Origin of the sequence: Micromonospora ureilytica (assembly GCF_015751765.1) — a bacterium.
Classification (GTDB): domain Bacteria; phylum Actinomycetota; class Actinomycetes; order Mycobacteriales; family Micromonosporaceae; genus Micromonospora; species Micromonospora ureilytica.
On record NZ_JADOTX010000001.1, the window covers coordinates 4642915 to 4757671 of the forward strand.

The window sequence follows — 114757 nt, forward strand, 5'->3', positions numbered from 1 at the left end:
GGTACGCCTGGGGAATGCCGTACGCGCCGGACGAGGAGTTGCGGGCCTTGTGGTTCCAGCCGCTCTCCTTGGTCCAGAGCTTCTCCAGGCAGGGGAACTCGGCGATACCGAAGCCCTTGGCGATCATCAGGGCGCAGCCGGTCTTGCGGTTGCCGCTGTACTCGGCGCAGGACGCCGGGATCGGCCCGTCGTACGGCTTGGCGGGCGCGTTGGCGGCGGCGCGCTCGCGCTTGCGGGACGCCGCGGCGGCCTCCGCCCGGCGGGCCCGCTCGGCGGCTTCCTTAGCGGCCTGCTTCGCCCGCAGCTTGGCCTGGTACTCGGCGGCCCGTTGCTTGGAGAACTGCACCTGGTGGGCGGCCTGCCGCTCGCGTTGGTACGCGAGGTCGGCCCGGTCGACCTCGAGACTGACCTGCTCGGTCAGACCCTGTTGCTGGGTTTCGCGGTCTTCGCCCAGGTAGAAGCCACCGGCAACGCCCACGGAGAGCAGCGCCACAGCAGCCGTACGGGCACCCAACCGGCTCCACAGCCGACTCACGAAGTGGTCCCTTCGTCGGGAGCAAGGACGTGGCGCGGGGTAGGCCACAGGTGGGCCGTCAGCCGTGCCACGAGCGCCCCGACCGGTTGCCGGTCGCGCCGACGCACCGACCTTCGCCGATGTCGCCCGTCTCGGGACGCTCGTGGGACACGATTGCGCACAGTGAGGCTGATGGGAAACCAACCAGGCCCTTTGTGATCTGTGCCACACAAAAAATGCGGACAAAAGCCCCTATAAGCCCCGGGTCAGATGGGGATGTCCTCCAGAAGGTCCGTGACCATCGCGGCGATCGGCGAGCGCTCCGAACGGCTGAGGGTGACATGCGCGAAGAGCGGATGGCCCTTGAGCGCCTCGATGACAGCCGTCACCCCGTCATGCCGACCGACCCGCAGATTGTCCCGCTGCGCCACGTCGTGGGTGAGCACCACCCGGGAGCCCTGCCCGATCCGGGACAGCACGGTCAACAGCACACCGCGCTCCAGCGACTGGGCCTCGTCCACGATCACGTAGGCGTCGTGCAGGCTGCGCCCCCGGATGTGGGTCAGCGGCAACACCTCCAGGATGCCCCGCGAGGTGACCTCCTCCAGCACGTTCTCGTGCACCACAGCGCCGAGCGTGTCGAAGACCGCCTGGGCCCACGGCGACATCTTCTCCGACTCCGAGCCCGGCAGGTAGCCCAACTCCTGGCCACCGACCGCGTACAGCGGGCGGAACACGATCACCTTCTTGTGCCGGCGGCGCTCCATCACCGCTTCCAGCCCGGCGCAGAGCGCCAGCGCCGACTTGCCGGTGCCGGCCCGGCCGCCCAGCGAGACGATCCCGATCGCCTCGTCCAGCAGCAGATCGAGAGCGATCCGCTGTTCGGCCGAACGGCCGTGCAGCCCGAACGCCTCCCGGTCGCCCCGGACCAGACGCACCGACTTGTCCGGCAGCACCCGACCGAGCGCGGAACCACGCCCCGAGTGCAGCACCAGACCGGTGTGGCAGGGCAGCCCGGCCGCCTCGTCGAGGTCGAGCGTCTCGCCGGCGTACAACTGGCCGATCTGCTCCTCGCTCAGCTCCATCTCCGACATGCCGGTCCAGGTCGGGTCGCTGGCCTGGCCGTGGCGGTACTCGTCGGCGCGCAGACCCACCGAGGCCGCCTTGACCCGCAACGGCATGTCCTTGCTGACCAGGGTCACCTCCCGACCCTCGGCGGCGAGGTTGAGCGCGACGGAGAGGATCCGGGCGTCGTTGCTCTCGGTGCGGAACCCGGGCGGCAGCACGCCGTCGTCGGTGTGGTTGAGCTCCACCCGCAGGGTGCCGCCGACGTCGTTGGCGGGCACCGGGCGGTCGAGTCGGCCATGCCGGATCCGCAGGTCGTCGAGCATTCGCAGCGACTGCCGGGCGAACCAGCCCAGCTCCGGATGGTGCCGCTTGCCTTCCAGCTCGGTGATGACCACCAGAGGCAGCACCACCTCATGCTCCGCGAACCGGTGGAATGCCGCCGGATCGGAGAGCAGCACCGACGTGTCCAGGACAAAGGCCTGGCCGGCTGGTCGTGGCTCCTTGGGGTCGGCCGGCGCGGCGGCCGCCGAACGGCGGCTCCTGGTGGCGCGGCGGGTCGTGGCAGTCGCGGCCGGGGTCTGGTCGGCACCGGCGGTGGTACGGCGAGTCGTCACAGGCCTGCTCCGACGGATGGGCACCCGCCACCCGTGTTCCGCCTCCTCCGGTGCCCGGGGACACGGGGTCGGATGCGGAACCCCATGCGCGAGGTCGCAGATCCGGGCGGACCGGCTGGCTCGGGAGAACCCCGTGCCATGCCTAGACGCTAGCCCCGCCGAACCTTCCCGGCTAGTGGCCGAACGTGGATCTCCCAAGACGCGCTCATGAACAGCGCCGCGTCGACGCTCGTACCAGCTGCGGGGCCGGCGTCAAACGCGGCGGAACCGGCCGGGATGCATGCCCCCTGCGCGCATCCCGGCCGGTGGGGCCACCGTCACCGGTCTGACGTGACCCCGACGGTGCGTGTCCGCCGCGGACGACGCACCGCGTTCGTGGCGGCGGTCGGCGGGCGTGACCCGCCGACCGACCTCAACCGGTACGTCGAACGAGCGTGCCGGTCGGGTGCCGCCCGGTGATCGGGGCGGCCGGCGCGCTGAACGACGAGCCGGTGTAGGTGGTGCCGGGGCGGGCGACGGCACCGGCGGTGCGGACCACCCCCGCGGGCGAGACCGACAGGGCCGAGGCGATCGCCGCCTGTGCGTCCCGGCGACGCCGGTTCCAGGCGCCCCGGTCACCGTCGAAGTAGCCCTGCCGGTAACCGAAGCGGTAGCCGATGCGGTAGCTGAGCTGCCCGTGCAGCCGGCCGGCCGCGTAGCTGGTGGCACCGAGCACCAGGACGAGGAACACAGCGAGAAACGGGCTCATCGGGCAGCTCCGGCCCAGCCGGGACGCCAGGTCATCGCTCCTCCGGCTCGATCGTGGTGGGGTCGGCGACGAGCAGCCGGTCCAGGTCGTCGGTGCTGACCTCCTCGACCAGCTCGACGCTGATCCGGCAGCCGTCCAGCACGACTTCGGCCACCGAGGAACGGCGGATCTCGCCGCCGGCGTCGTAGACCCGGACGCTCAGCTCCGGGCAGCCGAGATGGGTACGCCAGGCGTTCCACTCGGAGCGATCGCCGACGCTCAGCGACAGGTAGCGGCAGCCTCGGGCCAGGTAGAGGCGCCAGGGGGCGGTCAGCCCTGCGGCGACCCCCTCGGCGATCAGCCCGAAGGCCTGGGCGCGGGTGGCGAGCTCGGTCACCACGACCCCCTGGCACCGGGGGCGTGACGCATGTGAGCACCAATCGTCTCATGCACGTGACACACCGTAGATTGTCCCATGGGCGTGACAGTATCAGCTTTTCGTCCGCTTACGTTTACCACTACGTTCATCTATTCTGCCCGCGTGACACCCCTCAACAGTGGCACTGACTCGTTTACCGGAAATCCGAAGCCCTCGTCACGTCCGCGTGACAGTGGCGAGCCGGGGCGCGCACCCGCGCTCGGCTGGCCGTACCGTCACGGAGTGACCGAGACGGCCAATGCGCGGAAGATCGCCTTCGCCACCTTCGTCCGGCGGGCCCTGGACGAGGCACGGGCGACCCGAGCCTGGAGCGGCACCGAGGTGTCCCGGCGCACCGGCGTCTCCCGGCAGACCATCAACCGCTGGGTCCGGGGCGACTGGGCCAGCGACCCGGAGGCCGAGCGGGTGGTCGCCTTCTGCGAGGGCCTGGGGCTGAACCCGGCTGCCGCCTTCGCCGCGCTCGGTTGGGACCGCACCGCGGCCGGCCCCCGCACCGGCCAGCCCGCCCCTCCGATGGACCCCGACGTGGAGGCGCTGCTGCGCCGTTTGGTCGATCCCCAGGTGTCGGACGCGGAGAAGTTCCACATCCGCGAAACGATCAGATATCTCGCATACCGCCCAACGTTGCCGGTCGATGTCCGAAAAAGGGGCAATCAGGCAGGCTAGTTCCTCAGATAGCGAAAGAACGCCTGGTCAGGTTCATTCGTTTGCCTCCGGGGCTGGAACGGGCACGCTAGCGTCCCTATTCGTACTGCTTGGGCTCGTCATCGGCGGGGGGACGGGACAAGGCCGAACCCAGCCCTGCGGGACAGAAGGAGGGGTCTGTCCATGACCCTGAAGTGGTTGGCAGTCGTGGTCGCAACGGTGTCGGTGACACTGTGGGCGACCGGCAACACAGTGACCCTCGCGGTCGACGGCGGGCAGCTTCCGCTGCTCGTCAACCTCTTTGCGCTCACCACCGCCGGCACCGCGGTCGTCCTGGCCGTCGTCGCCGAGCTGCACGAGCGTCTGAACAACCGAATCAGCGCGCTCACCGAGTTCCTGGTGGCACGACTCAACGAGATCGAGAACCACACCGGCGACCGCAACACCGGGTTCGTGGAGGGCTACCTGTTGAGCCACGGCCAGGAGGCGGCGGTGGTGCCGTTCGGCCGCCGCGGACGAGGAGCCGCCGAACGCTGATCGCCTACCGCCAAACGGGTCCGCTCGGCCAGGAATGAGCCTGGATCGCCGGGGTACGCTGACGCGCGTGCCGCCGTTGAATCTGGGCAATCAGCAGCCGAAAACCCCGTTGAACGCCGACCAGGCCTGGCAGATAACAGCCAGCCGGGCGGCCGGGACCGTGCTCTTCTTCGACTTCGACGGCACGCTCGCGCCCGTCGACGACGATCCGACAGCGGTACGCCCGGCTCCCAAGGCGTTGGCCGCGATCGAGGCGCTCGCCCCGGTCGTGCAGCGGGTCGCGATCGTCTCCGCCCGACCCGTCGAGTTCCTTCGGGATCAGCTCGGCGGGCTCGCTGGCGTGGACCTCTACGGCCTCTACGGGCTGGAGCACAGCCACTCCGGCGGGGAGACCGTCACCGAACCGGCCGCGCTGCCCTGGGTGCCGACCATGGAGGAGCTGGCCGACCTGGCTCGGGTGGAGCTGCCGCCCGGCACGCTCGTGGAGTACAAGCGGCTCTCGGTAGCGCTGCACTGGCGTACCGCGCCGCAACTCGGCCCGACCGTGCAGCAGTGGGGGCAGGCGCAGGCCGACCGTCTGGGCTTGCGTTCGCAGGCCGGGCGGATGGTGCTGGAGCTCAAGCCGCCGGTCGACCGGGACAAGGGCATGGTGATCGGCGAGGCGATCAAGGGCGCCACCGGTGCCTGGTACTTCGGCGACGACGTCTCCGACATCAAGGCCTTCGCCGCGCTGCGCGCTCGTGCCGCCGCCGATCCGGACTTCCTCGGCGTCTGCGTGGCCGTGGCCAACCCGGAGACCGGACACGAGGTGGCCAACGCCGCCGACCTGACGATCGAGTCGCCGGCCGCCCTGGGCGACTTCCTCACCCGGGCGCTCACGCACCTGCCCTGAACTGACCTGACTCCGGCGGCGACCGACGACGTCGCCGCCGGGTCAGACGCCGTAGCGGCGTTGTCTGGTGGCGTACGAGCGCAGGGCCCGCAGGAAGTCGATGTGCCGGAAATCCGGCCAGTTGAGCTCGCAGAAGTAGAACTCCGAGTGCGCGGACTGCCAGAGCATGAAACCGGACAACCGCTGCTCACCACTGGTGCGGATGACCAGGTCCGGATCGGGCTGGCCCCGGGTGTAGAGGTGCTCGGCGATGTGCTCGACGTCCAGCACCTCGGCCAACTCCTCGAGCGTGCCGCCGGTGGCGGCGTGCTCCAGCAGCAGCGAACGAACCGCGTCGGTGATCTCCCGGCGACCGCCGTAGCCCACCGCGATGTTGACCTCCGCGCCTCCGGTGCGCTCGCGGGTGCGCTCCTCGGCCCCCTTGAGCGCCGCCGCGGTCTGCGCCGGCAACAGGTCGAGCGCCCCGACGATGCGCAGCCGCCAGGGGTTGCCCTCCTCGGAGAGCTCCACCACCAGGTCCTCAATGATCTTGAGGAGTGGGTCCAGCTCAGCGGCCGGACGGCGCAGGTTGTCGGTGGCCAGCAGGTAGAGGGTCACGTGCCCGACACCGGCCTGGTCACACCAGCCGAGGACATGCTTGATCTTCGCCGCGCCGACCCGGTGACCGTCGTTCGGGTCGACGAAGCCCATCTCCCTCGCCCATCGGCGGTTGCCGTCGCACATCACCCCGACGTGCCGGGGCACCGGCTTACCCGCGAGCTTCGCCGTGAGCCGGCGCTCGTACACGGAGTAGATAAGGTCCCGCAGCGTCATCACCTAGCAGCGTAGCGACCCTTCAGGCAGTTCACTGCCTCGGAGCCCCATCCCCGCCGCCCAGACCGATGCCGATCATTGCGAGCGTACGAGCGGTGAGGCGTCCGTCACCCAGTCCCAGCTCGACCACGTCGTAGAACACCCGGTCGTCCCGACGGGCCGCCCGGACCGCCGCGTCCACCACCCGGCGACGCCTGGCCAACCAGGCCGCGACCGAACTGTGCCGCAGGTGGGTGCCGAGGCGGCGACGCAACCCGTGGGCGTAGCGGCCGGCCGCGCCCTCGGGCGACCGGGCCGCCGCCGACCCGGCGAGCGCACCGGAGAGCAGCGCGTAGAAGATCCCCTCCCCGGTGAACGGATTGATCAGTGACAGCGCGTCGCCGGCCAGCAACAGGCGCCCTCGCCCCGGCGCCGGCCGGTGGGTGGAGAGCGGCAGATGATGGGCGCGCAACGCGGTCACGGTCGCCAGGTCGGTGCCGGGCAGCAGCGCGGCCAACCGGTCCAGCAGGTACGCGCGGCTCAGCGGCTCACCGCGCAGGACCTCCCCGTACCCGACGTTCGCCCGCCCGTCGCCGATCGGAAACGACCAGGCGTACGCCGGCCAGCGCGCCTTCGAGGTGACGATGAGCTGCTCGGACGGGCCGGGCAGAGCCGGGGCGTACCCCCGGATGGCCAGCGCGAGGTGCCGGTCGGGGTTCTGCGGATGACCGAGCGCCCGACGTACCACCGAGCCGGCGCCGTCCGCGCCGATCACCACCCGGCCGGACACCTGCCCGTCGAGCACCACCCGGTCGGCCCGCGGCTCGACCTGGCGCACTGTGTGCCGGCGCAGCTGCGCGCCGGCGGCCACGGCGGCCGTCACCAGCCGCGCGTCGAAGACCTCCCGGGGCACCGTGTACGCGGGTCGAGGCAGCGCCCGAGCCACCGCGCCGCCACCCGGAGCGATCATGCGTAACGCCGGCAGTGGCGCGTAGCCTGCCACCGCCTCGGTCACCCCCAGCTCGGTGAGCACGTCCACCGAGTGCGCGGCGATCCCGTCACCACATGCCTTGTCCCGGGGAAAGTCGGCCCGGTCCAGCAGCAGCACGCTGGCACCCGCCCGGCGCGCCGTCAGCGCGGCAGCCGCCCCGGCCGGCCCCGCTCCCACCACCACCACGTCGAACTCGTCACCCACCGCGCGCCTCCCTCCGGTCCGACGCGGCGCGGCCGCTCCCGCCGGGCGAACCGGTCGGGCCTGCGGCCGGCCGCCCCGACGATCTCCGCGACTGCCCCGACGCCGACCGCTGTGACCGACGCCACCCGCCATCCTGCCCCCTGCCAGCCCGCGAAGACCGCTCCCGCACTGGGCCGGCTGGTCTCACCCACCTCCTTTGCTCTGCACCCGCGGACGCGACGGTTACCGTCCGCGACTGTCGCCTATCGGGGTGCAGAGCAAAGGGAGGGTGCAGAGCAACGGGAGGGGATGGGCAGGGGCTGGGTAGCGTCGGCCGCCGGGTCGGCACCCAGCGGCGTCGGTGCGGGGCCCCGGCGCGGTCAGGGTTGGGGTTCAGGTTGGGGGGCGCGGGCGGCGCGGCGTAGGCCGTAGAGGGTCAGGCCGGCCGCTGCCAGGAGGGGGGCGCCGTCGCGGATCAGCCCGTCCACGCCCAGCAGCCACCAGCACAACGGCAGATCCACGGCGAGTACGGCCACCGTGACGACGACCAGCAGGCCACGCGCCCAGTCCTTGCCCCGCATCAGGAACGCTGTGCAGAACAGCACCGCGTAGCTGGCCGTGATGCCCGCGGCGAACCAGAACAACACGGCCGGAACGGCGGTCAGTCGACCATCCAGGATGGAACCCCCGGCCACCAGGGCCGGCACCAGCATCAGCGGGCTGTAGGTGAAGGCCGCCACCCGGCTGGTCAACAACCAGGCACTGGCCTGTGGTCGGCGCGGAGGGGTCTCCCGCCAGGAGATGCCGTCCCGGTCGATGACGAGGCGTGGACGGTGCCGGACCAGGTGCCCGGCCACCGCCGACGAGCGGTAGAGCAGCCAGACCACCGACACACAGAGAGCCGTGAGGATCGCGAAGCCGAGCAGGCCGGGCAGCGGCGGCACCCCCTGCCTGGGCACGATGAGCCGGCCGACCGCGAAGATCGTGGTGACCGCGAGGATAAGCCCGAACGGGCGGGCCGCCGTACGACCCCGTCGCACGTGCCCGATCAGCAGCAGGAAGCCGAACGAGCGCAGCATTGCCCAGCCGGTCCGTACGGCCAGCCCGAAGCCCTGCTCCGGGGCGTACCACCAGTTGAGCAGCTCGACCACGACGGTGGCCGCCGCCGTGGTCGCCAGCAGGATGGTGAGCAGCCGGACGGCGGACGGCCGCCGGACCTGGGTCTCGGCGGCCGTCGTCATGAAATCCGATGTTGCCCGCAGGGGGCCGTCTTCACACCTAGCGCTGCGGCTGCGCGGCGTCGAGGCGGGCGCGCAACGCGTCCAACTCGGCCCAGAGCACGCCGGGCAGCTTGTCACCGAACTTCTCGAACCACTCGGTGATCATCGGCAGCTCGTTGCGCCACTCGTCCGGGTCGACCTTCAGAGCGATCCGGACGTCCTCCGGAGTCATGTCCAGGCCCTCGACGTCCAGGGCGTCCGGGGCGGGCACCATGCCGACCGGCGTCTCGACCGCGTCGGCCGTACCCTCGATCCGCTCGACGACCCACTTGAGCACTCGGGAGTTCTCCCCGAAGCCCGGCCAGAGGAACGAACCGTCCGGGTCCTTGCGGAACCAGTTGACGTAGTAGATCTTCGGCAGCTTCGCCTCGTCGCCGTCGGTGCCCTTGCCCATCTCGATCCAGTGCCGGAAGTAGTCACCGGCGTGGTAGCCGATGAACGGCAGCATCGCCATCGGATCCCGCCGAACCACGCCGACGGCGCCGGACGCGGCGGCGGTCGTCTCCGAGGAGAGCGTGGCGCCCATGTAGACGCCGTGCACCCAGTCGCGGGCCTCGGTCACCAGCGGGACGGTGTCCTTGCGGCGTCCGCCGAAGAGGATCGCGTCGATCGGCACGCCGTTCGGGTCGAAGTACTCGTCGGCGAGGATCGGGCACTGGGTGATCGGGGTGCAGAACCGGCTGTTCGCGTGCGAGGACAGGCCGTCGCTCTCCGGCGTCCAGTCGTTGCCCTTCCAGTCGATCAGGTGCGCGGGCGGCTCGCCCATGCCCTCCCACCAGACGTCGCCGTCATCGGTGAGGCCGACGTTCGTGAACACGGAGTTGCCCCGGTCCAGGGTGCGCATGGCGTTGGCGTTGGTCTTCCAGTCGGTGCCGGGCGCGACGCCGAACAGGCCGTACTCGGGGTTGACGGCGTAGAGGCGGCCGTCCGGGCCGAACCGCATCCAGGCGATGTCGTCGCCGATGGTCTCGACCTTCCAGCCGGGGATCGTCGGCTCCACCATGGCGAGGTTGGTCTTGCCGCAGGCAGACGGGAACGCGCCGGCGATGTGGTAGGTCTTGCCCTCCGGTGAAGTGATCTTGAGGATCAGCATGTGCTCGGCGAGCCAACCCTCGTCCCGGCCCATCACGCTGGCGATCCGCAGCGAGTAGCACTTCTTGCCCAGCAGCGAGTTGCCGCCGTAACCCGAGCCGTACGACCAGATCTCCCGGCTCTCCGGGAAGTGCGAGATGTACTTGGTGTCGTTGCACGGCCAGGCGACATCCTGCTGGCCGGGGGCGAGCGGGGCGCCGATCGAGTGCAGCGCGTGCACGAAGTCCGCGTCGTCGCCCATGGCCTCGAGGACCCGGGTGCCCATCCGCGTCATGATGCGCATCGAGGCGACCACGTACGGGCTGTCGGTGATCTCGACACCGAACATCGGGGACTCGGCCTCGACCGGGCCCATGACGAACGGGATGACGTACATGGTGCGACCGCGCATCGAGCCCCGGTACAAATCCGTCATCGTCCGCTTCATCTCGGCCGGCGCCATCCAGTTGTTGGTGGGGCCGGCGTCCGCCTCGTCGACGGAACAGATGTAGGTGCGCTCCTCGACCCGGGCGACGTCCGTCGGGTCGGTGCGCGCGTAGAACGAGTTGGGCTTCTTCTCCGGGTTGAGCCGGATCAGTGTGCCGGCCTCGACCAGCTCATCGGTGAGGCGGCGCCACTCCTCGTCGGAGCCGTCCACCCAGACGACACGGTCGGGGGTGGTCAGTTCCGCGACCTCACGGACCCAGGCGAGCAGTTTCGGATGGGACGTCGGGGCCTGATCGATACCCCGCACAACAGCCGGAGCAACCATGACACATCTCCTTGTGGTCGACGCTGACCGATCTATGGGATGCACGAGACTCGGCGGCGCGATGCGTCGCCTTCGTGGAAACCTGGGATTGGCCTCAGCGTAAACCGGGCAGCCTTCCGAGTCAGTGGGACAGGTTGTGAAGAACTGCACAAGCTACGGCCTCGCTGCGGCATCACGAGCTGATACCCGCTTTCTCGCGCAGTTTCACGCAAATCTTGTTGTGCACCCCGGCGGACGCTTGTTGCGGTCGGGCCGTGGACCTGCCCCGCCGACCGGTGCGGGGATTCCCGTTCCGCAGCGGCTCAGTCCTCCCAATTCGCTACGCTCTGTGCAGCGGTTACGCACGTGGCGCTTGGCCCCTCCGGGAGACCACGCCCGCTTGCCGTTGCTACCCCTGTGACTGGCCGGCAGCCGGTAGGCTCCCTCCGTGGCCGCCACGATGACCGGGGAACAACCGGGTCCCCGGCAGACCCGACGGGGTCTCGTCGGCATGCTGCTCGACCGCTTCGGTCACCTCCTCCACGAGATGAGCAAGTTCGCCACGGTGGGTGGTTTCGCCTTCCTCGTCGACTTCGCGCTCTTCAACTACCTGACGAGCAAGCACGGCGTCGAAGAGTTGACCGCGAAGACGATCTCCACCGTGATCGCGGCCTCCGTCGCCTTCGTGGGCAACCGGTTCTGGACGTGGCGACACCGCCAGCGCAACAACGCGGCCCGCGAGTACGCGCTCTTCTTCTTCTTCAACGCGGTCGGTCTCGGCATCACTGTCGCCTGCCTCGCGCTCAGCCGCTACGGGCTCGGAGCCATCTGGCCGGCCGTGTTCCAGACGCGACTGGCGGACAACCTGGCCAGCTACATCGTCGGCACCGGGTTCGCCACGCTGTTCCGATTCTGGTCGTACCGGCGGTTCGTCTTCGTCGAAGCGGGAACCCCGACCGTTCCGCAGGTGAATCCCGACCGTGACCACGAGGCGTGACCTGCCGCCCAACTCGTTCGGCCGGTGATCGCCGGCCGCACCGACTGCCCTAAGGTGTTTCGCATGCGTCTTGTCCGCCTGCTGCCTGAGCGCTGGCAGAAGTTCATCCACGAGGCGCTCAAGTTCGGCATCGTCGGCGGCATCAACACCGTCATCAATTACGCGGTGTTCAATGCCCTCGCACTGACCGTTTTCGTCAATGGTCAGTTGAAGGCGACCGTGATCGCGACCATCGTCGCCACCATCACGTCGTACCTCATGAATCGGCACTGGACGTACCGGGATCGGCCGAAATCGGCGCTTCGCCGGGAATACCTCCTTTTCTTCCTTTTCAACGGCGCTGGCCTGCTGATCGAGCTGGGTGCCGTGGCGGCAGCGAAGTACGGTCTCGGCGTACACGGCCTGCTGGCACTGAATCTGGCCAAGACCGTCGGCGTCATGCTGGCCACGCTGTTCCGGTTCTGGTCATACCGCACCTTCGTCTTCCAACCTGTCGCACCGGCCGAGGACGAGGCCGCGAAGCCCGACTCCACCTGGCACAGCATTCCCCGCGACGAGTGGGACACCATGGCGGAGATGGACCCGGTCGCCGAGTTGGCGGAATCCGTGTCCGAGCTGGAGGAGGCGGAGACCGCGCCACGCGCCGACTACCCGCCCGGTACGCCCACCCAGGGTCGGCCCACGCGACTGAGTGTCAGCCCCGCCGCCGACCTGGACGCGGAACTCGCCGCGGAGCTGCACGTCAGCACCCGCCGCGCGCCCCGCCGGTGACGGCACCCGACGCCCGCTCCGGCACGGGGCGACCGGCCGAGCTGTTCTTCGAGGATCTCGTCCCGGGGCTCACCGTCGACCTCGGCGTGGTCACCGTGGACGCCGACGAGATGGTCGCCTTCGCCCGCCGCTTCGACCCGCAGTGGTACCACGTCGACCCCGACCTGGCCGCGGCGAGCCGGCACGGCGGTCTGATCGCCAGCGGCTTCTACACGGTCAGCCTGTTCATGCGCGCCTACGTCGACCACCTGCTGTCCCGGGCCGCCGCGGACGCGTCCCCCGGCCTGGAGGAGCTGCGCTGGCTCGCCCCCGTCCGGGCCGGCGACCGGCTCGCGGTCCGGGTCGACGTGATGGGCGCCCGACCGTCGACCGCCCGCCCCGGGCTCGGCACCGTCAGCCTCACCGGCACCATGCTGCGCCTCGGCCCGGACGACCGGCCCGAGCAGGAGGTGCTGCGGACCCGCTTCCGTGGCTGGTTCGCCGTACGACCGGTCGAGGTCGACGCCGCCGAAGCCGAAGCCGCCCCGACCGAAGCCGCCCCGACCGACGGAGCTGACGGGCCCGACGGAGCTGACCGGCTCGACGGAGCTGACGGGCCCGACGGCGGCCCGATCGCAGCGGACCCGTCCGCCGCGGAGTCGCCCGACGGGGAGCCGACGGAGATCAGCGACTCACCCGAGGTTCACCGAAACGACTGACCCGCCCCCGACAGCGTGTCTTGGGCGGGTCGCAGCCGGTTCGGATCAGGTCGTGGTGTCGCGCAGCGGCTTGCCGTCCTGCATGTCGGCGAGCATGTCGCGCATCTCGCCGTCGCCCAGCGAGTGCTTGTCGTGCTGTGCCTCGACCAGCTCGTACAGGGTGGTCTGCACCTTTCCGACGTCCGGCACATCGGCGAGCACCGACTGGCCGCGCTCACCGGCCGACTCGATGGTGAGCGTCCCGCAGCCGAGCAGGCGCTCGACGAAACGCTGGTTCATCGAGTGGTCGTTGACCCGGGCGAGCGGGAGGTCCCGCCGATCCCGGGAGAAGACACCCTGCTGGAGCAGGACCCGCTCGTTCGTGAACAGGTAGTGGGTGGTGCGCCAGACCAGGAACGGCCACAGGCCGAGCCAGAGCACCCCGATCAGAGCGATCGCCCCGATCACGGCCAGCGCGATCGAACCGCCGCCGCTCTGGGGCAACAGGAGCACGCCGACCACCACCGCGGCGATGGCCAGCACCAGCACCACGATCGGCCGAATCAACGCCTTCCAGTGCGGGTGCAGGTGCAGCACGACATGCTCGTCCTCGGTGAGCACGTCTTCAGGAAACGCCACGGGAACCTCCAACGCGATTTTCTAGTCGCGCAGACCGTAAACCCCCCAAGCCCCACCACAACATCCGCCACGCGGCCCCACCCGTTCTCCGCGATCTTGCACGTCGTCAGCGGAGGTGCAGGACGTCGCCGGCGGCCAGGGTTCGGGCGCCGGTGGAGGTGGTGACCATCAGTTGGCCGTCCGGGTCCACCCCGGTGGCGGTGCCGGTCAAGGAGTCGCCGTTGGGGAGCAGGACGCGTACCTCGCGGCCGATCGTCGCGCAGGCCGCCAGGTAGGCGTCGCGCAGGCCGCTGGCCACCGCGTCGCCGCCCGCCGAGCGCCAACGGTCGTACCAGTCGGCGACCGCCCGCAACAGCGCCCGCAACAGCGGATCCCGATCGGTGGCCACCGCGCCGGCCAGCTGGAGTGAGGTGGCCGGCAGCCCGGTCGGATTCACCGGCAACTCGTCGGCGCGCAGCGTCACGTTGAGCCCGATGCCCAGCACGATGGCCGGCGGTTGGTCCGGCGCGCGTCCGGGCACCGCCTCGGCCAGCACGCCCGCGCACTTCGCGTCGTCGACCAGCAGGTCGTTCGGCCACTTGAGGGTGGCCTCCAGCTCGGCCAGCCGGGCCACCGTCTCGACGAGCGCCACGCCGGCCAGCAACGGCAGCCACCCGTACCCCGTGGGTGTCGCCGGCAGCCAGCCGCGGTCCGGCACGGCCTCGCCGGGCCGCAGCAGCACGCTCGTCGCGATGCCGGCCCGGGCCGGCGACTGCCAGACCCGGCCGCGCCGGCCGCGCCCCGCGGTCTGCCGCTCGGCGACCACGACCAGGCCCTCGGGCTCGTCGGCCCGCGCGGCCTCGGCCACGTCGGCGTTCGTGGAGCCGGTCTCGGCACGCAACTCCAGCCGGGCCCACGGCCCGTTCGGCGCGACCAACGCGCGGCGCAGCCGGGCCGCCGACAGCGGCGGCCGGTCCAGATCGGTGTACGGGGAGCCCGACATTCCGCCAGCCTACGGCGGTGCTCCGGTGGACACTGAGGCGTACTGCACAGCGGCACCCACCTGAACCATCGTTATATTCCCTGGGTGACTACCGAGACCGGGACCAACATGCACAGCACCGCGGGCAAGCTGGCGGACCTGGAGCGCCGGGTCGACGAGGCGGTGCACGCCGGGTCGGCCCGCGCCGTGGAGAAGCAGCACTCGCGCGGCAAGAAGACCGCCCGCGAGCGGATCGAGATGCTGCTCGACGAGGGCTCCTTCGTCGAACTCGACGAGCTGGCCCGGCACCGGTCCACGGCCTTCGGGCTGGAGAAGAACCGCCCGTACGGCGACGGTGTGGTCACCGGCTACGGCACGGTGGACGGCCGGCAGGTGTGCGTCTTCGCGCAGGACTTCACGGTCTTCGGTGGCTCCCTCGGCGAGGTCTTCGGCGAGAAGATCGTCAAGGTGATGGACCTGGCCATGAAGATCGGCTGCCCGGTGGTCGGCATCAACGACTCCGGCGGCGCGCGCATCCAGGAGGGCGTCGTCTCGCTCGGCCTCTACGGCGAGATCTTCTTCCGCAACGTCCGGGCCTCCGGCGTCATCCCGCAGATCTCGCTGGTGATGGGGCCCTGCGCCGGCGGCGCGGTCTACTCCCCGGCGGTCACCGACTTCACAGTGATGGTCGACCAGACCTCGCACATGTTCATCACCGGCCCGGACGTGATCAAGACGGTGACCGGCGAGGACGTCGGCATGGAGGAGCTGGGCGGCGCGCGTACGCACAACTCCCGCAGCGGAAACGCGCACTACCTCGCCAGCGACGAGGAGGACGCTGTCGACTACGTCAAGGCGCTGCTGTCGTACCTGCCGTCGAACAACCTCGACGAGCCGGTCGTGGTCGAAGCCCCCGCCGACCTGGCGATCAGCGACGAGGACCGGGAGTTGGACACCCTGATCCCGGACTCGGCCAACCAGCCGTACGACATCCACACGGTGATCGAGCACGTCCTCGACGACGGGGAGTTCCTGGAGGTCCAGCCGCTCTACGCGCAGAACATCGTGGTCGGCTACGGTCGGGTCGAGGGACGGCCGGTCGGTGTGGTCGCCAACCAGCCGATGCACTTCGCCGGCACCCTGGACATCGCCGCCTCGGAGAAGGCAGCCCGGTTCGTTCGTACCTGCGACGCGTTCAACATCCCGGTGCTGACCTTCGTGGACGTGCCCGGCTTCCTGCCCGGCACCGGTCAGGAGTGGGACGGCATCATCCGCCGGGGCGCCAAGCTCATCTACGCGTACGCCGAGGCGACCGTCCCCAAGGTCACCGTGATCACCCGCAAGGCGTACGGCGGGGCGTACGACGTGATGGGTTCCAAGCACCTCGGCGCGGACCTGAACTTCGCCTGGCCGACCGCGCAGATCGCGGTGATGGGCGCGCAGGGAGCGGTGAACATCCTCTACCGCTCCGAACTGGCCGGCGCCGAGGACCCGGCGGCGGTCCGGGCCGAAAAGATCGCCGAGTACGAGGACACCCTGGCCAACCCGTACGTGGCGGCCGAGCGCGGGTACATCGACTCGGTCATCCCGCCGCACGAGACGCGCACCCAGATCGTCCGGGCGCTGCGCGTCCTGCGCACCAAGCGGGAGACCCTGCCGCCCAAGAAGCACGGCAACATCCCGCTCTGATCCCGGTCCCTTGATCGCCCCGGCCGCGTCAGCAGGGTGGGTTGGCTGCGGCGCACATCCGCGCCGCCGCCGCCGAGGCGAGCCGGACGAGTTCGGCCTCGGTGCCGTCGTAGCCGAGGCTGAGCACCGAGACGGTGTCGCCGACCCGGACGACCGCCAGCAGGATCGGCGACGGAGGGTCGCCGAGCGGCTGCCCGGTCTCCAGGTCCAGGGTGACGGTGAGCGAGTCCCGCAGGATGGCGGCGTCGTCCCCGGCGAAGCCCCGCTGCGTCACCGACCACCGGTGCAGCGCTTCCCCGGTGCGGGCCCCTTTTGCCGTCAGGACCGGCCCAACGTTCAGCCACTCGGCACACGGGGCGACCAGGTCGTCCAAACTGGCGAAGAGCTGTCTGGCCGCCTCGGGTACCAACCGGAAGAGATCCTGCGTGACCAGACCAGCCGACCGGGTGTGGATCGGCGCAGCGTGTTTGGGCACGAACGTCTGTGAACGGGACAGGATCGACATCTGCCAGCCCTCCGAGCGTCCCTGCCTCGTCCGGCAGTAGCCGAGCATGTGGTTCAGCAGCACCGGCTCGCCCAGCCCCGACTGACTGAGCTGCACATCGACCTGCTGCGACAGGTCGGCTGGCTGCAACAGGGCGTCGGTGGTGATCTCGTGGCGGGTCGGCGAGGCCGAGGCGGCTGGCGGAGCCGGTGGCGGCGACGTTCTCGGCGCGGCGACCGCCACCGCGGAGGCCCCGGCCAGGGCCAGCACGACGGTGGCCACCACGATCTTGCGCTGGCTGCGGCGGCGGGCCCGGGAGCGGATCTCCTCCGGGCCGAGCCAGCGCACGTCCTGCAGGTCGCGTTGGATCTGTTCGACGAGCGTCGGGTCGTCACGCATCGGTTGCCTCCTCCAGGTCAGAGACGGCGAGCAGGCCGGCGAGCGCGGTGCGCCCCCGGGAGAGACGGGCCTTGACGGTGCCCACCGGGGCCGCGGTCTCCCGTGCCACGTCGGCGACCGGCATGCCGACCAGGTAGTACAGAGCGATCGCGACGCGTTGCTCCTCGGGCAGCCGGCGCAAGGCGGCGACCACCGCGACGGTGTCGGTGCCGGGCCCGGGAACGGTCTCGGTGGCACCGTGCCGCAGGTACGCGCGGGCACGACTACGCAGGCTGCGCCACCGGCTGACGGCGATCCGGCTGGCTACCACCCGCACCCAGGCCTCCGGGTCGTCGTACGCGCTGACCGTCGACCAGCGCTGCCACACCCGGACGTACGCCTCCTGCACGGCGTCCTGCGCCTCGCTCCGATCGCCGGTGAGGGCGTAGACGAACCCGAGGAGCCGTTGCCGACTCCCCCGGTAGAACTCGTCGAACCCGTCGACGTCCGGCACCCGTTACCTCCCCGTGTCGGTCGCTGGGAACACGCACCGGGCGGGGTCGTCGGTTGCCCCGGTCAGGCGATCATCTTCTCCAACTCGGGAAGCGGGAACGCACCGGCCGCGATCCGCTCCCGGACCGCCCGGCGTACGGCCCGCTGCACGGCCACGTTGACCGGCGTCGGTACGCCGTGCAACCGGCCGAGCAACGCGATCTCGCCGTTGAGGTGGTCGACCTCGGTGGAGCCGGTGCCCCGGGCCAGGCTCTGCCAGGTGGAGCCGCCGGAGCGGGCCTCGCCGTCGACCGGGCGCTGCCCGACCAGGTCGCCGCGTTCGGCCTTCTCCTCCTCCGGCGAGGTGTGCGCGATGCCGGCGGCGGCGAGCGCGGCGACGCCCTCGGCGCGTACCCGCTCGACCAGCGCGTCCGGGATGTCCCGGCCGAGCAGCGCCTGTAGGCCGTTACCGAGGTTGCTGAGCAGCTTGCCGTACTTCCAGCGCAGCACGTCGCTGCGGACCGGGGCGACGAAGCCGGCTGCGGTCAGGTCGGCGGCGATCGCCCGGTCGGTGTCGTCGGCGCCCCCGGGGTACCGCCCGATGTGGAGCATCCCCGGATGCGGGTATCCGTTGGCGACCACCACGCCCGGGTCCAGGTGCGTGGCCGGCAGCCAGACACAGACCGGGTGCACGTCGGCGAAGAGGCGCAGTGCGGCAGGCTCGTTGGCCACCCCGTTCTGCGCGGTCACCAGCGGCAGACGTTCGCCCGCGGTGCCGCCGCCGACCACCGGCGCGTCCACCCAGGCGGCCAGTGCGCCGGGAGTGTCCTGCGACTTCACGGTGAGGATCAGCACGGTGTCCGCTGGCAGCGGCTGGTCACCGGGCCGGTCCACCGCCGCGAGCCGGGCGGTCACCTCGCCGTCGGGCTGGCGCACTGTCAGACCCCGCGCGCGGATCGCGTCCAGGTGGGCGCCGCGGGCCACCAGTGTCACGTCCCGGTCGGCCTGGGCCAGCCGTACGCCGATGGTCCCGCCGACCGCACCCGCGCCGATGATCACGTATCGCATGACCCCATTCTGCCCGCCGGTGCGCCGCCCACCCGTGCGCCTTCCGTCAGCTGGTCAGGCCGGCGTCGGTGAGGATCGGGCCGGCGAGCAGGAGCGCGCCGGCGATCAGCGCCGCCAGGTTGACCAGTGCGAAGACGCCAACCCAGAAGAGCGGCGGAAACGGGGTGAGCCCGGCGAGTTGGTCGGCGTCGGAGGCGGGCATCCGGCCCCGCGAGCGCAGCCGTTGCAGCTCGACCACCGGCCGCACCCCACCGAGCAGCAGAAACCACACCCCGGTGTACGCGAACGCGGCCTGGACCTGCGGCGTCGCGTACCACGAGACGGCGAACACCAGCGCCCCGGTGACCAGCACCGACACCACGCCGAAGGCGTTGCGGATCATGACGAGCATGGCCAGCAGCAGCGCCACGGCCACCCAGAGCAGCAGGGTGATCCGGTTGCCGCCGAGCAGCCAGGCGCCGCCCAGCCCGACCAGCGGCGGTGCGACGTACCCGGCGAGCAGAGTGAGGATCATGCCCGGCCCGGTGGGGCGGCCGGCGGAAAGCGTCAGCCCGGACGTGTCCGAGTGCAACCGGATGCCGTGCAGCTTGCGGCCGGTGAGCAGGGCGACCAGGGCGTGCCCACCCTCGTGCGCGATGGTGATGGCGTTACGGGCGATCCGCCACGGCAGCCGGGTGGAGACCACCACCAGCGCGACGGCTCCGGTGATCAGCACCAGCAGCGCGGGCGGGTCCGGCTGCGCGCCGAACAGCGTGTCCCACAGGTCGCCCAGCCCGTCGATCGACATCATGGGGCGCGAGCCTACCGGCGACGTTCCGTGTCGCTCCCGAGGCACCGGCTCGTATCCTGGGAGACTGATCGGGTGGCGAGTCGAGCGGGAGGTGAACGCGGGTGAGCGCAGCGCCCCTGGAGCCGCACATCGGCCTGTGGACCGAGGCCGACTACTTCGCCTTGGGCGAAACGCCCGACCGGATCGAACTGCTCGACGGGAGCCTGCTGGTGAGCCCTGCCCCGAGCCGACGGCACCAGCGGGTGTCGCGCCGACTGGCGAACAGCATCGAAGCAGCGGCAGACTTCCACGGCCTGTCGGTCTACGACGCGATCAACGTCCGGCTCGGCATCGATCGAGTCGTCATTCCGGACCTCGTTGTGACCGATGTCGATGACGACGGCACCTTCCTCGACCCCGACCGGGTGGTCCTCGTCGGCGAGATCGTCTCGCCCGGCAACGCCGCCGCCGACCGGCTGGTCAAGATGCAGCTCTACGCCATCGCGCGAATCCCCTGGTATCTGCTGGTCGAGCAGGACGGCGACGGTCACTCGCTGCGGCTCTACCGGCTGGACGGCGAGCACTACGTCGAGGACCAGGTTGCCAAGGCGGGCGAGACCCTGACCATCGTCGAGCCGTTCCGCTGGCAGCTCGACCCGGCCACCCTGAGCTGACTCGTTCCGCTCCGATCGCCGGGCGACCGACACCTGTTGATGAAACTTTCTTCAGTCGCCCTTGTGATCTAGGGCACTTACCTCCAAAGATGGACGTCGATAGAGCGACGTCCTTGGAGGCACTCATGGCCCGTACCCGATCATCGCTGCGCCGCGCGTTCGCGGCCGGCCTCACCGTCCTCGCCACCGCGGCGGCGGCCCTGGTCGCGACCGCCGGACCGGCGGCCGCCGCCACCACACCCGGTGTCGACGTCTCCCGCTACCAGGGCACCATCAACTGGACGAGCGTCCGCAACGCGGGCATCCAGTTCGCCTTCATCAAGGCGACCGAGGGCACCAGCTACAAGGACCCGAACTTCAACGCCAACTACGTCAACTCGTACAACGCCGGGGTGATCCGCGGGGCGTACCACTTCGCCCGCCCGAACATCTCCGCCGGCTCCACCCAGGCCAACTACCTGGCCTCCAACGGCGGCGCCTGGTCCGCGGACAGCCGCACCCTGCCGGCCGCGCTGGACATCGAGGGCAACCCGTACGCCGGCGGCTACTGCTACGGGCTCAGCACGACCGGGATGCGCAACTGGGTGCAGGACTTCCTGAACACCTACCGCTCCCGCACAGGCCGGTACGCGGTCATCTACACCACCACGAGCTGGTGGAACCAGTGCACCGGCAGCTGGACCGGCCCGTGGGCGAACCACCCGCTCTGGCTGGCCCGCTGGTCGAGCACGCCCGGCGCCCTGCCGGCCGGCGCGTCGGTGTGGAGCTTCTGGCAGTACACCAGCACCGGCGTCGTCTCCGGGATCAGCGGCAACGTGGACCGCAACTACTGGAACGGTGACCGGAGCCGCCTGATCGCGTTGGCCAACAACACCTGACCGGGCCGTTGGCGGCAGCGGGATCGACGGTCACCACACGGTCGACAATCGGTCCGGCTGCCGCCACACCACCGGTCAGGCCCTCCGTCGGCTCAACGCCGGCACCACGGCCTCCTCGCGGGCCAGCGCGCCCCGGCGGGTCAACCGCCAGGCAGCAACGCCAAAGCCGGCAACGATCACGACGCCGAGCAGTGCGACGAGCACCGAAACCCCCGCGCTGACCAGCAACAGGATCGCGTCGCCGAGCGCCACGAGCATCCACAGTGCCAGCCGGGGCCGAGTGTCCCTCCGTCGGTAACCCATGTCGTGCCTCCTTCCGTCGTCGAAGGTCACTTACCCACGACGTCGGAAGGTCATGCGAATGAGTTTCAGTCCTTGCGGTCGGGCTGGAAACCCTTGGCGATCCGGTCGAAGTTCGGCAGGTTGGCCTGCCAGTCCTTCTCCGCGATCTCCCACCGCAGGGCGTACCCCCGGTTCTTGGCCGTCACGAACCCACGGTTACGAACGTGGATCCGCTGCCCGTCGCGGGTCTCCAGCCACTCCCAGTCCGCACAGGTCTTCCAAAAGTCGCAGCGCACGATGTCTAGGTACTGATAATTTTTGACTTCGCTCTTGCGGCCGCCCTCGATGCTCTTCCAGTCGGCGTATGCGTCGTTCTTCGGCGTCGGGGTCCACTGGACGAGCAGCTCCCCAGGCCCGTTAACCTCGTCGAAGACGACAGTGTTCCGACCAGCGTCGCGGCGCACCCAACCGTCGGGGATCGGCAGGGCGAAGCCGGCCGGGTCCCGGTGCAGCTTCCAGCCCGCCGGCAACGCGTTCGGGTCGACCGAGGGCGTGGCCGACGGCGTCGCGCTGGGGGCACCGGTGGTGGGCGCCGGCGCAGCGGAGCTCGGCGCGGGCGCCGAGGTCGCGGCGGCACCGGTCGGGTTGGCCTGCGGAGTCTTGTCGTCGTCAGTGGTCAGCATCGGCACGACCACCACGAGGCCGATCAGCAGCAGGGCGACCACAGCCCCGATCAGCAGGTTACGTCGGGTGTTGTTCGGCTTCGTGCCGTCCGAGGGCGGCACCGCCGCGCGGCCGGCCGGACTCACCGGCGGCATGAGCGACGTCGGCGTGGTCGGCTTGCGCTGCTCCGGAGCCACCGGCGGACCATCGACAACAGTCGGCTCGTCGTCGACGTTCGTCGTACCGTCGCCGCTGTTGTCGGGCGCGGCCGTGACCTTCGCGGTCGGCTCGGCCTCGGCCGGCTCGACCTCGGACGGGCGGTCGATCGTGGCGGTCGGCTCCGCCGGCGTCGCTGCGGTCGGCTCGGCCGGCACCAGCGCGGTCGGGTCGGCGGCCGCGTCGGGAGAGACGACGGCCGTCGGCGTGGCATCGGCGGTGGGGGTCGCGGCGGTAGCGGAGGTGGCGGCCGAGGTGCTCGCGGCGGCGGCCGGCGACACCGGCCGGTCGACACCCTCGGACGGTCGCGGGGCCGGCACCACCGGCAGGCGCGGCTCGCGCGGACCGTTCGGCCCAGGCCGGCGTACGCCATCAAGCAGTGAGATCCCGCGCGACCGCTTGCCCCCGGCGCGGCGCAGCAACCGCTCCGCCACCTCGGCGGTGATCCGCTCGTTCGGGTCCTTGCGCAGCAGCCCGTTGAGGACGGCCTTGAGCGGCCCGGCGTTCTTCGGCGGCGGAATGGGCTCGGTGGCCAACGCGGCCAGGGTGCCGATCGCCGACGGCCGCGCGTAGGGCGACTTGCCCTCGACCGCCGCGTAGAGCGTCGCGCCCAACGACCACAGGTCGGCCTCCGGCCCGGCGGTGCCGTCCCGGGCCCGCTCCGGCGAGATGTACGCGGGTGAGCCGAGCACCATGCCGGTGCGGGTCACGTTCGGGTCGCCGGGGATGGTGGCGAGCCCGAAGTCGGTCAGCACCACCCGGCCGTCGTCACCGAGCAACACGTTGCCGGGCTTGACGTCGCGGTGCATGACGCCCGCCTTGTGTGCGGCGCTCAGCGCACCCAGCACGCCCAGGCCGATCTCCACCGTCCGGGCCACCGACACGGGGCCGTCCTCGGCGAGAGTGTCCTGCAACGACCTCGACGCCACGTACTCCATGACGATCCACGGATCGCCGTCGGTGCGCAGCACGTCGAAGATGCGGACGACGTTGGCGTTATTGAGCCGGGCGATGGCCCGCGCCTCCCGCAACGAGCGCTCGCGCATCTCGCGGCGCTCCTCATCGGTGAGACCCGGCGGCGGCACCAACTCCTTGATGGCGACGTCGCGGTGCAGCACCTCGTCGCGCGCCTTCCACACCCGGCCCATGCCACCCTGGCCGAGCGGCGACAGAAGCCGGTATCGGTCAGCGACAAGTTGGGGAAGCGCGTTCGACATCGGTGAGACGGTACCCGGACCGGCCGACGCTCACACCGCCGGCACGCCACTGTGCGCTTCGGGTAACTTCGCGCCGCGTACCCTGGCGTCATGTCTGCCGAAGAGCCGCTGTTCCGGGTCGTCCGCGGCGTGCCCACCGCCGAGGAGTTGGCCGCTCTGGTGGGGGCGATCATCGTCCGGTCCCGTCCTGCCGCCACCCCCGCTCCGGCGACCGCTTCCGCCTGGGCGCGCAGCGCACGACCGGGCAATTCCCGTGGCTGGCGCGCAGCCGGCCTGCCCCGCTGACCCGAGACCCCGCCGTACGGGGGCTGCCAGGGGGGCGTTGAGCCGTTAATCTCACTCAGGGAAACGGTGCCGTTACGGGTAGGGAGGGTCCATGATCCCCGAAGAGGACCGGCCAGCACCCTGGCTACGCGGTTACGGCGGCATCGAAGCTGACATCAGCCAGCTCAGAGAGTTCGCCGACCGGCTCGCCGCCGAGGTCGAGAGCAACTACGCGCCACACCTGTCGTACATCGCCGAAGACATGTCCGCGAAGCTGCCCAACCCGTGCGACGCCTTCATCGAGCTGGTCACCTTCCTGCACGCCCACCACGAGACGCAGCAGGCCACCGCCGACATGGTCTACGCCGTCCGAGGCGCCACCGGCCACCTCGCCGCCGCCGCCGACCAGGTCGCCACCCACTACGCCGACAGCGACGCCTTCACCGCCGCCCGAGTGGTGGACGTGCAACGAGCCCTCGCCAACCCGGCCAGCGTCCTCCCCGGCGGCCCGACGCCGACCCTGACCGACCCGACCAGCCCCGACGCCCCAGGGCCGGTGGTGCTGCCGTGATCGAACGGGGCACCGGCCGCACCTCCGGCCTCACCGACTGGCAACTCATGGACGTCAACAGCATGTGGGCCTGCCTCCAGGACCACGACACCGCCAACCACTGGAAGCAGGTAGCCGGCTGGCGCAAGGTCTGCGACCTGGCGCAAACCCACCTCGGCCGCCTCCAGCAGTACCGACGTGGACTCGCCGAGGCATGGCCCCCCGAAACAAGCGCCGCCTCCCGCACGTACCTCGCCGAACTCGACGAACTCATCGACAAGGTCCAACGCACCCACGACGCCGCCGCCGCGAACTACACCGCACTCTCCGCCGCAACCCAGGCCATCGGCACCACCCGCGCCGCACTCGGCAAGATCTACGAGGAGTACGCGACCAAGTTCCAGCAAAAACAGGCGTACGAGTCGATGGTCGCCGACCCGAAAGCGGTGATGGGCAACCGGGCCACGGCGCCGCCTGTTGCTGATGGGGAACTGGAACGGCTGAACGTGCAGGCCCGATCCATGATGTTCAACCTGAGCAGCGAACTCCAACAAGCCCAAGCAACCCTCCAAAAACCACCGCCACCGCCTCGTCGACCCGGACATCAGCCGAATGATCCGGACGTTTACGAGACGACCGCGCCAAGTCCGCTCATTCCCCCGGTCGTCGCAGTGCCGATCGCGCCGGCAGCCCCGCCATCGCGAACCCCGACAGCAGTTCCTGCAGGCCCTACGCCTACTCTGACTCCTCCGAGCCTAGGGCCCGTATTGGGTGGAGCGGGCACTGCCTTAACACCGAGCACGCCAAACCAAATTCCAGCCGGGTTGGCAAACCCTTCACCGGCCTCCCCCGGCGCTTCCATAAGCCCGCCGACCGGCATCTCCATGCGACCTATTGGCGGGCTTGCCCCCCAGGCCCCGCCAGGGTCAATCGGCAGGCCACAGGCCGGGACCGAAAGCCCTACCCATCGCTCGACGCCACCAGTTTCCAATAGAGCCATGCCACCGGGAGGCATCATCGGAGGTCCACCAACAATCGGTTTGGGGCAGCCTGGGTCAGGCACGAATTCACCTCGCCGCGTCAACCCGATTGGCGGCGTGATCGGGGGCGGGGGCGCCGGCACAGCACCTAGCGGAGGGGCTGGTTCTCGACCTAGCGCGGGTCGCGGCCTTTCAGCGGCACAGAACGTCCCACCGATCGGCGGTGGTCCCGGCCTGACGAGTCCTGCTTACATGCAGCCAAACCCTGCTCGGCCGATCGCCCGGACACAGGCCGATAGCAGCTCACCCCACTGGGACCCCGATAACCCGTGGGAGACGGAAAAGGGGGTGACTCCCGTAGTCCGACCCCCGGACGACGAAGGACCCATTGATCCGGGCCCGGCCATCGGCTTCGCGCGGTAATGCAATTTATTATCCGAGCCATGGCAGTCACGATGGTCCTGCCAATCACCGCCCTCGGGTCGATCACGGAGAACCGGCCGTTTTTAAAGCACGGCGTGTTAAGGATCGACCAAGCCGAGCGTATCCGAGACGACCAGTGGCACCTTCGCTTCCTAAACGTCTCTCAAGCACAGACGATTAGCCAGGGCGAGGGTGTCATTGTCGCAGTTCCGGACACTGGCGTTGATCCTCATCCCGACCTCCGGAAGAATCTACTCAAGGGCACAGATACCGTAACGGGTGAGGGAGATGGCCAGCAGGACTCGAACAGTCATGGCACAAGCATGGCAGGGTTGATTGCGGCACACGGCAGGGGCACAAATTTGGGCGCCCTCGGAATTGCACCTAAATCCAAGGTTCTCCCGATAAAGGCGGCTGGTGCGGACAATTTCGGCGAAGCCGACGATCTCGCCGCAGCCGTCGAATACGCGACTGCGAACAGCGCTCAAGTCATTAGCATCTCAAGCGGGGGCGCATCGACACCACGCCTCGTCCGTGCAATCAAATCCGCTCTCGCAGCAAACATCACAGTTGTGGCATCGGTAGGCAACGCGCCCCACAGTCCAACTGCATATCCGGCTGGCGAAGAGGGTGTTATAGCGGTTGGCGGTGTCGATCGCACTGGACTACATGCTGCCATCTCGGTCACTGGGCCGAAGATCGATGTGGTCGCTCCTGCGGTCGATATCTATAGCACCAGCTACGGCGGAAAATACTCGAAGGGCACTGGGACATCGAGCGCGACGGCGATCGTGGCGGGTGCGGCTGCGTTGATCAGGTCCAAGTACCCATACCTGCCGGCCCGAGAGGTGGCGCACCGGCTTACGGCCACCGCCGTCGACAAGGGTCCACCTGGGCGCGACGACGAGTACGGCTACGGGGTGATCGATCTTGTGGCGGCGCTGACGGCAGACGTACCGCCGCTGGGGTTTGAGTCGGTGAGCGCTCCGGCCGGTGCTGGCCCGACTACGACGGCTGGCGCCCAGCCGGGTGACGAGAGCGACGGCGCGACCGCCCGCGGCCTGGCCACCCTTGGGGTGATCGTGGCTGTCGGGGTCGGATGGGCCGTGATAGCGCGGCGGCGCCGCCGTGGTGATGACCCGCCGCCCAGAATCAGTCGCTGATCGATCAACGAAACGGTGATCTACCCGGGTTTCATGATGTCGCGCTATCCGACGGGGAGTGGGTCGCGGTGGCCCGACCATCAAGGCCCTGGCGCGGGGTCGTTCGGCGAATAGTCACAGATCTTGGACAGTTTCCGTCAGCAGTGAACGGAAACTGTCCAAGATCTGCGCGGCCTGTCGTGCCACCGGCGTGTCTGATGGTCCGCCGCCCAGAATCAGTCGCTGATCGATCAACGAAGCGGTGTTCGACTCGGGTTTCTTGATTTCGGGGTGTCCTGGGCAGAGGGATACCCCGACATCGCCGACACCGAGTCGATCCTCGTGCTGGGCTGCCGCGGTGGGGCGGTGATCCACTCGGCTTTCAGGAGACCGCGGTCTTCGGGGCAAGGGGACACCGCATTTTCCTGAAAGCCGAGTGGATCAAGGACGCCCGGCCACCGAGCAGCCGGCGCGCCGGGCAGCCCGCGCTGGGGCGGGTTGTGGGTCTTGGTGGGGGCTGGACGGTAACGTCGGGCTCGTGTCTGAGACCTTGCCGCTCCGCCTCGTGCTCGCTTCGGCGAGCCCTGCCCGTCGTAAGTTGCTCCAGGCTGCCGGCGTCGAACCGGAGGTGCTGGTCAGCGGGGTGGACGAGTCTTTGGTGGTGGCCGAGCGGGCCGAGGAGTTGTGTCTGGAGTTGGCTCGTCTGAAGGCGCAGGCGGTGGTGACCCGGCTGAGTCCGGCCGCCGATCAGCGGACGTTGGTGATCGGCTGCGACTCGGTGCTGGCCTTCGACGGGGAGATCCTCGGCAAGCCGGCGGATGCGGCCGACGCGACCCGGCGGTGGCTGCGGATGCGGGGGCGCAGCGGTGTTCTGCACAGCGGGCACTGCCTGGTTGATGTTGCCGCGGGGCGGCGGGCGGAGGCGGTCGCGTCGACCACGGTCCACTTCGCTGACATCAGTGATGACGAGATCGCCGCGTACGTGGCCACGGGTGAGCCGTTGGCGGTGGCCGGCGCGTTCACGATCGACGGGCTGGGTGGGCCGTTCGTGGAGCGGATCGAGGGTGACGCGGGGACGGTGATCGGGCTGTCGATGCCGCTACTGCGCCGGCTTCTCGCCGAGCTGGGTCTGCGGATCACCGACCTGTGGACGACTGTGGCGCCGGGCGGCCAAACGGTCGAGCCGATCGGTAACGTCCGGTCATGACCACCAAGTCGATCCCGCTCACCAACGAGCTGCACGCCTATCTGGTCGCACACGGCTCCCCGCCGGACGAGATCATCCGTGACCTGGCCGAAGAGACCCGGTCGGTGCTGCCGGAGCACGCGACCATGCAGGTGGCTCCCGAGCAGGCCGCGTTCCTGACGTTCCTCACCCGGCTGCTCGACGTGCGGCAGGCCGTCGAGGTCGGCACGTTCACCGGGCTCTCCTCGCTGGCGATCGCGCGCGGGTTGCCCGAGGGCGGGCGACTGACCTGTTTCGACATCTCCGAGGAGTTCACCGGCATCGCCCGGCGTTACTGGGCGCGGGCCGGCGTGCAAGATCTGATCGACCTGCGCATCGGCCCGGCCGCGGACGGGCTGCGGGAGTTGCCGCACGAGCGGCACCTGGACTTCGCATTCATCGACGCGGACAAGACCGGCTACCCGATCTACTGGGCGGAGCTGGTGCCCCGGATGCGTCCGGGTGGGGTGATCGCCGTCGACAACGTGCTGCGTGGCGGGCGGGTCATCGCCCCGCAGGACGCCGGTGACCGGGCCATCGCCGCGTTCAACGATGAGGTCCTCGCCGACGTACGGGTGGACCCGGTGATGCTGCCGATCGCGGACGGCCTCACCCTCGCCCGGGTCCGCTGACCGCCGACGAACGGCAACCGCCGAACACGCCTATTGGGGTGTCCCCACCAGGGGACACCCCAATATCAACAACCAGCGTCAGCGGACGCTGCGGGCGAACTGGCGCGCGGCCCAGTAGACGCCCAGCGCGGCGAGGACCGCGGTGATGCTGAGGCCCTGCCAGACCTTGTCGCTGCCCAGGTCACCGGCGAACAGTGCCCGGGTGCCGTCGACCGCCCAGGAGAACGGGTTCCAGTTGGCGATGCCCTGCAACCAGCCGGGTGCGAAGGTCAGCGGCAGCAGGATGCCGGAGAGCAGCAGAACCGGCTGCGCCACGGTGTTCATCAGGGGGGCCAGCGCGTCCTCGCTCTTGACCTTCAGGGCGACGCCGTAGGAGACGGCCGAGGTCATGAGGGCGATCAGGGCGAGCATCAGGTACGCCAGCAGCAGGTCCCCGATGAACACCCGCAGGTCGAAGATGAGCGCCAGCAGCGTGATGATGACCGCCTGCGCCAGGAGCGAGACCACGTCCCGCAGCGAGCGCCCGAGCAGCAGGGCGAGCCGGCTGATCGGGGTGACCCGGGAGCGTTCGATGACGCCGGCTCGTAGCTCGGCGATCAGGCCGAAGCCCTGGAACAGGCCACCGAAGATGGCCAGCAGCACCAGCAGACCCGGTACGAAGATCTTGTAGGCGGCCGCCTGGGTAGGTGCGTTCAGTGCGGGCTTGAGCAGCGGGGCGAAGAGCAGCAGGTACATGACCGGCTGGAACACGCCGACGAAGACCCAGACCGGGTTGCGCAGCAGGAGTTGGATCTGGCGCTGGAAGATCAGCCACGTGTCACGGGCGAATTTCATGAGAGTCGTCTCCGGTGGTCAGGACTCGCGCAGCGAGCGGCCGGTCTTGGTGAGGAAGACGTCGTCCAGGCTGGGTCGGTGCAGCTCGATCGAGCGCAGTTCCAGCCCGGCGTGGTCGAGTCGGCGCAGCACCTGCGGAATGGCGGTGGCGCCCTCGTCGACGTAGAGGCGCAGCCCGCCCTCGTCGACGGTCTCCAGCTTGTTGACGTACGGCTCGCCGTCGAGTGTCTGGGCGGCCTGCGGGGTGGCGGCCAGGTCGAGGCCGACCAGCACCACGTCGCCGGAGATCTCCCGCTTGAGCTCGGTCGGCGTGCCCTCGGCCACCACCTCGCCGTTGTCCATGATCGCGATCCGGTCGCAGAGCGCGTCGGCCTCGTCCAGGTAGTGCGTGGTGATGAAGACGGTCATCCCGTCGCCGCGTAGCCGCCGGATCTCGTCCCACATGTGGGCGCGGCTCTGCGGGTCGAGGCCGGTGGTCGGCTCGTCCAGGAAGACGATCTTCGGCTCGTGGATGATGCCGAGGGCGATCTCCACCCGGCGGCGCTGGCCGCCCGAGTAGGTCTTGCACTTGCGGTCGGCGTACTCGGTGAGCTGGAAGGCATCGAGGGCGCGGGCCGCGCGCCGCTGCGCGTCGGCCTTGCTGATGCCGTACATCCGGGCGTGCAGCACCAGTTCCTCGCGGGCGGTGGACTCGTCCCAGGTGCTGCCGCCCTGCGGGACGTACCCGATGCGGCGGCGCACCTCGGCCGGGTCCTTGCGCAGGTCGGCACCCGCGATGGTGGCCTCGCCGCCGTCCGGCTCGATCAGCGTGGCGAGCATCCGCAGCGTGGTGGTCTTGCCGGCGCCGTTCGGGCCGAGGAAGCCAAAGATCTCGCCCTTGGCGACCTCGAGGTCGACGCCCCGCACGGCGTCCACCGTCTTCGTCTCTCGACCCGCGCGGGAGCGGAACGACTTCCGCAGCCCCCTGGTCTCGATCATTTCTGCTCCTGGTCGTTCGGGCCGGTCGAGCCGGCCGTCGAGTGGGACGACGCCGGACGGCGCACTCCCCCGCTGTGCCGTCAGCAGGCTAACGCGATATAGCTTTTTTAGTCAACGTTGATTATTACGCGTCGGGTGCAGGCCGCTCCTCGCCGTCCCGCCACCCCGGCCAACCATCCGCGTTCTCCAGCTCAGCAGGCAGGTACGACACTCCGGATTCGACACGTTCCGCGATCCGCTCGCACCACCCGATCTCCGCCTCCGCGCGGGCGGACCAGAGCTCGATCATCCAACTGACGTGCACCGGCTTGGCGCTGCGAATCCAGTCCGAATCCAACGAGGCACGCATCGAGGCGACGTTGGCGCGGAGCAGGTTGGCCCGGTTCCGCAGGGCCGCGGCCGCCTCGGCGCGCGGCATCGCCGGCAGGAAGGAGAACGCCGCCGTGAAGGGGTCGGTCGGCTCGCTGATGTTCCACCAGAGGTTGCGCAGCAGCGTCTCGAACTCGTCCTCCCCCTTGACGGTCACCTCGTACGTCGTGCGCGCCGGACGGGCGCCGACCTGCTCGGTCGCGACGGCCCGGAGCAGCCCTTCCTCGGTGAGCTTGCGCAGGGCGTGATAGATCGATCCGGGTTGCACGTTCGCCCACTTGTCGGCGCTCCAGCTCAGCAGCTCGCGGCGCACGTCGTAGCCGTGCACGGGCTGCATCCACCGCACCAGACCGAGAATCATCATCCGAGTCGAAGACACCCGATAAGCGTAATAGCCAAGTTTGACTAAACCGTGCCGGGTGCAGTGCGGCATCCCACACTGAGCGATCGTTAGGGGCGTCCTGGGCGGCCGATACACTCCCCGTCAGTAACCTGCCCGGGAGGAGCCACGAAGGTGCGCAAGGTACTCATCGCCAACCGCGGCGAGATCGCCGTCCGGGTGATCCGCGCGTGCCGCGACGCTGGCCTGGGCAGCGTCGCCGTGTACGCGGACTCCGACCGCGACGCCCTGCACGCCACCCTCGCGGACGAGGCGTACGCGCTCGGCGGGGACAGCGCGACCGAGACCTACCTGCGCATCGACAAGCTGCTCGACGTCGCCGCTCGGGCCGGCGCCGACGCCGTACACCCGGGTTATGGCTTTCTCAGCGAGAACGCCGACTTCGCCCAGGCCGTCACGGACGCCGGGCTGACCTGGATCGGCCCCACCCCGCAGGCGATCCGCGACCTGGGCGACAAGGTCACCGCCCGGCACATCGCCCAGCGGGCCGGCGCGCCGCTGGTCCCCGGCACCCCCGACCCGGTGGCCAGCCCCGACGAGGTGATGGCGTTCGCCGTCGACCACGGCCTGCCGGTGGCCATCAAGGCCGCCTTCGGTGGCGGCGGGCGCGGCCTCAAGGTCGCCCGCACGATGGAGGAGATCCCCCAGCTGTTCGAGTCGGCCACCCGCGAGGCGGTCGCGGCGTTCGGTCGGGGCGAGTGCTTCGTCGAGCGGTACCTGGACCAGCCCCGGCACGTCGAGGCGCAGGTCCTCGCCGACCAGCACGGCAACGTGATCGTGGTGGGCACCCGGGACTGCTCGTTGCAGCGACGCCACCAGAAGCTCGTCGAGGAGGCGCCCGCGCCGTTCCTCACCGACGCCCAGCGCGCGCAGATCCACGCGAGCGCGAAGGCGATCTGCCGCGAAGCCGGCTACCACGGCGCCGGCACTGTGGAATACCTGGTCGGCGTCGACGGCACCATCTCCTTCCTGGAGGTCAACACCCGACTCCAGGTCGAGCACCCGGTCACCGAGGAGACCGCAGGCATCGACCTGGTCCGCGAGCAGTTCCGGATCGCCGACGGCGAGAAGCTGCGGATCACCGAGGACCCGACGCCGCGCGGGCACGCGATCGAGTTCCGGATCAACGGCGAGGACCCGGGCCGCAACTTCCTGCCCGCCCCGGGCACGGTCACCGCGCTGCGCCTACCCACCGGGCCGGGTGTGCGGGTCGACACCGGCATCTCGGCCGGTGACGTGATCGGCGGCAACTTCGACTCACTGCTCGCCAAGGTGATCATCACGGGTGAGACGCGGACCGAGGCGCTGGAGCGCGCCCGCCGCGCCCTCGACGAGATGGTCCTCGACGGGATGGCGACCGCGCTGCCGTTCCACCGGCTCGTCGTGCGGGACGAGGCGTTCACCGCCGAGCCGTTCACAGTGCACACCCGGTGGATCGAAACCGAGTTCCACAACACCGTGCCGCCCTTCACCGCCGCCGCCGGCGCCGCCGAGGCACCGGCCGGGCGCGACACCGTCGTGGTCGAGGTGGGCGGCAAGCGCCTCGAGGTCAGCCTCCCCGCCGGCTTCGGCGGGAGTACGACCACCGCGGCACCCGCCTCTCGCAAGCCGACCCGGCGCGGCGGCGGCGCCAAGGCCGGCGCACCGGTCGGCGGCGACGCGCTCACCTCGCCGATGCAGGGCACCATCGTCAAGGTCGCCGTGGCGGACGGCGACACCGTGGCCGAGGGTGACCTGGTCGTGGTGTTGGAGGCGATGAAGATGGAGCAGCCGCTGCACGCGCACAAGGCGGGCACTGTCAGCGGTCTCAGCGCCGAGGTCGGTGCCGTGATCACCGCTGGCGCCCCCATCTGCACCATCGCCTGAGCCGCCCGGCGGGCAGTCAGCGCAGGGTTTCGGTGGCAACCGCGCGGACGGCGGCGGTCAGGGCGTTCAGCACGTCGGACTCCAGCCGCCAGTGCTGCCAGTACAGCGGGACGTCCAGGTGGCGACCCGGCGCGAGGTCGACACAGCGACCGGCGGCCAGGTCATCCCCGGCGATCTGTTCCGGCACCAGGCCCCAGCCCAACCCGAGCCGGATCGCCGCACTGAACGCCGGCACCGACGGCACGTAGTGCACCGGCGGGTCGAGCGGCCGGCCCGTCACCGCCCGGATGAACCGGTGTTGCACCCGGTCCTTCCGGTCGAAGACGAGCAGCGGCGCGCCCGCCAGCGCGGACGCGGTGAATCCCTCACCCAAGTGGGACGCCGCGAACTCCGGCGTGGCGAGCGCGCGATAGCGCATTACTCCGAGCCGCAGCACCCGGCAGCCCTGCACGGCCTCCCGCTGGGCGGTGACCGCCGCTGTCACCGAACCGTCGCGGAGCAACTCGGCTGTGTGATCCTGATCGTCCTGCCTCAGGTCGAACGAGAGCCCGGCCCGCTGCGGCAACCGGGCCAGCGCGGCGGGGAACCAGGTGGCCAGCGAGTCCGCGTTGACCACCACGGCGACCCGGATCAGGCCACCGCCGGCCAGCGGGCCGCGAGCATCGGCCAGCGCCTCCCGTTCGAGCAGCGCCAGCTGGCCGGCCAGGCGCAGCAGCGGGCGGCCCGCGTCGGTTGCCACGCACGGTCGGGCGCGGCGGACCAGCACCTGGCCGACTGTCTCCTCCAACGCCTTGATCCGTTGGCTCACCGCCGACGGTGTGACGTGCAGCAGCTGGGCTGCCGCGTCGAAGCTGCCCTCCGCCACCACCGCCGCGAGCGTCCGCAGCTGCGTCGAGTCAAGACCATGCATCAGCAGAGCTTAGGTTACGTCAGAATCTTTAGTTGGACTGATGGCTGCCGGCAGCCCTAGCGTCGAGTCCGTGCTCACCTCCGCCGTCGCCGGCTTCTCGATCGCCATCGCCCTCATCGTCGCCATCGGCGCCCAGAACGCCTTCGTCCTGCGACAGGGCCTCCGACGCGAGCACGTCGTACCCGTGGTGCTGGCCTGCGCCGCGTCGGACGCGCTGCTGATCATGGCGGGGGTGGCTGGGTTCGGTTCGCTGGTGACCGACCGACCGGGCCTCCTCGTGGCGATCCGCTGGGGCGGTGCGGCCTTCCTGCTCTGCTACGCGGGGCTCGCCGCCCGCCGCGCCCTGCGTCCCGGCGCCCTGCTGCCCACCGATCGGCCGCCGACAACGTTGGGAGCGACCCTGCTCGCCTGCGCCGCCCTCACCTACCTGAATCCCCACGTCTACCTGGACACCGTGCTGCTCCTCGGCGGCGTGGCCCAACAACACTCACATCGGTGGGTCTTCGGCGCTGGCGCCACCCTGGCCAGTGCGGTCTGGTTCACCGCGCTCGGCGTCGGCGCGCAGCGCCTCGCACCGCTGCTGGCCCGTGCCATCGCCTGGCGGGTGCTGGACGCGATCATCGCCGTCGTGATGGCCGGCCTCGCCGTGGCACTCCTGGCGGCATGACCGGCTCGTACGGCGAGCACCGAGGATGCCACCGGGACCAGGACCAACGACGGTGCGAGTGTTTTCCACTACCACCGGCGGTGGAACCGACCGTGAGCGGGAATGATTGCCGGGTGCGGTTCCTTCACGGCGCGGCTCCCGCGCACGACCTGACCTATACCGACGTCTTCATGGCGCCGGCCCGCTCCGACCTTGGTTCCCGGCTCGACGTCGACCTCTCCACCGGCGACGGCACCGGCACCACCATTCCGCTGGTGGTGTCGAACATGACAGCGGTCGCCGGACGGCGGATGGCGGAGACGGTCGCCCGCCGGGGTGCCATCGCGGTGATCCCGCAGGACATTCCGATCGAGGTGGTGGCGAATGTCGTCGCCTGGGTCAAACAGCGCCACCTGGTTTACGACACGCCAATCACGCTGGGCCCGACCGAGACCGTGGGCGACGCCATCCACCTCCTGCCCAAGCGCTCGCACGGTGCGGTGATCGTGGTCGACGACGCCGGCCGGCCGATGGGCGTGGTCACCGAGGCGGACACCACGGGCGTGGACCGGTTCGCCCAGCTGCGTCACGTGATGTCCACCGAGCTGCACACCGTCCCGGCGGACGCGGATCCGCGCACCGGGTTCGACAGGCTCTCGGCGGGCCGTCGCCGACTCGCCCCGGTGGTCGACACCGAGGGCCGGCTGGTCGGGGTGCTGACCCGACAGGGCGCGTTGCGGGCCACCCTCTACACGCCGGCCGTGGACGACCGGGGCCGGCTGCGGATCGCGGCGGCCGTCGGCATCAACGGTGACGTGACCGGCAAGGCCTCGGCGTTGCTGGAGGCGGGCGTGGACACGTTGGTCGTGGACACCGCGCACGGCCACCAAGCGCGGATGATCTCCGCACTCCAGGCGGTCCGCAAGCTGGACCCGGGGGTGCCGGTGGCGGCCGGCAACGTGGTCACCGCCGAGGGCGTACGCGATTTGGTGGAGGCGGGGGCGGACATCATCAAGGTCGGCGTCGGACCCGGCGCGATGTGCACCACGCGGATGATGACCGGCGTGGGTCGGCCGCAGTTCTCCGCCGTACTCGACTGCGCGGCCGCCGCCCGCCAACTGGGCCGGCACGTGTGGGCCGACGGCGGGGTGCGGCACCCCCGGGACGTAGCGCTCGCGCTCGCCGCCGGCGCGTCGAACGTGATGATCGGCTCCTGGTTCGCCGGCACCTACGAGTCCCCCGGTGACCTGTACACCGACGCGGACGGCCGGCGGTACAAGGAGAGCTTCGGGATGGCCTCGGCTCGGGCGGTCAGCGCCCGAACCGCCGACGACAGCCCGTACGACCGGGCTCGCAAGGCGGTGTTCGAGGAGGGCATCTCCTCGGCCCGGATGCACCTGGACCCGGCCCGCCCCGGTGTCGAGGACCTGATCGACGAGATCATCGCCGGGGTACGAAGCGCCTTCACCTATGCCGGTGCACGAAACCTGACCCAGTTCCACGAGCGGGCGATCGTCGGCGTGCAGAGCGCCGCCGGCTTCACCGAAGGAATGCCCCTCCCCACCAGCTGGTAACCCCGACCCCACCCCCACCCCACCCCTGACCTCAGTTGATCATGAAGTTATTGCCTCCCACATCGGCGTGTCATGGCAACAACTTCATGATCAACACGGGTCAGGGGCGGGGGTGGGGGTGGGGTTGGGGTGATAGGCGGCGTAGGACGGTGCGGGCTGCTTCGCGGGGGTTGTCGCCGACTCGGTCGGGTAGGGCGCCGGCCAGCCAGAGGGTGGCGAAGCCGTGCGCGATCGACCAGGCCGCGAGCGCGTCCCGGTCGGTGTCGGCGGGTGCGCCGCCGGTGGGTAGTGCCGCCACCCCGGACCGGAGCGCGGCGCCGGCCCGGCCCCGGGCAGCGATCAGCTCGGCGTCGTCGGCCCGGTGGAGTTCCGGCCGGAACATCACCTCGAAGTACGCGCGGCGTGTGACGGCGAAGTCGACGTAGGCGACACCGGCCTCCAACAGGTCGTCAGCCGCCTCGGTCAACGCCTGGGCCAGCAGGTCGAAGCCCTGCGCGGCGAGTGCGGTCAGCAGGCCCGCCTTGTCGCCGAAGTGGTGTGCGGGCGCGGCGTGCGAGACACCGGCCCGACGGGCCAGGTCGCGCAGGCTCAGCGCGGCGGGTCCAACCTCCTCGATGGCCTCCAGCGCCGCGGCGAGCAGGGCGCGGCGCAGGTCGCCGTGGTGGTAGGCGCGCGTGTCGGTCATGCGGGAATCCTAACTTGCCATTGACAAGATCCTCCCTTGGCGTGCAATCTTGTCACTGGCAAGTTTCACAGAGGAGGATTCCGATGGCACCCCTGATCGCCTTGATCGTCGGCACCGCGCTGGCCCGACTGGCCGGCCTGGCCGGCATCTCCGCACTGGACGACTGGATTGGCGCGCTGCGCGTCGGGCTGGCCGTGATGTTCGCGCTGACCGCCGTCGCGCACTTCGCCGGCCAGCGCCGTGCCGACCTGATCGCGATGGTTCCACCCCGCCTGCCCCGGCCGGACCTGCTGGTCACCGTCACCGGCGCACTGGAACTGATCGGCGCGGTCGGCCTGCTGGTGCCGGCGACCGCCCGGGTGGCGGCAGCCGGGCTCGGCCTGCTCATGCTCGTCATGTTCCCGGCCAACGTCTCAGCCGCCCGCCGGAGGCTGACCCTCGCCGGACGTCCGGTGACCCCACTGGCGCAGCGGACGCTCCTCCAGATCGTGTTCGTGGCCACTGCTGCGGCAATTTCGTTTGGCCCCTGACTATCAGGGAGCTAATGTGCACGTCGTGGAACTCGTGACCCTCCAGGACGTGCCACTCGGCCGGCTGTTGTTGGTGGCCGGGCACCTCGTCGAACAGCGGTGGAACCGCTATCTCGCCGAGGAGCACGGCCTCACCCATGCCGGCATGGTGACCCTGATGACGCTCGCCCGACACGGCGAACTGCCGCACCGGGCGGTCGCAGAGAAGGGGTTCGTCCGCCCGGCGACCCTGACCGGCATCGTCGACACGCTCGAGCGCGACGGTCTGGTCGAGCGGCAGCGCGACGACAGCGACCGGCGCAGCATCCGACTCGCCATCACCCCCGCCGGTCGGGAGCGGGTGGCGGCACTCAACGCCATGATCCACTCCGGGCGCCCCATCACCTCGGTCGACGCCGACCCGGTGAAGGCCCAGGTGATCCGGGAGTTCCTGCTTGAGGTCATCGGCAGCGGAGACGACCCGCGGATGACCGGACGCCCTACCGAAACGAAGGACCCGGCGTGCTGATCCGACTCCTGCGCGGCCAACTGCGCACCTATCAGAGACCGTTGCTGGCGGTCGTGCTGCTCCAGTTCGTGGGCACCATGGCCTCGCTCTACCTGCCCAGCCTCAACGCGGACATCATCGACCAGGGCGTGGCCAGGGGCGACACCGACTACATCGTGCGCACCGGCGGCTGGATGCTGCTGGTCAGCCTGATCCAGATCGTCTGTTCGATCGCCGCCGTCTACCTGGGCGCCCGGGTCGCGATGGGCTTCGGCCGCGACGTGCGCGCCGAGCTGTTCGGCCACGTGAACCGCTTCTCCGCCCGCGAGGTGGCCCGGTTCGGGGCGCCGTCGCTGATCACCCGCAACACCAACGACGTGCAGCAGGTGCAGATGCTCGTGCTGATGAGCTGCACGATGCTGGTCGCCGCACCGATCATGAGCGTCGGTGGCGTGTTCATGGCGCTGCGCGAGGACGTCGGGCTCTCCTGGCTGATGCTGGTCAGCGTGCCGGTGCTGGCCATCGCCCTCGGCGCGATCATCCGTCGGATGGTGCCGGGCTTCCGGCTGATGCAGACTCGGATCGACACGGTCAACCGGGTGCTGCGGGAGCAGATCACGGGCATCCGGGTCGTCCGCGCGTTCGTCCGCGAGCCGTACGAGACGGACCGTTTCGGCGTCGCCAACGCCGACCTGACCGCCACCGCGCTGCGTACCGGGCGGTTGCTGGCGTTGATCTTCCCGGTGGTCATGCTGGTGCTGAACGTCTCAAGCGTGGCGGTGCTCTGGTTCGGCGCGCAGCGGGTGGACGCCGGCGCGATCCAGATCGGCGCGCTCACCGCGTTCCTGCAGTACCTGATGCAGATCCTGATGGCGGTCATGATGGCCACCTTCATGCTGATGATGGTGCCGCGGGCGGCGGTCTGCGCCGAGCGGATCGTCGAGGTGCTGGACACCGACTCCTCGGTGGTCCCCGCCGCCGAGCCGGTCACCGAGCTGCCCACCCGGGCTGAGCTGGAGCTGCGCCGGGTGCGCTTCCAGTACCCGGGCGCGGTGGACCCGGTGCTGCGCGACATCTCCTTCCGGGCGACCCCGGGCACCACCACGGCGATCATCGGCAGCACCGGCGCCGGTAAGACGACGCTGCTGTCGTTGATTCCCCGCCTGGTCGACGTCACCGACGGCGCGGTGCTGGTCGACGGGGTGGACGTGCGGGAGTTGGCGCCGGACGAGCTGTGGCGGCGCATCGGCCTGGTGCCGCAACGGCCGTACCTGTTCACCGGGACTGTCGCCAGCAACCTGCGCTACGGCAACCCGGACGCCACCGACGAGGAGCTGTGGACGGCGTTGGAGATCGCCCAGGCCCGGGACTTCGTGGCCCAGATGCCCGGTGGGCTGGACGCCCCGATCGCCCAGGGCGGCACCACCGTCTCCGGTGGGCAACGGCAGCGCCTGGCCATCGCCCGAGCCCTGGTCCGGCAGCCGGAGATCTACCTCTTCGACGACTCGTTCTCCGCGCTCGACCTGGGCACCGACGCGCGTCTGCGAGCGGCACTGCGGCCGGTCACCGCGCAGTCGGCGGTCGTGATCGTGGCCCAGCGGGTCTCCACGATCATCGACGCCGACCAGATCATCGTTCTTGAGGACGGAGGGGTCGTCGGAGTGGGACGACATGCCGAGTTGTTGGACACCTGCCCGACGTACGCCGAGATCGTGGCCTCGCAGCAGACGACAGAGGTGCCGGCATGAGCGAGCGTGACGAGCCGCGCACTGCGGCCGTACCCAGTCAGAAGCCGGCCGGCGACGGACGGACGCCGGGAGGCGACGCGAAACAGCCCGGTGGCGAAGCGACGCCGAAGCGACTGCCGCCCGGCCGGCAGGGCGGTGGCCCGGGATGGATGAGCGCCGGGATGCCCGCCGAGAAGTCGATGAACTTCGGGCCGTCGGTCCGACGGTTGCTCGGCCGGCTGCGCTCGCACCGCCTGCACCTGGCCGCGATCATCACGTTGGCCCTGGTGAGCGTCGGGTTCAGCGTGGCCGGGCCGAAGATCCTCGGCCACGCCACCGACCTGATCTTCAGCGGGGTGATCGGCCGGCAACTGCCCGCCGGCACCACCGCCGAGCAGGCCGTCGCGGCGGCCCGGGCCAGCGGCAACGACAGCTTCGCCGACATGCTGGCCCGGATGGACGTGGTGCCCGGGGTGGGCATCGACTTCAGCGCCCTGAGTCGGGTGCTGCTGCTGGCGCTCGGGCTCTACCTGGCCGCGAGCCTGCTGTCCTGGTGGCAGGGCTGGCTGCTCAACGGGGTGGTCCAGCGCACCGTGCTGCGGCTGCGCGCCGAGGTGGAGGAGAAGCTCAACCGGCTGCCGCTGCCCTACTTCGACAGGCAGCCGCGCGGTGAGTTGCTCAGCCGGGTCACCAACGACATCGACAACATCTCCACAAGCCTCCAGCAGACCCTCAGCCAGCTGCTCACCTCGCTGCTGACAGTCGTCGGCGTGCTGGCCGTGATGTTCTGGATCTCGCCGGTGCTGGCGCTGGTGGCCCTGGTCGCGGTGCCGCTGTCGGTGCTGGTCACCCAGCGCATCGCCAAGCGCTCGCAGAAGCAGTTCATCGCACAGTGGACGCACACCGGCGAGTTGAACGGCCAGATCGAGGAGGCGTACACCGGTCATGAGCTGGTGAAGGTCTTCGGCCGGCAGCGTGAGGTCGAGGCCGCGTTCCACGCGAAGAACGAGGAGCTGTTCCGAGCCAGCTTCGGGGCGCAGTTCATCTCCGGGATCATCATGCCGTCGATGATGTTCATCGGAAACCTGAGTTACGTGGCGATCGCCGTGGTCGGCGGGTTGCGGGTCGCGTCCGGCACGATGAGCCTCGGCGACGTGCAGGCGTTCATCCAGTACTCCCGACAGTTCACCCAGCCGCTCACCCAACTCGCTTCGATGGCCAACCTGCTCCAGTCCGGGGTGGCCTCGGCCGAGCGGGTCTTCGCGGTGCTCGACGCGGACGAGCAGACCCCCGACCCGGTCGCGCCGGCCCGGGTCACCGACCCGCACGGTCGGGTCGAGTTCGACCACGTCTCGTTCCGCTACGAGCCGGACAAGCCGCTGATCGACGACCTGTCGCTGGTCGCCGAGCCGGGGCACACGGTGGCGATCGTCGGCCCGACCGGTGCCGGCAAGACCACCCTGGTCAACCTGGTGATGCGGTTCTACGAGCTGGACGCCGGCCGGATCACGCTCGACGGGGTGGACATCACCGCGATGCGCCGCGACGACCTGCGCGGGCGGATCGGCATGGTGCTCCAGGACACCTGGCTGTTCGGCGGCACCATCCGGGACAACATCGCCTACGGGCGGCCGGACGCGACCGAGGAGGAGATCCTCACCGCGGCCCGGGCCACCTTCGTGGACCGGTTCGTGCGCAGCCTGCCGGACGGCTACGACACGGTCATCGACGAGGAGGGCAGCAACGTCAGCGCCGGCGAGAAGCAGCTCATCACCATCGCGCGGGCGTTCCTCGCCGAGCCGTCGCTGCTGATCCTCGACGAGGCCACCAGTTCGGTGGACACCCGCACCGAGGTGCTGCTGCAACGGGCGATGGCCGCGCTGCGCTCGGACCGGACCAGCTTCGTCATCGCGCACCGGCTCTCCACGATCCGCGACGCCGACCTGATCCTCATGATGGAGAACGGTCGGATCGTCGAGCAGGGCACCCACGAGCAGTTGCTCGTCGCCCAGGGCGCGTACCACCGGCTCTACCGCTCGCAGTTCACCGGCGCTGTGGTCGACGAGGAACCGGCCGCCCAACCGGCGTCGGTCTGAGGTCGGGCGGCCGTGCGCGCGAGACGATCGGTGGGCGTGTCAGTCCGGCGGCAGCAGGTCGGTCGCGCGGGCGGCGACCTGCCCGCCGATCAGGGCGAGCGCGGCGTCGGCGGGCATCGGAGCCAGGGCACGGCCGCCGCGCAGGCGCAGCGCGAGGCGACCGTCGGCCGCCTCCCGAGCACCCAACACCCCGAGGTACGGGACGCGGCGGCGGGCCGCGTCCCGGACCCGGGCGCCCAGCGAGCCGGAGACATCGACCTCGACCCGCAGGCCGGCGTCAACCGCCCGTCGGGCCAGGTCGGCGGCCGCGTCGACCTGACCGTCGTCGACCGGCAGCAGCACCAACTGGACTGGCGCGTACCAGGCCGGGAACGCCCCCTCGTGCACCTCGATGAGGTACGCGAACAGCCGCTCCATGCTGCCGACCAGGCTGCGGTGCAGCATGACCGGGCGACGTCGGCTGCCGTCCGAGTCGGTGTACGACAGGTCGAACCGTTCCGGCTTGTCGAAGTCCACCTGGATGGTGGAGATGGTCGACTCCCGGCCGGCGGCGTCGAGAATCTGAATGTCGATCTTCGGGCCATAGAAGGCCGCCTCCCCCGGCGCCTCGACGTACTCCACCCCGGTCAGCGCCTCCCGGAGCAGTTCCTCGGCGCGGGCCCACTGCGCGTCGTCGCCGACGTACTTCTCGCCCGGCCCGCGCAGCGACAGCCGGAACCCGGCCGGCCGGACGCCGAGCGCGGCGTGCGCTTCGCGGATCAGCCCCAGGATCTCGACGACCTCGGCGCCGACCGGCTCGGGGGCGCAGAAGGTGTGCGCGTCGTTGAGCGAGATGGCGCGGACCCGGGACAGCCCGCCGAGCACGCCGGAGCGCTCCGAGCGGTACATCCCGCCCAGCTCCGCGATTCGCAACGGCAGCTCCCGGTAGGAACGGCCCCGCGCCCGGAAGACCAACGCGTGATGCGGGCAGAGCGCCGGTCGGAGCACGAACTCGTCGTCGGCGCTCAGCCGCATCGGCGGGAACATGTCGTCGGCGAAGTAGCCGAGATGACCGGAGAGTTCGAAGAGTTCCCGCTTACCCAGCGGCGGCGAGTAGACGTGCTGGTGGCCGGAGCGGCGCTCCAACTCCCGGACGTACTCCTCGACGGCGTGCCGGGCGGCGGCGCCGGCCGGCAGCCAGATCGGCAGGCCGGCGCCGGCCAGCGGATCGGAGACGAAGAGGTCCAGCTCGCGGCCGAGCCTACGGTGGTCGATCATGTCGGGCTCCTGGATCGGGTACGACCCGGAGGCGACCTGAGCTCCGAACGGCGCGCTGCCCTCGGGGGCGGATCGCCCCGGGGCCTGGTCGACGGTGGTTACGTCAGAGCGGCGCGCCGGGGACACCCGGCGTCGTGGTCATCACTACCGCGCTGCACATACGGCGACCGTACCCGCCCGACGATCGGGGACGCACCCGGATTTACGGCGGAGGGGTGGGCCGCCGGCGCGGGACCCGCCGGCGGCCCTGGCGGCCGAATCGTCAGGAACGGGGGACCCGACGGGCGTGGCCGCGCCGCCAACGGTACGCCGAGAAACGCCGTTCCGCCGCCCTCCTCGGACGGGTGCAACAGCCTCCGAACCCGTCACCCGGCAGTGATCGGCCTCGTTAAAGCTGGGTGGCCCAGTCGTGTCGACGGTCACGACGGGCCGGGGCCGTCCACCGTGACGCCGGACACGGCGTCAGGCTCAAGACACCCAATCGGCCGCATCCGGCGAGGTGGCAGGCGTGCCCGAACTTCTGACTGACGTCGCGTCGCCGACGTGGGCGTACCTGGTGCTGCTCACTCTGCTGATCGCGGACGCCTTCGTGCCGGTGATCCCCACCCAGATCGTCATGATCACCAGCGGTGCGCTCACCGTCTACGGCGGGCTCAGCCTGCCGGTCACCATCGCCGTCGGCGCGCTCGGTGTGTTCGCCGGCGACCTGGCCTGCTACCTGCTCGGGCGGAGCGCGCCGGACCGGCGGCCACCCCGGCACGCCGAGCTGAGCCGGGCCCGCCGGGTGGCCAGCCGGGTCACCCAGGGGCTACGACAACCCGGGCCGCTGGTCATCCTGCTCTGCCGGTTCGTGCCGGGCGGCCGGATGGCGGCCTGCTTCTCGGCCGGGCGCAGCCGCTACCCGTACCGACTGTTCGTGCTCTACGAGGCCGTCGCCGCGCTCGGTTGGGCCACCTACGGCGCCCTGGTCGGGCACCTGGGCGGCACCGCGCTGACCGAGTCGGCCTGGCGGCTTGCCATCATCGCCACCGCTGCGGCGGCCGGCTTCGCCGCGGCCGGATGGGCCATGACAGTGGTCAGCGCCCGCCACGCCCGCGCCGCCGCCGCAGCAGTCGCCGCAGTCGACGTCCCCATCGACTGACCCCACCCCTACTAGCCTCGCGATCTTGCACTTACTGTCCCCGCAATTGGGGCATGCCGCGCATAAGCACGACCGAAAGTGCAAGATCGCGGGGGCGGAGGGTGGGGGCGGGGCGGGGCGGCCTCTAGGGGGCGTCCCGGGGTGGGATTTCGGTGGGCGTCCCGGATTCGGCTGGGGTGTCCGTGGCTCCAGGGTTAGGTATGCCTGGAACCCGAAACGCCGGCCTGCTGGCCCTGGGCGGGATCGCCCTGGCGGCGCTGCTCACAGTGATCGGCCACCTCGAAGTCAACGACGACCTCAACCCGTGGGCGTTGACCATCAGCGACTTCGCGGTCTCCGACCGGGGCGGTGTCATCGACGTCGCCATGGTGGTGCTCGCGCTCGCCACAGTGGCGCTGCTGTACGGACTGCGCCGCACCGGCCCACTCCGGCCCCGCTCCGGCAGGACGGCCGAGCTGCTGCTCGGCGCGTGGGTCGGTGGGCTGCTGCTGGCCGCCGTGGTGCCGACGAACGAGCCGGGCACCGCCATGACCACCGCCGCCTACCTGCACCGGTACGCGTCGGTAGTGGCCTTCCTGGCGTTGCCGGTCGGCGGCTGGCTGCTCGCCCGCCAACCCGACCTGGCGCCCGCCGCCCGGACGCTACGCACCCTGGTCCTGCTCAGCCTGGCCCTGGCAGCAGCGATGATCTGGTCCGCCTACCCCGGCGACCGGATGCTCATCGGCCTGGCCGAACGCCTCCTGATCCTCACCGAGGTAGCCGTCCTGGCCACCGTGGCGCTGATCTACGCCCGGCGGGTTACTCCAGCGCGTGCAGCATGAGCTGGCGGGCCGCCTCGGTGATGGAACCGGAGAGACTCGGGTAGATGGTGATGGTCTGCGCCAGCTCGTTGACGGTGAGGTTGTTCTCCACCGCCATGGTGATGGGCAGGATCAGCTCGCTGGCCTTCGGAGCGACCACCACACCGCCGATCACCTGACCGCTGGCGGGCCGGCAGAACAGCTTCACGAAACCGTCGGAGAGGTCGTCCATCTTGGCGCGGGCGTTGCCGGACAGCGGCAACATGACCTGCCGGGCGGGGGTCTTGCCCGCGTCCACCTCGTCCTGCGAGACACCCACGGTGGCCAGCTCCGGATCGGTGAAGACGTTCGCCGCGACGGTACGCAGCCGCAGCGGGCGGACCGCCTCGCCGAGCGCGTGCCACATGGCGATCCGGCCCTGCATGGCGGCGACGCTGGCCAGCAGCAGCACACCCGTGCAGTCACCGGCGGCGTAGATGCCGGGCACGTTGGTCCGGGAGGCCCGGTCGACAGTCAGGTAGCCGCCTCGACCCAGCTCCACCCCGTACTCGGTCAGGCCCAGGTTGGCAGTGTTCGGGATCGAACCGACGGTGATCAGCGCGTGTGAGCCGGTCACCTTACGGCCGTCGGACAGCTCCACCTCGACGCCGTCGGCGGTGCGCCGGACCGCGTCGGCCCGGGAGTTGTTCAGGATCTCCATGCCCCGGTTGCGGAACACCCGCTCGATGGCGGACGCGGCGTCGGCGTCCTCGTGCGGCATCACCCGGTCCCGGCTGGAGACCAGTGTCACCTCGACCCCCATCGCCAGGTACGCGCTGGCGAACTCCGCGCCGGTCACGCCGGACCCGACCACGATCAGGTGCTCGGGCAGTTCCGGCAGGTCGTACACCTGTCGCCAGGTCAGGATGCGTTCACCGTCCGGTACGGCGGTGGGCAGCTGGCGGGGCGTCGAGCCGGTGGCCACCAGCACGGTGGACGCGTCGATCGAGTACTCCTCGCCACCGTCATTGGGGGTGACGACGACCCGGTGGGTGTGCCCGAGCGAGTCCTCGCCGAGCCGGGCGGTGCCGGCCACGAAGGTGACTCCCGCCTTCAGCAGCTTGGCGTGGATGTCCGCGGACTGTGCCAGGGCCAGCCGCTTGACCCGCTGGTGCACCGCCCGCGCGTCGACGGTGACCGCCTCCAGGCCGTCCGAGTGGACCCCGAACTCCTCGGTGTCGCGGTAGCCGGTGACCACCTGCGAGCTGGCGATGAAGGTCTTCGACGGTACGCAGTCGGAGAGAACGCAGGCGCCACCGGCACCGTCGGCCTCCACCACTGTGACATCGGCGTCCAGCTGGGCGGCGACCAGTGCCGCCTCGTACCCGGCCGGCCCCCCACCGATGATCACGATCCGGCTCACAGCGTTCGCCCTTCGTCCATGGTCACAGTGACTTTCTTCTCCCGAGCGCATTCGACACGCACTGTCGTATTCTCCCCCACCCGTCTGCCGGGCTATCGTCATCGCCGTGCGTCATCACGCCGCCTACGGCTCAAATCTCGACCCTGCCCGGATGCGTGCCTACTGTCCGCATTCGCCGATGGTGGGCACCGGCTGGCTGGAGGGCTGGCGGCTGACCTTCGCCGGGGCGGACGTGATCGGCTGGGAGGGTGCGGTGAGCACCCTTGTCGAGTCCCCCGGTGACCGGGTCTTCGTGGCGATCTACGACATCCACCCGTACGACGCGGGCCAGCTCGACGAGATCGAGGGGGTGACCGCCGGCACGTACCGCAAGCTGCACGTGCGGGTCTCCACCCTCGACGGCGACGTGACCGCGTGGATCTACGTCTTCAACGGGTACGAGGGCGGCCTGCCGACCTCGTGGTACCTGTCGGAGATCGCGAACGCCGCTGAGAAGGCGGGCGCCCCGGACGACTACGTCACCGAGCTGCGGGCCCGCCCCACCGGCACCGCGTCGGCGTAGCAGCGCGTATCGCACGCTCCCAGTCTGCTACCGCCGTCGACTGGAACCCCGGTCGGGCCCGGCCGGGGTCGTCAATCACACACCGGCGGCCGAGACGGAAAGCTCGTACATGTCGGCCCACAGGGTTTCCCGCAGGCCCACCGACTCGTACAGCGACAGCGGGGCGGTCGGGTTGGTGAGGTCCACGCCGAGGCCGGCGGACCGCCGACCCTTCTCGGCGTAGCGGGCGAAGGCGCGGCGCAGCAGCGCCGCACCCACACCCCGGCGACGGTACGCGGACAGCACCGACAAACTCTTCACCCAGCCCTGCTGCTGGTCGACCGCCTGGTCCGAGGACCGCAACGCGCCGACCGGCACCCCGTCCACCTCGGCGACGAACCACTCGTCCCAGGCGTTCAGGTCACCGATCCGGGCACGCCATCGCTCGTACGACAACGGCTCGTGATCGGCGGTGTCGGCGAAGGCGGTATCGGTGATCCGGTGGAACTCCCGCAGGTCGGCCTCGTCGTCGGGGCGGACCGGCCGCACCGTCACTGCCGATGGACCGGCCGGCTCGTCGGGCAGGTCGTCCAGCGGCCCGCTCATCCGGACGTACCTCTTGACCAGGGTGAACCCGACCTCGCGCAGGGTTCTTTCCCAGTCGCGTTCCGGCGCGAAGACCGCGCAACGGACGGTGAGCGATGGCAGCCCCCGCTCGGCGGCGCGCTCGGCGACCCGGTCTAGTTGTCGAGTCAGCAGCGACGCCCGAACGGTCGAGGCGCGTACCGGGTCGACGTAGATCTCCACGAACTCCCGGCCGACGCCGGTGGGGTTGTCCACCGTAGCCCAGCCGACCACGTCGCCCTCCGGGTCGACCGCCAGCCAGGAGTCCCGGGCCGGGTCGAAGTGGGGGGCGGTCAGTGACGCGGCGACATCCTCGGCGTCGAAGTCGGGATGGCCGATGGTGAAGGTGTCGGCGGCGTGCACCACCGCGAGGATCGCCGGCACGTCGTCGAGGGTGGGTCGGCGCGTCGTCCAACCAGCGGGAAGGGTCACGGCAGGACATCCTGGCAGCCGATCGGCTCCGCCGCCGCCCATTTTTCCGGCCGGCGGGAAGCTCAGCCGAGGTCGACCCGGGTGCGGTGCAGCAACTCCACCAACTCCGCGCCGTCGGCGGGACCGAGGGCCGTGAACGCCGGCGCGGCCAGCCGGTTGGTCACCGCCTCCGCCCAGAGTCGGCGGCGCACCAGGGGTCCGATCGGCGGGTACGGCGGCGGCCAACCGCAGGCCACCGCACCGGCCTCGCCCTCCGGCCCGGCCAGCACGGCCTCCAGTGGGGTCATCCCGGCGGCGCGTACCGCCAGCAGGTAGGCGCCGGTGAAGTGTTCCCGGAGCAGCCGCAGCCCGGCGGCGCTGCGGGCACCGGGCGAGAGATCCGGAAGCGGCATGGCCCGCCACGCGGCGAAGAGCGGCATCCCGCTGGCCTCCGCCGCGACCACGGCCCGCTCGACGAGCGCCGACAGGCGTTCGGTGCCGGGCAGGGGGCCGAGCTGCTGCGCCCCCCACCGGCAGCATTCGGCGAGGCTCGCGGCGGCCACCTCGAACGGCGGGACGACCCGGGCTGCGGCGTCCCAACCGTCGGCGACCGCGTCCGGGGCGATGAACCCGAGGGCGGCGGCGGCCGTCTCGGCCCGCACATCGCCGAGCGCGCCGGCCCGGCCACTGATGTAGAAGGCCCAACCGGAGATGCCCAGCAGTCGGGCCCGACGCAACGTGGTCGCGTCCCGGCTGAAGGCGTCGCCCAGGTCGAGCACGACGGGCTTGCTGGCGGCCGCGACCTGCTCGGGAGTCACCGGAGGGTTCCCCTCTGGCAACCGGACCCGCCGACCACGACCACGGCGCGACCCGAGGCCACCCGCCGTGTACGACCCACGCACTCGTCGTCGTCCATCGATGGTCAGTCTGCCGCGCCACCGTCCGCGTCCGCAGTCCCCTCTTCGGCCGCCAGCGCCTCGACCGCCGCCTCGACCTCACCGGCGCGCCGCCGAGCCACGGTGACCGCCCGTTCGGCGGCCCGCCGGGCCAGTTTGGCCCGGCTGAGATCCTGCTCGGCGACCGCGCGCCGCCGCTCCAGCTCGGCCAGCTCAGCTTCAAGGCCATCGAGTACGGCCGCACCGTCGCGCTCCTGCCCGGTCGCCTCGGTCAGCTCGGCCTCGGCCCGCTCCTGGTCGGCCTGGGCCTTCGCCAACTCCCGGTCCAGGGCGCGGCGCTGCCGGGCCCGCTCGGCTCGGGCCGCCCGCTGCGCGGCCCGTTCGGCCTGCTCGGCGCGCTCGGCCGCCCGGTCCGTGCGGGGCGCTGCCTCGGGGGGGCGGCCTCGCTGGGGGCCGGGCCGGCGGGCCGGACGTTCCTCCTCGCGTTCCTCGTCATCGCCGGTGACCAGCCGCAGTTGTGGCCGGGGCACCTCACCGAAGCCGGCGTAGCTGGCCGCCCGCAGCAGGCGGCCCGCCCGCACCTGCTCGGCGACCTCGACGTCGGAGAACGCCGCATTCAGCGTCGCCTCCACCTCGGCCAGGGGCAGCCGGCTCGCCGGTGGCGCGTCCGGCTCGGCTGCGGCGAGCTTGCGAACCTCGACGACCAGGGCGCCGACCACCGCCCGGCGTTGCGCGGACAGCTCCCGCAGTCGGGGCCCGCGCAACTCCCGCTGGGCGACTCGCAGGGCGTCGGCGAGCTGCACCAGGTCGGCGACCAGCTCCGGACGTCGGATGGCGAGCAGGTTCACCAGCCAGGCGGCCACCGTCGGACGACGCAGCCGGGCCAGTTCACGGGCGGTGGTCAGGTCGCCGGCCCGCCGGGCCTCGGCCACGGCGGCATCCCGGGCGGCCACGAACCGGTCCGGTGGGGTGCGGTAGAGCTGCTGCACCAGCTCTGCGGAGAGGCCGGGCATCGGGTCAGACGTCCACCCGGCTACCGGGCTCCAGCCGCTGGTATTCGGTGCCGGACAGCGCGGCGTACTGCCGGTCGAGCACACCCAGCCCATTGTCGTTGAGCAATGCGTCGTGCAGGGCGTATGCGCGCCGCGGTGCGACCGCGCGGATGAAGTCGACCACTTCGGAGAACTTCGACCAGGGGGCGTGGATCGGCGCGAAGAGCGTGTCGACGGGGGTCTCGTCGGGCACCACCAGGGAGTCGCCCGGGTGGTAGACCACGTCGTTGATCAGGTAACCGAGGTTGTCGATCACCGGGATGTCGGGGTGGATCACGGCGTGCCGCCCCCCGTACGCGCGTACGGCCACGCCGGCGGCGGTGAATGACTCACCGGCGTTGACCGGGCGCAGCACCTCGGCCGCGTCGCCCAGGGCGCCGGCGAGCGAGGCGGGGCCGTGGATCGGGATCGGTTGCCGGTCGAGCCGACGGCGTACCGCTGCCAGGTCGAGGTGGTCGGGGTGTTCGTGGGTGATCAGCACCGCGTCCGCACCGTCCAGCGCCGCCGTGGCGTCACTGAACACGCCGGGGTCGACGACGAGCACTCCCCCGTCGTGTTCCACCCGAAGGCAGGAGTGGGCGTACTTGGTGAGCCGCATCGTGACTCCTCGATTATCGAATCGTGACGTCCTCAGCGCAGTCTGCCGGAACCAGCCGGTGTGTGCGTCGCGTCCGAGCTATCGCCACACCGGTTGACGACGATGGGAGCGGGGATGGACGGACAGGTGGGACGACGCCGCAGTGCGCTGCTGGCGACGACAGCACTGGCGGCGGCACTGGCGTTGACGGGATGCGGTGCTGGCGACAGCGGTGCGCAGGACAGCGCCGGCTCGGCGGCCGAGGCGCCGGCGGCCAAGGGCGGCGACGCGAATCGGGACGGCGCCGCCGGCGCACCGGAGGGGGCCGGCGCCGGCGCGCCGGACCTACGGGTCGACCAACGGGCGATCATCTACACCGGAACGATGCGGGTGCAGGTGAACGAAGTGGACTCCGCCGCTCGCGACGCCGCCGCGATGGCCAGCCGGGCCGGTGGCTTCGTCGGTGGCGACGTGCGGCGCAGTGCCGCCGGCGACGACGCGGTGGCGGAGCTGGAGCTGCGGGTGCCGGCGGCGAAGTTCACCGACGTGGTGGAGGAGATCGCGAAGCTGGGTCGGCAGCAGAGCCGGGAGATCGACACTCAGGACGTCACCGAGGAGACCGTCGACCTGGATGCCCGGATCACCAGTCAGCGTGCCCGGGTGGAGAGCGCGCGCCGGTTGCTGGCCCGAGCCACCTCGATCACCGACCTGGTGTCGCTGGAGAACGAGTTGGGTCGCCGGGAGGCGGACCTGGCCGCACTGGAGGCCAAGAAGCGACGCCTGGCCGACCTGACCGCCCTCTCCACGATCACCGTGTCGCTGGCCGGACCGGCGGCGAAGACCACCGAGGAGAAGGACGAAACCGGCTTCCTGGCCGGGCTCAAGGGCGGCTGGAAGGCGTTCGTCGTCTCGATGACCGTCCTGCTCACGGTGCTGGGCGCGTTGCTGCCGTTCCTGGTGGCGCTCGGCGTACCGCTGGCGGCGCTGCTGGTGGTGCTGCGCCGACGGCGTAAGCCTCCGGCGCTGGTCGCGCCGGTCAGTGCGCCGCCGCCAGTGCCCGCAACGCGGTCTGCACCATGACGCGGACGCCTACCGGGATGGCCCGCTCGTCCACGTCGAAGCTCGCGCGGTGCAGGTCGACGTTGGGCCCGGAGCGACCCACGCCGAGCCGGGCGAGGGCGCCGGGGACGTACTCCAGGTACCAGGAGAAGTCCTCGCCGCCCATGCTCTGCGGTGTCTCGGCGATCCCGTCCGGGCCGAGTGCCGCGGCGGTGGCGGCGGTCAGCACCTGGATGGCACGGGAGTCGTTGCACACCGGCGGCCGGCCGCGCAGGTATTCCAGGTCGACGGTGGCGCCGGTCGGCGCGATCACGTCCCGCACCACCTGAGCGACGATCTTGGGAGCCTGCTCCCAGGTGTCGCGGTCCATCACCCGGAGGGTGCCGGAGGCGCTCGCCTCGGACGGGATGACGTTGTAGCGGGTGCCGGCCGAGGCGTGGCCGAAGACCAGCAGCAGGCCGCTGTTGGCCGGCACCCGGCGACTGACCAGGGCGGGCACCTCGGTGATCAGCCGACCGAGCGCGTCGACCAGGTCGACGGTCAGGTGCGGGCGGGCGGTGTGCCCGCCCGGGCCGGAGAGTCGGACGGTCACGTTGTCGGCCGCCGCGGTGATCGGCCCGACCCGCAGGCCGACCTGGCCCACCGGCAGGTTCGGGTCGCAGTGCAGCGCGAAGATCTGCACCACGTCGTCCAGGCCACCGGCCTCGATGACCTCCAGCGAACCGCAGGGCAGGATCTCCTCGGCGGGCTGGAAGATGAGCCGGACCCGGCCGTCCAGCTCGCCGAGGTCGGCGAGTTGGGCCAGCAGCATGCCGACGCCGAGCAGGATCGAGGTGTGCACGTCGTGCCCGCAGGCGTGGCAGACGCCCTCCACGGTCGACCGGTACGGAACGTCCTTGGGGTCGTCCAGCGGCAGGGCGTCGATGTCGGCGCGCAGCGCCACGACCGGGCCGTCCGGCCTGCCGTTGACGTCACAGATCACGCCGTTGCCCTTGGGCAGCAGGCGCGGGTTCAGCCCGGCCAGCGACAGCTCCCGGGCGATCAGCGCGGCCGTCTCGAACTCGTTGCCGGAGAGCTCAGGGTGCGAGTGGAGGTGACGGCGCGTAGCGATCAGCCCCGGTACCCGGAGCGCGAGGAGGTGGTCCAGCTCGCGGGGCAGCGGCTGGGATCCGGGTGGCGTCTCCGGCCAGGACGACGCCAGCTGGCCACCTGTGGGCAGCGTCAACGCACTCGTCACGTCGAATTCTCGATCACTAGGAATGGATGGATCATCGGGGACAGCAGACAGCCTAGACCTCCGACGGTGACGCTGCGCAACCTCGTTACGGTAATGATCGGACCGCGCAGAGTCACGTATGCCCTGCTGGGGGCGCTCGTCAAGGCGGGGGACAGCAGGTAGATCACGGTCGAATGCCGTCATCAGCCCCTCACCTCCTACAACGCGTAACCGATCGCGGCGGTCACGAATCCCGGCGCCAGTCGGGGCCCCGTTGCCAAATTGTCGCATTAGTCGGTGTGATGAACTGACACTCCGACAATTAGCCGACCACACTCCGCAACGAGCCGGATAAGGACGCTCACATGCACCCACCCACCGTGGGCGCACACGGTGTGCGTCCCGGCTCAACCGACCGGATACCCGCTGAGCCCGCTGGACACACCGCGTCCCGGGAGCCGCAGTGGCGGCCGAGTCACGGGAGCCGCAGTGGCTGCCCAGCGCTCAGAAGCGGTCCGTGGGCCGGTACAACCCCCACACCTCGCGCAGCGTCCCGCAGACCTCACCGACGGTCGCCCGGGCCCGCAGCGCCTCCTTCATCGGGTACAGCACGTTGTCAGTGCCCTCCGCGGCGGCCCGAAGCTCGGCGAGCGCTCGCGTCACCGCCTCGGCGTCCCGCTCCGAGCGCAGCCGGGCCAGCCGGTCGGCCTGGGCCGCCTCGATCGTCGGGTCGACCCGCAGCGGCTCGTACGGCTCCTCCTCGTCCACGGTAAACCGGTTGAGCCCCACCACCACCCGCTCCCCCGAGTCGATCTCCTGGGCGATCCGGTACGCGGACTGCTCGATCTCCCGTTTCTGGAACCCGGCCTCGATCGCGTCCACCGCCGAGCCGTGGTCGGCCACCCGCTCCATCAACTCGACGACGGCGGCCTCGATCTCGGCGGTCATCGCCTCCACCACGTACGAGCCGGCGAACGGGTCGACGGTGCCGGTCAGATCCGTCTCGTAGGCCAGCACCTGCTGGGTACGCAACGCGAGCCGGGCAGCCTTCTCGGTGGGCAGCGCGATCGCTTCGTCGAAGCTGTTGGTGTGCAGCGACTGGGTGCCGCCGAGCACAGCGGCCAACCCCTGCACCGCCACCCGGACCAGGTTCACCTCCGGCTGCTGGGCGGTGAGCTGCACGCCCGCGGTCTGGGTGTGGAACCGCAGCATCATCGACTTCGGGTCCTTGGCGCCGAAGTCGTCACGCATCAGCCGGGCCCAGATCCGCCGGGCCGCACGGAACTTCGCCACCTCCTCCAGCAGCGTGGTGCGGGCCACGAAGAAGAACGACAGCCGGGGCGCGAAGTCGTCGACGGCGAGCCCGGCGGCCAGCGCCGCCCGTACGTACTCCACACCGTTGGCCAGGGTGAACGCGATCTCCTGCGCGGGCGTCGCGCCGGCCTCCGCCATGTGGTAGCCGGAGATGGAGATGGTGTTCCACTTCGGCACCTCGCTGCGGCAGTACGCGAACGTGTCGGCCACCAGACGCAGCGACGGCTTCGGCGGGAAGATGTACGTCCCCCGGGCGATGTACTCCTTGAGGATGTCGTTCTGGATGGTGCCGTTGAGCGCCGTACCCGGCACCCCGTTCTCCTCGGCGACGAGTTGGTAGAGCAGCAACAGCACGGAGCCGGGCGCGTTGATGGTCATCGAGGTGGACACCTTGTCCAGTGGGATGTCGGCGAAGAGCAGCCGCATGTCCTCGATGGAGTCGATCGCGACGCCCACCTTGCCGACCTCGCCGTGCGCGATCGGCTCGTCCGAGTCGTACCCCATCTGGGTCGGCAGGTCGAAGGCGACCGAGAGGCCCATCGTGCCGGCCCGCAACAGCTGGTGGTACCGCGCGTTGGACTCGGTGGCGGTGCCGAAGCCGGCGTACTGGCGCATGGTCCACGGGCGGGAGGTGTACATGGTGGGGTAGACACCCCGGGTGTACGGAAACTCGCCGGGGCTGCCGAGCCGGGAGTCCAGGTCCTCCGGAAGGTCGGCCTCCGTGTAGACGCCGTTGATCGGGAAACCGGACTCACTTGACCGCCGTTGGTTCATCCCCGGATGGTAGGACGCCTGGCCACGCCGTCGCGTGAGGGATACCGCACAGTGCGTCCCGACCGGTCGACAACAGGTGAACGACAGGGCACGTTCTGTCGACTTCGACAAACGTCCGTCGCGTCGGCTTTCGCATCGGGCGTCGGAACCAGCAAGATAGGGGGGTTGTGTCCCAGCCCCCCTCGATTTCCCCCGGTGGCTTTTCTGTGACTCAGATCCCGACGTGGAGCGGCGGACCAGTTAGTCCCGCCAACGGACGAGCGGCGCCCGGCACCACAATTGGTGGCCGGTACTCGCTGCGGTCCTCGGTGGGCAACGGCGGCATGGGCACGGTGTGGCGCGCCACAGACACGCTGCTGCGCCGTGACGTGGCGGTGAAGGAGGTCGTCCTGCCCCCGGGGCTGGCCCCCAGCGACCGCGACGCGATGTACGAACGCACCCTGCGCGAGGCCCGCGCCGCCGCCGCCATCCAGCACCCCGCTGTGGTGCAGGTGTACGACGTGGTCACCGAGGCCGGCCGGCCGTGGATCGTGATGGAGCTGCTGGACGCCCGCAGCCTCGCCGACATGGTGATCGAGGACGGGCCGGTCGCGCCCCGCGCCGTCGCCAAGATCGGCATCGCGCTGCTCGGCGCGTTGGAGGTCGCGCACGCGATCGGCGTGCTGCACCGCGACGTCAAACCGGCCAACGTGCTGATCTGCACCGACGGGCGCTGCGTGCTGACCGACTTCGGGGTCGCCCGGATGCCCACCGACGTACAGCTCACCACCCCCGGCATGGTGCTCGGCTCTCCGCACTTCATCTCGCCGGAGCGGGCCATGGGCCAGGAGTTCGGCCCACCGAGCGACCTCTTCTCGCTGGGTGTGACCCTCTACACCGCTGTCGAGGGGCGGCCTCCGTTCGACAAGGGCGACCCGATCGAGACCATGCACGCCGTGGTGGAGGACCCGCCCGCCCCGCCGCAGCGCAGCGGTCCGCTGACCCGGGTGCTGATGGGTCTGCTGGAGAAGGACCCGGCGCGCCGACTCGACGTGCACACCTCCCGGGCCATGCTGCGCGAGCTGCTCGCCGGCCCGCTGGGCAGCACGGCGACGGCTGTGCACTCGGTCACCGACCCGTACGCCGTGGTGCCGGTGCAGCAGCGCCCCATCCCCGTCCTTCCGCCGGCCCAGCCGGAGCCGAAGCCGGACAGCCAGATCGGTGGCAAGGCGATGCTGGCCCCCGGTGAGTCCCTGACCGACCGGCTGGCCTCGCTGCGCCGGGGCGAGCGTCCCCAGGCAGCTCGCGCGGCCGGCACCACCGGTGGGCTCGACGAGACCAGCGCCGACGCGTTGGCAGGCCCGCTGCACACGCCGACCGGCGCGATGCCGACTCCCGGCCGACCCGCGGCCGGGCGCACCTACGGCGGCAACGCGGACGCCACCCAGCGGGTCGACGCCGGCGGGCACCCCGACGCCACCCAGCGGGTCAGCTACGGCAGCCCGGCCGATGCCACCCAGCAGGTCGGGTACGGCGGCGCACCGGAAGCCACCCAGCGCATCGGCGGCACCTACGGCGGCGGCAACCAGTGGTCGGTCCCGGGCACCGGCCAGCCCTGGGCCACCGCTCCCGCCGCTTCGTCGGGCGGCAGCCCCCTGGACAAGGTCCGGGCCACCGGGGGTCAGCTCGTCACCACGGTCAAGGGCTGGCCGCGCAAGGTGCAGCTCGCCGCGGCCGGCGGGTTGGTCGTCGTGCTGCTGATCACCGCTGTGGCGCTGTCCGGGGGCGACGAGCCCCCGCCGAGCACCCCGGCGGCGCAGCCCACCACGTCCGCCCCGGCGGCCCCAACTGTCGAGATGCAGGAGCACGCGGCCCGCGGCATCCAGGTCATGGTGCCGAAGGGCTGGAAGAAGGCCACCGGCCCTTCGTACACCGACTACGTCGACCCGGCGGACAGCGGCCGCAAGGTTCGCATCATCACCGAGAAGTGGTCCAGCAGCTCCGCCCGGTGGGCCGAGACGGCCGAGAACGGCCTCAAGACCCGGAGCACCTCCTGCGTCAAGCCGTACAACCAGATCTCCTCCAGGGAGACCGAGCTGGACAAGAAGCCGGCCGCCGAATTCGAGTACACCTGCGGCGACGGTGACGTCATGCGGCACGGCGTCTGGCGGGGCGTGGCGCAGGACGGCAAGGCGTACTCGTTCTACCTCACCGCCACGGACGCCAAGTTCGCGGAGAGCAAGCCGATCTTCGACGAGATGGCGCGGACGTTCCAGCTCACCGGGAACGGCTGAGCCGGAGGGAACCCACAGGGGTGATCCGTCGTCGTGCTATCAAGAGGCATGGCGGCGGACACCTCTGACATCGACGACATTCGCGAGCAAGCCCGGCGCTGGTTGGCCGACGACCCCGACCCGGTCAGCCGGGACGAGCTGACGGCGGTGCTCGACGGGCTGCCGGCGAGCGGGCCGGAGCTGGCCGACCGGTTCGCCGGCCCGCTGACCTTCGGCACGGCGGGCCTACGCGGCCCACTGCGCGCCGGCCCGAACGGCATGAACCTCGCCGTGGTCACCCAGGCCGCTGCCGGCCTGGTCACCTGGCTCGCGGCCCAGGGTGGCACCGGCCCGCTGGTGATCGGGTACGACGCCCGGCACGGCTCCCGACAGTTCGCCGAGCGCACCGCCCAGGTGGCCACCGGGGCTGGCCGCCCGGCGCTGCTGCTGCCCAGCCCGCTGCCCACCCCGGTGCTGGCGTACGCCGTGCGGCACCTCGGCGGCGTCGCCGGAGTGATGGTCACGGCCAGCCACAACCCGCCGCAGGACAACGGCTACAAGGTCTACCTCGGCGCCGAGTTGGGTGGCGAGTTGGGCGCCGGCGCGCAGATCGTGCCACCCGCCGACGCCGGTATCGAGGCGGCCATCCGATCGGTCGGGCCGCTGACCCAGGTGCCGCTGGGCGAGCCCGGGCAGGTGCTCGGCGACGACCTGGTCGCCTCGTACGTCGAACGGGCCACAGCGGTGATCGACCCGGACGGGCCACGGGACCTGACGGTGGCGTACACCCCGCTGCACGGGGTGGGCGCGGCGGTGCTCACCGCCGCCTTCGCCAGCGCCGGTTTCCCGACCCCGGGTGTGGTGCCCGACCAGGCCGAGCCGGACCCGGCGTTCCCCACCGTGTCGTTCCCCAACCCGGAGGAGCCGGGTGCGGTGGACCGGCTGATCGCCCTGGCCGACTCCACCGGGGCGGACCTCGCCATCGCCAACGACCCGGACGCCGACCGTTGCGCGGTGGTCGTCCGCGACGGCGTGCGGCCAGCGAGTGCGAGGAGTGAGCTTGCGAGCCCCGCAGTCGCGAGCGAAGACAGACACGGCTGGCGGATGCTGCGCGGCGACGAGGTGGGTGTCCTGCTCGCCGACCACCTGATGCGCCGGGGGGTGACCGGGCTCTACGCCACCACTATCGTGTCGTCGTCACTGCTGCGGGCGATGTGCGCGGCCCGGGGCCTGCCCTACGACGAGACGCTGACCGGCTTCAAGTGGATCGTGCGGGCCGGCGGCGGGAGCGCTCCGCTGGTCTTCGGCTACGAGGAGGCGCTCGGCTACTGCGTCGCCCCGGAACACGTCCGGGACAAGGACGGCATCACCGCCGCGCTGACCGTGGCCGAGTTGGCCGCCGGCCTGAAGACGCAGGGTCGTACGTTGACCGACCGGCTGGACGAGCTGGCCGCCGAGTTCGGCGTGCACCACACCGACCAGCTCTCCGCCCGGGTGGACGACCTGCGGGTCATCGCCGACGCGATGGCGCGGATCCGGGCGGCCACCCCGGCCACCCTGCTCGGACAGCCGGTGGACAGCGTCCGGGACCTGCTGCCCGAGTCGGACGTGGTGATCCTGCGGACCGCTGTGGCCCGGGTGGTGATCCGCCCGTCCGGGACCGAGCCGAAGCTCAAGGCGTACCTCGAGGTAGTGGAACCGGTGGTGGACGGCGACGTCCAGACGGCCCGCAGCAGGGCGGCGTCGGCAGTCGCCGCGCTCCGCGCCGAGGTCAGCGCCGCCCTCGGCATCTGAGCGGTCAGCGGCGCGGGCCGAGGGCCTGGTCGACGGCCGTGGCGAGGGCGGCGACGACCAGGCCGACCGACGGACGGACCACCGAGTCGTCGGTGCTCACCTCGCCGGAGAACCCCGCGCCGGTGGCAATCTCCGTCAACCGGCGGCGGGCGTCGGCGGCGGCCTCGCCGCTCACCCCGAGCGCGGACTCCATCCGGAGCACCACGACCAGGGTGGCCAGCGCGGCGGTCCGCTCGTCCGGGGCTGCCGCGCCGGTCAGCGCCTCGGCCAGCCGCTGTCGGGTCTCCGCCTCGACCGAGGAGTCCATGACCGGGTAACGGTGCACGTGGATGAAGCCCAACTCGGTCTCGTCGACGTCCTGGACGACGCCCTGCCGGCACAGGTCGGCGAGGATCCGGTCGCGCAGGCCGTGCCGCAGGCGCTGCACCCAGGACGCCGGGGTGTGCGGAGTGTCGGCGGCGATCCGGCTGAGGACGTCGTCACTGAACGGTTCGCCGGTCGGCGTCGGGTCGATCACCGCCAGGGATCCGTCGGCGTACGCGATCCGGCCGGCCAGGGCCAACTCGACAAGCACTGCGGCGGCCATGCCCAGGTCCAGGCTGATCCGCGGCATCGTCGCCTTGCCGGTCGTGTCGTCGTAGGCGAGGAGCAGCAACTCCTCGGCGAGCGCAACACCAGTCATGGCCGAGAACGGTAGCGGGTCCACGCACGAGCGCGCGCGGACCCGCCGGACCCGGCACCGACCGGGGTGTCACCTCAGAACCGGGGCATGCCACCGAACTGGCGGTCACCGGCGTCGCCGAGCCCGGGGACGATGAACATGCGGTCGTTGAGCCCCTCGTCGATCGAGGCCGTGACCAGGCGCAACGGCAGGCCGGAGCGTTCCAGCCGCTCGATGCCGACCGGGGAGGCGAGCACACAGAGCACTGTGATGTCGGTGCAGCCCCGGTCGGCCAGCAGCCGACAGGAGTGCTCCAGCGAACCACCGGTGGCCAGCATCGGGTCCAGCACCAGCACCGGCAGCCCGGCCAGGTCGCGCGGCAGCGACTCCATGTACGCGCGCGGCTCGTAGGTCACCTCGTCGCGGGCCAGGCCCACGAACCCCATCGACGACTCGGGCAGCAGGCTCAACGCGGCGTCCGCCATGCCCAGGCCGGCCCGCAGCACCGGGACCAGCAGCGGCGGGTTGGCCAGCCGGGTGCCCTCGGTGCCGGTGACTGGCGTCTGCACCGGGTACCGCTCGACGGGGAAGGTGCGCGCCGCCTCGTACACCAGCATGGTGGTCAGTTCGTGCAGCGCCGCCCGGAACGTCGAGGAATCGGTGCGCGCGTCCCGCATGGCAGTCAACCTGGACTGGGCCAGCGGGTGGTCAATGACGTGTACATCCACGATCGCTCAACCTACCGGTCCGTAGCGCGCGGCGGTGCGGGTGCGGTCGGACCAGGGACGCCGCTCACGTCGGAGCGTCACGGAGCGCTCGTGAGCAAGATCACTCGACGGTCCGGTGCGTAGACTTCTCGGCATGACGGCGACAACGACGTCGGCCCGGTCGGAGCTCTCCGAGCTGGGACGATCCGAGACCGCTCTGCGGACCTTCCTGCACGGGCTTCCCGGCGTGGACCAGGTCGGCGCGGAGCAGCGGGCGGCACAGCTCGGCACCCGATCCATCAAGACCACCGCCAAGGCCCAGGCGATCGACCTGGCGATCCGGATGGTCGACCTGACCACCCTGGAAGGGGCGGACACCCCGGGCAAGGTGCGCGCGCTCGCCGCGAAGGCGCTACGCCCGGACCCGGCCGACCCGTCCTGCCCGCACGTCGGCGCGGTCTGCGTCTACCCGGCGATGGTCCCCCACGTGGCCGAGGTGCTGCGCGGGAGTGACGTTCACCTGGCCAGCGTGGCGACCGCGTTCCCGTCGGGTCAGGCGCCGTTGGAGATCAAGCTGGCCGACACCCGGGCCGCCGTCGCGGCCGGTGCCGACGAGATCGACATGGTGATCAACCGGGGGGCGTTCCTGGCCGGGCGATACAAGGAGGTCTACGACGAGATCGTGGCCACCAAGGAAGCCTCCGGGGATGCCCACCTCAAGGTGATCCTGGAGACCGGCGAGCTGGCCACCTACGACAACGTCCGGCGGGCCTCCTGGCTGGCCATGCTGGCCGGCGGCGACTTCATCAAGACCTCCACCGGCAAGGTCCCGGTCGCGGCGACGATGCCGGTGACCCTGGTGATGCTGGAAGCGGTCCGTGACTTCCGCGAGGCGACCGGGCGGCAGGTGGGCGTGAAGCCCGCCGGTGGCATCAAGACCACCAAGGACGCGATCAAGTACCTGGTGATGGTCAACGAGACCGTCGGCCCGGACTGGCTCGACCCGGACTGGTTCCGCTTCGGCGCGTCCAGCCTGCTCAACGACCTGCTGATGCAACGCACCAAGCTGACGACCGGCACCTACTCCGGTCCCGACTACTTCACCCTGGACTGATAGCCGATGTTCGAATACGCCCCCGCCCCCGAGTCCCGCTCGGTGGTGGACCTCAAACCCTCGTACGGGCTGTTCATCGACGGCGCGTTCGTCGACCCTGCCGACGGTGGCAGCTTCAAGTCGATCAACCCCGCCTCCGAGGAGGTGCTGGCCGAGGTCGCCGAGGCCGGCGCCCAGGACGTGGAACGCGCGGTGCGGGCCGCCCGCAAGGCGTACGACAAGGTCTGGGGTCCGATGCCCGGCCGGGACCGGGCGAAGTACCTGTACCGGATCGCCCGGCTGATCCAGGAGCGCTCCCGCGAGCTGGCCGTCCTGGAATCGCTTGACAACGGCAAGCCGATCCGGGAGAGCCGCGACGTCGACCTGCCGCTGGTCGCTGCGCACTTCTTCTACTACGCGGGCTGGGCAGACAAGCTGGAGCACGCCGGTTTCGGTGCCAACCCGCGCCCCATCGGTGTGGCCGCGCAGGTCATCCCGTGGAACTTCCCGCTGCTCATGCTGGCCTGGAAGATCGCCCCGGCGCTCGCCGCGGGTAACACGGTGGTGCTGAAGCCGGCCGAGACCACCCCGCTGACCGCGTTGCTCTTCGCGGAGATCTGCCAGCAGGCCGAACTGCCGGCCGGCGTGGTCAACATCCTCACCGGCGCCGGCGACACTGGCCGCGCGCTGGTCGAGCACCCGGGCGTGGACAAGGTCGCCTTCACCGGCTCCACCGACGTGGGCCGGGCCATCGCCCGGTCGATCGCCGGCACCCGCAAGAAGCTCACCCTGGAACTGGGCGGCAAGGCCGCCAACATCGTCTTCGACGACGCACCCGTCGACCAGGCGGTCGAGGGCATCGTCAACGGCATCTTCTTCAACCAGGGGCACGTCTGCTGCGCCGGCTCCCGCCTGCTGGTCCAGGAGAACGTGGCCGACCGGGTTCTGGAGTCGCTGAAGCGGCGGATGGCCCAGCTCCGCGTCGGCGACCCGCTGGACAAGAACACCGACGTCGGCGCGATCAACTCGGCCGCCCAGCTGGAGCGGATCCGCGAACTGTCCGACGCCGGCTCGGCCGAGGGCGCCGAGCGCTGGTCACCGCCGTGCGACCTGCCCGACCGGGGCTTCTGGTTCGCGCCGACCATCTTCACGGGCGTCACCCAGGCACACCGCATCGCCCGCGAGGAGATCTTCGGGCCGGTGCTGTCGGTGCTCACCTTCCGCACACCGGCCGAGGCCGTGGAGAAGGCCAACAACACGCCGTACGGGCTGTCGGCCGGGATCTGGACCGACAAGGGCTCCCGGATCCTGTGGATGGCCGACCGGCTGCGCGCCGGCGTCGTCTGGGCCAACACCTTCAACAAGTTCGACCCCACCTCGCCGTTCGGTGGGTACAAGGAGTCGGGCTACGGTCGCGAGGGCGGCCGGCACGGGCTGGAGGGCTACCTCAATGTCTGAGCGGGTCGCGGTACGCAAGACGTACAAGCTCTTCATCGGCGGGAAGTTCCCGCGCAGCGAGTCGGGACGGTCGTATCTCGTGCAGTCCTCGAATGTGTCACTGGCCTCCCGCAAGGACGCCCGGGACGCGGTGGTCGCCGCCCGCGCCGCCGTCAAGGGCTGGGCCGGCGCGACCGCGTACAACAGGGGTCAGATCCTCTACCGGGCCGCCGAGATGCTGGAGGGCCGCCGCGAGCAGTTCGTCGCCCTGGGCATCCCCGGCGACGAGGTGGACGCCGCTGTCGACCGCTGGGTCTGGTACGCCGGCTGGGCCGACAAGCTCGCCCAGGTGTACGGCGGCGCCAACCCGGTCGCCGGCCCGTACTTCAACATCTCCGCGCCCGAGCCGACCGGCGTGGTCGCTGTGGTCGCCCCGGAACGCCCGGCGCTGCTCGGCCTGGTCAGCGTGATCGCCCCGGCGATCGTCACCGGCAACACGGTGGTGGTGGCCGCCTCCCCGAGCGAGCCCCTGGCGGCGGTGACGCTGGCCGAGGTGCTGGCCACCTCCGACCTGCCCGGCGGTGTGGTCAACATCCTCACCGGCGCGATCACCGAGACCGCGCCGACGTTGGCGGCGCACATGGACGTCAACGCGATCGACCTGACCGGCGTCACCGACGCCGGGCTCGCCACCGACCTGGAGGTCAAGGCGGCGGAAAACCTCAAGCGGGTGCTCCGACCGGCCCCGGCCGACCACGACTGGACGGCCGACCCGGGGGTGGCGCCGATGACCGCGCTGCTGGAGACGAAGACAGTGTGGCATCCCAAGGGGGTGTGACTTCGTTCCCGGCCTTTGGGTTTTCCGGGGGAGCCCGCCCACTCCGGGCGGTCAGGCTTGATCCCTGCGTGGTCGGGCTCCCCCGGAAAACCTGACGTGGGCCGGGTTCGTCGGGTGGGTCAGCTCAGGGGTTCTGCCTCGGGTTGGGTTGCTCTGCGCCTGCCTCGGGTGCGGTGATCATGGGGTTGGCGGGGGGATCGATCTCTTCGGGGTCGGTCAACCTCATGATCGACCTGGTGGGTGGGTGGGGGGTCTACTACCGGGGGTAGGATTGGTTCGTGACTCGGTTGGGCGATCTTGAGCGTGCGGTGATGGACGTGCTGTGGGACGTGGTTCCCGGCACGTCGGACGGAGTGACCGTGCGCGAGGTGGCCGACGCGCTCGATGGCCGCGAGCTGGCGTACACCACTGTGATGACCGTGCTGGACCGGCTCGCCGGCAAGGGCATGGTGCAACGGGAGCGGGAGGGCCGGGCCTGGCGGTACCGGCCGGCCGCCAGCCGCGAGGCGCACATCGCTCAACTCATGCTCGACGCCCTCGACCTCGGTGGCAGCCGGGACGCCGCGCTGGTGCGCTTCGCACGCTCGGTGACCGGCACCGAGGCCGAGGTGCTGCGGGCGGCCCTGGGCAGCGAGGCCGGCCTGACGGGGCCGGGCGACGCGGGCGGCGCCGACGCCCTGACCGACCGGGTGGACGGGCCGGCGGGCCGACGACCCGCCGGCGAGGCAGCGGAGCGGTAGGGCGCACGCCATGGCCTACGCCGTGCACTTCGCCGCCACGATGCTGGCCTGCTATCTGACCGCCCAGGTGTTGGCCCGCTCCACCTGGACGTGGCGCAGCCCCCGGGTGGCGATCGTCTGCTGGCAGGCCGTCGGGTTGGCGCTGGGCCTCTCGGCGATGGGCCTGCCGATGGCACTCGGGTTGAGCGCGTACGACAGGTCGACCGGTGGCGCACTGCTCGCCCTGGCCAACGACCTCGCCCACGGCGCCCTGCCGATCGGGGTGGGCACGTTCCACCTGGCCGGCGTCGGCGTGGGCTTCGGCATCGGGGCGGTGCTGGTCACGACGACAGTGCGCAGCATCCACGGCACCGTACGCGCCCAGCGTCGCCACCGGGACCTGCTCTCCCTGGTCGCCCGGAACGACCCGGCTGCGCCGGGCGCGCTGGTGCTGGATCATCCGAGCGCCGCCGCGTACTGCCTGCCAGGCGTGAAGCCGCAGGTGGTGGTCAGCGCCGGCACCCTGAGCCTGTTGGACCGGGCCGAGCTGGCCGCGGTGCTCAGCCACGAGCGCGCGCACGCCCACGAGCGGCACGACCTGGTGCTGCTGCCGTTCACCGCGCTGTGCCGGGCGCTGCCGTGGTTCGGCTGGGTGCGCGACGCACACGAGCGGGTCGCCCTGCTGGTCGAGATGCGCGCCGACGACAAGGCCCGCGAGCTGCACGCCGAGGCCCCGCTGGCGGGGGCACTGCGCCGGTTCGCCGCCGCCGGGCACCGGATCACCCCGGCCGGCGCGCTGGGCATGGGCGACCGGGATCTCGACGTACGGGTGCAACGCCTACTGGTCAGCGACCGGCCGCCCCGGGTGCTCGGTGCCACCGCGCTCGCGGTCGCCGCCACCCTTGTCGCCCTCCCGGTCACCCTCTTCCTGAGCTGACGCCCAGGCACCGCTGAGCTGAGCCACGCGGCAGCGCCCTCTCGCACCCCTCGCGTTCCCGCGCAAGATCGCACTCGATCCTCCTCCAGTACTACGTCTCGTAGTAGAGTTATCTACGACAGGGCGTAGTAGGCAGACATGTAGCGAAGCTACGTGTAGGGTGGCTACGACAAGGGAGCCAACGCTTTGGAGGGCTGTCATGGACACCCTGCTCCTCGCCCGCCTGCAGTTCGCCACGACCACCTCGATCCACTTCTTGTTCGTGGTCGTCACGCTCGGGCTGGCCACCCTGCTGGTCGGCATGCAGACCGCCTGGGTGCTCACCGGCAACCCGAAGTGGGAGCGACTGACGCGCTACTGGGGTCAGCTCTACGTGATCAACTACGTGCTGGGCATCGCCACCGGGATCGTGATGGAGTTCCAGTTCGGGCTGAACTGGAGTGGTCTGTCGCGCTACGTCGGCAACGTCTTCGGGGCGCCCCTGGCCATCGAGACGCTTGTGGCGTTCTTCCTGGAGTCCACGTTCCTCGGGATGTGGATCTTCGGCTGGCACCGGCTCGGCAAGGGCGTCCACCTCGCGTTGCTCTGGGGCGTGGCAATCACCGCGTACGCCTCGGCGTTCTGGATCATGGTGGCCAACTCGTGGCTCCAGAACCCGGTCGGGTACGAGGTCCGCGACGGGATCGCCCACCTCACCGACTTCGGCGCGCTGCTCACCAACCCCAGCCTCGGCATGGCCTTCGGGCACGTGGTCTCGGCGGCGCTGCTGGTCGGCGGGATGCTGATGGCGGCGGTCAGCGCCGGGCACCTGATCCGGCGTACACCGGACTTCGCGCTCTTCCGCACCTCGCTGCGGATCGGCCTGGTCACCGCGGCACTGGCCATCTCGATGGTGCAGGGCTTCGGTTTCGCCCAGTTCGGCCCGGTAGGCGCGGTGCAGCCGACCAAGTTCGGCGGCGACGGCCCGGAGAGCCAGGCACTGATCGCCGAGTGGACCACGCGGTTCGGCCCCGGCGACTACACCCCGCCGGTGCTGGCCAGCGTCGGGTTGGGCTTCATGATCCTGATCGGTTTCACCCTCGGCTGCGTCTGGCTCCTGTTGCCCCTGCTCTTCCGGGACTGGATCATCCGACTGCGTTTCCCGCTCTGGCTGATCCTGCTCGCCCTGCCGCTGCCGTTCGTCGCGGTGATCCTCGGCTGGATCTCCCGGGAGGTCGGCCGTCAACCCTGGGTGGCGTACGGGCTGCTCCCCACCGAGCAGGCCGTCTCCCCGGTCAGCGCGCCACTGATGCTCGCCTCGCTGATCGGGTTCAGCCTGCTGCTGGGCGCCCTCGCCGTCACCAACTGGGTGCTGCTCGCCCGGCACGCCAGGCGCGGCGCGGCCGACCCGGCGCTCGGCCGCCCGCCGGCGCCGCCCAGCGAGCCGGCCCACCCCGAACCCGCCCTCCTCTGAGGAGTAGACAGTGGACCTCGCCTGGTATGCCCTGCTCGGCCTCTTCTTTGCCAGCTACCTGGTGCTCGCCGGCTACGACTACGGCGTCGGGCTGCTGCTCGCCCGGGGCGTCGGTCCGGCCGGGCGGCGGGAGGCGCTCACCGCCCTCGGCCCGTTCTTCCTCGGCAACGAGGTCTGGTTGGTGGCCGCCATGGGCATCCTTTTCGGCGCGTTCCCCCTCCTGGAGGGCGAGTTGCTCGCCGGCTGCTATCCGGTCGTCGTCGGCGCCCTGGTCGGCGTCATCCTGGTCACCGTCGGGGTGCAGCTCCGCAGCCGGCCGAGCGACGAGCGGGTCCGCGCCCGCTGGGACCGCGTCGTGGTGATCGGCAGCGCCCTCGCCGCGCTGGGCTGGGGTGCGCTGCTCGCCGCGCTGTTGCAGGGCGTGCCGCTCCAGGCCGACGGGCACGTCGCCGGGGTGACGCACCTGGCCACCCCGTTCGCGGCCTCCGCCGGGCTGGCCATGGTCACAGTGGTCGCGGTGCACGGGGCGACCTTCCTCGCCCTGCGCCTGTCGGCCGAGGCCGCAGCCGTGGTCGGCCGTACGGCCCGCCGGCTGGTGCCGGTGGCGCTCACCGCTGTCGCCCTGGCCACCGTCGTGGGCCTGCTCTCCGCCCGGGTACGCGACGCCGTGCAGCGGCCGGCATTGGCCGTACTCCTGCCGGTGCTGCTCGTGGCGGCGCTGCTGGCGGCCCGCGCGGCGCTGACGCGGGGGCGACCGGGGTGGGCTCTGGTCGCCACCGGCGCGGCCCTGGCGCTGCCGGTGGTGCTGGTCGGAGCCGCTCTCTGGCCCTACGTTCTGGTGTCCACGACCGACCCGGACGCCTCGCTGCGGGTGGCCGACGCCGCCGCCAGCGCGCCGACCCTGCGGCTGCTGGGCTGGGTGGCGCTGCCGCTACTTCCGGCCCTACTAGGCTTCCAGGCGATGTGCTGGTGGGTTTTCCGAGGACGGACCGACGGTAGGGCACCGGTGTACTGGTGAGCCGCCGTCCATTCGACCCGCGTCTGCTGCGCCGGGTCCCTGCGGCCCGGGGCGATCTTGCCGTGCTCGCGCTCCTGGGGGTGCTGGCCGCCGGGTTGATCGTGGCGCAGGCCACCGCGCTCGCCTCACTGCTGGCCACCGCGATCGACGGCCGACTGGACAGGCCGGCGCTGGCCGGCTTCGTGGTCACGGTCGCCGCCCGCTCGGCAGTGGTCTGGGCGCAGGGCACGGTCTCGGCCCGGGTCGCCGCCACGGTCAAGGCCACACTGCGGGCCGACCTGCTCGGCGCTGTGGGCCGGCACGGGCCCGGCTGGGTGGCCGGGCAACGGGCCGGTGAGATCGCCACCCTGGCCGGCCGTGGGTTGGACGCGCTGGACGCGTACTTCACCGGGTACCTGCCGCAGCTGGTGCTCAGCGTGACGGTGCCCCTGGCGGTGCTGGCCCGGGTCGTCTTCGCCGACTGGAGCTCGGCGGTGATCATCGCGCTGACCCTGCCGCTGATCCCGGTCTTCGGAGCGCTGCTCGGCTGGCAGGCGCAGGCCGCCACGGAACGGCAGTGGCGGCGGCTCGCGCTGCTCGGCGGGCACTTCCTGGACATGGTGGCCGGGCTGCCCACCCTGCGCGCGTTCGGGCGTGCCCGGGCACAGACCGACGTGGTGCGCCGGATGGCCGACGGTCACCGCGTCGCCACCATGAAGACGCTGCGGATCGCGTTCCTCTCCGCGCTGGTGCTGGAGTTGGTCGCCACCCTCTCGGTGGCGCTGGTCGCGGTGCCGGTCGGCATCCGGTTGCTCGGCGGCGGGCTGGCGCTGCAGACCGCACTGCTGGTGCTGCTGCTGACCCCGGAGGCGTACCTGCCGCTGCGGGCCGCCGGCAGCCGCTTCCACGCCAGCATGGAGGGGCTGGCCGCGCTGGACGAGGCACTGACAGTCTCCGCCGCGCCCGCTCCACCCCGGGCCGCCGAGGGCGCGTCCACGCCGGACGCGCGGGGCGAGATCCGGTTCGAGGGGGTGACGGTGGCGTACGAACGGACCACCGCGCTGCGCGATGTGAACCTGACCATCCGGCCCGGCGAGCGGATCGCCATCATCGGGCCCAGTGGCGCCGGCAAGAGCACCCTGCTCGGCCTGCTGCTCGGCTTCGTGACGCCGACCGACGGCCGGATCACCGTGGGCGGGGTCGACCTCGCCACCGCCGACCCGGACGCCTGGCGTCGGCAGCTCGCCTGGGTGCCGCAGCGGGCGCACCTCTTCGCCGCCTCGCTGGCCGACAACATCCGCCTCGGCGCACCGGACACCACGGCTGGCGCACTCACCGCCGCGGTGCACGACGCCGCCCTGGACGATGTGGTGGCCGGCCTGCCCGACGGCCTGGACACCCTGCTCGGCGAACGCGGCCACGGGCTGTCCAGCGGGCAGCGGCAGCGGGTGGCCCTGGCTCGGGCGTTCCTGCGGGCCGCCCCGGTGGTGCTGCTCGACGAACCCACCGCCCGACTCGACACGGCAGCCGAGGCGGTGGTGCTCGACGCCACCCGTCGCCTGGTCGCCGGACGGACCGCGCTGCTGGTCGCGCACCGACCGGCGCTACTCGCCGACGCCGACCGGATCCTGCGCATCGAGGACGGTCGGGTCACCGAGCTGACGCCCGAACCGACCGGGAAGACCACCCGATGAACAGGGAACACGGGCCGGCGGCGGTGGCCGACGCGGCACCGGTCGGGCGGGCCGCCGCCGAGCGGGCCGTGCTGCGCCTGGCCCGGCCGTACCTGGGCCGCCTGGTCGGAGCCGGGTTGTTGGCAGCCGCCACCGAGTTCGCCGGGCTCGCCCTGATGGCCACGGCCACCTGGCTGCTGATGAGCGCCGCCGGTCAGCCTCCGCTGGACCGCCTCACAGTGGCGATCGTCGCGGTCCGGGCGCTGGCGATCAGCCGGGGCGTGTTCCGCTACACCGAACGGCTCGCCGGGCACGACGCGGTGCTCCGCATGATCACCGACGTGCGGGCCCGGGTCTTCGCCACCCTGGCGGCCCGCCGTGGTTCGGCGCACCGCTCGGGGGACGTGCTGAGCCGCCTGGTCTCCGACGTGGAGGCCGTCCAGGACCTGTTGCTGCGGGTGCTGGTCCCCGGTTCGGCGGCGGCTCTGGTGGGTGTGCTGGCGGTCGCCGTGGCGGCGCTGATCTCGCCACCGGCCGCCGGCGCGCTCGCCGTCGGGCTGCTGGTTGCCGGGGTGGCGCTGCCCGCACTGGCCACCGCTGTCACCCGCCGCAGCGCGGCCGAGGTGGCCCCCCTGCGGGGCGCGCTGGCCACCGACGCGATCGACCTCACCCACGGCGCGGCCGACCTGGCCGCCTTCGGGGCGACAGATGTCACGCTGCGCGCCGCCGAGCAGCGCGCTCACCGGCTGGCCCGGCTGGAACGTCGGCTGGCCGCCACCGGGTTCGCGGTGGACGCGGCCGGGGTGCTGACCGCCGGTGTGACCGCCGCGGCGGTGGTGCTTGTCGCGCTCGCCGCCGACGTGTCGGGGGTGCTGGTGGGCGTCCTGGCCGTCGGCGCGCTGGCCGCCGTCGAGGTGACGCTGGCGCTGGTCACGGCGGCCCGGCAGTGGACGCAGCTGCGGCCCGGCCTGACCCGGGTGGCCGACCTGCTGGACACGGCCCCGCCGACCCCGCCGACCCCGCCGCCCGCGAACGGCCCGACGGACCTGACCGGCCCGCACGAGCTGCGCTTCATCGACGTGACGGTGCGATACCGGGCCGGCGCGGCCCCCGCCCTGGACGGCGTCAGCCTGGACCTGCCGGCGGGACGCCGGATCGCGGTCGTCGGCCCGAGTGGCGCCGGCAAGAGCACCCTGGCCGCCGTGCTCACCGGCACCGTCCGGCCCGCGACCGGCCGGGTCACCCTGGACGGTCACGACCTCTCGGCGTACGCCGAGGAGGCGTTGCCCCGTGCCGTCGGCGGGCTGCTGGCCGAGGCGTACGTCTTCCACGCCACGGTGCGGGAGAACCTGCTGCTCGGGCGTGCCGGAGCAGACGAGGAGGAGCTGACCGGGGCCACCGCCGCCGCCGGCCTCCTGGACTGGGTGCACGCCCAGCCGGCGGGCTGGGACACGCTCGTCGGCGAGGAGGGCGGGCAGCTCTCCGGCGGGCAGCGGCAGCGGCTGGCGCTCGCCCGAGCCCTGCTGGCCGCGCCGCCGGTGCTGGTGCTCGACGAGCCCACCGAAGGTCTGGACCCGACCGCCGCGGACGCGGTGCTCGCGTCCGCTCTCGCCGCCACCCCCACCGGGCACTCGGTGCTGTTGATCACCCACCGGCTCAGCGGGCTGGCCGAGCTGGACGAGATAGTGGTTCTGGACGGCGGCAGGGTGATCCAGCGCGGTCGGCACGCCGAGCTGGTCGCCGCCCCGGGCTGGTACCGGGACCAGTGGCTGCTCCAGGCCGCTGCCGAACGGGGTTACCTGGCGCTCGCCCCCTGACCGGCCTCGGGGGCCGACCAGGGTTCTCCCGGACGTCGACCCGTCGGAGTCCGTGGCAGTGTGGTGCCATGGCGCGCGCTGAGGATGTGTTGGTCGACGAGCACCTGCGGGATCTGGGCGCTCGGTTGCAGGGGCCGGCGCGACTCAAGTCCGAGCTGCTGACCGAGGCCCGGCACGGGCTGCTGGACGCCGTCGAGGCGTACCGCGAGAGCGGGGTGCCGCCCACCGAGGCGCAGCGCCGGGCGGTGGCCGAGTTCGGCTCGCCGGCGCAGCTGCTCCCCTCCTGGCAGGCCGAGCTGGCGGTGGCCGCCCTGCGTGGGCTCTCCCTGCGGATGCTCGCTGTCGCCGGGGTGGGGGTGGCCGCCGGCGATCTGACCTGGCGTGGGGCGAGCTGGAGCAACGGCCCCCGCCCGCCCGCCGGCTACCTGCTGCTCTCCAACTCGGTCGACTGGATCTGGATGAGCACGCTGCTGCTCTCGGTGGCCGGTCTGCTGGTGGTCTGGGCGAGCGCACGGGCCCCCCGGCCGGGCCTGGCCCTGGCGCAACGCGCGGTGGGCGCCGGCCTGACCGGCCTGCTGGCTCTCGCCATGCTGACCGGCTGCGCCCTCTTCACCTGGTCCCTCAACCTCTGGGACGCGGCGCTGCACTGGCCCCCGATGATCATCGGGGCGGTGTTGGTGGGCGGCGGATACTTCTCGCTGACCCGCGCGGCGCGCGGCTGGTTGCGGGCCACCGCCCGCTGATCGGCGGCCCGGCCCGAGGGGGTCAGGCCGGCGTGGGCGGGCTGCCGGGGTCGAGGAACCGGCCGACGGTCAGTTGGAACTCGCGCCAACCGGCGCGCTCCCCGGCCAGCGCCCGCCGGCCGGAGTCGGTGAGCTGGTACGTCCGCCGTTCCCGGCCGCTGACCGTGCTCCAGGTGCTCGCCACGTGGCCGGCGCGTTCCAGGCGACGGAGCGCCGGATAGATGGTGCCGGTGGGTAGGTCCAGATTGCCGTCGCTGCGGGCACGCAGCGCCTCGATGATCGCGTAGCCGTGCAGCGCGCCCTGTTCGAGAACGGCGAGCAGCAGAGCGTCGAGATGGCCGTGCAACGCCTGGGCCTTCATGCGTAGCTACGCTACTTGTCGGACGGCCGCTTCGCCAGCGGAGACCACCAGCAGGTCGGACCCGTGCGCCAACCGGCCACCGGGGTGCGGGCATCGGTCACCCAGGGCCGCCGACTAGGGTATGTGCCCAGAGTCACTCGCCGGTCAGAGACCCCGGTGGGTGGGCAACCCGAAGCACACGGAGGTCAGCGTGGCCCGCCAGTCGCCCCAACGGCCCGACGCCGACGAGCCCGAGCTCGACGACACCACCGGCACGGCCGAGCCAGATGAGACCGAGGAGACCGACCGCCCGTCGGCGTCGATCGACCGCTCGCTCTGGGACGAGCTGCGCATCGACCCAGTGGAGATCGCGCTGCCCGCCGGCACCGGCTTCACGCTCCGGGCGTACCGGCCAGCCAGCGCGCTGACCCCGACCGACGTGACCGAGCGCGACCAGGACGACCCGTTCCTCGCCCGCCGCCAGGCGGTCGAGGAGGAAGAGGACGACGAGACCGTCGTCATCCTCGACGAGGAACTGGCCGAGGAGTTCGCCGCCGAGGACGAGGACGACGAGTCGAAGCGCCGCCGCGGTGACGGCGCCGCCACCGCCGACACCGAAGACGAGTCGGACGAGGCCGTCACGGACGAGGCGGACGACGAGGAGGTGCCGGTCTTCCTCAGCAACCGCGGCAAGCTGCTGCTGTTCAAGACCCCCGAGTCGCTTGTCAGTTTCATCCGTTCCGGTGCGCCCAACGATCTGTCCCAACTGGACAGCTGGAATGAATTGTCCGAACGGGTGGAGCCGGCAGATATCGCTCCGCTCGACGAGGACACCTACGAGCTCGACCTGGTCGTGGAGAACCTGCGCGGCGGGCACGACACGTGGGATTCGACCCTGCTGATCGAGGCCGGCGAGGCCGCGCGTGACCTCTCGTACGCATTGCGGCTGCCTGCGGTGCTCGACATGCTCTCGGCCGGCTCCAGCCTCGACGACCTGGACGAGGCGCTGCGTGCCACCGCCAACGGCGGGATCGGCGCGTTCATGGGTCGGCGACGGCTGAAGAAGATCGGGGCGCAGACCGCAAGTTTGGGTTGGCGCACCATTGTCGGCAAGATCTCTGCGGTGGTGGACTGGCGCGACTGACCCGTACCGGGGAGCATCAGTTGCTGGCAGAGGAAAGACCTGTCCCGGGAGGAGGACGACGCCGTGGCGCTCGTGCGCGTTTACTGCGGTCTGGCCTCGGCGGATCCGGCTGACCGACCGGCCTCCGCCGGTTCGACGCTGACGTCCGCTGTGGTCGACGACGCAGGCCGTCTGCTGCATGTCTGCGAGATCAGCGATGACGCCGCTGGCTACGCCCAGCTCGTCGCGCTGCTCGTGGAGCGGTCGGGCGGGCCGAGCGGTGCGGCCATCGCCGCCGACAGCGACGACCACACGGTCACCTCGCTGCTGAGCGCGGCGGGGCGACCCCTGGCGATCGCCGACGACGACTCGGTGGACGACTTCGCCGAGCGGTTCGCCGACGACGACTCCCTTGAGGAGATGCAGTCGCCTCCGGCCGAACGACGGGCGGTCGGCCTGGCCCGCGCGTTGCAGGCGGGGGCGCTCTCTGCCGTCACCCTGCCGGCGCCTCGGGACCTCGCCGGCTACAAGCAGGTGCTCTCCGCGCACGCCGCGCTTGCCAGCGGTCGACACTCCGCCGCCGTGGCGCTGCGCGAGGTTCTGCGGGAGCTCTACCCGGCGGCCCTGCGCGCCTACCCGGACCCGGCCGAGCCGGTCTCTCTGGCGGTGCTGGACGCGCTGCCCGAGCCGGGCATGCTCGGCGGCACCGTGGCCAGGGGCCGCGAGGTGTCGGTAGCGGCGGATGCCATCGCCGCGCACCTCGCCGCCGACGGGGTCGCCGACGCCGAGGAGATCAACGAAGCGGTCACCGCCCTGCGGGTCGCCATCTCCGAGACTCCCCGACGCGCTGCGGTCAACCGGGCGCTCACGTCCGCGGTGGCCGAGACGGTCCGCCAGGCCGTCGCCTCCGTACGGGCCTGCGACGCCGGGTGTGAGGCGCTGGTCAGCGCGCTCAGCTCACGGGTCAGCACGCCGGTCCAGGCGCCGGGCCGCCGGGCCGCTGCCCGCCGCGGCGAGTCCGTCGGCGAGCTGACCGGTCTGGCCGGCACCAACGCTGGCCTGGCCGGCACCAACGCCGGTTTGGCCGGCCTCGCCGGCACCAACACCGGGCTGCGGTCGGTCCGACCCACCCCGGCGGGCGCCGAGCCGGCACCCGCCATCGGGCGGCGCAGCCGTCCCGAGCCGGTCCCGGGTAACGCGCCGCTGGCGTCGCCCCGCCCGCTCGGGCCACCGCCGGTCGCACCGGCGCCGGTCACGCCACCGCCGGTCGCACCCGCGCCGATGACTCCGGCGGCGATGGCTGGTCCGCCGGCGTCCACGCTGCCCACCCGCAGCGAGCCGCTCCCCAGCCGGATCGACGGCCCGACCAACCGGCCGGTCTCCGCGCCGCCGCCTCCGCCGCCCGGGATCACCCCGATCGCGCCGGCCCAGCGCGGCATGGTGCCCCCGGCCGAGGCCGGCGAGCCGTTCCGGCCGACGCTGACCACCGCCGCGATCAACAACGCGCGGGCCGAACGGCAGCGTACGGTCATTCCGCCCCGCCCCAAGACCAACGGTGAGCCCCGGCCGAGCCACCAGCAACGCCCGGTCGACGAGCCACCCACCGGCGGCTTCAGCGCCACCGATCTCAGCATTCCGGTGCCGACCCCCCGACCCGGGCAGGAGTCCGCACCACCCGGCTCCCGTGCCAACTGGCCGCTGGTCAACAACCCGGAGGACCCGTCCGACAGCTCACCGAACAACCCGGTGGCCTACTCGTACGGCAGCCGCGGTGTCGACGCCCCGACCGATCCAGGCCGGGCCGACGGTCGGGTCACCCCGCCCTGGTTGGCGGACGACCTGCCACCGGAGCCACCGATGCTGCGGCTCGTGGAGCCGCCGCCGCTGGCCGACCGGGCGCTGCGCGAGGGGCTCAACCCTCCCCCGGACCAGCACCTGGAGACGCCCCCGCTGCGCCTGGTCGACCGCGAGCAGGCCGCTCGTAACGGTCGGGCTGCCGCCCGCACCGAGCGCGCCGAGCACCGGCCACCGCCCCCGGTGGAGCACCGGCCGCCGCCGATGGAGCACCGGCCACCGCCGGTCGCCGACGAGGGCGACGGCGATCTGCTGATCTTCGCGCAGGCCAAGTCCGCCTGGTTCGTCGGGCAGCCCGAGGAGTCCGACCTGGACTGGTCGACCACGGCCGACACCGGCTGGCAGGCCGCCGAGCAGGCGGCGCGCCCGGCGGTGGGCGCCGAGACCAACGCCGGGCTGCCGAAGCGCGTGCCGCAGGCCAACCTGGTGCCGGGTTCCCCGATACGCGAGGAGCGCCCATTGCGGATAGTGCGTGATGCGGCAAGCCTCGCGGAGAACACGACAGGCTACTTCCGTGGCTGGCGTCGCGGGCAGGAGATCGGCGGTTTCGCGGTGGGTGGTCGGCCCGGTCGCGAGGCGGCCGGCGGCTGGGACTTCAGCCGCGACCACGGGGACCGCGACGACGACCGGGAGTACGAGTACCGCTCGGCGGGCTACCAGTCCTGACCCCTCTTCACACGCGAGAGCGCCCCCAGCCGGTTGGCTGGGGGCGCTCTCGCGTCGGCGGGTCGATCCCGGGTACGCAGAAGCCGCCTCCGAGGACCGTGGGTGGGCTTGTGCCCCCGGGTAGGGGCTGACAGCTTCCAGGACGTCAGGAGGCGGCTAGGCGGCGCGCCGGCCCGTCTGGCGACGGGCCAGCGCGGAGGGACTCACCGGGGCGGCTGGCAACGCCCGGTGGCGGCCGGAGCCACCACCGGGGCGTGCAGCGCCGCGATCAGGCCGGGGCGACGGCGCGCGTACGACGCATGGTCAGCACGTACTCGACCAGCGAGATCAGCACGTGCTTCGTCGACTCCCGGTTACGGGCGTCACAGGCCACCACCGGCACGTCGCTCGAGATCGCCAAGGCGTCCCGGACGTCCTGCGGGTCGTGGTACTGCATCCCGTCGAAGCAGTTGATCGCCACCAGGTACGGCAGGCGTCGGTGCTCGAAGAAATCGATCGCCGCGAAGCAGTCGGCCAGCCGGCGAGTGTCCACCAGCACGACCGCACCGATCGCACCCCGCACCAGTTCGTCCCACATGAACCAGAAACGGGTCTGACCCGGCGTACCGAACAGGTACAGGATCAGGTCACGGTCGATCGAGATCCGGCCGAAGTCCATGGCCACCGTGGTCGTCGTCTTTCCCGGCACCTGCCGGGTGTCGTCGACGCCCACGCCAGCGGAGGTCATGATGGCCTCGGTGGTCAGCGGCGTGATCTCCGAGACCGAGCCGACCAGCGTCGTCTTACCGACGCCGAATCCACCGGCGATAACGATCTTCGCCGACGTCACGCGGCCGCTCGGGTTCGGCGGGCGGTGCGACATGTCAGAGCCTGCGAAGTCCACTCAGCACCCTCTCCAGCAGTTCAGTGCCCACCGCGTCGTCGGAGTCGTCCAAAATGGTCGGCTCGTGGACCGCGACCAGGCCGTCCGTCGCCATGTCGGCGATGAGCACCCGGGCCACACCGAGCGGGAGCTGCATCCGCGCCGCGATCTCCGCGAGCGATTGCACGCGACCGTCACACAGCGCGGCGATGTACTGGTGTTCGCGGCCACCACCGTTGCCATTGGCAGCGGTACGGCCGCGCACCGTCGTCTCGACGAGCGCCTCCAGCGCGATGTCGAGCCGGGGACGGGTGCGACCACGGGTCACGGCGTATGGACGGACCAACGCTCCGGTCGGTTCGTCACGATCGGCCATCTCGCCGCTCACCTCCTTCGCACCCGTTACCGGCTCCCACCGGTGAAACCCGTCGTTGTCGTTGTTGCGGTCGCGCCGACCTCACGATCGGCGAAACGTCAGCCCAGCATGCCCGCAGCCGCACGCGGCTGCGGGGTCAGCGCGTCGCCCACCCGGTCGACCAGCAGCGCCATCTCGTAGCCAACCTGGCCCACGTCGGAGCTGCGGGCTGCCAGCACGGCGAAGGACGAGCCGTCCGAGATGGACATCAGGAACAGGAAGCCATTGTCCATCTCCACGACGGTCTGCAACACCGCGCCTCCCTCGAAGCAGCGGGCCGCCCCCTGGGTCAGGCTGACCAGACCCGATGAGATCGCGGCGAGCTGGTCTGCCCGGTCACGCGGCAGATCCCGTGACGACGCGAGGAGTAGGCCGTCCGCCGATACGGCGACCGCATGCGCGACGCCGGGCACCCGGTCGGCGAAGTTGGCCAGCAGCCAACCAAGATCCTGCGTAGTTGTCATCCTTCTTGCTCCTTCTGCCCGCTCCCGGCCACCGGGCCTGAGCCAGACTGCGAGGATTGCCCTCCCGGAGTTGCCTCCGGGCTGGTCGGGTTGTCCGAGGTGCTACGCCCTCGCTGCACGCCCCGGTGGTAGGCGGAGAGCAGGCCACGGACCGCCTCCGGGGAGCGCCGCTGGACCGAGGTGGTGGGCTTCTCCACCGCGCCGGGCACCAGCTGCGCCATCGGCTTGCGTTTCGGCAGACCGGTCGTGGTGGTCTCGCTCACCGGCGTCGCGCCGGCCGCCGCGGAGGCAGCACGCCAGCCGTCGTCGGCGGCGGTCTGCCAGCCGTTGCTCTGCGGTTGGGGCCTGCGGTTCGGCAGGCTCTCGGCGAGGCTGGGGCGGGTGCCCTCGTTCGCTGTGGAGCCGTTGTCCCGCGGCGCTCCTCCGACCGTCGGAGTGTCTGCCATCGGTGTGTTACCTGTCGTCCCGGGTGGTGTCTTGTGGACTGCCCGACCGGTGGCCTCGACCGTGGCGAACTGCTGGGTCGCGGAGTCGCCGTTCGTCGCTGGCTGGCCGCCGGCCGCGGTCTCCTCGGAGCCGGGGCGACGGGTACGGAACCAGGCCGACTCGAGCTCCCGGAAGATCGGCAGCTCCATCGTCTCGTCCGCGTACCGCTGACGGTTCTGTGCCTGCGGCTGCTGCGGCGTCGGCCGAGTCTGCGGGGCCGGAGCCGGGGTCGGCGCCGGAGGCTGGGCTGCGGCCGGCTGCTCGCCGGGTCGCGGCACACGCGGCAGCTCCGTCGTCATGTCCAGCGCAGCGGCGAGCCGCTCGGGCACCGGCGGGGTGGCCGTGTCCCGGTCGCTACCCGGCACTGGCGGCCAGGCCGGCGGTGCCGGGGCGCTGGCTGCCTGCGCGGGCGGGGCGGATCGGGGCGCGAAGCCACTGAACGACTGACCAGAGGCGGGCGGCGCCGAGTACGGCTGGTTCGAGTACGGCTGACCGGACGCCGGCGAGGCCGAGACCGGCGACGCCGACACCGGCGGACCGGCGTACGGCTGCCCGGACGCCGGAGCGGCGGACACCGGCGCGCCGCCGTACGGCGCACCCGAGTAGGGCTGCCCGGAGTAGGGCTGCCCGGAGGCCGGCGAGGCGGAGACCGGCGCGCCGGAGTAGGGCTGCGCGGAGACCGGCGGCGCCGAGTACGGGTGCGCCTCGGGGCTGCTCGGCAGTTGACGCGGAATGGACGGCTGCTGGCCGGTGGTCGGGGTCTCGTCGCCGGCCCGGCGCTGCGGCAGCGGGTCGGTCCCCGGGCCGTTCGCCGAGCGCGGGGTGAACCCGTCGCCGCCGTTGACGCCGTTCGTTCCGGCCGCGCCGGTCAGGTCGGACCAGGCCGGCATCGAGCGGTACGCGCCGCCGTTGGCGGGGGTGCCGGCACCGTTGCGCGAAGCGGGGTCGAACGGACGACCGCCCAGGGTGACCTGGTTACCGGACTCGCTCGGTCGGGGGCCGTTGCCCAGCGCGGGCAGCGCGCCGAAGACCGGCGCAGGACCACCGGACTGCGGACCACCGAACTGGTGAGCACCGGACTGCGGACCACCGAACTGGTGAGTACCGGCCGCCGGCAACGCCGGAGGCTGCTGCACCCGACCGGACAGCGCCCGGGGCACCAGCACCGAGGTGGGCAGGCTCACTTCGGCGACCGTGCCGCGATCGCTGCCGGGGCGCAGCTCGACCCGGACACCGTGCCGCGACGCCAGCCGGGCGACCACGACCAGGCCCATCATCCGGGACACGGCCACGTCCACCTGGGGCGGCGTCGCGAGCCGCTCGTTGAGGTCGTGCAGCTGGTCGGCGCTGATGCCGATGCCGCGGTCCTCGACGTACAGCGAGGAGCGGTCGCCGACACGGCGAGCCTCGACCATGACCTGCGAGTCGGGCGGTGAGAACGCGGTGGCGTTGTCGAACAGCTCCGCGACCAGGTGCACCAGGTCGTTGACCGCGTGCGCGGCGACCTCGATGTCGCGGTCGATGACACCGAAGTCGATCCGGGTGTAGTGCTCGACCTCGGACTGCGCGGCGCGCAGCACGTCGATGAGGGCGGCCGGCTCACGCTGCACACGGGTGGAGTCGGCACCGGCGAGCACCAGCAGGTTCTCGTCGTTACGGCGCATCCGGGTGGCCAGGTGGTCGAGCTGGAACAGCTCGGCCAGCCGGTCCGGGTCCTCCTCGCCGCGCTCCAGCCGGTCGAGGTGCCCGATGAGGCGGTCGACCAGGATCTGGGAACGGCGGGCCAGGTTGACGAACATGGTCGCGACGGAGGCACGCAGTGCCGCCTGCTCGGCGGCCGTGCGAACGGCTTCCAGGTGGACGGCGTTGAACGCCTCGGTCACCTGGCCGAACTCGTCCTTGCTGCGCACCGGCAGCGGTTCGGCGATCTGGTTGGCCAGCTGCACCGGGGAGAGCTGCCCGACGACCTGCGGGTCGCGCAGGCGGGCCACCGCCTGTGGCAGGCCGTACTGGGCCACGGAGAGCGCGCCCTGCCGCAGCTCACGGAGTGAGCGGGCCATCGAGCGGGCCACCAGGTAGGCGAAGAGGATGGCCAGCAGCAGCATGCTGAGCAGCAGGCCGGTCTCCAGGAAGACCTGGCGCTGGACGTCCGAGCGGAGGGTGTCGGCCTGGTCGACCACTTCACTGTCGAGCTTCACTTCGACGGTGCGGATCAGCTTGGCGTTGGCCGTCATGGCGGCTTCCCACTGGTCCGGGCCGAACGGCGCACCGCGCATGTCGCCTGTGGTGTTGCCGTCGATCCAGCCGGTGTAGTTCTGTGCCTGCCGGCGGTCGCCGCCCGCGACCGTCTGGTCGTGGAACTTCGCGTCGTCCGGGGTGGCGACGGCCTTGAAGCTCTGCAGGGCCTGCTGCTGGCCGGTGTCACTGGCGACGTAGTCCCTGCGCAGAGCCGGGGTCAGGCGCTGTCGGCCCTGAACGCCCAGCGCGCGGTGCACGACGACCCGGCGTACGGCCAGGAACTCCTTCTCCCGGGCGACCGCCGCGGCGGCGCGCATCCGGTCGCTCAGCTGGTTGTCACCGGCGAGCTGCGTGGACGAGTCGCGGATGGCGAGCAGGTCGCTGATCAGGCCCTCGTACGCCTGCACGGTCTCGGTGAGCGCGAGCTTTCCGTTGAACACCTGGCTGCGGACGCCCGCCAGGTCCTGCAGGTTCTGGTCGATGCTGTCGAGCAGACCCTCGAGGCTGCTCGGCAGGTCCTCGACCTCGGTCCGCTGCTGCCGGTAGGGGGCCGCGTCCTGATCCACCCGGGCGTTCACCCGGTTGTAGGCCTCCTGGTACTGAGCGGTCGGCTGCGTCCCGTTCGCGCCCAGCAGCAGCACGGCGGCGGTCCGCTCGTCCTGCAGGCTGTCGACCAGGTCACCTGAATAGCTCGACAGGTTCGCCAGATCGCCAGCTCGGTTGGCATTGTTGAGCGTCTCCACGTGGTCGACGAGACCACTGGTGCCCACGACGACCGTGGCGATGGTCGGCACGATCATGATGAGACCGAGCTTGGACCAGATCGGCATGTCCTGGAGCCGACTGGCCGGCCGGCCCAGCCGCGACAGGAAGGAGCCCGCCGTCTTTGGCCGTTTGCTCACGTCACCGCCCTCGCGATTACAGCTTGAACGCGTTGCCCCGGGCAACGCCCAGCGACCGACCCGGCGGGTCGGACCCCCGAGATTCCATCACGCCGGTCGACAAGAAGAAAGCCCAGGTTGTCCCCAACCGAAGGTGTGATGAGATGTTGATGCGATTTGATAGCAGTCTGTCTGGCCGGAGTAACTGAAGGTAATGGAACATCCGCACCGAGTTGTCCTACTGGCCGGCCCATCTGGGTCCGGAAAGTCGTACATAGCGCAGCAAACCGGTTTGCCGGTGCTCTGCTTGGACGACTTCTATAAAGACGGCGATGACCCTACGTTGCCCAGACGAAACGGGCAGGTGGATTGGGAATCACCGCAGTCCTGGGACGCCCCCAGTGCGGTCGAAATCATTGCCCGACTTGCCCGCGAGGGTCGTGCCGATGTGCCGGTTTATGCGATCGGCGCGGATCGACGGGTAGCCACCCGGCCATTTGATGTCGCCGGATCGCCACTTTTCGTGGCCGAAGGGATCTTCGCCGCCGAGATCGTGGAGGAGTGCCGTCGCCGTGGCCTGCTCGCCGGGGCGTACGCGCTGCGCCGTCCGCGCGGGGCGACCTTCCTGCGCCGACTCGCCCGTGACCTGTCCGAACAGCGCAAGGCGCCCCGGGTGCTGGTTCGGCGCGGGGTGGCGCTCCTGCGGGCCGAGCCCGCGGTGCTACGTCGGCAGATGGGCCTGGGCGCGGAGGCGGCGCGGGCGCGGGAGGTGCTGCGCCGGGTGGCCGGCCTGCTCGCCGGCCACCCACACGGCTGAGCTCAGGCCAGCAACTTCGCGTACGCCGGCTTGATCACCTCATCGATGATCCGCAGCCGTTCGTCGAACGGGATGAAGGCGCTCTTCATCGCATTGATGGTGAACCACTGCAACTCCTTCCAGCCGTAGCCGAACGTCTCCACCAGCAGCGACATCTCCCGCGACATCGAGGTGCCGCTCATCAGCCGGTTGTCGGTGTTGACGGTCGCCCGGAAGCGCAGGTCCCGCAGCAGGCCGATCGGGTGGTCCGCGATCGAGGCCACCGCGCCGGTCTGCACGTTCGACGAGGGGCACAGCTCCAGCGGGATCCGCTTGTCCCGGACGTACGCGGCCAGCCGACCGAGCGAGCCGTCGGGGGCGATGTCGTCGACGATCCGCACTCCGTGGCCGAGCCGGTCCGCTCCGCACCACTGGATCGCCTGCCAGATCGACGGCAGACCGAACGCCTCGCCGGCGTGGATGGTGAAGTGGAAGTTCTCCCGCTGGAGGTACTCGAAGGCGTCCAGGTGTCGGGTGGGCGGGAAGCCCGCCTCGGCGCCGGCGATGTCGAAGCCGACCACCCCGACGTCCCGGTGCCGTACGGCCAGCTCCGCGATCTCCTGCGAGCGGGCGGCGTGCCGCATCGCGGTCAGCAGGGTGCCCACCCGGATGCTCAGGCCCGCCTCGACCGCCTGGGCAGTGCCCTCGGCGAACCCGGCCAGCACCGCCTCGACCACCTCGTCCAGGCTCAGGTCCCGTTCCAGGTGCTGCTCCGGGGCGAAGCGCACCTCCGCGTAGACCACTCCGTCGGCGGCCAGGTCCAGGGCACACTCGCGGGCCACCCGACGCAGCGCGGGCGCGGTCTGCATGACCGCCACGGTGTGCGCGAACGTCTCGAGGTAGCGCTCCAGCGAGCCGGAGTCCGCCGCGTCCGCGAACCAGCGTCCGAGCGCTTCCGGGTCGGTGGCGGGCAGTTCGTGGCCCACCTCGGCGGCCAGGTCGACGATCGTCGCCGGCCGCAGCCCGCCGTCGAGGTGGTCGTGCAGCAGCGCCTTCGGGACCTTGACAATGTCCTCGTACCGGATAGTTGCGACCATGCTCAGACCCTAGTCAGCAGCCTGGGCGCACCTGTACGGGACCGGCCGGGCGTCACGGCCGCCAGCCGTACACCCGGTGCACGTCGAGGCGGATCACGAGCCGTCCGTCGGCAACCATGGCGGCGCGGTAGTCCGCCCAGTCCGGGTGGTCGCCGCGAATTCGGCGATAGACCTCGACCAGCTCGTCGACCGTCTCGTCGGTGGTGGCCACGGCCGGCTCGCTGAGGGTCACGGTCCCCTCCGCGACCGCGTACGCGCCGCCGTCCGGCGTGGTCACGTGGAAGCTGGCCCGGGGATCGCGGCGCAGGTTGCGCACCTTCGCCCGGTCGCCGGTGGTGGAGCAGCGGATCAACCCCGGCTCGGCCAGGTAGTCGAGGTTGGACAGCTGGGGCCGCCCGTCCCGGCGCACTGTGACCAGCACCCCGCGCCCGCGCTGACCGAACAGCTCCCACAGCTGGTTTGTTGACATGTCATCGAACGTAGGGGGCTTTCGATGACATGTCAACAAGATGGCTAGACTGGGAACATGGACGCACCCCGTTGGCTGGACGCGCGGGAGGACCGCGCCTGGCGCGGCTACCGCCGGATGCGTCGCCTGCTCGACCTGGAGCTGGCCCGGGAGCTGACCCACGACGCCGGCCTCTCCGAGCCGGACTACGACGTGTTGTCCGACCTCTCCGAGACACCCCCGGGGCGCCTGCGCCTCAGCGAGCTGGCAAACAGGATGCTGTGGTCACGTAGCCGGCTCTCCCACCACCTGAGCCGGATGCAGCAGCGTGGCCTGGTGACCCGCGAGGAGTGCGCCGACGATGCCCGCGGCTCGATCGTCGTGCTCACCCCGGCGGGCCGGCAGGCCATCGAGTCCGCCGCACCCGGTCATGTGGCCGCCGTCCGCCGGCACCTGATCGACCTGCTCACCCCCGCGGAGGTCGACGCCCTCGGCGCGCTCACCCACCGGGTGGTCGACCATCTCGCCGACCCGAGCCTGCGGGCCACCCGGCCGCAGCCCGCGGCGGAGGCCTGACGTGGACCCCCGCATCCTCGACCGACTGCGCTGCCCGGTCTGCGGCGAGCCGCTGACCGAGGCGACCGCCGGCACCACAAGTGCGCTGCGCTGCCTGCGCCGGCACAGCTTCGACATCGCCCGGCAGGGGTACGTCAACCTGCTCACCGGTCGCGCGCCGCACGTCGGTGACACCGCCGAGATGGTCGCCGCCCGCGCCGACTTCCAAGCCGCCGGCCACTACGACGTCATCTCGGCCGCCCTCGTCGACGCCGCGACGGAAGCCGTCGGCCGGCTCCGCGCGACGCCGACACCCGACGTCGGGGCGTACCCCCTGGTGGTGGACGCCGGCGCCGGCACCGGCCGGTACCTCGGCGCGGTCCTGGCGGCGCTGCCGGACGCCGTGGGTCTGGCCCTGGACGTCTCCAAGCCGGCGCTGCGCCGCGCGGCCCGCGCGCATCCCCGGGCCGCCGCCGCGCTCGCCGACACCTGGCAGCGACTGCCGCTCGCGGACGCCTCGACCGCCGTGCTGCTGAACGTCTTCGCCCCGCGAAACGGCACCGAGTTCCACCGGGTGCTCGATCCGGCCGGGACGCTGTTGGTGGTCACGCCCGACACCGACCACCTCGCCGAGTTGGTGGATGCCCTCGACCTGCTGCGGGTGGACCCGGACAAGGCCGACCGGGTGGCCGACAGCCTGGGCGGGCACTTCACGCTGGTCAGCTCGGCCGGGCACCGCGCGGAGCTGGCGCTGACCCGACCGGAGGTCGCCACAGTGGTCGGGATGGGCCCCAGCGCCTGGCACACCGACCCGGTCGCGCTCGCCACCCGGCTGGCGGCCCTGCCCGAGCCGGTCCGGGTGACTGTGGCGGTCCGGGTGGACGCGTACCGGCCCCACTGACCTCAGGTGGAGAGGTCGACCTCTTCCCAGCCGGGCGGCTCGTCGTGGTACGGCCCGCGCAGGATCACCGCCCACTCCAGCGCCCAACGCCGCTGCCCGATCGCGTTCGCGTCGACCAGACCCGGCGCACGTCGGCCGCCGCGCTCGGTCTCCAGGTACGCCCAGTCCAGGCAGTAGTGCAGGTCGAGCAGGGCTGCCGCGTCGGCCGGGTGCTGCGGCGCCGTGAGGATCCGGGAGCGCCAGTGCGGGAAGGTCTCCCCCTCGGCGATGTGCGGCAGCCGCTCGACCAGCCGCTCGTCGACGGCCAGGGTGGGGTCGAGTTGCTTGCTCAGCCCGAGCACCCAGGCCAGCGCGAAGAGCGCGTCGTGGTGCAGCACGAACGACCGGTGGTCGCCCTTGCCGCCCATCACGAACTGCCACTCCGGCGGGGTGACCATGTCGACCAGGTGCGAACCGAGCAGCCAGCTCATCGCCGCCTGCGGGGGCATCCCGAAGCAGCGGGCCAGGATCAGGTGCAGCACCGCGATCCGCGCCTCGATCTCCGCGGTCGGTCGCAGGTCGATCTGGTCACCCGGCTCCCAGACGAGCGGAAACTGGGCCGGCGGCAACGGCAGGCCGAGCCGGGACAGCTCGTCCAGGCTCGCCTCGCGCACCTCACGTGGGTCGGGGGCAGCAACGGTCACGGCGGATCTTCCTGTCTGCTCGCGCCGGCGCAAGGCCGGTTGTCCCCCCTTGGCCTGCGACAATAGCGCTCCCAGGTGACCGGCACCACGCCAGGGCGACGCCGGATCGATCAGCCGATGCGTTCGATGACCAACGACGTCGCCGCCGGCGCCGTCGACGCGATCCGCACCGCGTTCGCAGCCTCGGTCAGCGCGGCCGGAATCCGCGTCGCGTCCTCCGCATGCAGCTCGTAGAGCGGGTCACCGGCCCGCACCTCGTCACCCGGCCGCTTGTGCAACACCACACCGGCCGGCACGCTGACCGGGTCCTCCTTGCGCGCCCGACCCGCGCCGAGCCGCCACGCCGCAACCCCCATGGCGTACGCGTCGACGGCCGCGACGTACCCGTCCCGCTCGGCGCGGACCACCTCCACCTCGGCGGCCGTCGGCATCGGCGCGTCCGGGTCGCCGCCCTGCGCCCGGATCATCGCCCGCCAGGAGTCCATGGCCCGGCCATCGCGCAGCGCCGCAGCCGGATCGGCGTCCGGCAAACCGGCGGCGTCGAGCATCTCCCGGGCCAGCGCGAGGGTCAGCTCCACCACGTCGGCGGGTCCACCACCGGCCAGCACCTCGACCGACTCGGTCACCTCGACCGCGTTGCCGATCGCCAGGCCGAGCGGAGTGGACATGTCGGTGAGCAGGGCGACCGTCCGCACACCGTGCGCGCCGCCCAGCTCGACCATGGTGCGCGCCAACTCGCGGGCCTGGTCGACGGACTTCATGAAGGCGCCCGAGCCGACCTTGACGTCGAGGACCAGCGCCCCGGTGCCCTCGGCGATCTTCTTGCTCATGATCGAGCTGGCGATCAGCGGGATCGCCTCGACGGTGCCGGTGACGTCGCGCAACGCGTACAGCTTGCGGTCGGCGGGGGCGAGCCCGGCACCGGCCGCGCAGATCACCGCACCGACCTCGTCCAGCTGGGCGATGAACTCGTCGTTGCTCACCGTGGCCCGCCAGCCCGGGATGGACTCCAACTTGTCCAGTGTGCCGCCGGTGTGCCCGAGACCCCGGCCGCTCAGCTGCGGCACTGCCGCGCCACACGCCGCCACCAATGGGGTGAGCGGCAGAGTGATCTTGTCGCCGACGCCGCCGGTGGAGTGCTTGTCGACAGTCGGCCGGCGTACCGCCGACAGGTCCAACCGCTCACCGCTGGCGATCATCGCGGCGGTCCACCGGGCGATCTCCGGCCCGGTCATGCCGTTGAGCAGGATCGCCATCGCCAGCGCGGACATCTGCTCGTCGGCGACAACCCCCCGGGTGTACGCGTCGACCACCCAGTCGATCTGCGCGTCCGACAGCACACCCCCGTCCCGCTTCACCCGAATAACGTCAACCGCAGCAAAAGCACTACTCATCAGAAGATCTTCCCTAGTCGAATGGAGATGCCGCCCCGCAACCGTGCCCGATGGACGGCGGGTGCCCACGACGGGGCCGGGGCCGACCGTGCCCGGCGGAGGGATCAAGCCTGACCGCCCAGAGCCGGGCACGGTCGGCCCCGGCCCCCAACCGCAACCAACCCAAACCCCAAGCTCAACCAGCAGCCCAGCGCACCGGGATCTCAGCCGGCGGCTCACCCTCGCCGGCCCAGAAGATGGTGCCGGTCGCGTCGACCACCACCACACGGGGAGTCCGGGCCAAGCCCCAGGTGATCGCCTCGGCCGGGTCGTCCCAGCTCGGCGCCTCCTCCAGCACGCCGGTCTCGGCGCCGGCGTCGTCACCGGCCGACCGCTCCCAGTACGCGGTCCAGACCTGCTGGCCGGCGGACATGTCCGGGTGCACGAAGACGGTGCCGCGCCCGCGCCAGGCAGCGAGCCGTTCCGGGACCACCGGCACCGGCGTCTCCCCGGTAACGGCCTCCAGGTCCTCCACGCCGAAGGCGTGCGGTAGCAGCTCGGCCATCCGCAGGGGCCGGGTCTTGCTCTCGATCAGGCACTCCGGCCCGCCGTTCTCCCAGAGCAGCTGCCGGCAGCGACCACACGGCATCAGCGGCTCACCGGTGGCGTCGACGCAGGACAACGCGACGAGTCGGCCTCCGCCGGTGGCGTGCAGGCTGGAAACGACCCCGCACTCGGCGCACAGCGTCACCCCGTACGCGGCGTTCTCCACGTTGCAGCCGACCACCACACGGCCGTCGTCGACCAGCGCGGCCGCGCCGACCGGAAACGTCGAGTACGGCGCGTACGCGTGCCGCATCGCCTCGGTGGCGGCGGCACGCAGCCGCGCCCAGTCAATGTCGGTCATGCCACCATTCTGCCCAAGGAGCCCAGGTCAGAAGCGGGCAGGGCCGGGTACACAGGCACCCTTCGGAGACTCGGCCGCGCCACCGCACCCCCTCCCATGATCAGGCGATGAAAAGTAGGTCAGAGACGCCCCCTGACACCTACTTCTCATCACCTGATCATGGGAGAGGACACGTGTCACTGCGGCGATCGGCGCACTTCCGCGACCTTCTACCCTCACCGGTCGCCGATGATCGACCTGCGGAACGGACTCACGCAGCGACGGTGGCTGATCGGGCACGACAGCTGTTTCGCGATGCGCCACGTCTGGGCGTACTCCTGGGAGGGGCTGGATGGGCACGGGGCGCACCCGGCGGGGAGGCCCGCCGGGCGCGCCTGCGCGGGTCAGCCCTTGATGTAGGGCTTGCCGTCGGCGGCCGGTGCCCGGACCCGGCCGACCAGCCCGGCGACGGCCAGGATGGTCGCCAGGTAGGGCAGCATGGCCAGGAACTGGCTGGGGATCGAGCTGCTGATCGCGCCCAGGTAGGTGGCGAGCTGGTCGGCGAAACCGAAGAAGAGCGCGGCGAGCAACGCGCCTGTCGGGTTCCACCGGCCGAAGATCAGCGCAGCCAGTGCGATGAAGCCCTTACCGCCGATCATGTTCTTGGTGAACGAGTAGAGCGCCAGCGTGTAGGACGCCCCGCCGATGCCGGCGACCACGCCGGCCAGCAGCACGTTGCGGTAGCGCACCCGCAGCACCTTGACGCCGAGCGTGTCGGCGGCGATCGGGTGTTCGCCGACCGAGCGGGTGCGCAGCCCCCACCGGGTGCGGAACAGCCCGATGTGGATCACCAGCACCAGGAGCAGCCCGACGTAGAGGAAGATGTTGCCGCGGAACAACGCCGGCCCGAGCACCGGGATGTCCTTCAGCAACGGGATCTCCCAGTTGCTGAAGCGGGGCGCGCTGTTGTACTTCGCGGCGTCGGTCTGCATCAGCCGCTCGTAGAGGAAGCCGGTGACGCCGACCGCCAGCAGGTTCAGCACGATGCCCATGACGACCTGGTCGACCAGGTAGCGGATGGCGAAGACGGCCAGCAGCAGCGAGATGAACGCGCCACCGAGCGCTGCGGCGACCAGGCCCACCCAGACGCTGCCGGAGAGGCTGCCGAACAGGGCGCCGCTGAACGCGCCCATCAGCAGCTGACCCTCGATGGCCACGTTGACCACGCCGGAGCGTTCGCAGAGCACCCCGGCGAGCGCGCCGAAGATCAGCGGCAGGGCCAGGATGAACGTGCCCCGGATGATGTTGACAAGTGGCATGAAGTTCTGCCCGGCCGGCGCGGCGGAGACCTGCCAGCAGAGGAACGACAGCACGAACCCGACGAGCCCGACGCCGAGCACGGGAAGGAACCACCGCTTCGGCACTCCGGCGAGCAGCGCCGCGCCGGCGGCGATCGTGATGATCCCGAACAGGATCGCCCCGATCGTGCCGTTGATCTCCAGTGCGGCGCCGGCCGCGTCGTCGCTGAGCGTGAACCGGGCCTGCTGGTCGGTGGCGAGCGCGCCGAAGAGCACCGCGGACAGCAGACCGAGCCCCAGCAGCGTGAGGCCGACCTTGCGGCTACGGGTCCAGAAGCCCTCGTCGACGGGGGCGACGGCGATGTCGGGGACAGCCATGGTGGACATGAGTTACCAGCCCTTCGCCAGGCTCGTCTGCAACCGGGCGGCGCGTGCGGCCCGGAGCTGGAAGATCGCCTTCACCAGGGCCGGCGCGGCGATGAAGATGACGATCAGCGCCTGGAGCACGGTCACCAGCTCCAGCGAGATCCCGGAGTACGACTGCATCCGGTTACCACCGGCCTGCAGCGCCCCGAACAGCAGCGCGGCGAGCAACACCCCCCAGGGCTTCACCCGCCCCAGCAGCGCCACCAGGATGCCGTCGAAGCCGATCTGCGCGACCACCAGCGGGGTCAACGCGCTGGCGGTGGAGCCGAGCACCATGTTCGAGCCGCCGAGGCCCGCCAGGATGCCGGCGAAGACCATGATCAGGATGTACGTCCGGGTGACGCTGATGCCTGCGGTCCGGGCGGCGTCCGGGTTGGCGCCGACCGCGCGCAGCTCGAAGCCGAGCGTCGAGCGGTTGAGCAACCAGGCGACCGCCCAGGTGGCCAGCACGGCGAGCAGGATGCCGGCGTGCACCCGCAGGTTGTCGCCGAGCAGTCGGGGCAGCTGGGCGGAGGTGTCCACCGCCTTGCTGATCGCGTCGGTGCGGGTCGGGTCCTGCACGCCGTTCTGCACGATCAACCAGGTGAGGAAGTACGTGGCGACGTAGTTGAGCATGATCGTGTTGATCACCTCGTGCGCGCCGGCACGGGCCTTGAGGATGCCGGGGATGAAACCCCAGATCGCTCCACCCAGCGCGCCGGCCAGCACCGCCACCAACAGGTGCAGGCCGGGCGGCAACGGCAGCAGGAAACCGGCCAGCGCCGCCATGATGACGCCGATGGTGGCCTGCCCCTGGGCGCCGATGTTGAACAGGCCGCCACGGAAGGCCAGCGCCACCGACAGACCGGTGAAGACCAACGGCGCCGCGTAGGTCAGCGTCTCCGAGATCGGCGCGAGCACGGCCTGCCAGCCGTTGGCGCCGTCCAACCAGCCGGAGAACGCCTCGGGGTCGAAGATCGAGCCCTTGAACAGGTTCGCGTACGCCTCACTGACGAGCGTCCAGCTGGAGTTGATCGCGTCGGACGGGCGGGAGGTGATGTACGAGTAGGTGGAGAGCACTGCCGGATCAGAAATGATCATCAGCACCGCGCCGACAACGATCGCCAGCACCAACGACAGCAGCGTGACAGTGAAGGTGTTGGCCGCCCAGAGGTTGTCCAGGAACAACCTGCCCAGGCTCGGCTTCGACTCCGGCTCCGGGTCCGGCTTCGCCACCGAGCGGTCCGGCTCGGTCGCCACCTCGGCCCGTTCGGTGTTGCCGAGCGCGTTCTGCGCGGCCTGCGCCTCGCTCGCCGGCTCCTTGTCCGGCGAGCCGGACTGCGGGTTGGGGGGATTGGTCATGCCTTGTCCTCGCTCGCGGAGCCCGCGTCGCCTGCCGGGCTCCCGTCTGGCACGCCGGGCTTGTCGGCGGCGGACGCCGTACCGGGCTTGTCGGCGGCGGATGCCGCATCGGGCTTGTCGGCGGCGGGTGCTGCGGTGGCGTCGTGTGCCTCGTCCGGGCTGATGCCGGCCATCAGCAGACCGATCTCCTCACGCGGAGTGTCCGGTCCGACGATGCCGATGATCCGACCGCGGTACATCACCGCGATCCGGTCGGCCAGCCCGATCACCTCGTCGAGTTCGCTGGAGACCACCATGACGGCGGTGCCGATGTCCCGCTCGCGGATGATCTGGCTGTGGATGAACTCGATCGACCCGACGTCGACGCCACGGGTCGGCTGGGCGGCGATGAAGAGCTTCAGCGGCCGGGACAGCTCCCGGGCCACGATCACCTTCTGCTGGTTGCCGCCGGAGAGGGTGCCCACCGCCGCGTCGGCCGATGAGGTACGGACGTCGAACTGCTCGATCCGTTCCTTCGCCGAGGCGGCGATCGCGTCCGGCTTCAGCGCGAGCCCGGCCCCGAACGGCGGCCGGTCGTAGATGTCCAGCACCAGGTTCTCCGCGACGCTGAACTCCTTGACCAGGCCGTCCACGCTGCGGTCCTCGGGCACGTAGCCGACGCCCGCCCGGAGCACCTTCTTGGGCTTCCAACCGTCGATCCGGTCGCCGGCCAGGCTGACCGTGCCGGCGAGCACCGGGCGCAGGCCCATGATCGCCTCGATCAGCTCGGTCTGACCGTTGCCTTGTACGCCCGCCACGCCGAGCACCTCGCCGGCGCGCACGGTCAGGTCGATGCCGTCGACCGCACGGATCTGCCGGTCGTCGTCGACGACCAGCCCGGCCACCTCCAGCACCGGGTCGCCCGGCGTGGCCGGGGTCTTGTCCACGGTGAGCCGGACGTTGCGCCCGACCATCAACGCGGCCAGCTCGTCCCGGCTGGCCTCCGGCGAGGCGGTGCCGACGGTCTTTCCGCGTCGGATCACGGTGATCCGGTCGGCGATGGCCTTGACCTCGCCGAGCTTGTGGGTGATGAAGACGATCGACTTGCCGGCCGCCTTGAGCGACCGCATGACCGTCAGCAGTTCCTCGGTCTCCTGGGGGGTGAGCACCGCGGTCGGCTCGTCCAGGATGAGCAGGTCGACGTCGCGGGTGAGCGCCTTGACGATCTCGACTCGCTGCTGGATGCCGACCGGCAGGTCCTCGATCACCGCGTCCGGGTCGACCCGCAGGTTGTAGCGCTCGGACACCTCGGTGACCTCGCGCCGGGCCCGACGCCGGTCCAGGAAGCCGGCGATGCCGCCCCTGACCTGCTCCGCGCCGAGCATGATGTTTTCGGCGACGGTGAAGACCGGCACCAGCATGAAGTGCTGGTGCACCATGCCGATCCCGGCCCCGATCGCGTCGGATGGGCCCTTCAGCTTCAGCGGCTTGCCGTCGACCAGGATCTCGCCCTCGTCGGGCTGGTACAGCCCGTAGAGCACGTTCATCAGTGTCGACTTGCCCGCGCCGTTCTCGCCGAGGAGGGCGTGAATCTCTCCAGGCTCCACCGTCAGGTCGATGTGATCGTTGGCGACCAGATCACCGAACCGCTTGGTGATGCCGCGCAGTTCGAGTCTCAGCGCAACCTCCTGGAGTGCGAGCGATGGTGCAGCCTAGCTGCCGTGGAACCGGCCGGATCGGACCGGCCGCCGTGGTGCGCGATCGGCCGCTCCGACCCCGCGGGGCACCCGCAGAGCCGGAGCGGCCGATCGGTCGTACCTGTCCCCCGCCGACCCTCCCGATGATCGCATCGGAGGGGCCGGCCGGTCGTCACTTGGTCGGCTGGGCCTTCGAGGTGACGGTGATGGTGCCGGCGGCGATGTCCGCCTTGATCTTGTCGACCTCGGCCTTCAGCTCGGCCGGAACCTTGCTGTCGAAGTCGTGGTACGGGGCGATCGAGACACCGTTGTTGGCCAGGGTGCCGACGAAGCCCGGCTTGGCCGGCAGCTTGTCACCGGCGGCGGCCTTCACCACGGCCTCCTTGACGGCGTCCGGGATGTTCTTGACCACCGTGGTGATGATCGCTGAGCAGTCCGGGGTGCTCTCGCAGCCGTCGACGTCCACCCAGATGGTGCTGTACTTGCCACCCGACGCCTTGGCCGCGGCCGTGGTGCCGAGGCCGGAGCCGCCGGCGACCGGCATGATGATGTCCGCGCCCTGGGCGACCAGCGCGTCGGAAACCTTCTTGCCCTCGTCCTGCTTGGCGAAGTCGTTGGTGAAGGAGCCCTTCTGAGTCTCCTTGTTCCAACCCAGCGCCTGGACGTTCTTGCCCTTGGTGGTGTTGAAGTACTTCACACCGTCGACGAAGCCGTCCATGAAGATGGTCACCGGCGGGATCGGCAGACCACCGTAGGTGCCCACCTTGCCGGACTTGCTCATCCCGGCGGCCAGGTAACCGGCCTGGAACGCGGCCTGGGCGGTGTCGAACTGCATCGGGTAGACGTTGGCGTCACCAGTGTTCGCGTCGACGATGCCGAACTCCTGGTTCGGGTTCGCCTTGGCGATCTTCGAGGTGGCGTTGCCCATCAGGCCACCGACCGCCAGGATGAAGTCGCACTTCTGGTTGACGTACTGCGTCAGGTTCGGCTCGTAGTCGGCCTCCGCCTTCGACGCGACGAACTTGATGTCGATGTTGTCGTTGGCGGCCTTGGCCTCCTGCAGACCCTTCCAGGCCGAGGTGTTGAACGACTTGTCGTCGATGCCGCCGACGTCGGTCACCATGCAGGCGCTGAACTTCTTGGCGCCACTGCCGGCGTTGTTGTCATCCTTGGGCGCCTCGCCACAAGCGGCGGCGGTGAGCGCGAGCCCACCCACCGCGAAGATCGAGGCGATCCGCATCCCACGCACCGAGCGCAAGACGTCTCCTTCCCATTGCACACCGCGCCTTGTGCGGTGGCAGCCCATCAGCCGACCTGCGGGTGTGCCGCCGGCTGTCCCACGTTACGGACGGGAGCGTACGCCCGCGCCCACCCACCGGCCGACAATCGTGCACGACTGTTGAGCGCCTGTTACCCGGGTGTAACCCTTGCGTGGGGCACGTCACTCTTCGTGCTGGCAAGCGAGCGCCGGGGCGTCCGCAACGTCCGTTTTCTGGAGGCGATTTCCACCTCGGACGTTACCGCCAAAAGACCGCGACCGCCGCGTTGACCAGGGTCAGACCGACGATCGCGAGGAAATGACCCCGGTTTACCACGTCCCGCTTCCGGGAGAAGAAGACCATGACGAAGATCAGCAGCGCGATCACCAACTTCGTCACAAGTTTTGCCGGTGCCGGCTCGTCGCCGTCGCGCAACGGCGCGGACAGGCCCAGCCCGGTCAGCAACTGGATCACCGCGCCCCACAGCATGGCCGGGTTGATCCGCAACCGACCGCTGGCGTACTGCGCGATCGAGCCGCCGAGCAGCAGGGCGAACCCGATCAGATGGACGTAGAGAAGGATGAGTCTGAGAGCTTCCACGGTCGCCATACTTCCCTATGAACGACGGATCGTAGTAGTGGGAACCGCCGACGGGCGCGGTGCTTCGTTGTCGTCATCGATCAGCGAGCGTCTGGGCGGGGACGACGCCGGGACGACGCCGGGCGCGTTCCCGGCCCAGGATCCACAACGCCTCGATCCCGTTCCGCCAGGTGATCTTCTTGCCCTCGGCGCGGCCCCGCGCCCGGTAGGTGATCGGCACGTCGTAGGGGCGGATCCGCCGCCGCAGCAGTTTGCCTGTCACCTCGGCCTCCATGCCGAACCCGCGGGACCGGATGTCCAGCGACCGGTACAGCTCCACCGGCATCAGCTTGAAGCACGTCTCCAGGTCGGCGATGTAGGTATTGAACAAGACGTTCGCCGCCGTGGTGACCCCCCGGTTTCCGACCACGTACCAGAAGCTGTAGGCGCTGTGGCTGCCGAAGGTGCGGTTGCCGTAGACGACTGTCGCGTGCCCCTCCAGCACCGGCGCCAACAGCTTCGGAATGTCCTGTGGGTCGTACTCCAGATCGGCGTCCAGGATCACCATGTACTCGCCGCGGGCGCTGTCCACGGCCGTCCTGATCGCCGCGCCCTTGCCCGCGTTACGCGGGTGCGTCACGACCCGCAGCCGCGCGTCATCCATCCGAGCGAGGATCCCCGGAGTCTCGTCCGTACTACCGTCGTCGACCACCACGATCTCGATCTCGCACGGGTACCGCACGGCGAGAGCCTGCTTCAGGGCCTCGGCGACGCGTTCCGCCTCGTTGTAGACCGGCATCAAGATCGACAGTTGCACGAGAGTCTCCCGGGAACAGCGCCGGACGGCGGATGAGAGGGCGGCCGGCCCCCACCAGCGGCTAGTGAAGCAGGCGCGCCACGGGTTCGCTAACCCGCTCTCGCTGAGCGACGTCGGCGCCAGCAACCCATGCCATTGCAAGTTGTGGAAGGGCTTGCAGGGCACCCCGCAAGAAATTGCCGGTGGGCTAAAGTGCCGCCATGCGCGCTCGACTGTCCGACATCGCCCAGCAGGCCCAGGTCAGCGAGGCCACGGTGTCGCGGGTGCTCAACGACCGCCCCGGCGTGGCGGTGGAGACCCGGCAGGTCGTCCTCACCGCCCTCGACGTGCTCGGGTACGAGCGCCCGGCCCGGCTGCGTAAGCGCAGCGCCGGGCTGGTCGGCCTGGTGGTGCCGGAGCTGGACAACCCGATCTTCCCCGCCTTCGCCCAGGTCATCGAGTCCACTTTGGCGCAGAGCGGGTTCACCCCGGTGCTCTGCACCCAGACCGCCGGCGGCGTGACCGAGGACGAATACGTGGAGATGCTGCTGGACCGGCAGGTCTCCGGGATCGTCTTCGTCTCCGGCCTGCACGCGGACACCGCAGCCAACCACGACCGCTACCGCGCGCTGCTCGCCCGGCCGTTGCCGGTCGTGATGATCAACGGGTACGTGCCCGGCATCGGCGCGCCCTTCGTCTCCTGTGACGATCGGGAGGCGGCCGAGCTGGCCGTCGCCCACCTGGTCGCGCTCGGGCACCGACGGATCGGCCTGATCACCGGCCCGGACCGGTTCGTCCCGGTGCAGCGCAAGGTGGCCGGCTGGCGGTCCGCGATGACCAGGCTGGCCGGTGTCGCCGAAGCCGACCTGGGCCCACTGGCCGAGCTGTCACTGTTCGGAGTGGAGGGTGGCGAGGCGGCGGCCGGTCGACTGCTGGACCGCGGCGTCACAGGCGTAGTGTGCGGCTCCGACCTGATGGCGCTCGGCGCGATCCGGGCCGCCCGCCAACGCGGCCTCGACGTGCCCGACGGCCTGTCCGTGGTGGGTTATGACGACTCACCGCTGATGGCCTTCACCGACCCGCCACTGACAACCATGCGGCAGCCGGTCACCGCGATGGCGGTGGCCGCCGTCCGCGCCCTGGTGGACGAGATCAACGGGCACGGCGCCCCGCACTCGGAGTACCTGTTCCGACCGGAGCTGGTGGTGCGCGGCTCCACCGCTGTCGCGCCGAGTTCCGCACGCCTTTCTTACGCAAGATCTGCTTGACTCTTGCAGCGACAGGCCGGCATATCGCTCGAATGATCAGCGCCGCCCGCCCGCCGCACGACACCGGTCGCCGGCGACGAGCTCACCGAGCAGGGCCCGGCCATCTGCTGCCAATTGACGCGGCAGCCTGGTTGGAACAGCGCTGAACGGGTAACTCGTTCCCGACCTGGTCGTTCGTCGTGCCCCGCGCCGACGGGCGACTGGGCTACCGACCCCTTGTGGTGGGGGGTGAGGTGCCACCGGCGCCATGCGGAGTCCGCTCCGCGTGGCGCCGGTGTCCGTATACGCCGGTGATTAGACCCAGGCGTCGTGGGTACCGCATCGGGCACCATCGCTACGGAGGTGACCCCATGGTGGTACGGATCGCCCAGTGCACGCTCGACGTCGAGGACCTGGGCCTGATGGTCGCGTTCTGGTCGGCGGCGCTCGGCTACGAGGTCGAGCAGGGCGACGACGGCAGCGCCAAGCTCTGGCCGCCGGGGCAGCCGTCCGCGGCCGCGCCCACAGTGTGGTTGCAGGGCTCGGGCACCGCCAAGCGCGGCAAGAACCGGCTGCACCTCGACCTGGTCGCGGACGCGGACCCCCAGGCCGAGCTACGCCGGCTGCTGAGCCTCGGCGCGCGGCAGGTCGATGTCGGGCAGACCGGGGCCGAACAGTTCACGGTGCTCGCCGACCCCGAGGGCAACGAGTTCTGCGTGCTGGACCGCGCGCCGACCCGCTGACGGGTTACTTCGCGGTGAGCAACGCCGCGATCCGGGTCCAGCCGGCGCGTACCTCGGCCTCGTCCGGCGGTTCGGCGGGCTCACCGTGGCCGGCCTCGTCGGCTGCCGCGTCCAACTCCTCGTCGATCACGTCCTCGAAGTCCCCGTACAGGTCGGCGCCCTCCACCTGACGGGCCTCGTCCTCGGCGGCGACCTGCGCGGCGGCGATCTCGCTGCGGATCTCGTCGGGAGACAGGGCCGGCAGCAACGGCTCCACAACGGCCATCAGCTGCTCCTCGGCCACCACCGCCTCGGCCAGGGCCAACGCGTGCGGTCGCTCGTACGGCCCGCAGACCACCGGCTCCCACTCGTCGAGATCACCGAGCGGACCGAAGGTGATGATCCACGGCAGGCCGAGGAGCGGTGAGTCCGCCGGCAGGTCAAGTGTCATGAGTGCGCCCACCGGCTCATCATGGTCCGCGAACGCGAGCACCGACGCCGTTCTGCTCAGTTATCGCCCGTCCGACTGTCGATCGGTGGCCGGTCAGCCGGGGCGGACCGCGTCCAGGGCGGCGCGGACCAGGGCGAGCGCGGTGGTCGACGGCACGCCGAGCCGGGCCGCCTCCGCCGCGTAGCCGGCCGCCGCCCGCTGTAACCGGTCGACGGCGTCGTCCCGCCCGGGGGCGACGAAGGTGCCGTTGCGCCCCCGGGTCTCCAGCAGCCCGGCCGCCTCCAACTCCCGGTAGGCGCGGGCCACCGTGTTCGCGGCCAGCCGTAGGTCGGCGGCGAGCTGCCGGACGGTGGGCAGTCGGTTGCCCACCGGCAACCGGCCGTCGCCGATCAGCTCGGCGAGCTGCACGCGCACCTGCTCGTACGGGGGCACCGACGAGTCCGGGTCGACCGAGATCAGCACCTGCATACCTTCCGTCGTCAACCCGCACCACCCGGCGTACCAGGGTCGGTGTCCTCGTCGACCACCCTGGCCGGCGCGGGGGTCTCCGCCAGGTCCACGACCCGGCCGTTGGTGCTGGTCGCGAGGAGCGCCGCGCCGAACAGCACCAGCTGGTTGAGCAGGTAGAGGTAGAGCAGCAGACCGACGGCGCCGGCCACCACCGTGTACGCCGGATTCCGCTCCGTCCGCACCACGTAGTAGCGCCCGACGGTGTTCAGCAACGTGATACCGACCGCCACCAGCAACACCACCGGGCGCAGCCGGGAGCGGCTCATCCGCAGCCGGGGCACGGCGAGCAGCAACGCGGCGGCGAGCACGGTGTTGACCAGCACGCTGAGCACCGCGCTGATCGTGGTCAGACCGACCGAGCCGGTGCTCCGCAGCAGGAAACGCAGCAGCGACTCCAGCGCGTCCACCGCCGCGACCGAGAGGCCGAGCAGCACGAACACGCCGATCATCACGCCCAGGTCGACGAGCCGCCGCATCACCAGATTGCCCGGCTGCTGGTTGAGCGCGTACATCAGCCGCTGCGAGGACCGGATGGCCTCCACCCAGCCGATCCCGGTGAAGACCAGGATGATCAGGCCGACCACACCGACCGTGCCGCTGGAGTTGGCGATCTGCTCGGCGTCCAGGAACGGCAGATTCTCCTTGAGGAAGTTGGCCGCCGCCGCGCTGACCTCGTCGTTGTCCTCCAGGATCGCGCCGAAGATGGAGAACGCGACAAGAGCGAGAGCGAACACCGCGAAGAAGCCGTAGTAGGCGATCGCGGCGGCCAACCGGCCGGCCAGCACCTCGCCGTACAGCACGCCGGCCCGCCACACATGATCGAACAGCCCCGACCGGTGGCGCGCGGCGCTCACCCAGCGGTCGATGCCCGCCTCGATCTGGCCGATCACGTTCACGCGATCATCCTCGCCGATCTCCCACCGCTGTAGTGGCAACCGGCTTCCGATGCTCGCCGGCCGGCGCGTCGCCGCGCTTCAGTTGCCGAGGCAGAAGTCCCGACGCGGCTGCCACCTGGCCTGCCCGCTGTGCGAGAAGAGGGTGAACGCGTCGACCTCGAACATCGCGGAGAAGTCCGCCAGGTCCTCGTACACCCTGTCCAGGGCCTCCGGCGCAACGTCCTGAGCCACGGTGACGTGCGGATGGTACGGGAAGCGAAGCTCGCGGTGCAGGCCCGGCGCCGCGGCGATGGCCGCGGCCAGCAGCTCGCATTCACTGATCCCGGCCGCCACCGTCACGAACACCACCTGGGTGACCGGACGGAACGTGCCGGTGCCCCGCAGGTGCAACGTGAACGGCAGGTGCGCGGCGGCGACAGCGGCCAGGTGCCGCTCGACCGCGGGCAGGTTGGCCGTCCGGATCTCGGTGGGACCGAGCAACGTCACGTGCGCGGGCACCGCCAGCGGATCACCGGCCTCGACCCGCCGCCGGGTGAGCTGGGCACCCCATGGTTCGGGGATGTCCACCGCGATGCCGATCTGGATGGTGTCGCCGGTCGGCGGCACCCCACCACTGCGATCCACGCTTCGCGCCGCCCCTCCGAGCACCGACCCGTCCACGTCTATCGCGGAGCTACTCGCCGCGCACGGGCGGGAAGAACCCGACCCGCTCGTACGCGGACCGCAGGGTCGTCGCGGCCACCGCACGGGCCTTCTCCGCGCCGGCCGCGAGCAGCTTGTCCAGCTGCGCCGGATCGTCGAGGTAGGCGCGGGTGCGCTCCTGGATCGGACGGACGAAGTCCGTCACCACCTCGGCCAGCTCCTTCTTCAGATCGCCGTAGCCGCAGCCCGCGTACGCGGCCACCAGCTCGTCGATGCTGCGGCCGCTGAGCGCCGAGTGGATGGTCAACAGGTTGGACACACCCGGCTTGGTCTCGGCGTCGAAGACGATCTCCCGACCGGTGTCGGTCACCGCCGAACGGATCTTCTTCGCGGACCGGGCCGGATCGTCGAGCAGGTCGATGATGCCGGCCGGCGAGGACGACGACTTCGACATCTTCGCGGTCGGGTCCTGCAGGTCGGTGATCTTGGCAGTGTCCTTGACGATGTGCGGCGCGGGCACCGTGAACGTCGCGCCGAACAGCGAGTTGAACCGCTGGGCCAGATCCCGGGAGAGCTCCAGGTGCTGGCGCTGGTCCTCACCGACCGGCACCGCGTTGGCCTGGTAGAGCAGGATGTCGGCGGCCTGCAGGACCGGATAGGTGAACAGCCCAACGCTGGCCCGCTCGTTGCCCTGCTTCTGCGACTTGTCCTTGAACTGGGTCATCCGGCTGGCCTCGCCGAAGCCGGTGATGCAGCCGAGCACCCAGGCCAACTGCGGGTGCTCGGGCACCTGCGACTGGACGAACAGGGTGCTGCGTTCCGGGTCGAGCCCGACCGCGAAGAGCTGCGCCGCAGCCACCCGGGTCCGCTGGCGCAGCAGCGCCGGGTCGTGCCCCGCGGTGATGGCGTGCAGGTCCACCACGCAGTAGAACGCGTCGTGCGTGTCCTGTAGTGCCACCCAGTGTCGCACCGCGCCCAGATAGTTGCCGAGGTGGAACGAGTCGGCTGTCGGCTGGATGCCGGAGAAGACGCGGGGCCGGGCGGGAACGTCGGACATGGCGATAATTCTGTCAGCAAGCAACCCGGTCCGTCATGACGGGCCGGCGGGTCGGCTTCGGCCCGCCGGTGCCGGGGCGCTGACCTCGCGTGGTTCGCCCGCGCCGACCCGGCGCGTCGGCCCGACCGCGACCCGGCGGTGCTGCCCCGCCACCGTCTCCCGGGCCGACTCCGGGCCGCCCGCCGAGGCCGGCGCGGCGTCGTGCCCGCGGCGCTGCTCCGTGTTCGGCTCGCGGCGTTGCTCGGTGGTGCGGGTGGCGGAGACGGCGAGTTGGGCCACCCGGCGGCCGTCCAACGCGAGCACCCGCAGCAGCCAGCCGGCCGACAGCTCGGCCGGATCGGGCGCGCCGACGGCGGCGGGCTCGGCGGGCACCGGTACCTCGTCGCCGGTCACCGGGAGTCGGCCCAGCGCGGCCATGACGAACCCGCCCACCGTCTCGTACGGTCCGGCGGGTAGCGCCACCCCGGTCCGCTCGGCGAAGTCGGCGAGGTTGAGGCGGCCGTCCACCACGGCGGGCAGGCCGGCGTGCACCGGGTCCGGGGTGGCGTCGTACTCGTCGTGGATCTCACCGATCAACTCCTCGATGAGGTCCTCCAGGGTGACGATCCCGGCCGTGCCCCCGTACTCGTCGACCACCACCGCGAGGTGCTGACCCTCCCGGCGCATCTCGGTCAGCGCGGCGAGCACGCGTTTGCTGCCGGGGAGCCGCTTCACCTCCCGGGCCAGCTCGCCGACGGTGACGCACGGGTCGGCGTCCGGGCGCAGCAGGACGTCACGGAGGTGCACGAAGCCGACCACGTCGTCGTGGGTGCCGTCGGTGACCGGATAGCGGGTGTGCGTTTCGGCGCGGACCAGTCGGGCGGCTTCGACGATGGTCAGCCGCGCCGGCAGGAAGACCACCTCGGTGCGCGGCATCATCACCTCGCGGATCAGACTGGCGCCGGCCACCAGGACCTCGTCGATGATCCGCCGCTCGTCCGGGTCGAGCACCGTGTTCGCCGCGACCAGGTCCCGCAGATCGGCCTCCGAGATGCGCTCCCGGCCGGCCGTCGGACCGGTCCCGAGCAGATCGGTGACGAGACGGGTGGCGCCATCCGCGGCGCGGACCAGCACCCGGGCGACGGCCCGGGCAAGCGGGCCGGAGTCGCGGCGGGGATGTGCCCGCACGCGTCGCCGGAGCCCGGTACGGGCCACTTCCCGCATGACAGAGATGGTAGACACCGTGGGCCCACGGCACCCAGGATCACGCGGAGCGGCCCACAGATGTTCGGCTCTGTTTAATCATGAGAGATTATGATGGAATGGGCTTGACGGTGGCATCGGCTCGGATGCCGGCCACCGCCCTAGTGTGATCACCGAAGGGCCACGTCCCGCGCGGGCCAGGCAGGAGGCAACGACGTGAAACTGCTCGTCACCGGTGGCGCCGGCTTCATCGGAAGCGTGGTCACCCGGATGCTGCTCGACGCGGGTCACCAGGTGGTCATCCTGGACGACCTGCGCACCGGCCACCGCGAGGCCCTCGCCCCGGACGCCACCCACGTGGAGGCGTCCATCCACGACGCCGCCCGCGTCATCACCGCGGAGGCCGGTTTCGACGGGGTGCTGCACTTCGCCGCCCTGATCGCCGCCGGCGAGTCGATGGTCAAGCCGGAGCTGTACTGGCACAACAACACCATCGGCACGCTCGCCCTGATCGACGCGGTCCGGGCCGCCGGGGTGCCCCGGATGGTCTTCTCCTCCACCGCCGCCGTCTACGGCAACCCCACCGAGCTGCCCATCACCGAAAACGCGGTCAAGGCGCCCACCAACACGTACGGCGCCACCAAACTCGCCGTCGACATGGCACTCACCTCCGAGGCGATCGCGCACGGGCTGGCCGCCGTGTCGCTGCGCTACTTCAACGTGGCCGGCGCCCACCTCGACGGCGACATCACGCTCGGCGAGCGGCACGACCCGGAGACGCACCTGATCCCGATCGCGCTGGACGTCGCCGCCGGCCGGCGGGAGAAGCTCCAGCTCTTCGGGGACGACTATCCCACCGTGGACGGCACCTGCGTCCGCGACTACATCCACGTCGCCGACCTGGCCCGCGCGCATCTGCTGGCGCTGGACGCGGCCACCGGCGGCCAGCACCGGATCTACAACCTGGGCAACGGCAACGGCTTCACCAACCGCCAGGTCGTCGACATGGTCCGCGAGGTCACCGGGCACCAACTGCCCGTCGAGGTCGCGCCACGCCGCGAGGGCGACCCGGCCGAGTTGGTGGCATCGTCCGCACTGGCCCGCGACGAGCTGGGCTGGGTGCCGCAGAAGCCGACCCTGCACGACATGGTCGGGGATGCCTGGGCGTTCTACCGCACGCACATCCTGGGCCAGTCATGACCAACCCGAGCAGTGATGTCGCCGAGCGGGCTGCCGCCGGCTTCTCCGCACAGTTCGGCGGCCAGGCTGCCGGACGTTGGGCCGCGCCGGGCCGGGTCAACCTGATCGGGGAGCACACCGACTACAACGACGGCTTCGTGCTGCCGTTCGCGCTGCCGATGCGCACCGTCGCCGCCGCCGACCGGCAGGACGGGGAGCACTGGACGGTCTGGTCCGAGCTCTCCGGCGAAGCGATCACCTTCGGCGCGGACGACGTCGCCGAGCCGGGTCGGGTCACCGGCTGGGGCGCGTACGTCGCGGGTGTGGTCTGGGCGCTGCGGGAGGCGGGTCATCAGGTGCCGGGTGCCCGGCTGGCGATCGCTTCCGACGTGCCGTTGGGTTCCGGGCTCTCCTCCTCGGCCGCGCTGGAGTCGGCAGTGCTGGCTGCCCTGCTCGACCTCGGCGGGCTGGAGCTTGCCCCGGCACTGCAGCCCCGGCTGGCGCAGCGGGCGGAGAACGTCTACGTGGGCGCGCCGACCGGCATCATGGACCAGTCCGCCTCAATCCGTTGCCGCGCGGGGCACGCCCTCTTCCTCGACTGCCGCGACGAGTCGGTCGAGCACATCCCGTTCGACCTGGAGGCCGCCGGGCTGGCTGTGCTGGTCATCGACAGCCGGGCGCCACACCGACACGCGGACGGGGAGTACGCGGCCCGCCGCCGCTCCTGCGAGGCCGGGGCCAGCGCGCTCGGCGTCGCCGCGCTGCGGGACGTGGGCATCGACCAGCTCGACGCCGCGTTGGCGCAGCTCGACGACGAGGAGACCCGGCGACGGGTCCGACACGTGGTGACCGAGGATCAGCGCGTACTGGACACGGTGGCGCTGCTCCGCGCCGCCCGGGTCCGCGACATCGGCCCGCTGTTGACCGCCTCCCACGTCTCGATGCGGGACGACTTCGAGATCACCGTGCCGGAGGTCGACACCGCGGTCGAGGCGGCGTTGGCGGCCGGTGCGCTGGGCGCCCGGATGACCGGTGGCGGCTTCGGCGGATGCGTGCTCGCGCTGGTCGAGGCCGACAGTGCCGACGCGGTGGCCGCCGCCGCAACCGAGGCGTACGCCGAACGAGGCTTCACCGCCCCCGGCACCGTGACGGTCCTGCCCTCCCCCGGCGCCACCCGCCTGCCCTAACCCCACAGGTGGATTAGGGCTGTCCGGCGGGAGAGGCCCCGGCCGCGCCGATCTTGCAGTTTCCGTTGTCGACATGGGTTGGGGTGCCCCTTATGCCGGGACAGAAAGTGCAAGATCGCGGGACAGGGGTTAGCTGGCCTCGACGATCATGGCGGCGCCTACCGTGCGGTTGGTCGCCTCGTCGATGATGACGAAGCCGCCGGTGGTGCGGTTGCGGCGGTACTCGTCGGCCAGCAGCGGCACCGTCGTACGCAGTCGCACCCGGCCGATCTCGTTGAGCCGCAGCTCGTCGGCGGACTCGTCGCGGTGCAGCGAGTTGATGTCCAGCCGGTAGTGCAGCCCGCGCACGATCGCCCGAGCCGACCGGGTGGTGTGCTTGATCGCGTACCGGCCGCCGACCCGCAGGGGGGCCGTCTCGTCCATCCAGCAGACCATCGCCTCGATGTCCTGAGCCACCGCCGGTGCGTTGTTCGGCCGGCAGATCAGGTCACCCCGCGAGATGTCGATCTCGTCGGCCAGTCGTACCGTCACCGACATCGGTGGGAACGCCTCCTGGACCGGCCCGTCGGCGGTCTCCACGGCGGCGATCCGGCTGGTGAACCCGGAGGGCAGCACCATCACCTCGTCTCCCGGCTTCAGCACACCGGAGGCGACCTGGCCGGCGTAGCCGCGGTAGTCGGTGACAGTGGTGGACTGCGGTCGGATCACGTACTGCACCGGGAACCGGACGTCGACCAGGTTGCGGTCGCTCGCGATGTGCACCCGCTCCAGGTGGTGCAGCAGCGAGGGGCCCTCGTACCAGGGCATGTTGTCCGACCGGGTGACGATGTTGTCGCCGCGCAACGCGGAGATCGGCACCACGGTCAGGTCCGGTGCGTCGAGCTTCGCCGCGAACGCGGTGAACTCGTCGGCGATCCGCTCGTAGACCTCCTGCGACCAGTCGACCAGGTCCATCTTGTTGACACAGAGGACCAGGTGCGGCACTCGCAGCAGGGAGCAGAGGAACGCGTGCCGGCGGGACTGCTCGACGAGGCCCTTGCGTGCGTCCACCAGGATCAGTGCCAGGTCCGCCGTCGAGGCCCCGGTGACCATGTTGCGGGTGTACTGGATGTGGCCCGGAGTGTCGGCGATGATGAACTTGCGCCGGGGGGTGGCGAAGTAGCGGTACGCCACGTCGATGGTGATGCCCTGCTCCCGCTCGGCACGCAGACCGTCGGTGAGCAACGCCAGGTTGGTGTATTCGTCACCGCGGGCAGCGCTGACCGCCTCCACGGCGGCCAACTGGTCGGTGAAGAGCGACTTGGTGTCGTAGAGGAGCCGCCCGATCAGTGTCGACTTCCCGTCGTCCACACTGCCGGCGGTGGCGAACCGCAGCAGGTCCATAGCCCGGGCCTCCGGCCCGGCCCCGGTAACAGCCGGGGCCTCCGCATTCGCGGACGCCACGATCTCGGTGCTCATCAGAAGTAGCCCTCCCGCTTGCGGTCCTCCATGGCGGCCTCACTGACCCGGTCGTCACCACGGGTGGCGCCGCGCTCGGTGATCCGGGTGGCCGCCACCTCCTCGATGACCTTCTCCACGGTGTCCGCGTCGGAACGGACCGCGGCGGTGCTGGAGGCGTCGCCGACGGTGCGGTAGCGCACCTGCGCCTTGAACCGCTCCTCACCCGCACGGGGGCGGAAGAACTCGTTGACGGCGTAGAACATGCCGTCCCGTTCGATCACCTCGCGCTCGTGCGCGTAGTAGATCGAGGGCAGCGGGATGCGTTCCTGGGCGATGTAGTGCCAGACGTCCAGCTCGGTCCAGTTGGACAGCGGGAAGGCCCTGATCGACTCGCCCGGGTGGTGCCGGCCGTTGTACAGCGACCACAGCTCCGGCCGCTGGTTCTTCGGGTCCCACTGACCGAACTCGTCGCGGAAGCTGAAAACCCGCTCCTTCGCCCGGGCCTTCTCCTCGTCCCGGCGGGCGCCACCGAACAGCGCGTCGAAGCGGTGCTTCTCCACCGCGTCCAGCAGCACCGGTGTCTGGATCCGGTTGCGCATGCCGTCAGCGGACTCCCGGACCATGCCGCGAGCCAGGGCCTCCGGCACGCTCGCCACCACGAGCTGCAACCCCAACTCGGCAACCCGTTGGTCGCGGTATTCCAGGACCTCGGGGAAGTTGTGCCCGGTGTCGACGTGCATGACCGGGAAGGGGACGTTGGCCGGGGCGAACGCCTTCTGCGCCAGCCGCAGCATGACGATCGAGTCCTTGCCACCGGAGAAGAGCAGCACCGGGCGTTCCATCTCGGCGACGACCTCGCGCATCACGAAGATGCTCTCCGCTTCCAGGGCGTCCAGGTGGGACACCTGGTACGCCGCGGGGGTGGTCATGACACCGGCTCGATTCGCTCGCTCATCCGATTTCCAGACCTTTCCGGTCGGGCATGTCAAGAAAGTTCGCTCAGGTTACCCGGAATGTCTCTGCAGCGCTGCAAGCAACCGGGTGGCGAGATCCTTGCGACAGACCAACAGGTCGGGCAGGCGCGGATCCGCCTCGTTGTATTTCAGCGCAGAACCGTCGATCCGGGAAGCGTGCAGTCCGGTGGCCGTCGCCACAGCGATCGGGGCCGCCGAGTCCCACTCGTACTGCCCACCTGCGTGGATGTACGCGTCCACCTCGCCGGTGACCACGGCAGCGATTTTCGCTCCGGCCGAGCCCATCGGCACCAGGTGCGCCCCGACGTCCTCGGCCAGATCGGTCAGGAAGACCGGCGGCCGGCTCCGGCTCGCCGCCAGGCGGATCTTCCGCTCGCCGGCCGCCGCCGCCTCCACAGTCATCGGCGGGTACGCCGGCGGGTAGTCCGTGCCCAGCACCCGGTCCTGCGCCGGCAGCCCCACCGCCCCGGCGACCAGCCCGTGCGGACTCGGCGCGTTACGCGCCCAGAGCGCCACGTGCACCGCCCAGTCCGAGCGGCCCTCCTCGGCGAACTCCCGGGTGCCGTCCAACGGGTCGACGATCCACACCCGGTCCGCGTTCAACCGCGACACCGCTCCGGTGTTCACCTCCGCGGCCCAGGCCAACCGCGAGCCCTCGTCCTCCTCGGAGAGCACCGCGTCACCCGGACGCCACTTCGCCAACTCGGTGCGGATCAGGTCGTGCGACACCTTGTCCCCGGCCGACTTCAGCGCGCCGGCGTCGGCGAAGCCCATCTCCGTGCGCAGGTCGAGCAGCGCCTGCCCGGCCCGGGAAGCCAACCACCGGGCGAACGCGCCATCGATCATCGGAGGACTGCTCATCTGCCCGCTCCCGTCGCCTCGCCGCGCTGCCCGCAGGGGCATGATCCGCCGCGACTCGCGCCGCCGGTCGCGGCACGCCGAAAGGCGCAGACTACCGGCCCGCTGTTTCCGATTCGGGTACGCCCCGCCCGGCTCAGCTGCCGTGGTAGAGGTTCTGGGTCGGCTCCACGCCCTTGATGATCACCGACTCCACCACATCGGCAGCCCGGTCCACCAGGAAATCCAGCTCCTTGCGCTCGGCCGCGCCGAAATCCGACAGCACATAATCCGCCGGATCCTGCCGCCCCGGCGGTCGACCGACGCCGAACCGCACCCGGGCGTAGTCCTTCGTCCCCAGCGACTTCGACATCGAACGCAGGCCGTTGTGCCCGCCCTCGCCACCGCCGAACTTGATCCGCACCTGACCGAACTCGATGTCCAGCTCGTCATGCACCGCGATCACCTGCGTGGTCGGCACCTTGTAGAACTGCGCCAACGCCGCGACCGGCCCGCCGGAGAGGTTCATGTACGTCAAGGGCTTCACGAGCACCAGCTTCGGCCCACCGAACCCCAGTCGCGCCTCGGCGACCTCGGCCACCGCCCGCTTGTGCCGGCCGAAACGCGCACTCACCCGCCCGGCCAGCAGATCAGCCACCATGAACCCGACGTTGTGCCGGTTCCCGGCGTACTCCCGACCCGGGTTGCCCAGGCCGACCACCAACCACGGCCCCGCCTCGTCCGTCACGACCCGTCCCTTCCGACGCCCATCCCACCGACTCCCGATATGCCGACAGGCGCCCCCGAACATTCGGGGACGCCTGTCGCACAGTACGAACCGATCAGGCCTCGGTGCGCGCCTCGGTCGTCTCGGCGCCCTCGGCGGTGTCCGCGCCCTCGGAGCCCTCGGTGGTCTCGCCGGCCTCGGCCTCGGCCTCGTCGGTGGCAGTCTCGACCTCGGGCAGCGTCGCCTCGAGCTGCTCGGCGGTCGGGGCGGCGGTGATCGACGCGACGGTCAGCTCCGAGTCGACGGCCAGCTCGACGCCGCTCGGCAGCGCGACGTCACCAGCGGTCACCAGGGTGCCCGCCTCCAGGCCCTCGATCGACGCCTCGAGGTGGTCCGGAACCTTGGTGGCGTCCGCGGTCACCGAGAGGGTGTCGTGGTCGTGCACGATCAGGGTGTCGCGGGCGGCCTCGCCGGTCAGCTGGACCGGAACGTCGACGGTGACCTTCTCGCCCCGGCGAACCAGGATCAGGTCGACGTGCTCGAAGGTGTCGCGGATCGGGTCACGCTGGATCGCCTTCGGCAGCGCCAGCACCTGGGTGCCGTCGGTGATGTCGATCGCGAAGAGCTGGTTGGCACCGCCCTTGCGGATCGCGGCGGCGAACTCCCGCGACGGCAGCGCGATGTGCTTGGGCTTCTCGCCGTGGCCGTACAGCACGGCGGGCACCTTGCCGGCCCGGCGGGTACGGCGGGCACCACCCTTGCCGAACTCGGTGCGGGGCTCGGCGCTGATCTTTACCTCGGACACGGGGAAACTCCTGATGCTTTTCGCTGCGGCGGCTTGTCGTCTAACGGTGCTGGGGCGAGGGGCTCGCTGGGGCTCATGCGTCATGAACGACTGCCCGGAGCACCGCGTCGATGACGGTGCCTCCGTGCGGCGCTTTTCAGCGGCCCGCCGGGCACCCTCGCCGTGGCAACCGCACCAGTCTACCCGAGCTGTTTCCAGGGTTTCCGGCAGTCCCCGATCACGGCTCAAGACCGGCGCGTCGGTGGTGCTCCCACCAGCGTGCCGGCCCCGTTTCCACCAGTTTGCCAGCCCCGCCCCCGCCAGCGTGTCGAGTGGCGGAAACGGGGCTCAGGCTCAGCTCAGGCCACCGAAGAGGGTGGTCACCGAGCCGTCGTCGAAGACCTCCCGGATCGCCCGCGCCAGCAGCGGCGCGATCGACAACACGGTGAGCTTGTCCAACTGCTTCTCCGGCGGGAGCGGCAGGGTGTTCGTCACCACGATCTCGCTGATCGAGCTGTTCTTCAGCCGCTCGGTGGCCGGGTCGGACAGCAGCGCGTGGGTGGACGCGACAACGATCTCCGCAGCGCCCGACTCCTTGAGGATGTCGGCGGCCTTGGCGATCGTGCCCCCGGTGTCGATCATGTCGTCGACGATCAGGCAGACCCGGCCCTCCACCTCACCGACCACCCGGTTCGCCACGACCTGGTTCGGCTTCATCGGGTCACGGGTCTTGTGGATGAACGCCAGCGGGCAGCCGCCCAGCCGGTCGGTCCACCGCTCGGCCACCCGCACCCGGCCCGAATCCGGAGCCACCACTGTCATCGGCCGGCCGGCGTACTTGTGCTCCACGTACTCGGCCAGGATGTCCATCGCGAAGAGGTGGTCCACCGGACCGTCGAAGAAGCCCTGGATCTGCGCGGTGTGCAGGTCGACGGTGAGGATGCGGTTCGCGCCGGCGGTCTTCAGCAGGTCCGCGACCAGGCGGGCCGAGATCGGCTCCCGGCCGCGGTGCTTCTTGTCCTGGCGCGCGTACGGGTAGAACGGCAGCACCACGGTGATGCGCTTGGCCGACCCCCGCTTCAGCGCGTCCACCATGATCAGGGTCTCCATGACCCAGGTGTTCACCCCGTGCGTGACGGACTGCACCACGAAGGCGTCCGAACCACGTACCGAGTCCTTGAACCGTACGAAGATCTCGCCGTTGGCGAACTCGTACGCGTCGGCCGGGGTCGGCGCGACGCCGAGCACCTCGCCGATCTCCTTGGCCAACTCCGGAAAGCCACGTCCGGAAAAGAGCATCAGGCTTTTGCGGTTTTCGGCGACGATGCTGCCCATGGGCCCGTCTGCTCCCGTTATGTCGGCGGTACCCGACCCGGTGGTGGTGGGTCGGGGACTATTCGGTTGCAGTATCTCCCGCGCCGGATGCGCCGCCCACCGTCTCGGTCGCCCCGTGGATTGCCTCACTGTGGCTTGCGGCACCAGTCGTACCGGACGCACCCTTCGCGTCGCCGTCCCGCTGCGCACCCTTCGCGTCGCGGGCCCGCTGCGCCGCCTCCGCAGCGGCGGTTCCGGCGCGCCGCATGACCACCCAGCCCTCGATGTTGCGCTGGCGCGCGCGGGCGACCCCCATCGCACCTGCCGGCACGTCGTCGACGATCACCGAACCGGCCGCCGTGTACGCCCCGTCGCCCACCTCGACCGGGGCCACGAACATGTTGTCCGCACCGGTCCGCGCGTGGCTGCCGATCACCGTGCGGTGCTTGTTGACCCCGTCGTAGTTCACGAAGACCGACGCGGCGCCGATGTTGGTCTGCTCACCGATCGTCGCGTCGCCGACGTACGTCAGGTGCGGCACCTTCGAGCCGGCGCCGATCTGCGAGTTCTTCACCTCGACGAATGTGCCGACCTTCGCCTTCTCAGCGAGCTGGGCGGCCGGCCGCAGGTACGCGTACGGCCCGACGGTTGCGCCCGCGCCCACCTCGGCGCCGACGGCGTGGCTGCGGACCACCGACGCGGCGGGGCCGACGATCGTGTCGATCAGCGTGACGTCCGGCCCGATCAGGGCGCCCGCGCCGACCACCGTGCCGCCGCGCAACTGGGTGTTCTGGTCGACGACCGCGTCCCGGTCCAGTGCGACGGTCACGTCGATCCAGGTGGTGGCGGGGTCGAGCAGACTCACGCCGGTGCGCATCCACGCCTCGTTGATCCGGTCGCGCAGCAGCCGGCGCAGCGTCGCCAGCTCCACCCGGTCGTTGCAGCCCAGCGTCTCGACGTGGTCCACGGCGACGTGCACCGCAACCGGCTCACCGGCCGAGCGGAGCAGGCCGAAGACGTCGGTCAGGTACTCCTCGCCCTGGTCGTTGTCGGTGGAGAGCTTGCCCAGCGCCTCGCGCAGCCGCACCGCGTCGAACGCGTAGATGCCGGCGTTGATCTCCCGGATCGCGCGCTGCGTCGGGTCGGCGTCGCGCTCCTCGACGATCTGCTCCAGGCGGCCGTCGGCGTCCCGGACGATCCGCCCGAGGCCGGTCGGGTCGGGCACCTCGGCGGCCAGCACGGTGGCCGCCGCGGCGGCCACCTCGTGCGCGGTCACCAGCGCGCCCACGGTCTCGGGGCGCAGCAGGGGCACGTCCCCGTTGATCACCACGACCGTGCCGGCACCGTCCGGTACGGCCTCCAGCGCGATTCGCACGGCGTGCCCGGTGCCGAGCTGCTCGGCCTGGAGCACCGGCGTGGCGTCCGGGGCGACGTCGGAGAGGTGCGCCCGGACCTGGTCGGCGCCGTGCCCCACCACGACGACTGTGCGGTCCGCGTCCAGCGGGGCGGCGGCGCTCAGCACGTGACCGAGGAGCGTCCGGCCGAGCAGGGGGTGCAGCACCTTGGGCAGTGTCGACTTCATCCTCTTGCCCTCACCGGCGGCAAGTACGACGACGGTACGGAGGTGGGGCTGGGGCACGACGTGGCTCCCGTCGGGACGGCGGACACTCTCGCGGTCATGCTAGCCGCGAGGCCCGGCACGGTCCCCGCTTACCCCCACCGGACCCTAAAGCGGACGTAGGTGGGCAGCTCGGCCGCCAGGGTTCGAACCTGAAATACGGGTACCAAAGACCCGGGTGTTGCCAATTACACCACGGCCGATCAGCGACGCGAGGACGTCGCACGAGGGATGGACATCCCGCCGCTACACCTTAGCGCCCCGGCCGTCGGATGCCAGCGCTCATCCCGCCGCACGGCGAGCGATCGATGCCGTCGGTGTTCTGAGGGTGGTCGGCCCGCACCTCGGCCGCCCGCTTCCCGGGTCGATCAGGTACCCGCCACCGGGCCCGCTGACCTGCGACTTCGAGCGGTTACGCGAAGGCTATTCGAAACTTCCCCGTGCGATCTACGGTGCCGTAAGTTACGGTGACGTAGGCGTAGCTTCGTGATCGTTACCATCCCCCTGCGAGGTCCCATGTCCACTGCTCTGCTCGATTCCAACACCGCCGGACCCGGCCCCAAACCACTCACCGACGGCAGCCAGTCCCCCGGCATCCTGGCCGCCCTCTGGGCCTTCGTGGTGATCCCCTTCGTCGCCCTGCTGGTCGCCGTGCCGGTGGCGTGGGGCGGCTGGCTGGGCTGGAGCGACGTGCTCATCGGCCTGGTCTGGTACGTCGTCTCCGGGCTCGGCATCACCGTCGGCTTCCACCGCTACTTCACCCACGGCTCGTTCAAGGCCAAGCGGTGGCTGCGGGTGACCTTGGCGGTCGCGGGTTCGCTGGCGGTGCAGGGCGAGATCATTCAGTGGGTCGCCGACCACCGGCGGCACCACGCCTTCTCCGACCTGGAGGGTGACCCGCACTCGCCGTGGCGCTTCGGCACCAGCTTCTGGGCGTTGACCCGGGGCCTGTTCCACGCACACGTGGGCTGGCTGTTCCGCCGGGAGCTGTCCAACCGGGAGCGTTTCGCACCGGACCTGATCGCCGACCGGGACATCAGCCGGGTCGATCGGCTCTTTCCCGCGCTGGTGATCATCTCGCTGCTCGGCCCGGCGCTGATCGGCGGCCTGGTGACCTGGTCCTGGCAGGGCGCGCTTACCGCGTTCTTCTGGGCCGGGCTGGTCCGGATCGGCCTCCTGCACCACGTCACCTGGGCGATCAACTCGGTGTGCCACGTCTACGGCGAGCGTCCGTTCGCGATGCGCCAGGGCGACCGCGCGTCGAACTTCTGGCCGCTGGCGATCCTGTCGTTCGGCGAGAGCTGGCACAACCTGCACCACGCCGACCCAACCAGCGCCCGGCACGGCGTGCTGCGCGGTCAGGTGGACATCTCCGCCCGGGTGATCTGGTTGTTCGAGAAGACCGGCGCGGCAACGCAGGTGCGCTGGCCAAAGCCGGAGCGCCTCGCCGCCAAGCTCGTGAAGCCGGTCGCACCCCGCTGAAACCGGGCGGATGCACGGGGGTGCCGCCTGGCAGGATGGCCGGGTGACCGAGCCATGCGGGGGGACCAGGCGGCTCGGCGGACGGGGGGCCGGGCCCGATCCGGGTACGGTCGGACGGCGCGGCAGGGCGGTCTTACCGCCCGACAGTGAGGCGACGACGTGAACGGGCACAGCGGAGGAACCATTCCACGGCAGGGCGTCACCGAGCGCCAGCGAGGCGGCGACATGCCTGAGGTCAGCGACGACGCGGGGGCGGTTGTCGGCGGCCGACGGTCGACGCCGACGGCGGCGGCACCGAAAGCCAAAGCTCCCTCCCGGGTCCGCATGTCGGCGGCCCAACGCCGGGAGCAGTTGATCGCGACCGGCCGGCAACTCTTCGCCGAGCGCGGTTTCGACGCCACCTCCATCGAGGAGGTGGCGGCCCGCGCCAAGGTCTCCAAGCCGGTGGTGTACGAGCACTTCGGTGGCAAGGAAGGGCTCTACGCGGTGGTGGTGGACCGGGAGGTCCGGGCCCTGTTGGACCGGATCACCACGGCGTTGACCGCCGGGCATCCGCGCGAGCTACTGGAGCAGGCGGCGCTCGCCCTGCTGACCTACATCGAGGAGGAGACCAGCGGTTTCCGGGTGCTGGTCCGCGAGTCGCCGCTGATGTCCGGCACGGCCACCTTCAGCAGCGTGATGAACGACGTGGCGCACCAGGTCGAGCACATCCTGGGCGCCGAGTACAAGAGCCGCGGGTACGACCCGAAGCTCGCCGAGCTGTACTCGCAGGCGCTGGTCGGCATGGTGGCACTGACCGGCCGCTGGTGGCTGGAGGTGCGTAAGCCGCGCAAGGAGACGGTGGCGGCGCACCTCGTCAACCTCGCCTGGAACGGGTTGTCGCACCTGGAGGCGAAGCCGACGCTGATCACCGCACGGCGTCACTGACCCCGATCAGCTGCGGTGCACGTCGGCCACCGGGTGCTTGCGGTGCTCCAACTCCGCCTCGGCGGACTCCGGTGGGCCGACCTTGTCGTACAGACCGGTGCCGAGCAGGATCAGGCCGAACAGCATCGACACGACCACTGTCGACATCGAGAAGTTGAGGAAGTTCGCGTCGGTCTGCAGCACCGACATCATCAGGATGCTGGTCACCAGGAACACCACGCCGGCGGTCAGGTTCATGTAGTGGCCGAGGTTGGTGCGCCGCGAGGCCCCGATGAT

At 71.0% G+C, this 114757-nt stretch carries 109 protein-coding genes and 1 tRNA gene (2 of these 110 running past the window's edge); 48 read left to right on the forward strand and 62 right to left on the reverse strand.

What is annotated here, in order from left to right:
* The 4 genes from IW248_RS20960 to IW248_RS20975 all read right to left on the reverse strand — a co-directional run.
* Positions 1 to 535, reverse strand: partial view of an aggregation-promoting factor C-terminal-like domain-containing protein gene (locus IW248_RS20960; RefSeq protein WP_124819575.1) — the 5' portion only. Its footprint begins 143 nt before the window's first position; 535 of the gene's 678 nt are visible here — the first part of the coding sequence; its start codon is at positions 533 to 535; the stop codon falls past the left edge of the window.
* A gap of 245 nt (positions 536 to 780) precedes the next feature.
* The gene (phoH2, locus tag IW248_RS20965; protein WP_124819577.1) at positions 781 to 2196 is read right to left on the reverse strand and encodes an RNA 5'-3' helicase PhoH2; all 1416 of its coding nucleotides are present in this window, start codon (positions 2194 to 2196) and stop codon (positions 781 to 783) included.
* 412 nt (positions 2197 to 2608) lie between these two features.
* Positions 2609 to 2944, reverse strand: a complete 336-nt coding sequence (locus IW248_RS20970) for a hypothetical protein (protein WP_030486712.1) — start codon at positions 2942 to 2944, stop codon at positions 2609 to 2611.
* A 31-nt stretch (positions 2945 to 2975) separates the two neighbouring features.
* Positions 2976 to 3320: a hypothetical protein gene (locus tag IW248_RS20975; protein ID WP_124819580.1), complete on the reverse strand. Its 345-nt coding sequence runs from the start codon at positions 3318 to 3320 to the stop codon at positions 2976 to 2978.
* 264 nt (positions 3321 to 3584) lie between these two features.
* Between IW248_RS20975 and IW248_RS20980 the strand changes: the two genes are divergently transcribed.
* The 3 genes from IW248_RS20980 (at position 3585) to otsB (ending at position 5436) form a co-directional block, all read left to right on the forward strand.
* The gene (locus IW248_RS20980; RefSeq protein WP_124819581.1) at positions 3585 to 4028 is read left to right on the forward strand and encodes an XRE family transcriptional regulator; all 444 of its coding nucleotides are present in this window, start codon (positions 3585 to 3587) and stop codon (positions 4026 to 4028) included.
* A gap of 162 nt (positions 4029 to 4190) precedes the next feature.
* Positions 4191 to 4544, forward strand: a complete 354-nt coding sequence (locus IW248_RS20985) for a hypothetical protein (protein ID WP_124819583.1) — start codon at positions 4191 to 4193, stop codon at positions 4542 to 4544.
* 67 nt (positions 4545 to 4611) lie between these two features.
* A complete protein-coding gene (gene otsB / locus IW248_RS20990; protein WP_196928355.1) occupies positions 4612 to 5436 on the forward strand; it encodes a trehalose-phosphatase in 825 nt (274 codons plus the stop codon).
* A 42-nt stretch (positions 5437 to 5478) separates the two neighbouring features.
* Here the strand turns inward: otsB and IW248_RS20995 are convergent, their stop codons facing one another.
* From IW248_RS20995 to IW248_RS21010, 4 genes are all read right to left on the reverse strand, one after another.
* Positions 5479 to 6249, reverse strand: coding sequence for an isoprenyl transferase (locus tag IW248_RS20995; RefSeq protein WP_124819587.1), 771 nt, complete (start codon positions 6247 to 6249; stop codon positions 5479 to 5481).
* A 31-nt stretch (positions 6250 to 6280) separates the two neighbouring features.
* On the reverse strand, positions 6281 to 7423 hold the full coding sequence (locus IW248_RS21000) for an NAD(P)/FAD-dependent oxidoreductase (protein ID WP_196928356.1): 1143 nt from the start codon (positions 7421 to 7423) through the stop codon (positions 6281 to 6283).
* 359 nt (positions 7424 to 7782) lie between these two features.
* Positions 7783 to 8643 (reverse strand): hypothetical protein, encoded by an 861-nt coding sequence (locus IW248_RS21005; protein WP_196928357.1) that lies wholly within the window; start codon positions 8641 to 8643, stop codon positions 7783 to 7785.
* Positions 8644 to 8680: 37 nt separating this feature from the next.
* A complete protein-coding gene (locus IW248_RS21010) occupies positions 8681 to 10525 on the reverse strand; it encodes a phosphoenolpyruvate carboxykinase (GTP) (RefSeq protein WP_196928358.1) in 1845 nt (614 codons plus the stop codon).
* A 439-nt stretch (positions 10526 to 10964) separates the two neighbouring features.
* Here IW248_RS21010 and IW248_RS33895 point away from each other — a divergent pair, with 439 nt between their 5' ends.
* The 3 genes from IW248_RS33895 to IW248_RS21025 all read left to right on the forward strand — a co-directional run bounded on the left by IW248_RS33895 (position 10965) and on the right by IW248_RS21025 (position 12970).
* Positions 10965 to 11501, forward strand: a complete 537-nt coding sequence (locus IW248_RS33895) for a GtrA family protein (protein WP_124819601.1) — start codon at positions 10965 to 10967, stop codon at positions 11499 to 11501.
* A 63-nt stretch (positions 11502 to 11564) separates the two neighbouring features.
* Positions 11565 to 12272 carry a GtrA family protein gene (locus IW248_RS21020; protein WP_124819603.1) on the forward strand — a complete coding sequence of 236 codons (708 nt, stop codon included), beginning with the start codon at positions 11565 to 11567 and terminating at the stop codon, positions 12270 to 12272.
* Positions 12269 to 12970 (forward strand): MaoC/PaaZ C-terminal domain-containing protein, encoded by a 702-nt coding sequence (locus tag IW248_RS21025; protein WP_196928359.1) that lies wholly within the window; start codon positions 12269 to 12271, stop codon positions 12968 to 12970. The genes IW248_RS21020 and IW248_RS21025 overlap by 4 nt, the downstream gene beginning before the upstream one ends.
* Positions 12971 to 13015: 45 nt before the next feature.
* On the opposite strand, the gene IW248_RS21030 is transcribed toward IW248_RS21025, so the two are convergent.
* Both IW248_RS21030 and IW248_RS21035 read right to left on the reverse strand, forming a co-directional pair.
* A complete protein-coding gene (locus tag IW248_RS21030; protein WP_124819595.1) occupies positions 13016 to 13588 on the reverse strand; it encodes a PH domain-containing protein in 573 nt (190 codons plus the stop codon).
* A gap of 106 nt (positions 13589 to 13694) precedes the next feature.
* Complete coding sequence (locus IW248_RS21035) at positions 13695 to 14570, reverse strand: biotin--[acetyl-CoA-carboxylase] ligase (RefSeq protein WP_196928360.1); 876 nt, start codon at positions 14568 to 14570, stop codon at positions 13695 to 13697.
* A gap of 84 nt (positions 14571 to 14654) precedes the next feature.
* Here IW248_RS21035 and IW248_RS21040 point away from each other — a divergent pair, with 84 nt between their 5' ends.
* Positions 14655 to 16238, forward strand: a complete 1584-nt coding sequence (locus IW248_RS21040) for an acyl-CoA carboxylase subunit beta (RefSeq protein WP_124819599.1) — start codon at positions 14655 to 14657, stop codon at positions 16236 to 16238.
* A gap of 28 nt (positions 16239 to 16266) precedes the next feature.
* Here IW248_RS21040 and IW248_RS21045 read toward each other — a convergent pair whose 3' ends face one another.
* The 4 genes from IW248_RS21045 to IW248_RS21060 all read right to left on the reverse strand — a co-directional run bounded on the left by IW248_RS21045 (position 16267) and on the right by IW248_RS21060 (position 19450).
* Positions 16267 to 17121 carry a hypothetical protein gene (locus IW248_RS21045; RefSeq protein WP_196928361.1) on the reverse strand — a complete coding sequence of 285 codons (855 nt, stop codon included), beginning with the start codon at positions 17119 to 17121 and terminating at the stop codon, positions 16267 to 16269.
* The gene (locus IW248_RS21050) at positions 17114 to 17614 is read right to left on the reverse strand and encodes a SigE family RNA polymerase sigma factor (RefSeq protein ID WP_196928362.1); all 501 of its coding nucleotides are present in this window, start codon (positions 17612 to 17614) and stop codon (positions 17114 to 17116) included. The genes IW248_RS21045 and IW248_RS21050 overlap by 8 nt, the downstream gene beginning before the upstream one ends.
* A 62-nt stretch (positions 17615 to 17676) precedes the next feature.
* Positions 17677 to 18660, reverse strand: coding sequence for a ketopantoate reductase family protein (locus IW248_RS21055; protein ID WP_196928363.1), 984 nt, complete (start codon positions 18658 to 18660; stop codon positions 17677 to 17679).
* Positions 18661 to 18706: 46 nt separating this feature from the next.
* Positions 18707 to 19450 carry a M50 family metallopeptidase gene (locus tag IW248_RS21060; RefSeq protein WP_196928364.1) on the reverse strand — a complete coding sequence of 248 codons (744 nt, stop codon included), beginning with the start codon at positions 19448 to 19450 and terminating at the stop codon, positions 18707 to 18709.
* 101 nt (positions 19451 to 19551) lie between these two features.
* On the opposite strand from IW248_RS21060, the gene IW248_RS21065 reads away from it, so the two are divergent.
* Both IW248_RS21065 and IW248_RS21070 read left to right on the forward strand, forming a co-directional pair.
* Complete coding sequence (locus tag IW248_RS21065) at positions 19552 to 20103, forward strand: Uma2 family endonuclease (protein WP_196928365.1); 552 nt, start codon at positions 19552 to 19554, stop codon at positions 20101 to 20103.
* Between the two features lie 125 nt (positions 20104 to 20228).
* Positions 20229 to 20981, forward strand: coding sequence for a GH25 family lysozyme (locus IW248_RS21070; RefSeq protein ID WP_196928366.1), 753 nt, complete (start codon positions 20229 to 20231; stop codon positions 20979 to 20981).
* A gap of 75 nt (positions 20982 to 21056) precedes the next feature.
* Here IW248_RS21070 and IW248_RS21075 read toward each other — a convergent pair whose 3' ends face one another.
* Positions 21057 to 21284, reverse strand: a complete 228-nt coding sequence (locus IW248_RS21075) for a hypothetical protein (protein ID WP_196928367.1) — start codon at positions 21282 to 21284, stop codon at positions 21057 to 21059.
* A 65-nt stretch (positions 21285 to 21349) separates the two neighbouring features.
* A complete protein-coding gene (locus tag IW248_RS21080; RefSeq protein ID WP_196928368.1) occupies positions 21350 to 23359 on the reverse strand; it encodes a serine/threonine-protein kinase in 2010 nt (669 codons plus the stop codon).
* Positions 23360 to 23449: 90 nt separating this feature from the next.
* On the opposite strand from IW248_RS21080, the gene IW248_RS21085 reads away from it, so the two are divergent.
* The 5 genes from IW248_RS21085 (at position 23450) to IW248_RS21105 (ending at position 28575) form a co-directional block, all read left to right on the forward strand.
* Positions 23450 to 23644, forward strand: coding sequence for an acyl-CoA carboxylase subunit epsilon (locus IW248_RS21085; RefSeq protein ID WP_124823399.1), 195 nt, complete (start codon positions 23450 to 23452; stop codon positions 23642 to 23644).
* 91 nt (positions 23645 to 23735) lie between these two features.
* Positions 23736 to 24194, forward strand: coding sequence for a hypothetical protein (locus tag IW248_RS21090; protein ID WP_196928369.1), 459 nt, complete (start codon positions 23736 to 23738; stop codon positions 24192 to 24194).
* Between the two features lie 1402 nt (positions 24195 to 25596).
* Positions 25597 to 26739 (forward strand): S8 family serine peptidase, encoded by a 1143-nt coding sequence (locus IW248_RS21095; RefSeq protein WP_231396381.1) that lies wholly within the window; start codon positions 25597 to 25599, stop codon positions 26737 to 26739.
* 517 nt (positions 26740 to 27256) lie between these two features.
* Complete coding sequence (locus tag IW248_RS21100; protein ID WP_196928370.1) at positions 27257 to 27925, forward strand: Maf family protein; 669 nt, start codon at positions 27257 to 27259, stop codon at positions 27923 to 27925.
* Positions 27922 to 28575 (forward strand): O-methyltransferase, encoded by a 654-nt coding sequence (locus IW248_RS21105; protein WP_091394411.1) that lies wholly within the window; start codon positions 27922 to 27924, stop codon positions 28573 to 28575. The genes IW248_RS21100 and IW248_RS21105 overlap by 4 nt, the downstream gene beginning before the upstream one ends.
* A 78-nt stretch (positions 28576 to 28653) precedes the next feature.
* On the opposite strand, the gene IW248_RS21110 is transcribed toward IW248_RS21105, so the two are convergent.
* The 3 genes from IW248_RS21110 to IW248_RS21120 all read right to left on the reverse strand — a co-directional run bounded on the left by IW248_RS21110 (position 28654) and on the right by IW248_RS21120 (position 31120).
* A complete protein-coding gene (locus IW248_RS21110) occupies positions 28654 to 29409 on the reverse strand; it encodes an ABC transporter permease (RefSeq protein ID WP_196928371.1) in 756 nt (251 codons plus the stop codon).
* A gap of 18 nt (positions 29410 to 29427) precedes the next feature.
* Positions 29428 to 30387 carry an ATP-binding cassette domain-containing protein gene (locus IW248_RS21115; protein WP_124823256.1) on the reverse strand — a complete coding sequence of 320 codons (960 nt, stop codon included), beginning with the start codon at positions 30385 to 30387 and terminating at the stop codon, positions 29428 to 29430.
* A 124-nt stretch (positions 30388 to 30511) separates the two neighbouring features.
* Positions 30512 to 31120 (reverse strand): PadR family transcriptional regulator, encoded by a 609-nt coding sequence (locus tag IW248_RS21120; protein WP_196930297.1) that lies wholly within the window; start codon positions 31118 to 31120, stop codon positions 30512 to 30514.
* Between the two features lie 150 nt (positions 31121 to 31270).
* On the opposite strand from IW248_RS21120, the gene IW248_RS21125 reads away from it, so the two are divergent.
* Positions 31271 to 33022 carry an acetyl/propionyl/methylcrotonyl-CoA carboxylase subunit alpha gene (locus IW248_RS21125; RefSeq protein WP_196928372.1) on the forward strand — a complete coding sequence of 584 codons (1752 nt, stop codon included), beginning with the start codon at positions 31271 to 31273 and terminating at the stop codon, positions 33020 to 33022.
* A gap of 16 nt (positions 33023 to 33038) precedes the next feature.
* Here the strand turns inward: IW248_RS21125 and IW248_RS21130 are convergent, their stop codons facing one another.
* Complete coding sequence (locus tag IW248_RS21130; protein ID WP_196928373.1) at positions 33039 to 33932, reverse strand: LysR family transcriptional regulator ArgP; 894 nt, start codon at positions 33930 to 33932, stop codon at positions 33039 to 33041.
* A 70-nt stretch (positions 33933 to 34002) separates the two neighbouring features.
* On the opposite strand from IW248_RS21130, the gene IW248_RS21135 reads away from it, so the two are divergent.
* Both IW248_RS21135 and IW248_RS21140 read left to right on the forward strand, forming a co-directional pair.
* On the forward strand, positions 34003 to 34599 hold the full coding sequence (locus IW248_RS21135; RefSeq protein ID WP_196928374.1) for a LysE/ArgO family amino acid transporter: 597 nt from the start codon (positions 34003 to 34005) through the stop codon (positions 34597 to 34599).
* 113 nt (positions 34600 to 34712) lie between these two features.
* Entirely contained in the window at positions 34713 to 36152 is a 1440-nt protein-coding gene (locus IW248_RS21140; protein WP_196928375.1) for a GuaB1 family IMP dehydrogenase-related protein, read from the forward strand.
* A 100-nt stretch (positions 36153 to 36252) separates the two neighbouring features.
* On the opposite strand, the gene IW248_RS21145 is transcribed toward IW248_RS21140, so the two are convergent.
* Positions 36253 to 36837, reverse strand: coding sequence for a TetR/AcrR family transcriptional regulator (locus tag IW248_RS21145; RefSeq protein WP_196928376.1), 585 nt, complete (start codon positions 36835 to 36837; stop codon positions 36253 to 36255).
* An 83-nt stretch (positions 36838 to 36920) separates the two neighbouring features.
* Here IW248_RS21145 and IW248_RS21150 point away from each other — a divergent pair, with 83 nt between their 5' ends.
* The 4 genes from IW248_RS21150 to IW248_RS21165 are packed head-to-tail and all read left to right on the forward strand — an operon-like array spanning position 36921 to position 41677.
* The gene (locus tag IW248_RS21150; protein WP_196928377.1) at positions 36921 to 37367 is read left to right on the forward strand and encodes a DoxX family protein; all 447 of its coding nucleotides are present in this window, start codon (positions 36921 to 36923) and stop codon (positions 37365 to 37367) included.
* A 25-nt stretch (positions 37368 to 37392) separates the two neighbouring features.
* Positions 37393 to 37875, forward strand: a complete 483-nt coding sequence (locus tag IW248_RS21155; RefSeq protein ID WP_124823088.1) for a MarR family winged helix-turn-helix transcriptional regulator — start codon at positions 37393 to 37395, stop codon at positions 37873 to 37875.
* Complete coding sequence (locus IW248_RS21160; protein WP_196928378.1) at positions 37869 to 39602, forward strand: ABC transporter ATP-binding protein; 1734 nt, start codon at positions 37869 to 37871, stop codon at positions 39600 to 39602. Before IW248_RS21155 ends, IW248_RS21160 begins: the two co-directional genes overlap by 7 nt.
* On the forward strand, positions 39599 to 41677 hold the full coding sequence (locus IW248_RS21165) for an ABC transporter ATP-binding protein (RefSeq protein ID WP_372432685.1): 2079 nt from the start codon (positions 39599 to 39601) through the stop codon (positions 41675 to 41677). Before IW248_RS21160 ends, IW248_RS21165 begins: the two co-directional genes overlap by 4 nt.
* Positions 41678 to 41716: 39 nt before the next feature.
* Here the strand turns inward: IW248_RS21165 and thrS are convergent, their stop codons facing one another.
* A complete protein-coding gene (gene thrS / locus IW248_RS21170; protein ID WP_196928379.1) occupies positions 41717 to 42934 on the reverse strand; it encodes a threonine--tRNA ligase in 1218 nt (405 codons plus the stop codon).
* 508 nt (positions 42935 to 43442) lie between these two features.
* On the opposite strand from thrS, the gene IW248_RS21175 reads away from it, so the two are divergent.
* Together IW248_RS21175 and IW248_RS21180 are read left to right on the forward strand one after the other, a co-directional pair.
* Entirely contained in the window at positions 43443 to 44075 is a 633-nt protein-coding gene (locus tag IW248_RS21175; protein WP_196928380.1) for a DedA family protein, read from the forward strand.
* 200 nt (positions 44076 to 44275) lie between these two features.
* A complete protein-coding gene (locus tag IW248_RS21180) occupies positions 44276 to 44896 on the forward strand; it encodes a DUF998 domain-containing protein (RefSeq protein ID WP_196928381.1) in 621 nt (206 codons plus the stop codon).
* Here the strand turns inward: IW248_RS21180 and IW248_RS21185 are convergent.
* On the reverse strand, positions 44874 to 46277 hold the full coding sequence (locus tag IW248_RS21185) for an NAD(P)H-quinone dehydrogenase (protein WP_124823081.1): 1404 nt from the start codon (positions 46275 to 46277) through the stop codon (positions 44874 to 44876). The two genes, IW248_RS21180 and IW248_RS21185, sit on opposite strands and share 23 nt — an antisense overlap.
* A 106-nt stretch (positions 46278 to 46383) precedes the next feature.
* Between IW248_RS21185 and IW248_RS21190 the strand changes: the two genes are divergently transcribed.
* Complete coding sequence (locus tag IW248_RS21190) at positions 46384 to 46839, forward strand: gamma-glutamylcyclotransferase family protein (RefSeq protein ID WP_124823080.1); 456 nt, start codon at positions 46384 to 46386, stop codon at positions 46837 to 46839.
* A 75-nt stretch (positions 46840 to 46914) separates the two neighbouring features.
* Here IW248_RS21190 and IW248_RS33750 read toward each other — a convergent pair whose 3' ends face one another.
* The 4 genes from IW248_RS33750 to IW248_RS21210 form a co-directional block, all read right to left on the reverse strand.
* On the reverse strand, positions 46915 to 47874 hold the full coding sequence (locus IW248_RS33750) for a GNAT family N-acetyltransferase (protein WP_196928382.1): 960 nt from the start codon (positions 47872 to 47874) through the stop codon (positions 46915 to 46917).
* Positions 47875 to 47936: 62 nt separating this feature from the next.
* Positions 47937 to 48671 carry an SCO6745 family protein gene (locus IW248_RS21200; RefSeq protein WP_196928383.1) on the reverse strand — a complete coding sequence of 245 codons (735 nt, stop codon included), beginning with the start codon at positions 48669 to 48671 and terminating at the stop codon, positions 47937 to 47939.
* 104 nt (positions 48672 to 48775) lie between these two features.
* Positions 48776 to 49762, reverse strand: coding sequence for a hypothetical protein (locus IW248_RS21205; RefSeq protein WP_196928384.1), 987 nt, complete (start codon positions 49760 to 49762; stop codon positions 48776 to 48778).
* Between the two features lie 4 nt (positions 49763 to 49766).
* Positions 49767 to 50399: an MBL fold metallo-hydrolase gene (locus IW248_RS21210; RefSeq protein ID WP_196928385.1), complete on the reverse strand. Its 633-nt coding sequence runs from the start codon at positions 50397 to 50399 to the stop codon at positions 49767 to 49769.
* A gap of 93 nt (positions 50400 to 50492) precedes the next feature.
* Between IW248_RS21210 and IW248_RS21215 the strand changes: the two genes are divergently transcribed.
* Complete coding sequence (locus tag IW248_RS21215; protein WP_196928386.1) at positions 50493 to 51458, forward strand: DUF4349 domain-containing protein; 966 nt, start codon at positions 50493 to 50495, stop codon at positions 51456 to 51458.
* On the opposite strand, the gene IW248_RS21220 is transcribed toward IW248_RS21215, so the two are convergent.
* Together IW248_RS21220 and IW248_RS21225 are read right to left on the reverse strand one after the other, a co-directional pair.
* On the reverse strand, positions 51415 to 52674 hold the full coding sequence (locus tag IW248_RS21220) for an amidohydrolase (RefSeq protein WP_124822621.1): 1260 nt from the start codon (positions 52672 to 52674) through the stop codon (positions 51415 to 51417). The two genes, IW248_RS21215 and IW248_RS21220, sit on opposite strands and share 44 nt — an antisense overlap.
* Positions 52675 to 53157: 483 nt before the next feature.
* Entirely contained in the window at positions 53158 to 54741 is a 1584-nt protein-coding gene (locus IW248_RS21225; protein ID WP_196928387.1) for an acyl-CoA mutase large subunit family protein, read from the reverse strand.
* Between the two features lie 206 nt (positions 54742 to 54947).
* On the opposite strand from IW248_RS21225, the gene IW248_RS21230 reads away from it, so the two are divergent.
* The gene (locus IW248_RS21230; RefSeq protein ID WP_196928388.1) at positions 54948 to 57014 is read left to right on the forward strand and encodes a serine/threonine-protein kinase; all 2067 of its coding nucleotides are present in this window, start codon (positions 54948 to 54950) and stop codon (positions 57012 to 57014) included.
* Positions 57015 to 57062: 48 nt separating this feature from the next.
* Positions 57063 to 58787, forward strand: a complete 1725-nt coding sequence (locus tag IW248_RS21235; protein ID WP_196928389.1) for a phospho-sugar mutase — start codon at positions 57063 to 57065, stop codon at positions 58785 to 58787.
* Between the two features lie 4 nt (positions 58788 to 58791).
* Here IW248_RS21235 and IW248_RS21240 read toward each other — a convergent pair whose 3' ends face one another.
* Positions 58792 to 59469, reverse strand: a complete 678-nt coding sequence (locus IW248_RS21240) for a GOLPH3/VPS74 family protein (protein ID WP_196928390.1) — start codon at positions 59467 to 59469, stop codon at positions 58792 to 58794.
* Between the two features lie 74 nt (positions 59470 to 59543).
* Complete coding sequence (gene upp, locus IW248_RS21245; RefSeq protein ID WP_196928391.1) at positions 59544 to 60176, reverse strand: uracil phosphoribosyltransferase; 633 nt, start codon at positions 60174 to 60176, stop codon at positions 59544 to 59546.
* 133 nt (positions 60177 to 60309) lie between these two features.
* On the opposite strand from upp, the gene deoC reads away from it, so the two are divergent.
* The 10 genes from deoC (at position 60310) to IW248_RS21295 (ending at position 71862) form a co-directional block, all read left to right on the forward strand.
* Positions 60310 to 61269, forward strand: a complete 960-nt coding sequence (gene deoC, locus IW248_RS21250) for a deoxyribose-phosphate aldolase (protein WP_124822627.1) — start codon at positions 60310 to 60312, stop codon at positions 61267 to 61269.
* 6 nt (positions 61270 to 61275) lie between these two features.
* The gene (locus tag IW248_RS21255) at positions 61276 to 62706 is read left to right on the forward strand and encodes an aldehyde dehydrogenase family protein (protein ID WP_196928392.1); all 1431 of its coding nucleotides are present in this window, start codon (positions 61276 to 61278) and stop codon (positions 62704 to 62706) included.
* Positions 62699 to 63523: an aldehyde dehydrogenase family protein gene (locus IW248_RS21260; protein WP_196928393.1), complete on the forward strand. Its 825-nt coding sequence runs from the start codon at positions 62699 to 62701 to the stop codon at positions 63521 to 63523. Before IW248_RS21255 ends, IW248_RS21260 begins: the two co-directional genes overlap by 8 nt.
* Positions 63524 to 63801: 278 nt before the next feature.
* On the forward strand, positions 63802 to 64263 hold the full coding sequence (locus tag IW248_RS21265; protein ID WP_196928394.1) for a BlaI/MecI/CopY family transcriptional regulator: 462 nt from the start codon (positions 63802 to 63804) through the stop codon (positions 64261 to 64263).
* A gap of 10 nt (positions 64264 to 64273) precedes the next feature.
* Positions 64274 to 65179, forward strand: coding sequence for a M56 family metallopeptidase (locus tag IW248_RS21270; protein WP_196928395.1), 906 nt, complete (start codon positions 64274 to 64276; stop codon positions 65177 to 65179).
* A 199-nt stretch (positions 65180 to 65378) separates the two neighbouring features.
* Positions 65379 to 66632: a cytochrome ubiquinol oxidase subunit I gene (locus IW248_RS21275; protein WP_196928396.1), complete on the forward strand. Its 1254-nt coding sequence runs from the start codon at positions 65379 to 65381 to the stop codon at positions 66630 to 66632.
* Positions 66633 to 66642: 10 nt separating this feature from the next.
* Positions 66643 to 67650 carry a cytochrome d ubiquinol oxidase subunit II gene (locus IW248_RS21280; RefSeq protein WP_196928397.1) on the forward strand — a complete coding sequence of 336 codons (1008 nt, stop codon included), beginning with the start codon at positions 66643 to 66645 and terminating at the stop codon, positions 67648 to 67650.
* On the forward strand, positions 67647 to 69323 hold the full coding sequence (cydD, locus tag IW248_RS21285; protein ID WP_196928398.1) for a thiol reductant ABC exporter subunit CydD: 1677 nt from the start codon (positions 67647 to 67649) through the stop codon (positions 69321 to 69323). The genes IW248_RS21280 and cydD overlap by 4 nt, the downstream gene beginning before the upstream one ends.
* On the forward strand, positions 69320 to 71119 hold the full coding sequence (cydC, locus tag IW248_RS21290) for a thiol reductant ABC exporter subunit CydC (RefSeq protein ID WP_196928399.1): 1800 nt from the start codon (positions 69320 to 69322) through the stop codon (positions 71117 to 71119). The genes cydD and cydC overlap by 4 nt, the downstream gene beginning before the upstream one ends.
* Positions 71120 to 71187: 68 nt before the next feature.
* A complete protein-coding gene (locus IW248_RS21295) occupies positions 71188 to 71862 on the forward strand; it encodes a permease prefix domain 1-containing protein (protein ID WP_124815225.1) in 675 nt (224 codons plus the stop codon).
* A gap of 22 nt (positions 71863 to 71884) precedes the next feature.
* Here IW248_RS21295 and IW248_RS21300 read toward each other — a convergent pair whose 3' ends face one another.
* On the reverse strand, positions 71885 to 72223 hold the full coding sequence (locus IW248_RS21300) for a PadR family transcriptional regulator (protein ID WP_112680778.1): 339 nt from the start codon (positions 72221 to 72223) through the stop codon (positions 71885 to 71887).
* 160 nt (positions 72224 to 72383) lie between these two features.
* Between IW248_RS21300 and IW248_RS21305 the strand changes: the two genes are divergently transcribed.
* Together IW248_RS21305 and IW248_RS21310 are read left to right on the forward strand one after the other, a co-directional pair.
* Positions 72384 to 73346 (forward strand): SatS C-terminal domain-containing protein, encoded by a 963-nt coding sequence (locus IW248_RS21305; RefSeq protein ID WP_196928400.1) that lies wholly within the window; start codon positions 72384 to 72386, stop codon positions 73344 to 73346.
* Positions 73347 to 73385: 39 nt separating this feature from the next.
* Complete coding sequence (locus IW248_RS21310) at positions 73386 to 75845, forward strand: transposase (RefSeq protein ID WP_196930299.1); 2460 nt, start codon at positions 73386 to 73388, stop codon at positions 75843 to 75845.
* A gap of 268 nt (positions 75846 to 76113) precedes the next feature.
* On the opposite strand, the gene IW248_RS21315 is transcribed toward IW248_RS21310, so the two are convergent.
* The 4 genes from IW248_RS21315 to IW248_RS21330 all read right to left on the reverse strand — a co-directional run bounded on the left by IW248_RS21315 (position 76114) and on the right by IW248_RS21330 (position 81212).
* Entirely contained in the window at positions 76114 to 76707 is a 594-nt protein-coding gene (locus IW248_RS21315; protein WP_007455465.1) for a GTP-binding protein, read from the reverse strand.
* A 1-nt stretch (position 76708) separates the two neighbouring features.
* The gene (locus IW248_RS21320; protein ID WP_124820399.1) at positions 76709 to 77083 is read right to left on the reverse strand and encodes a DUF742 domain-containing protein; all 375 of its coding nucleotides are present in this window, start codon (positions 77081 to 77083) and stop codon (positions 76709 to 76711) included.
* Positions 77084 to 77181: 98 nt separating this feature from the next.
* Entirely contained in the window at positions 77182 to 77586 is a 405-nt protein-coding gene (locus tag IW248_RS21325) for a roadblock/LC7 domain-containing protein (protein WP_030329023.1), read from the reverse strand.
* On the reverse strand, positions 77583 to 81212 hold the full coding sequence (locus IW248_RS21330; RefSeq protein WP_196928401.1) for a sensor histidine kinase: 3630 nt from the start codon (positions 81210 to 81212) through the stop codon (positions 77583 to 77585). Before IW248_RS21330 ends, IW248_RS21325 begins: the two co-directional genes overlap by 4 nt.
* A 502-nt stretch (positions 81213 to 81714) precedes the next feature.
* On the opposite strand from IW248_RS21330, the gene IW248_RS33180 reads away from it, so the two are divergent.
* Positions 81715 to 82008 (forward strand): hypothetical protein, encoded by a 294-nt coding sequence (locus tag IW248_RS33180; RefSeq protein WP_231392511.1) that lies wholly within the window; start codon positions 81715 to 81717, stop codon positions 82006 to 82008.
* Positions 82009 to 82010: 2 nt separating this feature from the next.
* Here IW248_RS33180 and IW248_RS21340 read toward each other — a convergent pair whose 3' ends face one another.
* Both IW248_RS21340 and IW248_RS21345 read right to left on the reverse strand, forming a co-directional pair.
* Positions 82011 to 83084 (reverse strand): adenosine deaminase, encoded by a 1074-nt coding sequence (locus tag IW248_RS21340; RefSeq protein ID WP_196928403.1) that lies wholly within the window; start codon positions 83082 to 83084, stop codon positions 82011 to 82013.
* Between the two features lie 52 nt (positions 83085 to 83136).
* Positions 83137 to 83553, reverse strand: a complete 417-nt coding sequence (locus tag IW248_RS21345) for a PPOX class F420-dependent oxidoreductase (protein ID WP_196928404.1) — start codon at positions 83551 to 83553, stop codon at positions 83137 to 83139.
* Positions 83554 to 83610: 57 nt separating this feature from the next.
* On the opposite strand from IW248_RS21345, the gene IW248_RS21350 reads away from it, so the two are divergent.
* Positions 83611 to 84108 (forward strand): MarR family winged helix-turn-helix transcriptional regulator, encoded by a 498-nt coding sequence (locus IW248_RS21350; protein WP_196928405.1) that lies wholly within the window; start codon positions 83611 to 83613, stop codon positions 84106 to 84108.
* 1 nt (position 84109) lies between these two features.
* The gene (locus IW248_RS21355) at positions 84110 to 84988 is read left to right on the forward strand and encodes a putative RNA methyltransferase (protein WP_196928406.1); all 879 of its coding nucleotides are present in this window, start codon (positions 84110 to 84112) and stop codon (positions 84986 to 84988) included.
* A gap of 2 nt (positions 84989 to 84990) precedes the next feature.
* Here IW248_RS21355 and IW248_RS21360 read toward each other — a convergent pair whose 3' ends face one another.
* The 9 genes from IW248_RS21360 to IW248_RS21400 form a co-directional block, all read right to left on the reverse strand.
* Complete coding sequence (locus IW248_RS21360) at positions 84991 to 85671, reverse strand: DUF4272 domain-containing protein (RefSeq protein WP_124820390.1); 681 nt, start codon at positions 85669 to 85671, stop codon at positions 84991 to 84993.
* A 110-nt stretch (positions 85672 to 85781) separates the two neighbouring features.
* On the reverse strand, positions 85782 to 87065 hold the full coding sequence (locus tag IW248_RS21365) for a thymidine phosphorylase (protein WP_196928407.1): 1284 nt from the start codon (positions 87063 to 87065) through the stop codon (positions 85782 to 85784).
* A 175-nt stretch (positions 87066 to 87240) separates the two neighbouring features.
* Complete coding sequence (locus tag IW248_RS21370) at positions 87241 to 87951, reverse strand: cytidine deaminase (protein ID WP_196928408.1); 711 nt, start codon at positions 87949 to 87951, stop codon at positions 87241 to 87243.
* Positions 87952 to 88334: 383 nt separating this feature from the next.
* A complete protein-coding gene (locus tag IW248_RS21375) occupies positions 88335 to 89615 on the reverse strand; it encodes an ABC transporter permease (RefSeq protein ID WP_124820386.1) in 1281 nt (426 codons plus the stop codon).
* A gap of 3 nt (positions 89616 to 89618) precedes the next feature.
* Entirely contained in the window at positions 89619 to 90995 is a 1377-nt protein-coding gene (locus IW248_RS21380; RefSeq protein ID WP_196928409.1) for an ABC transporter permease, read from the reverse strand.
* A complete protein-coding gene (locus IW248_RS21385; RefSeq protein ID WP_196930300.1) occupies positions 90992 to 92653 on the reverse strand; it encodes an ABC transporter ATP-binding protein in 1662 nt (553 codons plus the stop codon). The genes IW248_RS21380 and IW248_RS21385 overlap by 4 nt, the downstream gene beginning before the upstream one ends.
* Positions 92654 to 92843: 190 nt before the next feature.
* Positions 92844 to 93911 carry a BMP family lipoprotein gene (locus IW248_RS21390; RefSeq protein ID WP_196930301.1) on the reverse strand — a complete coding sequence of 356 codons (1068 nt, stop codon included), beginning with the start codon at positions 93909 to 93911 and terminating at the stop codon, positions 92844 to 92846.
* A 277-nt stretch (positions 93912 to 94188) separates the two neighbouring features.
* Positions 94189 to 94530 carry a hypothetical protein gene (locus IW248_RS21395; protein WP_091397247.1) on the reverse strand — a complete coding sequence of 114 codons (342 nt, stop codon included), beginning with the start codon at positions 94528 to 94530 and terminating at the stop codon, positions 94189 to 94191.
* Positions 94531 to 94603: 73 nt separating this feature from the next.
* A complete protein-coding gene (locus IW248_RS21400) occupies positions 94604 to 95326 on the reverse strand; it encodes a glycosyltransferase family 2 protein (protein ID WP_196928410.1) in 723 nt (240 codons plus the stop codon).
* Between the two features lie 200 nt (positions 95327 to 95526).
* Between IW248_RS21400 and IW248_RS21405 the strand changes: the two genes are divergently transcribed.
* Complete coding sequence (locus tag IW248_RS21405; RefSeq protein WP_196928411.1) at positions 95527 to 96573, forward strand: LacI family DNA-binding transcriptional regulator; 1047 nt, start codon at positions 95527 to 95529, stop codon at positions 96571 to 96573.
* 350 nt (positions 96574 to 96923) lie between these two features.
* Positions 96924 to 97295, forward strand: coding sequence for a VOC family protein (locus IW248_RS21410; protein ID WP_196928412.1), 372 nt, complete (start codon positions 96924 to 96926; stop codon positions 97293 to 97295).
* A 4-nt stretch (positions 97296 to 97299) separates the two neighbouring features.
* Here IW248_RS21410 and IW248_RS21415 read toward each other — a convergent pair whose 3' ends face one another.
* From IW248_RS21415 to IW248_RS21440, 6 genes are all read right to left on the reverse strand, one after another.
* On the reverse strand, positions 97300 to 97737 hold the full coding sequence (locus IW248_RS21415; protein ID WP_124820380.1) for a hypothetical protein: 438 nt from the start codon (positions 97735 to 97737) through the stop codon (positions 97300 to 97302).
* An 81-nt stretch (positions 97738 to 97818) separates the two neighbouring features.
* Positions 97819 to 98193: a GntR family transcriptional regulator gene (locus tag IW248_RS21420; RefSeq protein WP_196930302.1), complete on the reverse strand. Its 375-nt coding sequence runs from the start codon at positions 98191 to 98193 to the stop codon at positions 97819 to 97821.
* Between the two features lie 11 nt (positions 98194 to 98204).
* Complete coding sequence (locus tag IW248_RS21425; RefSeq protein ID WP_196928413.1) at positions 98205 to 99131, reverse strand: YihY/virulence factor BrkB family protein; 927 nt, start codon at positions 99129 to 99131, stop codon at positions 98205 to 98207.
* 78 nt (positions 99132 to 99209) lie between these two features.
* The gene (locus IW248_RS21430; RefSeq protein ID WP_372432697.1) at positions 99210 to 99791 is read right to left on the reverse strand and encodes a 2'-5' RNA ligase family protein; all 582 of its coding nucleotides are present in this window, start codon (positions 99789 to 99791) and stop codon (positions 99210 to 99212) included.
* Between the two features lie 13 nt (positions 99792 to 99804).
* The gene (gene trpS, locus IW248_RS21435) at positions 99805 to 100830 is read right to left on the reverse strand and encodes a tryptophan--tRNA ligase (protein WP_196928415.1); all 1026 of its coding nucleotides are present in this window, start codon (positions 100828 to 100830) and stop codon (positions 99805 to 99807) included.
* Positions 100831 to 100863: 33 nt separating this feature from the next.
* Entirely contained in the window at positions 100864 to 102033 is a 1170-nt protein-coding gene (locus tag IW248_RS21440; protein WP_231396387.1) for a hemolysin family protein, read from the reverse strand.
* Between the two features lie 249 nt (positions 102034 to 102282).
* Here IW248_RS21440 and galE point away from each other — a divergent pair, with 249 nt between their 5' ends.
* Together galE and galK are read left to right on the forward strand one after the other, a co-directional pair.
* A complete protein-coding gene (gene galE, locus IW248_RS21445; RefSeq protein WP_231397574.1) occupies positions 102283 to 103212 on the forward strand; it encodes a UDP-glucose 4-epimerase GalE in 930 nt (309 codons plus the stop codon).
* Positions 103209 to 104378 carry a galactokinase gene (gene galK / locus IW248_RS21450; protein WP_196928417.1) on the forward strand — a complete coding sequence of 390 codons (1170 nt, stop codon included), beginning with the start codon at positions 103209 to 103211 and terminating at the stop codon, positions 104376 to 104378. Before galE ends, galK begins: the two co-directional genes overlap by 4 nt.
* 129 nt (positions 104379 to 104507) lie before the next feature.
* Here the strand turns inward: galK and IW248_RS21455 are convergent, their stop codons facing one another.
* The 8 genes from IW248_RS21455 to IW248_RS21490 form a co-directional block, all read right to left on the reverse strand.
* Positions 104508 to 105836 (reverse strand): sulfate adenylyltransferase subunit 1, encoded by a 1329-nt coding sequence (locus tag IW248_RS21455; RefSeq protein WP_124820374.1) that lies wholly within the window; start codon positions 105834 to 105836, stop codon positions 104508 to 104510.
* Positions 105836 to 106747, reverse strand: coding sequence for a sulfate adenylyltransferase subunit CysD (gene cysD / locus IW248_RS21460; protein WP_196928418.1), 912 nt, complete (start codon positions 106745 to 106747; stop codon positions 105836 to 105838). The genes IW248_RS21455 and cysD overlap by 1 nt, the downstream gene beginning before the upstream one ends.
* Before the next feature lie 75 nt (positions 106748 to 106822).
* Positions 106823 to 107653 (reverse strand): 3'(2'),5'-bisphosphate nucleotidase CysQ, encoded by an 831-nt coding sequence (locus IW248_RS21465; RefSeq protein ID WP_196928419.1) that lies wholly within the window; start codon positions 107651 to 107653, stop codon positions 106823 to 106825.
* 133 nt (positions 107654 to 107786) lie between these two features.
* Positions 107787 to 108377, reverse strand: a complete 591-nt coding sequence (gene pth, locus IW248_RS21470; protein WP_124820371.1) for an aminoacyl-tRNA hydrolase — start codon at positions 108375 to 108377, stop codon at positions 107787 to 107789.
* A 94-nt stretch (positions 108378 to 108471) separates the two neighbouring features.
* Entirely contained in the window at positions 108472 to 109161 is a 690-nt protein-coding gene (locus IW248_RS21475; protein WP_196928420.1) for a 50S ribosomal protein L25/general stress protein Ctc, read from the reverse strand.
* Between the two features lie 333 nt (positions 109162 to 109494).
* Positions 109495 to 110475 carry a ribose-phosphate diphosphokinase gene (locus tag IW248_RS21480; RefSeq protein WP_030329105.1) on the reverse strand — a complete coding sequence of 327 codons (981 nt, stop codon included), beginning with the start codon at positions 110473 to 110475 and terminating at the stop codon, positions 109495 to 109497.
* Between the two features lie 58 nt (positions 110476 to 110533).
* Positions 110534 to 112093: a bifunctional UDP-N-acetylglucosamine diphosphorylase/glucosamine-1-phosphate N-acetyltransferase GlmU gene (gene glmU, locus IW248_RS21485; RefSeq protein ID WP_196928421.1), complete on the reverse strand. Its 1560-nt coding sequence runs from the start codon at positions 112091 to 112093 to the stop codon at positions 110534 to 110536.
* Between the two features lie 110 nt (positions 112094 to 112203).
* Positions 112204 to 112275 (reverse strand) — tRNA-Gln (locus IW248_RS21490).
* 313 nt (positions 112276 to 112588) lie between these two features.
* Here IW248_RS21490 and IW248_RS21495 point away from each other — a divergent pair.
* Both IW248_RS21495 and IW248_RS21500 read left to right on the forward strand, forming a co-directional pair.
* Positions 112589 to 113554 carry an acyl-CoA desaturase gene (locus IW248_RS21495; protein WP_124820368.1) on the forward strand — a complete coding sequence of 322 codons (966 nt, stop codon included), beginning with the start codon at positions 112589 to 112591 and terminating at the stop codon, positions 113552 to 113554.
* 225 nt (positions 113555 to 113779) lie between these two features.
* Positions 113780 to 114481 carry a TetR/AcrR family transcriptional regulator gene (locus tag IW248_RS21500; RefSeq protein ID WP_196928422.1) on the forward strand — a complete coding sequence of 234 codons (702 nt, stop codon included), beginning with the start codon at positions 113780 to 113782 and terminating at the stop codon, positions 114479 to 114481.
* Between the two features lie 6 nt (positions 114482 to 114487).
* On the opposite strand, the gene IW248_RS21505 is transcribed toward IW248_RS21500, so the two are convergent.
* Positions 114488 to 114757: the 3' portion of a DUF4383 domain-containing protein gene (locus tag IW248_RS21505; protein ID WP_124820366.1), read on the reverse strand. 207 nt of this gene lie beyond the right edge of the window; 270 of the gene's 477 nt are visible here — the last part of the coding sequence; the start codon falls outside the window, past its right edge; its stop codon occupies positions 114488 to 114490.

Bases quoted from the DNA above. Each gene is read 5' to 3' on its own strand.
- IW248_RS21070 (WP_196928366.1), top strand. From the start codon at position 20,229: ATGGCCCGTACCCGATCATCGCTGCGCCGCGCGTTCGCGGCCGGCCTC.
- cysD (WP_196928418.1), bottom strand. From the start codon at position 106,747: ATGACCACCCCCGCGGCGTACCAGGTGTCCCACCTGGACGCCCTGGAA.
- IW248_RS21095 (WP_231396381.1), top strand. From the start codon at position 25,597: ATGGCAGTCACGATGGTCCTGCCAATCACCGCCCTCGGGTCGATCACG.
- IW248_RS21180 (WP_196928381.1), top strand. From the start codon at position 44,276: ATGCCTGGAACCCGAAACGCCGGCCTGCTGGCCCTGGGCGGGATCGCC.
- IW248_RS21240 (WP_196928390.1), bottom strand. From the start codon at position 59,469: ATGACTGGTGTTGCGCTCGCCGAGGAGTTGCTGCTCCTCGCCTACGAC.
- IW248_RS21090 (WP_196928369.1), top strand. From the start codon at position 23,736: ATGATCCCCGAAGAGGACCGGCCAGCACCCTGGCTACGCGGTTACGGC.
- IW248_RS21145 (WP_196928376.1), bottom strand. From the start codon at position 36,837: ATGACCGACACGCGCGCCTACCACCACGGCGACCTGCGCCGCGCCCTG.
- IW248_RS21260 (WP_196928393.1), top strand. From the start codon at position 62,699: ATGTCTGAGCGGGTCGCGGTACGCAAGACGTACAAGCTCTTCATCGGC.
- IW248_RS21270 (WP_196928395.1), top strand. From the start codon at position 64,274: ATGGCCTACGCCGTGCACTTCGCCGCCACGATGCTGGCCTGCTATCTG.
- IW248_RS21345 (WP_196928404.1), bottom strand. From the start codon at position 83,553: ATGTCAACAAACCAGCTGTGGGAGCTGTTCGGTCAGCGCGGGCGCGGG.
- IW248_RS21295 (WP_124815225.1), top strand. From the start codon at position 71,188: ATGGCGCGCGCTGAGGATGTGTTGGTCGACGAGCACCTGCGGGATCTG.
- IW248_RS21210 (WP_196928385.1), bottom strand. From the start codon at position 50,399: ATGCGGCTCACCAAGTACGCCCACTCCTGCCTTCGGGTGGAACACGAC.
- IW248_RS21010 (WP_196928358.1), bottom strand. From the start codon at position 10,525: ATGGTTGCTCCGGCTGTTGTGCGGGGTATCGATCAGGCCCCGACGTCC.
- IW248_RS21455 (WP_124820374.1), bottom strand. From the start codon at position 105,836: ATGAGCACCGAGATCGTGGCGTCCGCGAATGCGGAGGCCCCGGCTGTT.
- IW248_RS21390 (WP_196930301.1), bottom strand. From the start codon at position 93,911: ATGCGGATCGCCTCGATCTTCGCGGTGGGTGGGCTCGCGCTCACCGCC.
- IW248_RS21035 (WP_196928360.1), bottom strand. From the start codon at position 14,570: ATGTCGGGCTCCCCGTACACCGATCTGGACCGGCCGCCGCTGTCGGCG.
- IW248_RS33895 (WP_124819601.1), top strand. From the start codon at position 10,965: ATGACCGGGGAACAACCGGGTCCCCGGCAGACCCGACGGGGTCTCGTC.
- IW248_RS21005 (WP_196928357.1), bottom strand. From the start codon at position 8,643: ATGACGACGGCCGCCGAGACCCAGGTCCGGCGGCCGTCCGCCGTCCGG.
- IW248_RS20985 (WP_124819583.1), top strand. From the start codon at position 4,191: ATGACCCTGAAGTGGTTGGCAGTCGTGGTCGCAACGGTGTCGGTGACA.
- IW248_RS21495 (WP_124820368.1), top strand. From the start codon at position 112,589: ATGTCCACTGCTCTGCTCGATTCCAACACCGCCGGACCCGGCCCCAAA.
- IW248_RS20970 (WP_030486712.1), bottom strand. From the start codon at position 2,944: ATGAGCCCGTTTCTCGCTGTGTTCCTCGTCCTGGTGCTCGGTGCCACC.
- IW248_RS21205 (WP_196928384.1), bottom strand. From the start codon at position 49,762: ATGCCCGGCCTCTCCGCAGAGCTGGTGCAGCAGCTCTACCGCACCCCA.
- IW248_RS21350 (WP_196928405.1), top strand. From the start codon at position 83,611: ATGGACGCACCCCGTTGGCTGGACGCGCGGGAGGACCGCGCCTGGCGC.
- IW248_RS21365 (WP_196928407.1), bottom strand. From the start codon at position 87,065: ATGAGTAGTGCTTTTGCTGCGGTTGACGTTATTCGGGTGAAGCGGGAC.
- IW248_RS21255 (WP_196928392.1), top strand. From the start codon at position 61,276: ATGTTCGAATACGCCCCCGCCCCCGAGTCCCGCTCGGTGGTGGACCTC.
- IW248_RS21480 (WP_030329105.1), bottom strand. From the start codon at position 110,475: ATGGGCAGCATCGTCGCCGAAAACCGCAAAAGCCTGATGCTCTTTTCC.
- IW248_RS21375 (WP_124820386.1), bottom strand. From the start codon at position 89,615: ATGTCCACCATGGCTGTCCCCGACATCGCCGTCGCCCCCGTCGACGAG.
- IW248_RS21085 (WP_124823399.1), top strand. From the start codon at position 23,450: ATGTCTGCCGAAGAGCCGCTGTTCCGGGTCGTCCGCGGCGTGCCCACC.
- IW248_RS21370 (WP_196928408.1), bottom strand. From the start codon at position 87,951: ATGACCGACATTGACTGGGCGCGGCTGCGTGCCGCCGCCACCGAGGCG.
- IW248_RS21300 (WP_112680778.1), bottom strand. From the start codon at position 72,223: ATGAAGGCCCAGGCGTTGCACGGCCATCTCGACGCTCTGCTGCTCGCC.
- IW248_RS21060 (WP_196928364.1), bottom strand. From the start codon at position 19,450: ATGATGTCGATCGACGGGCTGGGCGACCTGTGGGACACGCTGTTCGGC.
- IW248_RS21105 (WP_091394411.1), top strand. From the start codon at position 27,922: ATGACCACCAAGTCGATCCCGCTCACCAACGAGCTGCACGCCTATCTG.
- IW248_RS20995 (WP_124819587.1), bottom strand. From the start codon at position 6,249: ATGACGCTGCGGGACCTTATCTACTCCGTGTACGAGCGCCGGCTCACG.
- deoC (WP_124822627.1), top strand. From the start codon at position 60,310: ATGACGGCGACAACGACGTCGGCCCGGTCGGAGCTCTCCGAGCTGGGA.
- cydC (WP_196928399.1), top strand. From the start codon at position 69,320: ATGAACAGGGAACACGGGCCGGCGGCGGTGGCCGACGCGGCACCGGTC.
- galK (WP_196928417.1), top strand. From the start codon at position 103,209: ATGACCAACCCGAGCAGTGATGTCGCCGAGCGGGCTGCCGCCGGCTTC.
- IW248_RS21320 (WP_124820399.1), bottom strand. From the start codon at position 77,083: ATGGCCGATCGTGACGAACCGACCGGAGCGTTGGTCCGTCCATACGCC.
- IW248_RS21080 (WP_196928368.1), bottom strand. From the start codon at position 23,359: ATGTCGAACGCGCTTCCCCAACTTGTCGCTGACCGATACCGGCTTCTG.
- IW248_RS21075 (WP_196928367.1), bottom strand. From the start codon at position 21,284: ATGGGTTACCGACGGAGGGACACTCGGCCCCGGCTGGCACTGTGGATG.
- IW248_RS21150 (WP_196928377.1), top strand. From the start codon at position 36,921: ATGGCACCCCTGATCGCCTTGATCGTCGGCACCGCGCTGGCCCGACTG.
- IW248_RS21235 (WP_196928389.1), top strand. From the start codon at position 57,063: ATGGCGGCGGACACCTCTGACATCGACGACATTCGCGAGCAAGCCCGG.
- IW248_RS21500 (WP_196928422.1), top strand. From the start codon at position 113,780: ATGCCTGAGGTCAGCGACGACGCGGGGGCGGTTGTCGGCGGCCGACGG.
- IW248_RS21325 (WP_030329023.1), bottom strand. From the start codon at position 77,586: ATGACAACTACGCAGGATCTTGGTTGGCTGCTGGCCAACTTCGCCGAC.
- IW248_RS21465 (WP_196928419.1), bottom strand. From the start codon at position 107,653: ATGAGCAGTCCTCCGATGATCGATGGCGCGTTCGCCCGGTGGTTGGCT.
- IW248_RS21130 (WP_196928373.1), bottom strand. From the start codon at position 33,932: ATGCATGGTCTTGACTCGACGCAGCTGCGGACGCTCGCGGCGGTGGTG.
- IW248_RS21405 (WP_196928411.1), top strand. From the start codon at position 95,527: ATGCGCGCTCGACTGTCCGACATCGCCCAGCAGGCCCAGGTCAGCGAG.
- IW248_RS21045 (WP_196928361.1), bottom strand. From the start codon at position 17,121: ATGCGTGACGACCCGACGCTCGTCGAACAGATCCAACGCGACCTGCAG.
- IW248_RS21115 (WP_124823256.1), bottom strand. From the start codon at position 30,387: ATGATCGAGACCAGGGGGCTGCGGAAGTCGTTCCGCTCCCGCGCGGGT.
- thrS (WP_196928379.1), bottom strand. From the start codon at position 42,934: ATGATCGACCACCGTAGGCTCGGCCGCGAGCTGGACCTCTTCGTCTCC.
- IW248_RS21340 (WP_196928403.1), bottom strand. From the start codon at position 83,084: ATGGTCGCAACTATCCGGTACGAGGACATTGTCAAGGTCCCGAAGGCG.
- IW248_RS21110 (WP_196928371.1), bottom strand. From the start codon at position 29,409: ATGAAATTCGCCCGTGACACGTGGCTGATCTTCCAGCGCCAGATCCAA.
- IW248_RS21380 (WP_196928409.1), bottom strand. From the start codon at position 90,995: ATGACCAATCCCCCCAACCCGCAGTCCGGCTCGCCGGACAAGGAGCCG.
- galE (WP_231397574.1), top strand. From the start codon at position 102,283: ATGCTGCTCGACGCGGGTCACCAGGTGGTCATCCTGGACGACCTGCGC.
- IW248_RS21225 (WP_196928387.1), bottom strand. From the start codon at position 54,741: ATGAACCAACGGCGGTCAAGTGAGTCCGGTTTCCCGATCAACGGCGTC.
- IW248_RS21315 (WP_007455465.1), bottom strand. From the start codon at position 76,707: ATGTCGCACCGCCCGCCGAACCCGAGCGGCCGCGTGACGTCGGCGAAG.
- IW248_RS21440 (WP_231396387.1), bottom strand. From the start codon at position 102,033: ATGCGGGAAGTGGCCCGTACCGGGCTCCGGCGACGCGTGCGGGCACAT.
- IW248_RS21055 (WP_196928363.1), bottom strand. From the start codon at position 18,660: ATGCGATACGTGATCATCGGCGCGGGTGCGGTCGGCGGGACCATCGGC.
- IW248_RS21420 (WP_196930302.1), bottom strand. From the start codon at position 98,193: ATGCAGGTGCTGATCTCGGTCGACCCGGACTCGTCGGTGCCCCCGTAC.
- IW248_RS21410 (WP_196928412.1), top strand. From the start codon at position 96,924: ATGGTGGTACGGATCGCCCAGTGCACGCTCGACGTCGAGGACCTGGGC.
- trpS (WP_196928415.1), bottom strand. From the start codon at position 100,830: ATGTCCGACGTTCCCGCCCGGCCCCGCGTCTTCTCCGGCATCCAGCCG.
- IW248_RS21120 (WP_196930297.1), bottom strand. From the start codon at position 31,120: ATGATGATTCTCGGTCTGGTGCGGTGGATGCAGCCCGTGCACGGCTAC.
- IW248_RS21275 (WP_196928396.1), top strand. From the start codon at position 65,379: ATGGACACCCTGCTCCTCGCCCGCCTGCAGTTCGCCACGACCACCTCG.
- IW248_RS21165 (WP_372432685.1), top strand. From the start codon at position 39,599: ATGAGCGAGCGTGACGAGCCGCGCACTGCGGCCGTACCCAGTCAGAAG.
- IW248_RS21020 (WP_124819603.1), top strand. From the start codon at position 11,565: ATGCGTCTTGTCCGCCTGCTGCCTGAGCGCTGGCAGAAGTTCATCCAC.